This is a genomic window from Pseudomonas sp. SGAir0191 (assembly GCF_002812565.2).
GTDB classification, from domain to species: Bacteria; Pseudomonadota; Gammaproteobacteria; order Pseudomonadales; family Pseudomonadaceae; genus Aquipseudomonas; species Aquipseudomonas parafulva_B.
On record NZ_CP025035.2, the window covers coordinates 2,427,503 to 2,541,015 of the forward strand.

At 61.9% G+C, this 113,513-nt stretch carries 106 protein-coding genes, 4 pseudogenes and 1 riboswitch (2 of these 111 running past the window's edge); of the genes and pseudogenes, 64 read left to right on the forward strand and 46 right to left on the reverse strand.

Features of this window, described 5'->3' with window-relative positions; translation table 11 throughout:
- The 6 genes from CWR53_RS10840 to CWR53_RS10860 all read right to left on the reverse strand — a co-directional run.
- Positions 1-893: the 5' portion of a hypothetical protein gene (locus CWR53_RS10840; protein WP_100851496.1), read on the reverse strand. The gene continues 223 nt to the left of window position 1, outside the view; 893 of the gene's 1,116 nt are visible here — the first part of the coding sequence; it begins with the start codon at positions 891-893; its stop codon lies off the left edge, out of view.
- Positions 894-918: 25 nt separating this feature from the next.
- A complete protein-coding gene (locus CWR53_RS10845) occupies positions 919-1,476 on the reverse strand; it encodes a polysaccharide biosynthesis/export family protein (RefSeq protein WP_058604644.1) in 558 nt (185 codons plus the stop codon).
- A 228-nt stretch (positions 1,477-1,704) separates the two neighbouring features.
- Positions 1,705-1,881 carry an EPS-associated small membrane protein EppA gene (gene eppA, locus CWR53_RS22970; protein ID WP_167339149.1) on the reverse strand — a complete coding sequence of 59 codons (177 nt, stop codon included), beginning with the start codon at positions 1,879-1,881 and terminating at the stop codon, positions 1,705-1,707.
- A 320-nt stretch (positions 1,882-2,201) separates the two neighbouring features.
- The gene (locus CWR53_RS10850) at positions 2,202-3,620 is read right to left on the reverse strand and encodes a short-chain fatty acid transporter (RefSeq protein ID WP_100851497.1); all 1,419 of its coding nucleotides are present in this window, start codon (positions 3,618-3,620) and stop codon (positions 2,202-2,204) included.
- A 152-nt stretch (positions 3,621-3,772) separates the two neighbouring features.
- Positions 3,773-4,429, reverse strand: coding sequence for a CoA transferase subunit B (locus CWR53_RS10855; protein ID WP_058604646.1), 657 nt, complete (start codon positions 4,427-4,429; stop codon positions 3,773-3,775).
- Positions 4,430-4,462: 33 nt separating this feature from the next.
- The gene (locus CWR53_RS10860) at positions 4,463-5,161 is read right to left on the reverse strand and encodes a CoA transferase subunit A (RefSeq protein WP_058604647.1); all 699 of its coding nucleotides are present in this window, start codon (positions 5,159-5,161) and stop codon (positions 4,463-4,465) included.
- Positions 5,162-5,302: 141 nt separating this feature from the next.
- Here CWR53_RS10860 and CWR53_RS10865 point away from each other — a divergent pair, with 141 nt between their 5' ends.
- Positions 5,303-6,208 carry a LysR family transcriptional regulator gene (locus CWR53_RS10865; RefSeq protein ID WP_058604648.1) on the forward strand — a complete coding sequence of 302 codons (906 nt, stop codon included), beginning with the start codon at positions 5,303-5,305 and terminating at the stop codon, positions 6,206-6,208.
- On the forward strand, positions 6,196-7,017 hold the full coding sequence (locus CWR53_RS10870; RefSeq protein ID WP_100851498.1) for an aldo/keto reductase: 822 nt from the start codon (positions 6,196-6,198) through the stop codon (positions 7,015-7,017). Before CWR53_RS10865 ends, CWR53_RS10870 begins: the two co-directional genes overlap by 13 nt.
- A 21-nt stretch (positions 7,018-7,038) precedes the next feature.
- On the opposite strand, the gene CWR53_RS10875 is transcribed toward CWR53_RS10870, so the two are convergent.
- Genes CWR53_RS10875 through lexA form a run of 4 tightly spaced genes read right to left on the reverse strand, consistent with a single transcriptional unit; the run spans position 7,039 to position 12,778 of the window.
- Positions 7,039-10,119 carry an error-prone DNA polymerase gene (locus CWR53_RS10875; RefSeq protein ID WP_100852628.1) on the reverse strand — a complete coding sequence of 1,027 codons (3,081 nt, stop codon included), beginning with the start codon at positions 10,117-10,119 and terminating at the stop codon, positions 7,039-7,041.
- Complete coding sequence (locus CWR53_RS10880) at positions 10,119-11,534, reverse strand: DNA polymerase Y family protein (protein ID WP_078478668.1); 1,416 nt, start codon at positions 11,532-11,534, stop codon at positions 10,119-10,121. Before CWR53_RS10880 ends, CWR53_RS10875 begins: the two co-directional genes overlap by 1 nt.
- Positions 11,535-11,540: 6 nt before the next feature.
- Complete coding sequence (gene imuA, locus CWR53_RS10885) at positions 11,541-12,161, reverse strand: translesion DNA synthesis-associated protein ImuA (protein ID WP_100851499.1); 621 nt, start codon at positions 12,159-12,161, stop codon at positions 11,541-11,543.
- A complete protein-coding gene (lexA, locus tag CWR53_RS10890) occupies positions 12,161-12,778 on the reverse strand; it encodes a transcriptional repressor LexA (RefSeq protein ID WP_181405477.1) in 618 nt (205 codons plus the stop codon). Before lexA ends, imuA begins: the two co-directional genes overlap by 1 nt.
- 93 nt (positions 12,779-12,871) lie before the next feature.
- On the opposite strand from lexA, the gene CWR53_RS10895 reads away from it, so the two are divergent.
- From CWR53_RS10895 to CWR53_RS10955, 12 genes are all read left to right on the forward strand, one after another.
- Positions 12,872-13,558: an HAD family phosphatase gene (locus tag CWR53_RS10895; protein WP_100851500.1), complete on the forward strand. Its 687-nt coding sequence runs from the start codon at positions 12,872-12,874 to the stop codon at positions 13,556-13,558.
- Positions 13,542-14,120 carry a hypothetical protein gene (locus CWR53_RS10900; RefSeq protein ID WP_100851501.1) on the forward strand — a complete coding sequence of 193 codons (579 nt, stop codon included), beginning with the start codon at positions 13,542-13,544 and terminating at the stop codon, positions 14,118-14,120. The genes CWR53_RS10895 and CWR53_RS10900 overlap by 17 nt, the downstream gene beginning before the upstream one ends.
- Before the next feature lie 118 nt (positions 14,121-14,238).
- Entirely contained in the window at positions 14,239-16,752 is a 2,514-nt protein-coding gene (uvrA, locus tag CWR53_RS10905) for an excinuclease ABC subunit UvrA (protein ID WP_100851502.1), read from the forward strand.
- A 75-nt stretch (positions 16,753-16,827) separates the two neighbouring features.
- Positions 16,828-18,477, forward strand: a complete 1,650-nt coding sequence (locus tag CWR53_RS10910; RefSeq protein ID WP_100851503.1) for an MFS transporter — start codon at positions 16,828-16,830, stop codon at positions 18,475-18,477.
- Entirely contained in the window at positions 18,474-19,628 is a 1,155-nt protein-coding gene (locus tag CWR53_RS10915) for an HlyD family secretion protein (RefSeq protein WP_058604657.1), read from the forward strand. The genes CWR53_RS10910 and CWR53_RS10915 overlap by 4 nt, the downstream gene beginning before the upstream one ends.
- A gap of 1,363 nt (positions 19,629-20,991) precedes the next feature.
- Positions 20,992-22,287, forward strand: coding sequence for an MFS transporter (locus tag CWR53_RS10925; protein ID WP_028687876.1), 1,296 nt, complete (start codon positions 20,992-20,994; stop codon positions 22,285-22,287).
- A gap of 98 nt (positions 22,288-22,385) precedes the next feature.
- Positions 22,386-22,694: a hypothetical protein gene (locus CWR53_RS10930; RefSeq protein WP_027916365.1), complete on the forward strand. Its 309-nt coding sequence runs from the start codon at positions 22,386-22,388 to the stop codon at positions 22,692-22,694.
- Positions 22,695-23,265: 571 nt separating this feature from the next.
- Positions 23,266-24,375, forward strand: a complete 1,110-nt coding sequence (locus CWR53_RS10935; RefSeq protein WP_100851504.1) for a 3-deoxy-7-phosphoheptulonate synthase — start codon at positions 23,266-23,268, stop codon at positions 24,373-24,375.
- Between the two features lie 36 nt (positions 24,376-24,411).
- Entirely contained in the window at positions 24,412-24,693 is a 282-nt protein-coding gene (locus CWR53_RS10940; RefSeq protein ID WP_058604152.1) for a peptidylprolyl isomerase, read from the forward strand.
- Between the two features lie 178 nt (positions 24,694-24,871).
- The gene (gene hbdH, locus CWR53_RS10945) at positions 24,872-25,642 is read left to right on the forward strand and encodes a 3-hydroxybutyrate dehydrogenase (RefSeq protein ID WP_100851505.1); all 771 of its coding nucleotides are present in this window, start codon (positions 24,872-24,874) and stop codon (positions 25,640-25,642) included.
- 75 nt (positions 25,643-25,717) lie between these two features.
- Positions 25,718-25,993: a peptidylprolyl isomerase gene (locus CWR53_RS10950; protein WP_058604150.1), complete on the forward strand. Its 276-nt coding sequence runs from the start codon at positions 25,718-25,720 to the stop codon at positions 25,991-25,993.
- A gap of 131 nt (positions 25,994-26,124) precedes the next feature.
- Positions 26,125-28,608, forward strand: a complete 2,484-nt coding sequence (locus CWR53_RS10955) for an autotransporter outer membrane beta-barrel domain-containing protein (protein ID WP_100851506.1) — start codon at positions 26,125-26,127, stop codon at positions 28,606-28,608.
- A gap of 42 nt (positions 28,609-28,650) precedes the next feature.
- Here CWR53_RS10955 and CWR53_RS10960 read toward each other — a convergent pair whose 3' ends face one another.
- On the reverse strand, positions 28,651-29,274 hold the full coding sequence (locus CWR53_RS10960; RefSeq protein ID WP_100851507.1) for a LysE family translocator: 624 nt from the start codon (positions 29,272-29,274) through the stop codon (positions 28,651-28,653).
- Between the two features lie 129 nt (positions 29,275-29,403).
- Between CWR53_RS10960 and CWR53_RS10965 the strand changes: the two genes are divergently transcribed.
- Positions 29,404-30,225, forward strand: a complete 822-nt coding sequence (locus tag CWR53_RS10965; RefSeq protein WP_100851508.1) for an AraC family transcriptional regulator — start codon at positions 29,404-29,406, stop codon at positions 30,223-30,225.
- 97 nt (positions 30,226-30,322) lie between these two features.
- Entirely contained in the window at positions 30,323-30,934 is a 612-nt protein-coding gene (locus tag CWR53_RS10970) for a LysE family translocator (protein WP_100851509.1), read from the forward strand.
- Here CWR53_RS10970 and CWR53_RS10975 read toward each other — a convergent pair.
- Positions 30,915-31,607 (reverse strand): metallophosphoesterase, encoded by a 693-nt coding sequence (locus tag CWR53_RS10975; protein WP_100851510.1) that lies wholly within the window; start codon positions 31,605-31,607, stop codon positions 30,915-30,917. The genes CWR53_RS10970 and CWR53_RS10975 overlap by 20 nt on opposite strands.
- 112 nt (positions 31,608-31,719) lie before the next feature.
- Between CWR53_RS10975 and CWR53_RS10980 the strand changes: the two genes are divergently transcribed.
- Together CWR53_RS10980 and CWR53_RS10985 are read left to right on the forward strand one after the other, a co-directional pair.
- Entirely contained in the window at positions 31,720-32,460 is a 741-nt protein-coding gene (locus tag CWR53_RS10980; protein ID WP_100851511.1) for a carbon-nitrogen hydrolase family protein, read from the forward strand.
- Complete coding sequence (locus CWR53_RS10985) at positions 32,457-32,699, forward strand: hypothetical protein (RefSeq protein ID WP_100851512.1); 243 nt, start codon at positions 32,457-32,459, stop codon at positions 32,697-32,699. Before CWR53_RS10980 ends, CWR53_RS10985 begins: the two co-directional genes overlap by 4 nt.
- On the opposite strand, the gene CWR53_RS10990 is transcribed toward CWR53_RS10985, so the two are convergent.
- Positions 32,684-33,202, reverse strand: coding sequence for a methylated-DNA--[protein]-cysteine S-methyltransferase (locus CWR53_RS10990; RefSeq protein WP_058604142.1), 519 nt, complete (start codon positions 33,200-33,202; stop codon positions 32,684-32,686). The two genes, CWR53_RS10985 and CWR53_RS10990, sit on opposite strands and share 16 nt — an antisense overlap.
- Before the next feature lie 136 nt (positions 33,203-33,338).
- Between CWR53_RS10990 and CWR53_RS22975 the strand changes: the two genes are divergently transcribed.
- Positions 33,339-33,509, forward strand: a complete 171-nt coding sequence (locus tag CWR53_RS22975; protein ID WP_023533860.1) for a hypothetical protein — start codon at positions 33,339-33,341, stop codon at positions 33,507-33,509.
- A 92-nt stretch (positions 33,510-33,601) separates the two neighbouring features.
- Here CWR53_RS22975 and CWR53_RS10995 read toward each other — a convergent pair whose 3' ends face one another.
- Complete coding sequence (locus tag CWR53_RS10995; RefSeq protein WP_058604141.1) at positions 33,602-33,928, reverse strand: hypothetical protein; 327 nt, start codon at positions 33,926-33,928, stop codon at positions 33,602-33,604.
- A 214-nt stretch (positions 33,929-34,142) separates the two neighbouring features.
- Here CWR53_RS10995 and CWR53_RS11000 point away from each other — a divergent pair, with 214 nt between their 5' ends.
- Together CWR53_RS11000 and CWR53_RS11010 are read left to right on the forward strand one after the other, a co-directional pair.
- Complete coding sequence (locus CWR53_RS11000) at positions 34,143-34,451, forward strand: hypothetical protein (RefSeq protein ID WP_100851513.1); 309 nt, start codon at positions 34,143-34,145, stop codon at positions 34,449-34,451.
- Between the two features lie 458 nt (positions 34,452-34,909).
- Positions 34,910-35,140, forward strand: a complete 231-nt coding sequence (locus tag CWR53_RS11010; RefSeq protein ID WP_058604138.1) for a hypothetical protein — start codon at positions 34,910-34,912, stop codon at positions 35,138-35,140.
- 36 nt (positions 35,141-35,176) lie between these two features.
- Here CWR53_RS11010 and CWR53_RS11015 read toward each other — a convergent pair whose 3' ends face one another.
- On the reverse strand, positions 35,177-35,485 hold the full coding sequence (locus CWR53_RS11015) for a hypothetical protein (RefSeq protein ID WP_100851515.1): 309 nt from the start codon (positions 35,483-35,485) through the stop codon (positions 35,177-35,179).
- A gap of 315 nt (positions 35,486-35,800) precedes the next feature.
- Between CWR53_RS11015 and CWR53_RS11020 the strand changes: the two genes are divergently transcribed.
- A complete protein-coding gene (locus CWR53_RS11020; RefSeq protein WP_058604136.1) occupies positions 35,801-36,058 on the forward strand; it encodes a hypothetical protein in 258 nt (85 codons plus the stop codon).
- Positions 36,059-36,520: 462 nt separating this feature from the next.
- Here CWR53_RS11020 and CWR53_RS11025 read toward each other — a convergent pair whose 3' ends face one another.
- On the reverse strand, positions 36,521-36,820 hold the full coding sequence (locus CWR53_RS11025) for a hypothetical protein (protein WP_058604135.1): 300 nt from the start codon (positions 36,818-36,820) through the stop codon (positions 36,521-36,523).
- Between the two features lie 197 nt (positions 36,821-37,017).
- Between CWR53_RS11025 and CWR53_RS11030 the strand changes: the two genes are divergently transcribed.
- Both CWR53_RS11030 and CWR53_RS11035 read left to right on the forward strand, forming a co-directional pair.
- Positions 37,018-37,350 carry a hypothetical protein gene (locus tag CWR53_RS11030; RefSeq protein WP_058604134.1) on the forward strand — a complete coding sequence of 111 codons (333 nt, stop codon included), beginning with the start codon at positions 37,018-37,020 and terminating at the stop codon, positions 37,348-37,350.
- A gap of 99 nt (positions 37,351-37,449) precedes the next feature.
- A complete protein-coding gene (locus CWR53_RS11035) occupies positions 37,450-38,028 on the forward strand; it encodes a GNAT family N-acetyltransferase (RefSeq protein WP_058604133.1) in 579 nt (192 codons plus the stop codon).
- 450 nt (positions 38,029-38,478) lie between these two features.
- Here the strand turns inward: CWR53_RS11035 and CWR53_RS22980 are convergent, their stop codons facing one another.
- Positions 38,479-38,712 (reverse strand): hypothetical protein, encoded by a 234-nt coding sequence (locus CWR53_RS22980; RefSeq protein ID WP_058604132.1) that lies wholly within the window; start codon positions 38,710-38,712, stop codon positions 38,479-38,481.
- A gap of 42 nt (positions 38,713-38,754) precedes the next feature.
- Entirely contained in the window at positions 38,755-39,171 is a 417-nt protein-coding gene (locus tag CWR53_RS11040; protein WP_058604131.1) for a hypothetical protein, read from the reverse strand.
- A 166-nt stretch (positions 39,172-39,337) separates the two neighbouring features.
- Between CWR53_RS11040 and CWR53_RS11045 the strand changes: the two genes are divergently transcribed.
- Together CWR53_RS11045 and CWR53_RS11050 are read left to right on the forward strand one after the other, a co-directional pair.
- A complete protein-coding gene (locus CWR53_RS11045) occupies positions 39,338-39,775 on the forward strand; it encodes an acetyltransferase (protein WP_058604130.1) in 438 nt (145 codons plus the stop codon).
- Positions 39,776-39,863: 88 nt separating this feature from the next.
- A complete protein-coding gene (locus CWR53_RS11050; protein ID WP_058604129.1) occupies positions 39,864-40,241 on the forward strand; it encodes a VOC family protein in 378 nt (125 codons plus the stop codon).
- A gap of 99 nt (positions 40,242-40,340) precedes the next feature.
- Here the strand turns inward: CWR53_RS11050 and CWR53_RS22985 are convergent, their stop codons facing one another.
- Positions 40,341-40,508, reverse strand: a complete 168-nt coding sequence (locus tag CWR53_RS22985) for a hypothetical protein (RefSeq protein WP_165919287.1) — start codon at positions 40,506-40,508, stop codon at positions 40,341-40,343.
- A gap of 120 nt (positions 40,509-40,628) precedes the next feature.
- Positions 40,629-40,817: a hypothetical protein gene (locus tag CWR53_RS11055; RefSeq protein ID WP_100851516.1), complete on the reverse strand. Its 189-nt coding sequence runs from the start codon at positions 40,815-40,817 to the stop codon at positions 40,629-40,631.
- A 176-nt stretch (positions 40,818-40,993) separates the two neighbouring features.
- Here CWR53_RS11055 and CWR53_RS11060 point away from each other — a divergent pair, with 176 nt between their 5' ends.
- Positions 40,994-41,344, forward strand: coding sequence for an integrase (locus CWR53_RS11060; RefSeq protein WP_100851517.1), 351 nt, complete (start codon positions 40,994-40,996; stop codon positions 41,342-41,344).
- Between the two features lie 32 nt (positions 41,345-41,376).
- The gene (locus CWR53_RS11065; RefSeq protein WP_023533837.1) at positions 41,377-42,963 is read left to right on the forward strand and encodes an ABC-F family ATPase; all 1,587 of its coding nucleotides are present in this window, start codon (positions 41,377-41,379) and stop codon (positions 42,961-42,963) included.
- Here CWR53_RS11065 and CWR53_RS11070 read toward each other — a convergent pair.
- Complete coding sequence (locus tag CWR53_RS11070; protein ID WP_100851518.1) at positions 42,945-43,988, reverse strand: dienelactone hydrolase; 1,044 nt, start codon at positions 43,986-43,988, stop codon at positions 42,945-42,947. The genes CWR53_RS11065 and CWR53_RS11070 overlap by 19 nt on opposite strands.
- A 190-nt stretch (positions 43,989-44,178) precedes the next feature.
- On the opposite strand from CWR53_RS11070, the gene yghU reads away from it, so the two are divergent.
- From yghU to CWR53_RS11090, 4 genes are all read left to right on the forward strand, one after another.
- Positions 44,179-45,018, forward strand: a complete 840-nt coding sequence (gene yghU / locus CWR53_RS11075; protein ID WP_058604069.1) for a glutathione-dependent disulfide-bond oxidoreductase — start codon at positions 44,179-44,181, stop codon at positions 45,016-45,018.
- Between the two features lie 350 nt (positions 45,019-45,368).
- Positions 45,369-47,072, forward strand: a complete 1,704-nt coding sequence (locus tag CWR53_RS11080) for an amidase (protein ID WP_058605462.1) — start codon at positions 45,369-45,371, stop codon at positions 47,070-47,072.
- Between the two features lie 81 nt (positions 47,073-47,153).
- Complete coding sequence (locus CWR53_RS11085; RefSeq protein ID WP_058605461.1) at positions 47,154-47,828, forward strand: transcriptional regulator; 675 nt, start codon at positions 47,154-47,156, stop codon at positions 47,826-47,828.
- Positions 47,825-48,745, forward strand: a complete 921-nt coding sequence (locus CWR53_RS11090; protein WP_100851519.1) for a pyridoxal-phosphate dependent enzyme — start codon at positions 47,825-47,827, stop codon at positions 48,743-48,745. The genes CWR53_RS11085 and CWR53_RS11090 overlap by 4 nt, the downstream gene beginning before the upstream one ends.
- Positions 48,746-48,876: 131 nt before the next feature.
- On the opposite strand, the gene CWR53_RS11095 is transcribed toward CWR53_RS11090, so the two are convergent.
- Positions 48,877-49,086, reverse strand: coding sequence for a DUF2945 domain-containing protein (locus CWR53_RS11095; protein WP_058605459.1), 210 nt, complete (start codon positions 49,084-49,086; stop codon positions 48,877-48,879).
- Between the two features lie 192 nt (positions 49,087-49,278).
- Between CWR53_RS11095 and CWR53_RS11100 the strand changes: the two genes are divergently transcribed.
- The 7 genes from CWR53_RS11100 to CWR53_RS11130 all read left to right on the forward strand — a co-directional run bounded on the left by CWR53_RS11100 (position 49,279) and on the right by CWR53_RS11130 (position 57,702).
- Positions 49,279-50,376, forward strand: a complete 1,098-nt coding sequence (locus tag CWR53_RS11100) for a carboxynorspermidine decarboxylase (RefSeq protein WP_100851520.1) — start codon at positions 49,279-49,281, stop codon at positions 50,374-50,376.
- A 33-nt stretch (positions 50,377-50,409) separates the two neighbouring features.
- A complete protein-coding gene (locus CWR53_RS11105) occupies positions 50,410-51,654 on the forward strand; it encodes a saccharopine dehydrogenase family protein (RefSeq protein ID WP_100851521.1) in 1,245 nt (414 codons plus the stop codon).
- Between the two features lie 217 nt (positions 51,655-51,871).
- A complete protein-coding gene (locus CWR53_RS11110) occupies positions 51,872-53,092 on the forward strand; it encodes a putative DNA modification/repair radical SAM protein (RefSeq protein WP_100851522.1) in 1,221 nt (406 codons plus the stop codon).
- Positions 53,083-53,931, forward strand: coding sequence for a TIGR03915 family putative DNA repair protein (locus CWR53_RS11115; RefSeq protein ID WP_100851523.1), 849 nt, complete (start codon positions 53,083-53,085; stop codon positions 53,929-53,931). Before CWR53_RS11110 ends, CWR53_RS11115 begins: the two co-directional genes overlap by 10 nt.
- A gap of 287 nt (positions 53,932-54,218) precedes the next feature.
- A complete protein-coding gene (gene treS, locus CWR53_RS11120; protein WP_100851524.1) occupies positions 54,219-56,285 on the forward strand; it encodes a maltose alpha-D-glucosyltransferase in 2,067 nt (688 codons plus the stop codon).
- 76 nt (positions 56,286-56,361) lie between these two features.
- Positions 56,362-56,985: a riboflavin synthase subunit alpha gene (locus CWR53_RS11125; protein ID WP_100851525.1), complete on the forward strand. Its 624-nt coding sequence runs from the start codon at positions 56,362-56,364 to the stop codon at positions 56,983-56,985.
- A gap of 15 nt (positions 56,986-57,000) precedes the next feature.
- A complete protein-coding gene (locus tag CWR53_RS11130) occupies positions 57,001-57,702 on the forward strand; it encodes a YoaK family protein (protein WP_100851526.1) in 702 nt (233 codons plus the stop codon).
- Here CWR53_RS11130 and proP read toward each other — a convergent pair whose 3' ends face one another.
- The 3 genes from proP to CWR53_RS11145 form a co-directional block, all read right to left on the reverse strand.
- The gene (proP, locus tag CWR53_RS11135; protein WP_058605451.1) at positions 57,703-59,205 is read right to left on the reverse strand and encodes a glycine betaine/L-proline transporter ProP; all 1,503 of its coding nucleotides are present in this window, start codon (positions 59,203-59,205) and stop codon (positions 57,703-57,705) included. It abuts the gene before it with no gap.
- A 160-nt stretch (positions 59,206-59,365) separates the two neighbouring features.
- On the reverse strand, positions 59,366-60,340 hold the full coding sequence (gene hemB, locus CWR53_RS11140; protein WP_027916474.1) for a porphobilinogen synthase: 975 nt from the start codon (positions 60,338-60,340) through the stop codon (positions 59,366-59,368).
- 168 nt (positions 60,341-60,508) lie between these two features.
- Positions 60,509-61,402, reverse strand: a complete 894-nt coding sequence (locus CWR53_RS11145) for a PA4780 family RIO1-like protein kinase (RefSeq protein WP_100851527.1) — start codon at positions 61,400-61,402, stop codon at positions 60,509-60,511.
- Between the two features lie 192 nt (positions 61,403-61,594).
- Between CWR53_RS11145 and CWR53_RS11150 the strand changes: the two genes are divergently transcribed.
- Positions 61,595-62,275, forward strand: coding sequence for a response regulator transcription factor (locus CWR53_RS11150; RefSeq protein WP_058605448.1), 681 nt, complete (start codon positions 61,595-61,597; stop codon positions 62,273-62,275).
- The gene (locus CWR53_RS11155; RefSeq protein ID WP_100851528.1) at positions 62,253-63,644 is read left to right on the forward strand and encodes a HAMP domain-containing sensor histidine kinase; all 1,392 of its coding nucleotides are present in this window, start codon (positions 62,253-62,255) and stop codon (positions 63,642-63,644) included. Before CWR53_RS11150 ends, CWR53_RS11155 begins: the two co-directional genes overlap by 23 nt.
- A gap of 149 nt (positions 63,645-63,793) precedes the next feature.
- Here the strand turns inward: CWR53_RS11155 and CWR53_RS11160 are convergent, their stop codons facing one another.
- Positions 63,794-64,015 (reverse strand): hypothetical protein, encoded by a 222-nt coding sequence (locus tag CWR53_RS11160; protein WP_375335493.1) that lies wholly within the window; start codon positions 64,013-64,015, stop codon positions 63,794-63,796.
- Positions 64,016-64,649: 634 nt separating this feature from the next.
- Here CWR53_RS11160 and CWR53_RS11165 point away from each other — a divergent pair.
- Complete coding sequence (locus CWR53_RS11165; protein WP_100851530.1) at positions 64,650-65,720, forward strand: enoyl-CoA hydratase/isomerase family protein; 1,071 nt, start codon at positions 64,650-64,652, stop codon at positions 65,718-65,720.
- Between the two features lie 15 nt (positions 65,721-65,735).
- Positions 65,736-66,887, forward strand: coding sequence for an acyl-CoA dehydrogenase family protein (locus CWR53_RS11170; protein ID WP_100851531.1), 1,152 nt, complete (start codon positions 65,736-65,738; stop codon positions 66,885-66,887).
- A 56-nt stretch (positions 66,888-66,943) separates the two neighbouring features.
- On the opposite strand, the gene CWR53_RS11175 is transcribed toward CWR53_RS11170, so the two are convergent.
- Together CWR53_RS11175 and CWR53_RS11180 are read right to left on the reverse strand one after the other, a co-directional pair.
- Complete coding sequence (locus tag CWR53_RS11175; protein WP_058605443.1) at positions 66,944-67,876, reverse strand: LysR family transcriptional regulator; 933 nt, start codon at positions 67,874-67,876, stop codon at positions 66,944-66,946.
- Between the two features lie 5 nt (positions 67,877-67,881).
- On the reverse strand, positions 67,882-68,595 hold the full coding sequence (locus tag CWR53_RS11180) for a class I SAM-dependent methyltransferase (RefSeq protein ID WP_100851532.1): 714 nt from the start codon (positions 68,593-68,595) through the stop codon (positions 67,882-67,884).
- A 126-nt stretch (positions 68,596-68,721) separates the two neighbouring features.
- Between CWR53_RS11180 and CWR53_RS11185 the strand changes: the two genes are divergently transcribed.
- Positions 68,722-69,102, forward strand: coding sequence for a RidA family protein (locus CWR53_RS11185; protein WP_058638290.1), 381 nt, complete (start codon positions 68,722-68,724; stop codon positions 69,100-69,102).
- Between the two features lie 223 nt (positions 69,103-69,325).
- Positions 69,326-71,326, forward strand: a complete 2,001-nt coding sequence (locus CWR53_RS11190; RefSeq protein ID WP_100851533.1) for a U32 family peptidase — start codon at positions 69,326-69,328, stop codon at positions 71,324-71,326.
- A 25-nt stretch (positions 71,327-71,351) separates the two neighbouring features.
- Here the strand turns inward: CWR53_RS11190 and CWR53_RS11195 are convergent, their stop codons facing one another.
- Complete coding sequence (locus tag CWR53_RS11195) at positions 71,352-72,674, reverse strand: sigma-54 dependent transcriptional regulator (RefSeq protein ID WP_100851534.1); 1,323 nt, start codon at positions 72,672-72,674, stop codon at positions 71,352-71,354.
- 340 nt (positions 72,675-73,014) lie between these two features.
- On the opposite strand from CWR53_RS11195, the gene CWR53_RS11200 reads away from it, so the two are divergent.
- A complete protein-coding gene (locus CWR53_RS11200) occupies positions 73,015-73,281 on the forward strand; it encodes a hypothetical protein (protein ID WP_058605438.1) in 267 nt (88 codons plus the stop codon).
- 102 nt (positions 73,282-73,383) lie between these two features.
- Here the strand turns inward: CWR53_RS11200 and CWR53_RS11205 are convergent, their stop codons facing one another.
- The 4 genes from CWR53_RS11205 to cobW form a co-directional block, all read right to left on the reverse strand.
- Entirely contained in the window at positions 73,384-73,941 is a 558-nt protein-coding gene (locus CWR53_RS11205) for a VWA domain-containing protein (protein WP_058638294.1), read from the reverse strand.
- 107 nt (positions 73,942-74,048) lie between these two features.
- Positions 74,049-75,059, reverse strand: a complete 1,011-nt coding sequence (locus CWR53_RS11210; protein ID WP_100851535.1) for an ATP-binding protein — start codon at positions 75,057-75,059, stop codon at positions 74,049-74,051.
- Position 75,060: 1 nt separating this feature from the next.
- Entirely contained in the window at positions 75,061-78,822 is a 3,762-nt protein-coding gene (gene cobN / locus CWR53_RS11215; RefSeq protein ID WP_100851536.1) for a cobaltochelatase subunit CobN, read from the reverse strand.
- 3 nt (positions 78,823-78,825) lie between these two features.
- On the reverse strand, positions 78,826-79,893 hold the full coding sequence (gene cobW / locus CWR53_RS11220) for a cobalamin biosynthesis protein CobW (protein ID WP_100851537.1): 1,068 nt from the start codon (positions 79,891-79,893) through the stop codon (positions 78,826-78,828).
- Between the two features lie 99 nt (positions 79,894-79,992).
- Positions 79,993-80,206, reverse strand: a riboswitch (cobalamin riboswitch).
- A 291-nt stretch (positions 80,207-80,497) separates the two neighbouring features.
- Here cobW and CWR53_RS11225 point away from each other — a divergent pair.
- The 3 genes from CWR53_RS11225 (at position 80,498) to CWR53_RS11235 (ending at position 84,095) form a co-directional block, all read left to right on the forward strand.
- The gene (locus CWR53_RS11225; RefSeq protein ID WP_100851538.1) at positions 80,498-82,096 is read left to right on the forward strand and encodes an ATP-binding cassette domain-containing protein; all 1,599 of its coding nucleotides are present in this window, start codon (positions 80,498-80,500) and stop codon (positions 82,094-82,096) included.
- 95 nt (positions 82,097-82,191) lie between these two features.
- Positions 82,192-83,211 carry a branched-chain amino acid aminotransferase gene (locus CWR53_RS11230; protein WP_058605432.1) on the forward strand — a complete coding sequence of 340 codons (1,020 nt, stop codon included), beginning with the start codon at positions 82,192-82,194 and terminating at the stop codon, positions 83,209-83,211.
- 164 nt (positions 83,212-83,375) lie between these two features.
- Positions 83,376-84,095 (forward strand): TorF family putative porin, encoded by a 720-nt coding sequence (locus CWR53_RS11235; protein WP_100851539.1) that lies wholly within the window; start codon positions 83,376-83,378, stop codon positions 84,093-84,095.
- Between the two features lie 41 nt (positions 84,096-84,136).
- Here CWR53_RS11235 and CWR53_RS11240 read toward each other — a convergent pair whose 3' ends face one another.
- The 3 genes from CWR53_RS11240 to CWR53_RS11250 all read right to left on the reverse strand — a co-directional run bounded on the left by CWR53_RS11240 (position 84,137) and on the right by CWR53_RS11250 (position 85,903).
- Complete coding sequence (locus CWR53_RS11240) at positions 84,137-85,030, reverse strand: DMT family transporter (protein WP_100851540.1); 894 nt, start codon at positions 85,028-85,030, stop codon at positions 84,137-84,139.
- Positions 85,031-85,118: 88 nt separating this feature from the next.
- Entirely contained in the window at positions 85,119-85,547 is a 429-nt protein-coding gene (locus CWR53_RS11245; protein ID WP_058605429.1) for a RidA family protein, read from the reverse strand.
- A gap of 143 nt (positions 85,548-85,690) precedes the next feature.
- Positions 85,691-85,903, reverse strand: a complete 213-nt coding sequence (locus CWR53_RS11250; protein ID WP_023535666.1) for a PLDc N-terminal domain-containing protein — start codon at positions 85,901-85,903, stop codon at positions 85,691-85,693.
- Between the two features lie 220 nt (positions 85,904-86,123).
- Here CWR53_RS11250 and CWR53_RS11255 point away from each other — a divergent pair, with 220 nt between their 5' ends.
- Positions 86,124-87,131, forward strand: a complete 1,008-nt coding sequence (locus tag CWR53_RS11255; RefSeq protein ID WP_027914899.1) for a GlxA family transcriptional regulator — start codon at positions 86,124-86,126, stop codon at positions 87,129-87,131.
- 22 nt (positions 87,132-87,153) lie between these two features.
- Here the strand turns inward: CWR53_RS11255 and CWR53_RS11260 are convergent, their stop codons facing one another.
- On the reverse strand, positions 87,154-88,038 hold the full coding sequence (locus tag CWR53_RS11260) for a hypothetical protein (protein WP_100851541.1): 885 nt from the start codon (positions 88,036-88,038) through the stop codon (positions 87,154-87,156).
- A 195-nt stretch (positions 88,039-88,233) separates the two neighbouring features.
- Here CWR53_RS11260 and CWR53_RS11265 point away from each other — a divergent pair, with 195 nt between their 5' ends.
- The 3 genes from CWR53_RS11265 to CWR53_RS11275 all read left to right on the forward strand — a co-directional run bounded on the left by CWR53_RS11265 (position 88,234) and on the right by CWR53_RS11275 (position 91,561).
- Complete coding sequence (locus CWR53_RS11265) at positions 88,234-89,214, forward strand: aliphatic sulfonate ABC transporter substrate-binding protein (protein ID WP_100851542.1); 981 nt, start codon at positions 88,234-88,236, stop codon at positions 89,212-89,214.
- A 12-nt stretch (positions 89,215-89,226) separates the two neighbouring features.
- Positions 89,227-90,618 carry an LLM class flavin-dependent oxidoreductase gene (locus CWR53_RS11270; protein WP_100851543.1) on the forward strand — a complete coding sequence of 464 codons (1,392 nt, stop codon included), beginning with the start codon at positions 89,227-89,229 and terminating at the stop codon, positions 90,616-90,618.
- A gap of 106 nt (positions 90,619-90,724) precedes the next feature.
- On the forward strand, positions 90,725-91,561 hold the full coding sequence (locus CWR53_RS11275; RefSeq protein ID WP_058605425.1) for a bifunctional allantoicase/(S)-ureidoglycine aminohydrolase: 837 nt from the start codon (positions 90,725-90,727) through the stop codon (positions 91,559-91,561).
- A 59-nt stretch (positions 91,562-91,620) separates the two neighbouring features.
- Here the strand turns inward: CWR53_RS11275 and sodC are convergent, their stop codons facing one another.
- The 3 genes from sodC to ggt all read right to left on the reverse strand — a co-directional run bounded on the left by sodC (position 91,621) and on the right by ggt (position 94,977).
- A complete protein-coding gene (sodC, locus tag CWR53_RS11280; RefSeq protein ID WP_100851544.1) occupies positions 91,621-92,136 on the reverse strand; it encodes a superoxide dismutase family protein in 516 nt (171 codons plus the stop codon).
- Between the two features lie 99 nt (positions 92,137-92,235).
- On the reverse strand, positions 92,236-93,117 hold the full coding sequence (locus CWR53_RS11285; protein ID WP_058605424.1) for a LysR substrate-binding domain-containing protein: 882 nt from the start codon (positions 93,115-93,117) through the stop codon (positions 92,236-92,238).
- A 69-nt stretch (positions 93,118-93,186) separates the two neighbouring features.
- The gene (gene ggt / locus CWR53_RS11290) at positions 93,187-94,977 is read right to left on the reverse strand and encodes a gamma-glutamyltransferase (RefSeq protein WP_100851545.1); all 1,791 of its coding nucleotides are present in this window, start codon (positions 94,975-94,977) and stop codon (positions 93,187-93,189) included.
- 225 nt (positions 94,978-95,202) lie between these two features.
- On the opposite strand from ggt, the gene CWR53_RS11295 reads away from it, so the two are divergent.
- Positions 95,203-95,601 (forward strand): MerR family DNA-binding transcriptional regulator, encoded by a 399-nt coding sequence (locus tag CWR53_RS11295; RefSeq protein WP_028687491.1) that lies wholly within the window; start codon positions 95,203-95,205, stop codon positions 95,599-95,601.
- 19 nt (positions 95,602-95,620) lie between these two features.
- The gene (locus tag CWR53_RS11300; RefSeq protein WP_100851546.1) at positions 95,621-96,520 is read left to right on the forward strand and encodes a hydroxymethylglutaryl-CoA lyase; all 900 of its coding nucleotides are present in this window, start codon (positions 95,621-95,623) and stop codon (positions 96,518-96,520) included.
- Positions 96,521-97,054: 534 nt separating this feature from the next.
- Here CWR53_RS11300 and CWR53_RS11305 read toward each other — a convergent pair.
- Positions 97,055-97,561, reverse strand: a complete 507-nt coding sequence (locus tag CWR53_RS11305) for an MgtC/SapB family protein (protein WP_058605421.1) — start codon at positions 97,559-97,561, stop codon at positions 97,055-97,057.
- A 277-nt stretch (positions 97,562-97,838) separates the two neighbouring features.
- On the opposite strand from CWR53_RS11305, the gene CWR53_RS11310 reads away from it, so the two are divergent.
- The 4 genes from CWR53_RS11310 to CWR53_RS11325 all read left to right on the forward strand — a co-directional run bounded on the left by CWR53_RS11310 (position 97,839) and on the right by CWR53_RS11325 (position 103,189).
- Entirely contained in the window at positions 97,839-98,078 is a 240-nt protein-coding gene (locus CWR53_RS11310) for a DUF3203 family protein (RefSeq protein WP_058605420.1), read from the forward strand.
- A gap of 120 nt (positions 98,079-98,198) precedes the next feature.
- Positions 98,199-99,602, forward strand: coding sequence for a cytochrome c oxidase accessory protein CcoG (gene ccoG, locus CWR53_RS11315; RefSeq protein ID WP_100851547.1), 1,404 nt, complete (start codon positions 98,199-98,201; stop codon positions 99,600-99,602).
- Positions 99,603-99,651: 49 nt separating this feature from the next.
- Positions 99,652-101,061 carry a GntR family transcriptional regulator MpaR gene (gene mapR, locus CWR53_RS11320; RefSeq protein WP_100851548.1) on the forward strand — a complete coding sequence of 470 codons (1,410 nt, stop codon included), beginning with the start codon at positions 99,652-99,654 and terminating at the stop codon, positions 101,059-101,061.
- Between the two features lie 484 nt (positions 101,062-101,545).
- Positions 101,546-103,189 (forward strand): ATP-binding protein, encoded by a 1,644-nt coding sequence (locus tag CWR53_RS11325; RefSeq protein WP_375335494.1) that lies wholly within the window; start codon positions 101,546-101,548, stop codon positions 103,187-103,189.
- A gap of 16 nt (positions 103,190-103,205) precedes the next feature.
- Here CWR53_RS11325 and CWR53_RS11330 read toward each other — a convergent pair.
- The 4 genes and pseudogenes from CWR53_RS11330 to CWR53_RS11345 form a co-directional block, all read right to left on the reverse strand.
- Positions 103,206-103,370: pseudogene (locus CWR53_RS11330) on the reverse strand (SDR family oxidoreductase); the annotation flags it as partial.
- A gap of 84 nt (positions 103,371-103,454) precedes the next feature.
- On the reverse strand, positions 103,455-104,987 hold the full coding sequence (locus CWR53_RS11335; RefSeq protein WP_058638313.1) for a DHA2 family efflux MFS transporter permease subunit: 1,533 nt from the start codon (positions 104,985-104,987) through the stop codon (positions 103,455-103,457).
- Positions 104,984-106,177 carry an efflux RND transporter periplasmic adaptor subunit gene (locus CWR53_RS11340; protein WP_078478546.1) on the reverse strand — a complete coding sequence of 398 codons (1,194 nt, stop codon included), beginning with the start codon at positions 106,175-106,177 and terminating at the stop codon, positions 104,984-104,986. Before CWR53_RS11340 ends, CWR53_RS11335 begins: the two co-directional genes overlap by 4 nt.
- Before the next feature lie 30 nt (positions 106,178-106,207).
- On the reverse strand, positions 106,208-106,681 hold the full coding sequence (locus CWR53_RS11345) for a MarR family winged helix-turn-helix transcriptional regulator (RefSeq protein WP_058605415.1): 474 nt from the start codon (positions 106,679-106,681) through the stop codon (positions 106,208-106,210).
- A gap of 238 nt (positions 106,682-106,919) precedes the next feature.
- Between CWR53_RS11345 and CWR53_RS11350 the strand changes: the two genes are divergently transcribed.
- Complete coding sequence (locus tag CWR53_RS11350) at positions 106,920-107,918, forward strand: FecR family protein (RefSeq protein ID WP_100851550.1); 999 nt, start codon at positions 106,920-106,922, stop codon at positions 107,916-107,918.
- Between the two features lie 10 nt (positions 107,919-107,928).
- On the opposite strand, the gene CWR53_RS11355 is transcribed toward CWR53_RS11350, so the two are convergent.
- Entirely contained in the window at positions 107,929-109,248 is a 1,320-nt protein-coding gene (locus CWR53_RS11355; protein ID WP_100851551.1) for a Na+/H+ antiporter family protein, read from the reverse strand.
- A gap of 537 nt (positions 109,249-109,785) precedes the next feature.
- On the opposite strand from CWR53_RS11355, the pseudogene CWR53_RS23490 reads away from it, so the two are divergent.
- From CWR53_RS23490 to CWR53_RS11370, 4 genes and pseudogenes are all read left to right on the forward strand, one after another.
- Positions 109,786-110,703: pseudogene (locus tag CWR53_RS23490) on the forward strand (chemotaxis protein); the annotation flags it as partial.
- A 393-nt stretch (positions 110,704-111,096) separates the two neighbouring features.
- A pseudogene (locus CWR53_RS23495) lies at positions 111,097-111,609 on the forward strand (methyl-accepting chemotaxis protein); the annotation flags it as partial.
- A gap of 69 nt (positions 111,610-111,678) precedes the next feature.
- Positions 111,679-112,694 (forward strand): annotated as a pseudogene (locus CWR53_RS11365) (ABC transporter substrate-binding protein).
- Positions 112,691-113,513: the 5' portion of a proline/glycine betaine ABC transporter permease gene (locus CWR53_RS11370; protein ID WP_100851552.1), read on the forward strand. Its footprint extends 35 nt past the window's final position; 823 of the gene's 858 nt are visible here — the first part of the coding sequence; it begins with the start codon at positions 112,691-112,693; the stop codon falls past the right edge of the window. Before CWR53_RS11365 ends, CWR53_RS11370 begins: the two are co-directional and overlap by 4 nt.

The window sequence follows — 113,513 nt, forward strand, 5'->3', positions numbered from 1 at the left end:
AGGGCATAGCTCCAGACCCCACGCACCTGATCGAGCTGGGCGAAGCCGCCTTGGGCACTGGCCACGGTGCTGCGCTCGACCGTCAGGCTGGCATCGCTGCGTGCCCCGGTGTACAGCAGCGCCACGCCGCCCTCACCGCGCCGGCCCCCTTGGCTGCCCGACACGTTGTTGACGCCCAGGTGCGCATCGGCGCTCAGTGACTCGGAGAACTGGTACTTGATGCCCACCGCCGGGCTGTAGCTGTTGGAGGCCGTGGCGGTCAGGTCGTCATCGGGTTCATAACGCCGAGCACCGAAGCGGGTATAAACGTCGGCGCGCTCGCTCCAGGCATAGGTCCAGGTCAGGGTATTGGCCAGCTCGTCGTAGCCGGTGAGGCTGTTGATATCGTAACGGGCGCGGTTATAGGTCGTTTCGTTGCTCAGGGTACTGCGTTCGGTGATCGCCTGGCGCCAGTTACCCGTCAAGGTGTACAGCTTCTGCGTGCCATCGGTGGTGACTACGCCCGTATCGAGTACGGTCCCCGACAGCGTCGAGGTTTCGTTGTAGCGTGCCAGGAGCCCGAACTGCCCTCGTTCGGTGGTGCGTTGCCAGCCCAGGCTGATGTCCGGGTCTTCGCGGTCGTCGACGACGTTGGTGTCGGAGGAGCGCAGAATGTCCAGGCCCAGACCCAACCGGAGTTCATCGCGGCCGAAACTGCCGATCAGGGTGTAGTCGGGTGCGATCAGGGTGCGTGTCACCCCTTTCTCGCCCGACGACAGCAACAGCGGGTTGCTGTCGTGTTCAACCGAAGTCGGTACCACCACCGTCGACTGCCAGGTAGCGGCCTGGGTTGAGTGCGCAAGTGGCAAGACCACAATTGCCGCGGCAATGCGTGTTGTTCTTGGAAGAGGCATCAAGTCTACTTATTAAAAGGCATGATCAAGGAACGACCAGCGTGTCACCGGCCTGAAGTTGGAAATTTGTAGACATGTCGCGGCCCGTCACCAGGTCCTTGTATCGCACGGGCAAGATTCGTTGGGACGTGCCAGTGCCACGCACGACCATTATTTCGCTTTCATCGGCAAACTTGTCCAGCCCACCCGACATGCTCAACGCCTGCAGCACGGCCGTGGGGCCTGACATTTGCACAGGGCCGGGCTTTATGACCTTGCCTTGGACATACACCAAGTTGCCCGCGTTACTCTTGACCACCACGCTGACGTTCGGGTCGGGCAAGAACTTTTCAAGTTTGCTGGCCACTTGTTTTTCAACCGAGGCCACATCCAGCCCTGCAACATCTATGCGGCCCGCCAGTGGGAACGTGATGCTGCCATCGGGGAGCACGGTTGCCTCCTGCTTGAGGCTGTCCTCCTGCCAGACCGAGACCATCACCACATCGCCGGGATTAAGGCGATAGGCCGATTCCGAGGGCGCGGCAGCGCACTGACCCGACCACATTGCAACCAGGCCAACGACGGCGAACAATGAACGCACCATGAGGGTCCCTCCGGCCAAATGGCCCGACTAGAGCATTGAAGAGAACAACACACCAACTCTCGCTCCACTTCGCAGTCACCACCGCAAGCGCCACGCTCTGCCGGCCGCTAGGCGGCACGTCGAACCCTGTTGACCAGACTTCGAGAGGGTAATGGCAATATAGCAACGCTTGACGAATTCACAAGCCAACTCAAGCGGTCTTACCTGAGTGACTGTAACAGCGGTCTTTCAAATCTTTCTTCGATTGGCCACGGCGACAAAACCCACGACTGCAAATGCGAAGAACCAACCCGCGGTTGCAACAGGAATGATACTGCTCTGGTTGATATACGAATCAGCCGCGCGGGCGGCACCGCTTAGCAGCACCAACAAAAAGATCGATTTCACAATCAGAGTCGTGCGCATACGCCGTCCTTTCAACCAGGATAATCAATGAGTAAGTGGCGCGATGATGCGGGGTGTGTTGCGGTATTGACTTGAGCTTATGGGCACTCTGACATTACGTCAATGAACCGACACCATAATAAATCTCAATGGGCTTAGTCCAAATAAGTCAAAAAAACGTCGCTTGAGTTGTGCAGGTGGTGGGAATGTGGCCTGGTGAATTCAAGGGGTTGGAGCCTGTTGCTATTCGCGGGCCAAGGGTCGGCTGAGAGAAAGCACCTTGACCACAGCCTTGCACCTCACCCTAAAGCGAGACGCAGTGCTGTGGTCATCAGCAGCCGCTACGGCATGACCGGGGGCGTGTATTGCAGCGTGGTGCCCAAGGCCCACAGCAGGAGCAGCACCAGGGGGACGTGCACGAGCAGCTGCACGAAGGAAAACCCGATCAGATCGCGCGCCTTCAGGCCAAGCACACCCAGCAACGGCAACATGTAGAACGGGTTGATCAGGTTGGGCAACGCTTCGGCTGCGTTGTAGATCTGCACGGCCCAGCCGAGGTGATACTGCAGGTCGTTGGCCACCAGCATCACGTAGGGCGCCTCGATGATCCACTTGCCGCCGCCTGACGGGATGAAGAAGCCCAGTACTGCCGAATAAACACCCATCAACAGGGCATAGGTATCGTGGGTGGCAATTTGGGTGAAGAACAGCGAGATGTGATGGGCAAGCGTCTGTTCGTCGACCCCTTTGACCTGGGTGAGGATCGCGGCAATGGAGCCGTACAACGGGAACTGGATTAGCACGCCGGTGGTGGTGGGCACGGCACGGGCCACCGCGTCGAGGAAGCTGCGCGGCCGCCAGTGCAGCAGTGCGCCGAGCATGATGAACAGCAGGTTGTAAGTGTTCAGGCCGGAGATGGCCGTAATGGCGGGTTTACTCGCGAACTCCTGATACAGCCAGCCTGCGGCGAGTGCAACGAGCAACAAAATCAGCACTGGGCTGTGCTCCAGCCACTCGCCGGGGCGTGTACGCGCCGGTGCCGGCGGGGCGCTGAAGCTTGGGTCCACGCCACAGGCCTCGGCGCTGCGCGCGCTGTTGGGACCCGGCGCCGTGGCATAGGCGATGACCAGCGATACCACGACCAATGCCGCCAACATCACGCCTGACTGCCACAGGAAGATGGTTTCGGTAAATGGAATGACGCCGGTGATCGACAGGATCGAGGGCGGAAGGCTGGCCGGATTGGCCTGCAACTGAGCCGCCGAAGAGGACAGCCCCAGCGCCCAAACGGCACCCAATCCCAGGTAGGCCGCCGCACCGGCAGCCCTGTAGTCCATATTGAGGTCGGTACGACGCGCCAGCGCGCGCACCAGCAGACCACCGAAGACCAGGGACAAGCCCCAGTTGAGCAGTGACGCCAGCATCGAGATCAGGGCTACCCACGCAACGGCCGAGCGACCGTTGCGCGGAATGCGGGCCAAACGATCGATCAGCCGCGCGGCAGGCGGCGAACTGGCGACCACATAGCCGCCGATGACCACGAATGCCATTTGCATGGTGAACGGAATCAGGCTCCAGAATCCATCCCCGAAGGCCTTGGCGGTGTCCAGGGGCTTGGCGCCCATGGCCAACGCGCCCAGGCACACCAGCAGCACTGCCAAGGCGGCGAATACCCAGGAGTCAGGGAACCAGCGCTCGGCCCAGTTGGAACAGCGCAGGGCAAAGCGTGCAGAGCGGCTGTCTTGTAGTTCAGCGGCCACGGAAGCGTCCTTTTATTGATTTTATAGGGAGATGAAAGGCCGCGCATAAACGCGCGAACCCTGCGCCAACCAACCCGCCCGCCAGGTACCGTGGTGAAGGCGGCAACCTGGACGAGCGGGTTCGTCGCAGCAGGGCGACATTGCATGTGGGGTTAGAAGGTCATTTCCTTCACATCATCGGCCACGATGAGCTTGCCGGCCGTCTTGGCGACGATTTCTTCGATGCTCACACCGGGCGCGGTTTCGCGCAGGATGAATGCACCGTCCTCAATCTCAAGATAAGCCAGGTCGGTGAGCACCTTGCGGATGCAGCCCGCGCCGGTCAACGGCAGGCTGCACTGGGGCAGCAGCTTGGACTCTCCGTCCTTGGAGGCGTGGGTCATGGTGACGATGATGTTTTCCGCACCGGCCACAAGGTCCATGGCGCCCCCCATGCCCTTGACCAGCTTGCCCGGGATCATCCAGGAAGCGATGTTGCCCTGCACGTCTACTTCGAAGGCACCGAGCACGGTCAGGTCGACGTGACCGCCGCGGATCATGGCGAACGACTGCGCCGAGTCGAAGATCGATGCGCCAATGCGGGCGGTGACAGTCTGTTTGCCCGCGTTGATCATGTCAGCATCAAGGGTCGCTTCGGTGGGGAATTCCCCCATGCCCAACAGGCCGTTTTCCGACTGGAGCATCACGTCCATGTCGGCCGGCACATAATTGGCGACCAAGGTGGGAATACCGATACCCAAGTTGACGTAGTAGCCGTCCTTGAGTTCACGTGCAACGCGTTGGGCCATCTGTTCGCGGGTCAGTGCCATGGTCAGGATCTCTTTGTTGTTCTGTAGGGGCGCTCAGGCCTTGACGGTGCGTTTTTCGATGCGCTTCTCGAAGGTGCCGACGATGACGCGGTCCACGAAGATGCCTGGGGTATGGATTTCACTGGGCAGCAGCACGCCAGGCTCGACGATTTCCTCGACTTCGACCACGGTGATCTTGCCGGCTGTGGCGGCCAGAGGGTTGAAATTCTGGGCAGTGTTGCGATAGATCACGTTGCCGTAATGGTCAGCCTTCCAGCCTTTGACGATGGCAAAGTCCCCGGTGATGGCTTCTTCGAGGATGTACTTGCGACCATTGAATTCCCGCACTTCCTTACCCTCGGCGACCGGGGTGCCATAACCGGTGGCAGTGAAGAATGCAGGAATGCCCGCTCCGCCAGCGCGCATTTTTTCGGCCAGGGTGCCCTGGGGCGTGAGCTCGACCTCAAGCTCCCCGCTAAGCAGCTGGCGCTCGAATTCGGCGTTTTCCCCCACGTAGGAAGCGACCATCTTGCGAATCTGGTGGTCTTCGAGCAGCACGCCAAGACCGAAGCCATCGACGCCGCAGTTGTTGGAGACCACGGTCAGGCCCTTGACGCCGCGACGCTTGATCTCGGCGATCAGGTTTTCAGGTATGCCGCACAGGCCGAACCCCCCGGCCAATACCGTCATGCCGTCGGTCAGCCCTTCCAGGGCTTGTTCGTACGTAGCTACGCGTTTGTCCAATCCGGCCATGCTGGTTCGCCTTTTGTAGTTGTTGAGCCGACGGGGCGTCGGTAAGCGTGTGGGGGTATATTCTCCCCTGTTCACTGATTTGTTAATTTTGTTTTTATGATCGATTGATAAGCACTTCAAATCAAAGCATAGGCGATTCCCATGAATGTGAAGCAACTGCGCGCGTTCGTCGCCGTGGCCAAGTTCCAGAGTTTTGCCCAGGCCGGCGAGCACCTGCACATCTCACAGCCCGCACTGAGTCTGACCATCAAGGCGCTGGAGGAGAACCTGGGCGGTGCCCTGCTCAGCCGCACCACACGTAGCGTCAGCCTGACGGCAGAAGGCGAGGTACTGCTGCCGCTGGCCCGTCGCCTGCTGGCTGACTGGGACGACACCGAGGAAATGCTGCGCCAGCGCTTCACCCTGCAACTGGGCCGGGTGGCCATCGCGGCAATGCCCTCCTTTGCCGGCAACCTGTTACCAGGGGCCCTCAAGCTTTTCCGTCAGTGCTACCCCAAGGTCAACGTGACCGTGCACGACGTGATCAACGAACAGGTGCAGGAACTGGTCAGGCATCGGCGCGTCGAACTGGGCATCGGCTTTGAGCCAGACAATGTCGAGGGCTTGCACTTTCACCCGCTGTACCTCGACCGGTTCGTTGCAGTCGTGCCGGCTGACTCGCCCTTGGCCCGGCTTGCGCAAATCAGTTGGGCGCAGCTTCTTGCCGAGGATTTCGTGGCGCTGCAGCGTCCTTCTGCCGTGCGCCTGTTGCTTGAGCAGAACGTGGCGGTGCAGCACGGCAAACTGGCTGTGGCTTTCGAAAGCCATCAGCTTGCAACCGTTGGCCGCATGGTCGCGAGCGGTCTAGGCGTCAGCGCGGTACCGGCGCTGTGCATTACCCAGATGCAGGAGCTGGGGGCCCGCTGTATCCCCCTGGTCGAGCCTGCCGTCGAACGGCGCATTGGCGTGATAGCCCTGCGCGAGCACACATTGTCCACGGCAGCCCAGGCGCTGCTGGATGTTCTACTGAACAATACCCACCCACCGGAGGTAACATGCGTGACGTGAAATTGGCAGGCGCCAACGTGCCGAGCATCGGCCAGGGTACGTGGTACATGGGCGAAGACCCGAGCCGTCGGGCGGCCGAAGTCGCCGCCTTGCAACAAGGCATCGACCTGGGCATGCGCCTGATCGACACCGCCGAGATGTATGCCGAAGGTGGCGCGGAACAAGTGGTGGGCCAGGCCATCGCCGGGCGTCGGGACGAGGTATTTCTGGTGAGCAAGGTGTACCCGCACAACGCTAGCCAGCACGGCACGCAGGCCGCCTGCGAGCGCAGCCTCAAGCGCCTGGGTACCGACTGCATCGATCTGTACCTGCTGCACTGGCGCGGCCAGTACCCGTTGCACGAAACCGTGGACGCTTTCGAGCGGCTGCGCGAGGCTGGCAAGATCAAGCACTGGGGCGTGTCCAACTTCGACGTGGATGACCTTCGCGAATTGGACAACGCCGATTGTGCCACCAACCAGGTGCTCTACAACCCTGCGCAACGAGGGATCGAATTCGACCTGCTGCCCTGGTCGGTGCAGCATGGATTGCCCATCATGGCCTATTGCCCCCTGGCCCAGGCAGGGCGTTTGCTGCAACACCCCGTGCTCAAGCAAATCGCCAACGACCATGGTGCTACCCCGGCCCAGGTCAGCCTGGCCTGGGTCACGCGCCACAACGGCGTCATCGCCATTCCCAAAGCCGTAACGCCCGAGCATGTCAGGCTCAATGCCGAGGCAACGCGTTTGAACTTGACCGCCGATGACCTGAACGCCATCGACCAGGCATTCGAGGCCCCTACCCGCAAGCTGCGCCTGGCGATGGTGTAAGCGAGGCTGTGCTGCAGGGGGTCAGTGGAAATCCCGGCTGCGTACGTCCAGCCCCTGCAGCAGCACGCTGACATCCTCCAGGCGTCGGGCCACCAGGTGGCGCACGCCATTTTCCTGTTCCAGGCGGCCACTGACCTTCATCAGCCGGGCGCCGACCAGCGCACGCCGCTGCCGTTCGGCCAGGTCCCGCCACACCACCACGTTGACCATGCCGAACTCATCCTCGAGCGTGACGAAGGTCACACCACTGGCGGTCTGTGGCCGCTGCCTGCCTACCACCAGCCCGGCCATGGCGATGGCGTCGCCGTGTTCGACACCTTGCAGCTCGCCGGAACTGCGACACCCCAGTGCCCGCAGACGGGATCGCAGCAAGGCCAATGGATGCGGCCCCAAGGTCGTGCCCATGGCGTGATAGTCGGCTACCAAATCCTCGCCGACGGTAGGCGCCGGCAGCTCGACCGGCTGCTCGGGGGCCGCCTGCACGTCGGCGAACAAAGGCAGCTGCGCCTGTACCGCCGCCACTTCCCAGCGTGCCTGGTGCCGGTGCCTTGCCAGCGCGACCAGGGCGCCTGCATCCGCCAGACGAGCCCGGGCGCGCTCATCCAGGGCCGAGCGCAGGCACAGGTCCTCGACGTCTCGCCAAGGCTGCATGGCCCTTGCCTGTTCGAGCCGGCGCACATCGGCTTCGGCCAGGCCGCGGACCAAGCGCAAGCCCATGCGGATTGCCAGTTCACCCGCAGGCCCTGGCTCGAGCGTGCAGTCCCACTGGCTGTGACACACGTCCACCGGCCTCACCTCAATGCCCTGGCGGCGAGCCTCCTGGAGCAGTTGGTCGGGGCTGTAGAACCCCATCGGCCAGCTGTTGACCAGCGCGCAGGTGAAGATGGCCGGCTCGTGGCACTTCAACCAACTGCTGGCATAACACAGCAGTGCAAAACTGGCGGCGTGGGATTCGGGGAATCCGTAGCTGCCAAAGCCTTTGATCTGTTCGAAGATGCGTTCGGCGAACGCCAGTTCGTAGCCATTGCGCTGCATGCCGTCGAGCAATCGCTCGCGGTGCGGCTCCAGCCCGCCGTGGCGTTTCCACGCGGCCATGCTGCGGCGCAGTTGGTCGGCCTCACCGGGGCTGTAGTCCGCCGCGACCATGGCCAACTCCATCACCTGCTCCTGGAACAGCGGCACGCCAAGGGTGCGCTCGAACACCGCCTTGAGCTTGGGCGATGGGTACGTCACCGGTTCCTGCTTCAGGCGCCTGCGCAAGTAGGGATGGACCATGTCGCCCTGGATGGGACCGGGACGCACGATGGCGACCTCGATGACCAGGTCGTAGAAGGTTCTGGGCTGCAGGCGCGGCAACATGGCCATTTGCGCCCTGGATTCGATCTGGAACACGCCCATGGTCTCGGCGCGGCTGATCATGGCGTACGTGGCCGGGTCTTCGGCAGGGACGGTGGCCAGGGTCAAGTGTCGCCCACGGTGCTGCTGTACCAGCGCAAAGCAGCGACGCAGTGCACTGAGCATGCCCAGTGCCAGCACATCGACCTTGAGCAGGCCGACCATGTCCAGGTCATCCTTGTCCCACTGGATCACGGTACGCTCGGCCATGGCCGCGTTTTCCACGGGCACCAGCTGATCGAGGGGTTGTTGCGAAATAACGAAGCCACCTGGGTGTTGCGACAAGTGCCGGGGAAAACCGATCAGCTCACCGGCCAGCACCAGGATGCGCCGCAGCACCGGGCTGCCTGCATCGAACCCCGCCTCGTTCAGACGCTGCTCATCGGGGATGCGGTCGCTCCAGCGGCCGCAGCACTTGGCCAGGGCGTCCACCTGGTCGGCTGGCAGCCCCAATGCGCGAGCCACATCGCGTACCGCCCCACTGGCGTGGTAGGTGTTGACCACCGCTGTCAACGCCGCGCGGTGTCGACCATAGCGCCTGAATACATACTGGATGACTTCCTCGCGCCGATCGTGCTCGAAGTCCACATCGATATCCGGCGGCTCGTTGCGCTCGCGTGACAAAAAGCGCTCGAACAGCAAGCGATGCTTCATGGGGTCCAGCTCGGTGATCCCCAGCACGAAGCACACCACCGAGTTGGCTGCAGAGCCGCGCCCCTGGCACAGGATGTGCTGCTCACGGGCAAAGGCCACGATGTCGTGGACGGTGAGGAAATAACTCTCGTAGCCCAGCTCGCTGATCAAGGCCAGCTCTCGATCGAGGGCTTGGCGGACTTGGGTGCTCGGGCCCTGGGGCCAGCGCAGCGGCAACCCTTGTTCGCACAGCTGACGCAACCAACTGGCAGGGGTATGCCCGGCGGGCACCAGTTCTTCGGGATAGCGGTAGCGCAGCTCGGCGAGGTCGAAACGGCAATGCTCGGCTATCACCAAGGTCTGGGCCAGCAAGTCGACAGGATACAACTCGGCCAATTGGGCAGGGGTACGCAAATGACGTTCGCCGTTGGCGTACAGAAAGCGCCCTGCCTCAGCCACTTGACACCGTCGGCCAATGGCCGTCATGCAGTCTTGCAGGGCGCGCCGACCGCGCACATGCATGTGAACGTCCCCGCACGCCACCGCCTGCACACCCAAGGCCGTCGCCAATGCGCGCAGACGCGCCAGGCGCTGGTCGTCATCGACACCGCGGTGAAGATGCACGGCCAGCCATAGGCGGTGCTCGAAGACTTCCCTCAACCACTCGCCCACCGCCTGATCGGCAATATCGTCAGGCACCCATAATGCCAACAGGCCCGAGCTGTGCGCAGGCAGGTCCTCGCGAAATAGCTGGTAGTTCCCCTTGGGTGCCCGACGCCGCGCACGGGTGATCAAGGCGCAAAGGTTCTGGTAGCCCTGCAGGTCTTGCACCAGCAGCACCAGCTTAGGCCCGTCCTGCAGTTGCACTTCGCTGCCGACGATCAGCCGTACACCCTGCTCTTTCGCCGCTTGCCATGCGCGCACGATGCCAGCCAACGTGCATTCGTCGGTAATGGCCAGGGCTTGGTAGCCTTGCTCGCGAGCCCGGCGGAACAACTCATCGGCGCTTGAAGCCCCGCGCTGGAAACTGAAGTTGCTCAGGCAATGCAACTCGGCGTAGCCAACGCCGCTCATCAGAACCAGCCCTGCAGCCACAGCGGGCCGCCTTGGCCGAGGTCGCGGTAGGCCCACCCACGCAGGCCCTCACGGGTTTCGATGCGATAGTAATCACGGCGCACGTCCCCGCCGTCCCACCAACCGGACTCGATGCGCTCGGCCTGCCCCTGAACCTGGTACGCCTGCTCTTCGAGCACCGTGGGGGTTGCCAGCAGCCAGCCAGGTCGGCTTCCGGGCGCAACGCACAGGCTGGACCACTGGCCGATTTCATTGGCCTGCCATGCTTGTTCAGGACGATGGTCCGCCAAGGCACTGAGCCCCGTCACGGCCTGGTCACCCAGGCGTGCACGCAAGCGTTCGCGCAGTTGTTCCCACGGTTGGGCCTGCTGGGCACGCGGGTCGAACAACGCCTTGTGTTGAGGTACGAACGGTGGCAAATCCTCGGCCACCAGGCGCAGGTTACGCACCGGCGCCTTCAGGCGCACCGATTCCAGCCTGCCACGGGCCAGTTCCAGCAACATGGCCGGGTCGCGTTCTGCAGCCAACAATCCAACGTCGAGCTGGGTGTCAGAGCCCTGCGCGTGCTCCATGTACACCTTGAAACGCTGGACACCACAGTCGCGCCCCGCCAGGAACGCGGCCAGGTCGGTCAGCAGGCGACGTAATGGGAACAACAGCGCCTGATGCGACTCCACATCGAAGTTCAGCTCCAACCGCGCGTCGAAACGATCGGGCGGTTCGAAGAACGCAAGCCCCAGGTTGCGCATGCCCAGCAACTGATCCAGGTGCAACTGCACCTGGGGAGCAAAGCGCCTGGCCAGTGCGTCACGCGGCAGCGCCAGCACATGATTGAGCTGGCGCAATCCCATGCGGCTGAAGGCCTGGGCATCCTCCGGTCGCAGGCCGATCCGGTCGATGGGCATTTCGGCCAACGCCGCACGGGTCGAAGCGGCATCCTCCAACGCCAACCCGTCGTGAGCATTGGCCAGCATGCGCGCAGCCACCGGGTTGCTGGCCAGGACGATGCGCTGACGCAGGCCCAGCGCAGACAGTTCCTGGCGCAGGCGCGCCTGCAATACTGGCCACGGCCCGAACAACTGCAGGCTGGACCCTACCTCCAGCAACAAGGTTCGCGGGTAGTGCAAGCTGACCTGGGCACTGAAACGGTAGGCCCAGGCGGCCAGCAACTGCTGCAAAGCATCGATGCGCCTGGGGTCGACTTCAAGGCAGGTGAAGCCGTCAGCCAGGGCACGGGCTGCCGTCAGGGTTTGACCGGCGCGAAGCCCCAGGGCGGCGGCCGCTGGGTTGACCGATTGCAGGACCCGGCGCTGACTGGGACCACCCAGCAGCACCAGGGGTGCGTCACGGTCGTCGCGCTCGCGCAGCAGGCTGTCCAGCGCCAGCTGCGGAAATAGAATGCAGGCCCACAACATGATCCATCATCCCTGCCTTGAACACGCGATCGGTTGGGCCGGCGGCATGCCGCCACGGCATTTGAGCACCCGCCACTGGGGTGGGCGTACGTCGATGGCCAGGCGTAATGCCGCAGGCGACGGATTGTGCAGGGCCGCTTGCCCGCGGCAGGCGAACGCCAGGGCCTGCCCGGTTTCCGCCGCGACCTGCAAGCGGCGCAAGGCGCGGTCGTCGGCGCGTTCTGGCCAGCACACCACAGCGGCACAACTGCCCGAACGCAGGCATTGCTCGGCGGCCCACAGGGTGTCGATGGTGCCCGCGTCGACCTGGAACAGCCAGCGCAAGTCGATGCCCGCCGCCTGCCAGGCTGGGGCAAAAGGGATGAAGGGAGGTGATACCAACACCACGCGTCCGCCCTCGCCGCTCAGGCGCGCCAGCGTGGGCCAGAGCAGTTGCAGTTCGCCGCTGCCAGGGCGGGCGAGCAACAATTCGCTGAGGGCCGCTGCCGGCCAGCCGCCTTCGGGCAGGCGTTCGTCCAGGCTGGCATGCCCGGTCGGTTGCAGGCCCAGTGGACGGGCCTGGGCTTGACGGCCGCGCCACACCCGACGCTGGTCGAGCAGCCTGTCCAGATCGACGACCGCGCCCATCAGTCGCGCCGCACCAGGCCACAGAAGATGCCTTCGATGAACAGTTCCTGGCCCGGCCCTACGTCAATCGGCGCGTAAGCCGGGTTGCGCGGCAGCAGCCGATAGCCCTCGCCCAGGCGCTGGAGGCGCTTGATGGTCACCTCGCCGTCCAGCCGAGCGACCACGATCTGCCCGTCCCGCGCATCGCCCTGCTGGCGGATACCGACCAGGTCGCCGTCGAGGATGCCGTCACCTATCATCGAGTCCCCACGCACCTTGAGCAGGTAATCGGGGGTGCGGCGAAACAGGCTGGGGTCGAGCAGCAATTGCTCGTGAATGTCCAGGTCCGGCCCGATCGGCGCACCGGCCGCGACCTGCCCCAGGACCGGCAGTTCCAGCATTTCAGGCCGGCGTAACGGCCTTGCCAGGCGAATACTGCGGGCCTGATTGGGGGTGACGTCGATGTAGCCTGCCTGGCACAGCGCGGTGATGTGCTTGCGGGCCACGCTGCGTGAGGCAAAACCAAAGCGCGTGGCGATATCGGCCAGGCTAGGCGGTTGGCCTTGTTCGGTGATGCGCTCGCGAATGAAATCGAAAATGGCGCGGCGCTTAGGGGTTAGAGTGTCCATGGAGCACATTTGTACTCTTTCCGGAGCACGCTGACCAGCCCCCTTCGTCGTCGTCATTGGTTATCATCGTCTGGCCACCCCGTACCTGACTGGGAAATCCTGATGTTCAATGCTTTGCTGTTCGACCTCGATGGCACCCTCACAGACACCGATACCCTCCATTTACAGGCTTTTCGTCAGCTACTGCATGATTACGATGGCCGCGAATTGAGCCAGGACCAGTTCGATGCCCAAATCAGTGGCCGGGCCAATGGCGAACTGTTCGCCGAGTTGTTCGAAGGCGCCAGTGCCTCGCAGTGCCAGGCACTGGCCGAGCGCAAGGAAGCGCTTTTCCGTGAAATGTCGCCAAAGCTCGAGCCGCTGCCTGGGCTGATTCGTCTGCTCGATCACGCCAGTACCCACGGCGTAGGCATGTGCGTGGTAACCAACGCCCCACGGCTCAATGCCGAACACATGCTCGCAGGCCTGAAGTTGAGCGACAGGTTCGACCACGTGGTGATTGCCGATGAACTGGCCAAGCCCAAACCCGACCCGCTTCCCTACCTGACCGGCCTGCAGCGGCTGCAGGCCCATGCCGACCACGCGTTGGCGTTCGAAGACTCGCTGCCGGGCGTTCGGGCAGCCAGCGCTGCCGGGATCTTCACAGTCGGCCTTGCCACCACCCAGACGCCACAACGTTTGATCGAGGCAGGTGCGCGCCTGGTCATCGATAACTTCGAAGATGCGCGCCTATGGGCGTTATTGGGCACGGACAGGGCGCCGGCGGGAAGCGATGAAACAGCAGGCTGAACTTCACCTGCGCAGCCCGCTTCTGTTTCGCTGCGTAGCGCTGGGGCTGGGACTGGGCATGGTCGCAGTGTGCAGCCTGGCGATGTATGCCATCTGGGTGGATGTGCTGCCGGTCTTTGGCCGCCTGTACCGCAACGCCCCGGTAGTCGAGACTTCGTTCAAGGCGTTCTTCATGATCGGTGTGATTCCGTTGACGCCCATCGTGGTCCTCGCCGCCATGATCGGCGTATGTACCGGCCGTAAGTTCGACCCGCCGCGGGGGTCCAGGCTTGACCGTTTCCAGCTCCGCTCCTTCCAGGTCACGCTCATGGCGATATGCATCGCGGCCCCGGTGATGATTGCAGCGAGCACGGCAACGCTCATGATCAAGGACTATCGGCCGTGCGCCCAATTGCGTCTATCCGGATCGAGCGGCCACATGTTCTGGGTCAACGATGACCGGGTGTGTTTCACCCCGGATGCTTACATCAATGATCATTGGCCCTGCAAAACGGTGGGCGACCGACAGGTGTGCGTCCAGGTCGATGGCCACGCTCCGCTCAGCTCGCAGGCTGCCCGGTAGAACCTCCTGGCCGCTTGAAGCGTCCTACAGCGTGCGATCCCCATTCGACCGCAGGCCACACACGTGATCGATTGCCTGCTATGTCTTCCCGACCCAACTGCCAAGCAAGGACAGCCACATGCCAAGCGACACACCCGCCTTCAGCGGTTTCATTCGTGTACGGGGTGCGCGCGAGCACAACCTGAAGAATGTCGATGTCGATGTACCCCGCGACGCATTGGTTGTGTTTACCGGCGTGTCGGGTTCCGGCAAGTCGTCCTTGGCTTTCTCAACACTGTATGCCGAGGCCCAGCGCCGCTATTTCGAATCGGTGGCGCCTTACGCTCGGCGCCTGATCGATCAAGTGGGTGTGCCCGACGTGGACGCCATCGAAGGCTTGCCGCCAGCGGTGGCACTGCAGCAACAGCGTGGCAGCCCGAGTGCGCGGTCTTCGGTGGGCAGTGTCACCACGCTATCGAGCTCCATCCGCATGCTGTACTCGCGCGCAGGCCAGTACCCTGCCAACCAGCCGATGCTGTATGCCGAGGATTTCTCGGCCAACACGCCTCAAGGCGCCTGCCCCGCGTGCCATGGGCTCGGCCGGGTCTACGAGGTCACCGAGGCGACCATGGTCCCCGACCCCTCGCTGAGCATCCGGGAACGGGCAGTGGCTGCCTGGCCCATGGCCTGGCAAGGGCAGAACCTGCGGGACATTCTGGTCACCCTGGGCTATGACGTGGATGTACCCTGGCGCGATCTGCCCCAGAAGCAGCGTGACTGGATTCTCTACACCGAAGAAACACCCACCGTGCCGGTCTACGCGGGCCTTACGCCTGCCCAGGCACGCGCTGCCCTCAAGCGCAAGGCAGAGCCCAGCTACCAAGGCACGTTCACCGGCGCCCGGCGCTATGTGCTGCATACCTTCATGCACTCGCAAAGCGCGCAGATGCGCAAGCGCGTGTCCCGCTACATGCGCCCAAGTCCTTGCCCCACGTGTCAGGGCAAACGGCTCAAGCCCGAGGCATTGAGTGTCACCTTTGCAGGGTTGGACATCGCAGCGCTGTCGCAACTGCCCCTGCAGGCCCTGGCCGAGGTACTGCGCAAGGTGGCGGCAGCCGAGTACCTGACCCAGGACGATGACCTGACCGTTGAAAAACGCCTGGCCGCGCAACGCATCGCCAGTGAGCTGCTGGTGCGCATCGACACGCTGCTCGAGCTCGGCCTGGGTTACCTGGCGCTCGAGCGCAGTACTCCTACCCTGTCCTCGGGCGAGCTGCAACGCCTGCGCCTGGCCACGCAGCTCAATTCGCAGCTCTTTGGCGTGGTCTATGTGGTTGACGAGCCTTCCGCCGGCCTGCACCCCGCTGACAGTGAAGCCTTGTTCGAAGCCCTGCAGCGCCTCAAGCAGGCAGGCAATTCGGTGTACGTGGTCGAACACGACCTGGACACCATGCGCCGTGCGGACTGGCTGGTGGACGTGGGGCCGGCCGCCGGGGAGCACGGGGGTAAGGTTCTCTACAGCGGCCCGCCGGCTGGCCTGGCCCAGGTCGAGCAATCGTGTACGGCCCGCTATCTGTTCCAGGTACTGGACAAGACACCGCGCCCATTACGCGAGCCCCAGGCCTGGCTACACCTGGAAGGCATAACCCGTAACAACCTCGACAACCTCAGCGCAGCGTTCCCGCTGGGCTGCTTCACGGCGGTGACCGGCATCTCGGGCTCCGGCAAATCGAGCCTAGTCAGCCTGGCCCTGCTGGAATTGGTGGGCGCACATTTGGGCCACGTCGAGGCTTCACAGGATGCCCAGGAGCCTGACCTGGAAGACGCGCCAGAGCAGGTGAGCACGGGCCGCGTCAGCGCAGGCCTTGAGCACATCAAGCGGCTGGTGCAGGTAGACCAGAAACCAATCGGCCGCACGCCTCGCTCCAACTTGGCCACCTACACCGGTCTGTTCGATCATGTGCGCAAATTGTTCGCCAGTACCGAACAGGCCAAGGCCCAGGGTTTCGATGCCGGGCGTTTCTCCTTCAACGTTGCCAAGGGCCGATGCCCTACGTGCGAAGGCGAAGGGTTTGTCAGTGTCGAGTTGCTGTTCATGCCAAGCGTGTTCGCGCCTTGCCCGACCTGCCACGGGGCCCGCTACAATCCAGAGACCCTCGCGGTTGTCTGGCGTGGCATGAATATCGCCGAGGTGCTGCACCTGACCGTGGAACAGGCGCTGGGCGTGTTTGAGGATCAGCCACCGGCGCGGCGTGCGCTTCAGGTGCTGCAAGACATAGGCTTGGGCTATCTGCGCCTGGGCCAGCCGGCAACGGAGTTGTCAGGGGGCGAAGCGCAACGGATCAAGCTGGCCACCGAGCTGCAACGCCAGGCGCGCGGCGCCACCTTGTATGTGCTCGATGAGCCCACCAACGGCCTGCATCCACAAGATGTCGACCGCTTGCTGGTGCAGCTCAACCGCCTGGTGGACAACGGCCATAGCGTGGTGGTGGTCGAACACGACATGCGCGTGGTCGCCCAGTGCGATTGGGTGATCGACATCGGCCCTGGTGCGGGCGATGCCGGCGGCAAGGTGGTCGCCAGCGGCACGCCCGAACAGGTAGCCACGACTGAGCACGGCCGTACAGCACCCTTCCTGGCACGGGCCTTGTAGCGGCGCTGGATGACATCGACGCGAGCGCATGCGGCCAAGCAACGGCCGCTTTCAACACCTTAGATAGGCTGGTTCATGGACAAGTACGCACCCCGCCAGTGGTTACCCCACGAGAAACCGACCCTGCCAGGTTCGCCGTCCACGCCCCTGCACAGCCCAGCCAAGCGCCTGGCCTATGGCCTGGTCGGTTTGCTGGTCGCCATCACCGGCGGGCTGGGCAACGCGCTGGTGACCGCAAACCTTGTGTTTCTGCAAGGTGCACTGGGCGCGACCACGGCGGAAATGGCCTGGCTGCCAGCGGCCTATGTGATGACCAACGTGTCCATGAACCTGTTGCTGGTCAAGTTTCGCCAGCAATTTGGCTTGCGTGCCTTCACCGAAGTGTTCCTGGTGCTCTATGCCCTGGTGACCTTCGCCCACCTGCTGGTCAACGACCTCAACTCGGCCATTGCCGTGCGGGCCGCCCACGGCATGGTGGGCGCCGCGCTGACCTCGCTCGGCCTGTACTACATGATCCAGGCCTTTCCTGCGCAGTGGCGGCTCAAGGCCATGGTCCTGGGCCTTGGTGCTTCCCAGCTGGCCTTGCCGCTGGCACGGATATTTTCAGAAGACCTGCTACTGATCGCCGAATGGCGGGGGCTTTACTTGTTCGAACTCGGGCTGGCGCTGACAGCCCTGGGCTGCGTACTTCTGCTCAAACTGCCACCTGGTGACCGCTTCAAGACCTTCGAGCCCTTGGATTTTCTTACCTTCGCCCTGATGGCCAGCGGCACGGCGCTGCTTTGCGCTGCCTTGTCGCTTGGTCGCATCGACTGGTGGCTGGATGCGCCATGGATCGGCATGGCGCTGGCAGGCTCGATCGTCCTGATCCTCAGTGGACTGGCGATCGAGCACAACCGCGAGAACCCCTTGCTGATGACGCGGTGGCTGGGCAGCGGCGCAATCATCCGCCTGGGGCTGTGCGTGATCCTCATCCGTATGGTCACCTCCGAGCAATCCACCGGCGCAGTCGGCTTTCTGCAGATGCTCAACATGTCCAGCGAACAGATGCGTTCGCTGTACTGGATCATGCTGCTCGGCGCGGTCGCCGGGCTGGCGACCAGCGCCCTGACCATCAACCCCAACCACCTGATCCTACCGTTGCTGATCTCCCTGCTGGCCATGGCGATAGGGGCCTTCATGGACAGCAGGTCGAGCAACCTGACCCGCCCTGCGCAGATGTACTTGAGCCAGTTTCTATTGGCGTTCGGCAGTACGTTCTTCCTGGGCCCCTCCATGGCCCTGGGCATCGGCCATGTGCGGGCCAATCCGCAGAACCTGGTGAGCTTCTCGGTGCTGTTCGGCATCTGCAACAACCTCGGTGGCCTGATCGGCGCAGCGCTGCTGGGCACGTTCCAGATCTGGCGGGAAAAATTTCACTCAAGTCACCTCATGGACCACTTGGGCAGCGTGGAACCGCTGGTCACCGCCCGGGTTCAAAGTGGTGGTGCAAGCGTCGGGCGCCTGATCGCCGACCCTGCCCTGCGTACTGAAGTGGGCATGCGCCAACTGGCCAGCGCGGCCACCCGAGAAGCCAATGTGCTGGCCTACAACGATGTCTTCATGCTCATTGGCGCTATCGCTATTCTCACCATGATCTGGATCTGCATACGCGGCACCTGGCTCTGGTACAGCAAACGTCAGGCCCGCCTGACCGACCCATCCCTTGGCGCACCGACACGATGACCGAAGAATCCCGCACCACCACCACGACCGCCATCGCCGAAGCGCCGGAAGGCACCCCGCCACCCAGCGAGCCGACCTCACCTGGACGCACCCGCAAGGTGCGCATACTGTCTGCCATTACATTCGGTTGTGTCGCTCTGGTCGGCGTGCTGGTGGTGCTTTATGCGTGGCGGCTGCCACCTTTCAGCAGCGCCATCGAAAGTACCGAAAACGCCATGGTGCGCGGGCAGGTCACGATCATCGGTCCGCAATTGAGTGGTTATATCGTCGAGGTGCCCGTGCAGGACTTCCAGCACGTCAAGGCAGGCCAGTTGCTGGTCAAGCTCGATGACCGCATCTACACCCAGCGCCTGGCCCAGGCCATCGCCCAGCAGCAGCAACAAGAGGCGGCACTGGCCAACAATGCCCAGCAGCGCAAGAGCGCCGAAGCGACCATCGCCCAGCGCCAGGCTGCCATCAATGACGCCGCCGCGCAGTTGACCAAAGCCAAGGCCGATCTGTCGCGTAACCAGGCGCTGGTGAGCGATGGGTCAGTATCACGACGCGAACTGGATGTTACCCGCGCCAGCGAAGCGGCAGCGGCGGCGAGCCTTGCGCAGGCCAAGGCCGCGCTTGAGATCGCTCGGCAGGATCGTGAGTCGGTGATCGTCAACCGCGCGGCGCTGCTGGCTGCGGTCGAGAACGCCAAGGCAGCCGTGGCCCTGGCCCGTATCGACTTGGACAACACCCGCGTCACTGCGCCCAGGGACGGGCAGCTGGGGCAGATCGGCACGCGCCTGGGCGCCTATGTCAACTCAGGTGCCCAGCTGATGGCGCTGGTGCCCGATACCTTATGGATCATCGCCAATATGAAAGAAACGCAGATGGCCGACGTGCGCATCGGTCAGCCGGCCAGTTTCACGGTGGATGCCTTGAACCATTTGAAGCTGTACGGGCACATCGAACAGATCTCCCCTGCTACGGGTTCGGAGTTTGCGTTGCTTCAGGCGGACAACGCGACCGGCAACTTCGTCAAGATCGCCCAGCGGATACCGGTGCGCATCACGGTGGATGCGGGGCAGCCAGAAGCTGCGCGGCTGCGGCCGGGTATGTCGGTGGTGGTCAGCATCGATACGGGGGAGCAGCGGTCCTGTGTTGGATCTGGGTGCTAGCGGATTGATCAGTGGTGTGCCCTTTGGGCGGGTCACGTTTTAGCGAGAATGGACTTTGGGTATTACCCTACACTCTATAGATCAGTCTCGTTCATCAGGGTGTGACTGCGTTCTAATACTGAAGCGACCCACTACTTCGTGTAGGAGCGGCCTTGTGCCGCGATGGCCGCGCAGCGGCCCCAGTATTTGAATTGCAAGATATGAACTCGGGCCGCTGCGCGGCCATCGCGGCACAAGGCCGCTCCTACAAGGTATACATATAGCGGCAAGTTTAGACGTTATCATTCCCGCTACAGACGTTGTTGATCTTGATCTTGATCTTGATCTTGATCTTCGCGACTTCAGAAGGCCGAACGCAGGTCTTGCGGAGGGAGGTGACAGGCATGGATGCCTGTCAAGCGCTGGGCCCCAGGATGGGGCCTGCAGCGCGGTCCTCCCGGGAGCAAGCCCGGAGCGAGGGAACCCCGGAGCGTAGCGTAGGGGCCGGATGATAGGAGCAGGCGGTTTTTGCTCACTTTTTGACAAGACAAAAAGTGAGCCGCCGTAAGGGCGGAAAGGTGACTGTGCGCCACCCGCGCCAATGAATACCAACTTGCTGTGCGCGCCCACGCTTTCAAGTTTCAAGTTTCAAGTTTCAAGTTTCAAGTTTGATTGCGTTGGCGTGGGTATTGAAAAAGAGCACATTCCATTTGCGATGGCGACGCTTAGTCACCTTTTCGCCATTACGGCGAGTCACTTTTTGTCAAACGCGACAAAAAGTAACCAAAAAACGCTGCGCTCCATTCATACGGCCCCTACGCTGCGCTTCGGGGTTCCCTCACTCCGGTCTTGCTCCCGGGAGGACCGCGCTGTAGGCCCCATCCTGGGGCCCAGCGCTTGACAGGCATCCATGCCTGTCACCTCCCTCCGCAAGCCCTGCGCTCGGCCTCCTGAAGTCGCGATCTGCGGCGCCTGGACTACCGCGCGCTTAGAAGCAAAAGCCAAAGCAACAGCAAGAGCAAGAGCGGGAGCGGGAGCGGGAGCGGGAGGTTTGCCTGGGAAAGACATTGGCATGTCTTTCCGAGACTGCGGCATCGCGCCGCAGGCAGTCAACCCTTGGCAAAACCCTGCAAGCCCGTAGAATCGCGCTTCCTTTTCGCCCGTCGCCTTGAACGGTGGCAACCGGCAACCAAGACCGAGTCCGCGCCTGACCCCATGAACGCTCATGTGAAATAGGCTCAACCCTCCCCGCCCGGCCGTCTTCTCGCATGGCCAAGCGGTTGAGTCTTGCCCAGGTCGCATCCGTGCAGCCTCTACCCTATCCGGGTCGATCGGCGTGCGCGCTCGAAAAGGCCAACCTTCGCATATCCAACTTGAGGTACCTATGTCTGCGCGTTTGCTGGCCATGGCGCTGGCGCCGCTGCTCGGGCTGTTCATCATTGCCCTGGGCAACGGCTTCATGTCTTCTCTGACCACCCTGCGACTCGGCGAGGCTGGCGAGTCTGCCACCACCATCGGCATCGTCTCGTCCACCTACTTCATCGGCCTGACCCTGGGCGCCATCTTCAATGATCGGCTCATCCTGCGCATCGGCCATATTCGCGCCTACACCAGCTTTGCATCGCTGATCGGCGTCACCATCCTGCTGCAAGGCCTGTTCTATGACGTGACCTGGTGGTCGGTGCTGCGCCTGATCAATGGCTGGGCGGCCGTGGGTGTGTTTCTGGTGATCGAAAGCTGGTTGCTGCTGGCCGGGGACGCCAAGATCCGCGGTCGCCTGCTGGCCTTGTACATGATCGCTTTCTATGGCGCCGGGGTGCTGGCCCAGGCAGGGCTTGGCGAGATTACCCGCCTGGGCGAGACCGCGCCCTTCATGCTGGCGGGTGTGCTCACCGCGCTGTCGGTGTTGCCGATCGTGATCCTGCCACGGGTCTCGCCACTGCTGGACCAGGTCGAGCCGCTCAAGCCGCGGCAGCTGCTGGGCGTGGCACCCTCGGGGCTGGTGGGATGTTTTGGTTCCGGCGTGGCCATAGCCGGGATCTACACGTTGCTGCCGCTGTACCTCCAACGTATCGGGCTGGACGTCGGCGAAGTGGGCAATATGATGGCCTGGGTTATCCTCGGGGCCATGCTGCTGCAATACCCCGTGGGGCGTTGGTCGGACCGCAAGGACCGTCAGGACGTGCTGATTGCCCTGGCTGCGGTGTGCGCTGCGCTGGCGCTGGTCACCGTATTCCTGCCCTCGGATGCGTTCCTGCTACCGGCGATGCTGTTTCTGCTAGGCGGCGGGGTGTTCACCCTGTACCCGGTGGCGGTCAGCCATGCGGCCGACCGTGCCCCATCCGATGCCCTGGTGCCCATGATCCAAGGGCTGCTGCTGATCAACTCGCTGGGCTCGGCGATGGCGCCGATGGCGATTTCGCCCGTCATGACCGAGTTTGGCGAAGCCGGGCTTTTCTGGGCCTTTGCGGTGGTCAACCTGTTGATGGTGGGCTTTTTCCTGTGGCGGCGCGGCAAGCGTCCGGCCGCGGAACACCCTGCCCCGTTCACCGCCTCCACCACCTTCTCGCCTACCGGCGCTGAACTGCGGGTTACCGAGGACCTGATGCATGCTGCGCAGGAGCATCCTCCGATGGAAACGGCCGAACCCAAGCCATCGCATCATGGCGAGGCCTGTTGAGGTAAGCGTACCGTTAACGACCATCCGTCGCCCTCAGGGCACCTCCTGTGCAGGTCTTTGCCAAAGCAATGACAGATTCCATGCACAGGAGCTTCGCCATGATTCGCATCCGTAGCCTTTCGCTGTCCGTTGCTTTCGCCTTGGCCACCCTGGCCGGTACCAGTCAGGCCGCTACTGACACTACCAACACCGATATGCACCCGAAAACCGACCAGATGGGCGGCAAGACTGCAGGTGAAGGCAGCAGCGTGAATACCCCAGGCAGCAGCCGTGACAATGACAGCAGCAACGCCGGCGCAGCAGGTGCCCATGACGGTGCGGCAGGCGGCTCCAACAGCACCGGCGAAGCCACAGGCTCCGGCGCAGGTGCCACCGGTGGACAAGCTGAAGATCAAGACAGTCACTAAGATCACGGTCTCGTGACCCTCTAACGTAATCATCCCATCGATTACGTTCATAGCATTTTTCCATTGAATGGCCCGCGCAATGTGAAGTAAGCTCGGGCTCATTCACTGGAGAGCAACATGCAAGCAACCATCCACACACTCGTCCCTGCCACTGGTCGCGCTTCGCGCCCAGTATCGGCCGTGACCGTGTGCGTAAATGCACCTGCCTCCTATTACTTCGGGTATTGGTTTAGCCACTAGGCGCCGATACCCACACGGCGTCCACCTTCGAGGGGCCGCCGAACATGAGAATACTCAAACCCCCGGTCGGCCTCCCGACCGGGGGTTTTGTTTTTTCAGGCCTACACCCAAACGATTCAGAGGACAAATTCATGAAATACGACACCTATTACGTAGCTGGCACCTTCACCTGGCGATTTAGCCACGTCCGCTCGGGCCAGCCTGCCGCCTCCGATCGGTTCTGCACAGGTGGCACTGCTTCAGCCAATAGCCAATCACCGATCTGTCGAACACCTCGATAGGGCCGACCGCGCAGGCTATAGCGCCTGCCGTCCGCCCAAGGAAAACCCTCATGCAAGCATCCAGCCTCGCCCTGCCTCTAGCCCAACCTCAAGCTGCCAATACCGCTGTCAGCCGCCGTCTTCCCAGTCCGCACCTGCTCAAACAGCAGATGCCGCTCTCTGTCTCGCTCGCTCATCAAGTCCAGGCGCACCGCCAAGCCATTTGCGACATTCTCGAAGGACGCGACCACCGCCTGCTGGTGATCGTAGGGCCGTGCTCGCTGCATGATCCGCGCTCGGCGCTGGAATACGCCGATCGCCTGGCCGCGTTGAGCCGCCAGGTCGATGATCGCCTGCTGCTGGTGATGCGTGCCTACGTGGAAAAGCCGCGCACGACAGTGGGCTGGAAGGGCCTGGCCTACGATCCTCACCTCGATGGCAGCGACGACATGCACGCAGGCCTGGCCCTGTCGCGGGGGCTGATGCTGGGCATGATCGAACGGGGCCTGCCGGTCGCGACTGAATTGCTGCAACCCATGGCTGCTGGCTACTTCGACGATGTGCTGGCCTGGGCTGCCATCGGCGCCCGTACTACCGAATCACAGATTCATCGGGAAATGGTCAGCGGGCTGGCGCTGCCGGTGGGCTTCAAGAACGGCACCGATGGCGGCGTGGCCATCGCGACAGACGCCATGCGCAGCGCTGCCCATGCCCATCGGCATTTCGGCATGGATGCCCAGGGCTACCCTGCGATCGTCGAAACCCTGGGCAATGCGCACACTCACCTGGTGCTGCGCGGTGGCCATCAGGGCCCGAACTACGACGCCCACAGCGTCGCCTTGGCCCGCCAGGGGCTAGCCAAAGCGGGCCTGCCTGCGCGCATCATGGTCGATTGCAGCCATGCCAACAGTGGCAAGGACCCGGCCCGGCAACCGGCTGTGTTCAACGAGGTGTTGCAACAGCGGTTGAATGGCGACGCCTCGATCGTGGGCATGATGATCGAAGGGCACCTGTTCGAGGGTTGTCAGGCGCTCGGCAAAGGGGCGCTGAAATACGGCGTGTCCATCACCGATGGCTGCCTTGGCTGGAGCACCACCGAAACGCTGTTGCACAACGCGGCACGACGTCTGGGTGAGCGGCAGGCCGAACCCTGCGAGACACAACCGGTTGAAGTGCGTTAGGCTTTGCCTCTTTACCCTCCCAAGGAGCAGTACCCCATGGCACGTGCAACCGCCCGTCACATCCTGGTCAACAGCGAAGATAAGTGCAACGAACTCAAGGCCCAGATCGAAGCGGGTGCTGACTTCGGTGAAATCGCCAAGGCCAATTCCACCTGCCCGTCCAGCCGCCAGGGTGGTGACCTGGGCTCGTTCGGTCCAGGCCAGATGGTCAAGGAATTCGATACTGTCGTCTTCAGCGCCCCGGTCAACACCGTACAGGGTCCGGTCAAGACCCAGTTCGGCTACCACCTGCTGGAAGTGACCAGCCGCCAGGACTAAGTCCTGCGAAGCAAGCCCGGTAGGAGGGAGTGGCTCGAAGCCGCTGCATTGGCGCCATGCGAAGGTCCCCACGGAACCTTTGATCAGCCGCTCCGCTCCTACGCTCAGCCCATCCCGGGCGATGCCCATTGGCTTTCTTCGTTCCAGTCAGCGCCGGTGCGCTGCTAGGGAGCTTTGCATGACCCTCAAAGGCAAGACAGCAGTGATCACAGGTTCCACCAGCGGCATTGGCCTGGGCATTGCCCATGTGCTGGCGCGAGCGGGGGCCAGCATCGTGCTCAACGGCTTTGGTGATCCTTCACCGGCCATCGCCAGCCTTGAGCAGTTAGGGGTGCAGGTGCGGCATCACCCCGCTGACCTTGCCGATGCTGCTCAAATCGAGGCCCTGCTGGCCTTTGCCGAACAGGCATTCGGTGCCGTGGACATCCTGGTCAACAATGCGGGAATCCAGCATGTGGCACCCGTCGAGCACTTCCCGGTGGATAGCTGGGACAAGATCATTGCCTTGAACCTGTCTGCGGTCTTCCACGGCACTCGCCTGGTGTTGCCAGGCATGCGCGCCCGCAACTGGGGGCGCATCATCAACATCGCCTCGGTTCATGGGCTAGTCGGCTCCACAGGCAAAGCCGCGTACGTCGCCGCCAAGCATGGGGTGATTGGCCTGACGAAGGTCGTAGGGCTGGAAACGGCCATGAGCGGCGTGACCTGCAATGCCCTGTGCCCAGGCTGGGTATTGACGCCGCTGGTGCAGCAGCAGATCGACGCACGTGCAGCAACCGGCATCGATCCCCAACAGGCACAGCGGGACTTGCTCGCGGAAAAACAGCCTTCGCAGGCGTTCGTAACCCCTGAGCACCTCGGCGAACTCGTGCTGTTTCTGTGCAGCGAGGCTGGCAGCCAGGTACGCGGTGCAGCCTGGAACATGGACGGTGGATGGCTGGCGCAATAAGCCCTGCCGATTCGCGCGGCTAGCGGTGCGTCGGGCATAATGCCTGCTTTCTCTCGCTGCATGCACAGGTAGATCATGAAAGCCCAAGCCCGCCACATCCTGGTCAAGACTGCTGACGAAGCCGAAAAGCTCAAGCAGCGCATCGTCAAGGGTGAGGCGTTCGATGTGCTCGCCAGGAAGTTCTCCCTCTGCCCCTCGGGCAAACGTGGCGGTGACCTCGGGGAGATTCGACCTGGGCAACTGGTCGGTGCGATCGACCAGGTCATCTTCAAGAAGCCCCTGCGCGTGGTGCATGGGCCCGTGAAGAGCAAGTTCGGGTATCACCTGGTGCAGACGTTCTACCGCGACTGAGTCTCTACACAGCCGATTCATGCTCATCACCTAGCAGTTCTGCCAGTTGTCTCCCGCAAGCCTGCCTCTGTAAAAAGTGCCTGAACCCGCGCAATCGACGATGCGCGCTGGCTTCGAATGGAGGCTTTGCTATGCGTGTACGACTGATTGTGGGCTCACTGAGTCTGCTGGGCGCAGCCCTGCCACCGGCTCAGGCAGCTTGCACATTTTCCCCGGGCGCCGGTAACGACACGTATGTCTGCGACAGCGGGTCATCGCCTTCGCTCGTCGATGCCGAGGGCGACAACCGCCTGGTGTTTCCGGCGAATGGCACCGGCGCCATCGAAGGCGATGTCACCTTCGGTCCAGGCCGGGACAGTATCGACATGGCCTCCGGCACGATCGCCGGCAACGTCAATCAGGGCGGCGGCATCGATGACTTCGTCATGAGCGGCGGCGTGATCGAGGGCAACGTCAACCAAGGTGACGGACTGGACACCTTCTACATGTCCGGCGGCTGGATCAAGGGCACCTTCGACAGCGGCGACTACGCCGAAATGGATGGCGGGCGGATCGGAAACGTCAACCTGCGCCTGGACAAGAATACCTTCATCATGCGCGGTGGCAGCGTTGACAGGAACGTCATCGCCGCGTTCGACACCGATTACATCGAAGTCTTCGACGGCACTATTGGCGGCAATATCAGTGTCAGCGGTGGCGACGACAGCGTTTTGATTCATGGCGGCAGTGTCGGGGGGGATGTGTTGCTCAGCACGGGTAACGATCGCTTCGTATGGGATGGCGGGACGATCGGCGGAAAAGTCGATGCCGGGCCGGGCGATGACACTGCGCTGCTATCCGGTCTCAACCCGGAAACGCTGATCATCACGATCGATGGCGGCGAAGGCAACGATGCGCTCACGTTCGATAATAGCCGCGCAGTGGGCGGTGCTAGCTACCTCAATTGGGAGACGGTGGCGTTGACCAATCTCAGCCAGCTGGCGCTCAACGACACCCTGGTGCTTGGAGACGCCGGCACCGGAACCGGCAGGCTCACGCTAGACAACAACAGCGTGCTTGCCTCCAGCGAGGGCGTGATCAGAGCGTTTGGTCCAGGGCAACGGGCATCGGTGAGCAACGCCGGAACGCTCAACCTCACCGAGGGTGGCGATGCCCTGGGCCGTCTTACTCTCCAGGGCGACTATGTCGGCGAAAACGGTCTCATGCGCGTGAACAGCGTACTGGCCGGCGACAATGCGCCCTCCGATCGCCTGGAGGTCAGCGCCGGGTCCATAACGGGGACGACCGGCCTGATCGTCAACAACCTGGGGGGAGCCGGCGCACCGACACTCCAGAACGGTATTCAGGTGGTGGAGGCACGCGACGGTGCCACCAGTACGGCCACCGCCTTCGTGCAAACGCAAACCCTTTCAGCGGGCGCTTACGACTATCGATTGTTCAAAGGCGGCGTCACCGCCGGCAGCGAGAACAACTGGTACCTGCGCTCGACGCTGGTAGCGCCACCGGTGGTAGCCACGCCGGTTGAGCCCGAGGCGCCTGCCGAGCCGGATCCCGAGCAACCGGCTGCTCCGCAGCCAGCGATCACCCCGCCGGTTGCCGCTCCGGCCCCAGGGCAACTGGACTTGCCCGCCCCGATCGTAGGCCACCCGAGCCTGCCGCTGTATCGTCCCGAGGTCGCGGTCTACGCCGCCGCCCCCAGGGGGGCTGCTGTCGTGGTGCGCCAGGCACTGGGCACTTTCCATCAGCGTCAGGGTGATCAGCAGCTGCTGGAGGGTCAGGGCGCATTGCCTGCTGCTTGGGGTCAAGCGTACGGCGGCGCGCTCCGTCAACAGTGGAGCGGTACTGTCAGCCCCAGCCTCGATGGCGACCTGTATGGCTTCAAGGTTGGTCAGGACGTGTACGCTCATGTGAGTGATACCGGCGCCCGTCAACACGCAGGGGTGTACGTGAGCCAGTCTCGCTTGACGGCCGGCGTCAAGGGCTTTGCATTGGCACAGGAGGACCGCCGCGTCGGTGAGCTGCGCCTGGATGGCAAGAGTGCAGGTGCGTACTGGAGCTGGGTAGGTGCAGACGGTGGCTATGTGGATGGCGTTTTGCAATACACCCGTCTGGATGGGCGGGCGCGCTCGGACCGCGGCGACAAGCTGGACCTAGACGGGGACGCCTGGGCCGCTTCGCTGGAAGCCGGCGTGCCCATAGCCTTGTCATCGCACTGGGCAGTCGAGCCCCAGGCCCAGGTCATCGCCCAGAAAACCAGGTTCGATACCGCCAGCGATCGTGTTTCGCGCATCGATCATGACGCGCAGGTCGAGCTCACTGGCCGCGTTGGACTACGCCTCGAGGGGCCATTCAAGCCCAACGGCACCCGGCTGCTGCAGCCCTACGCGCAAGTGAACCTGTGGCATGGAGACGGCGGGCGGGACACGCTGGTGTTCGACAACACGGACAAGGTAAAGACCGATTACCGCTATACCGCCCTGCAAGCCGAGGCAGGTGTTGCAGCGCAACTCAACACATCATTGAGCGTGCACGGCGGGGTTCAGTACACGACGCACCTGGACAGCCGTGAACAGGAGGCTAGCGGCGTCAACCTGGGTGTGCGCTGGCAGTTCTGACACGCAAGAGGGGCGCGCGGATAATACGCGCCCTGGCCTTCTTTAACGCCGGACGACCAACAGCCCTGCTCCAGCGCTTGCCAGCAACGCGGCACTGGTGCGATTGAACAACTTACGCGGCCGCGGCCTTGAGAACCATCGCGACAAATAAGCGCCGACTGCGGCGTAGAGCGCGATAGCTGCCCATTCCAGCAGCAGAAACAGAGCACCCAGTAGCAGGAACTGTTGACCTACAGACACGGGGCTGGCGACCGATACGAACTGAGGCAGAAAAGCCGTGAATATCAAGATGGCTTTCGGATTGCCTGCTGCAACCATGAACTCCTGACGCGCCAGACGCCAACTACTGCATGGCGGGTACCCAGCCTCGACAGCCGCCGCCACTGGCGCACGCCACAGTTGCCACGCCAGGTAGAACAAATACACCGCCCCAACCACCTTTATCGTCAGGAACAGGGTTTCGCTGGTATGCAGGACCACGGCCAGGCCCATGGCCGCAAGGCCTATCATGCCGCTGAAGGCCAGCAGGCGCCCTACCCCTGCAAGGCACGCGGTACGCAAGCCATAGCAACTGGCGTTATGCAGCGACAACAGGTTGTTGGGGCCTGGTGCCATGTTCAGGGCAAAGCAGGCCGGTATGAAAAGCATCAGGCTGGCAATGTCCATCTCTCTCTCCTCTGAATTCACGGGCTGTATCGCAGGTACCGGGCCGCAGCGTCAAGGTACAGCCACGTGCCACAACTGTACGGGCGAGCAGCGTCTGTTTAAGCTGTCGGTCATCACAAGGACCCTTCAATGCCCCATTCCACTACCACCCTGTGGCGAGACCCGCGCTTGCCGCAGGTCGAGAGCCGCCGCGCCTGTAACAGCCGAGCCTGCTACAAGCCCCATAGCCATCCGACATTCTCCATCGGTGCCGTGGACGCAGGTTCCAGCCTGTTCACGGGTGCAGGCTGCAGTACCGAGCGGCTCACCCCCGGTACGCTGGTGGCGGTCCCCGCGCACCGGGTCCATGCCTGCAACCCCGAGGCAGATCAGCCCTGGAGCTACCAGATGGTGCATGTGGATGCGAGCTGGCTGGCCGAGTTGCGCACTGAGTCCGGCCTGCCCTGCGGCGCCCCTGAGCAACCGGCGCGTGTCAGCCGGGATGCCGAGGCGTACCGCCGGTTCTGCCAACTGAATGCCGTGCTGTTTTCCGAGGCGACCCCGGTGCACAAGGAGGCCGAGTTGATCGCTTTTCTGTGCGACATGGATTTCGACACCTTCTCGCCCTTGGCCGCAGCACCCGCCCTTCAAGCCCCGGCGCTGCAGGGCTTGCTGACGGGCCTGCGCGACCAGGACCCGGCTCGCCTGACCGTGGAGTCACTTGCCCGTGAGGCCGGCCTTGGCCGTTATCAACTGATTCGCGCGTTCCGCGCTGCCACAGGTCTGACTCCGCACGCCTACGTGCTCAACGCCAGGATCAACCAGAGTCGTCGACTGCTCCGGCAGGGTCACCGATTGGTGCAAGTCGCCCACGACCTGGGATTCGCTGATCAAAGTCATTTCCAGCGGGTATTCAAGGCGCATGTCGGGATCACACCCGGGCTATACCTCAAGGGCCAGACCACGAAGTGAGGCTGCGCGGTCATCACCTGCAATATTGTTCAATACGCGGGGTGCATGCACCCGCACACTCGGGCAACTGACCTCAAGCGCCGAGTAACCTGCGACCATGCAAGCGTTTATCCTGATTGCCCTCGCCCACTTCCTGGCGCTGTTGTCGCCAGGGCCGGATTTCTTCCTGATTGCCCGAACTGCCATTGCCAGCGGCTGGCGCGTGGCCAGCGGTGCATGCCTGGGCATTGCCCTGGGCAACGGGGCGTTCATCGTGCTGGCCTTCACCGGTGTGTCCATACTGCAAGAAGGAAGCGCGCTGTTCGACCTGTTGCAACTAGGCGGTGCGGTTTACCTGATCTATCTGGGTATTGCCTTTGTGCGTCATGCCGGCAGTTCCAGCATCTCCCCGACTTCGGGCAGCAGCGCACCCACGTGGCGGCGCAACCTGCAGATGGGCCTGCTGTCAGGCCTGCTCAATCCCAAAAATGCCTTGTTTTATGCAAGCCTGGCCAGCCTGGTAGCGGGCAGTTCCACGGTGTGGAAGGTGTCGTACGGAATCTGGATGTTCTGCGCGGTGCTTGCCTGGGACTTGCTGGTCGCCGTCGGCATAGGCCACCCATGGGTGCTGCGGCGATTCAGCAGTGCCCTGCCCTTGCTCGAACGGCTATCGGGCCTCGTGTTGCTGCTGCTCGGCGTGGGTTTGCTGATCACGCTGGCGTGGCGTTGACCAGCGTCAGCGTACGCAGGTCCATCAGACTGAAATGCCCACTGGTCCATCCCCCGGTATCCAGATGCCACACATTGCCCAGCTGCCTGACAGACTGGACGGTGGTATGACCGACCAGCAGGGCACGCAGCCCATTTACGGGCGTGATATCGCCCTGCTTCAAACGCCGCCTAGACCACAGGCAGGTTTCAAGCACGTCTGGGTCATCGTCCAGTTCGAGCCAGGTACGCAGGGTCGACCAGTCATCGAACGGGCAATCGGCATGCAACAGGCCCACCGGGCCGCTTGCCGACTCGACCTGTAAAGCGATCGGCATCTGTTCAAAACGTTCGACAATGCGCAGTTGCTCAGCGGCCGTTGAATCGATGAACCACCCACCCCCAGCCGCACGGTACATGGCCAGGTCCAGCCGGCCGCCCCGTACCAGGTTGATCGCCAGCGACTCGTGGTTGCCCTGGACCGCGTAAAACCATGGCTGCTCCAGCCAGCGCAGGGCCGCCCGGCTCGAGGGGCCGCGATCAACCAGGTCGCCGACGCTGAACAGCCGATCCTTGTCCGTGTTGAAACCCACGGCGTCCAGGCTTTGCTGCAACCGGTCGAAATGGCCATGTATATCTCCCACAGCCAGGTCTCGACCCAGAACATTGGCGCCAACCACCCGGAAACGCTGCATGATCTGATTCCTTTGCAAGTAGGCAAAGACGCTAGGCCCTTGCCTGGACAGCATGGCACAAGCGTCGGGTCGGGAGTATGCTCGGCGATCACGTACCAGGGAAGGAAGTGTCATGAAGCTGTGCGCTGCGCAACTGGGTCCACTCAAGGGCGATGTGGCTGCTAACGTCAGGCGTCATCTGGCCTGCATCGAACAGGCCGCGAACGTGGGCGCTGCCGTGATCGTCTTTCCCGAATTGTCGTTGACCGGTTACGAACCCAGCATTGCCCGTCAGGCTGCGCTGCCCTTGGACTCCCCACATCTGGACCCGCTGCAAGCGGCAAGTGACCGCCTGGGCATCATCGTTGCGGCGGGATTACCATTGCCAACCCCGAACGGCATCCAGATCGGCATGCCGATCTTTACCCCAAGCGCCCCGCGCCAAGCCTATGCGAAACAGCGCCTGCACGAAGATGAGCTGCCCTACTTCAACGCTGGGGCGAGCACTTCGCTGATCCAGGCGGCGCAGCACCGAATCGCGCCGGCCATCTGCTATGAATCCATGTTCATGGCCCACGCTGCATCGGCCAAAGAACGAGGGGCAGACATCTATCTGGTCAGTGTGGCCAAGACGGCAAAAGGCGTAGGGCAAGGACACGCGCATTATCCGCAGGTGGCGCGAGAACTGGGCTTGATCGTGCTGATGGCCAACTGCGTTGGACCTGCTGACCATTTTGTGGCGGCCGGTGGTTCTGCGGCATGGGACAGTGAGGGCCGCCTGCTGGGTTGCCTGGACCCTCACAGCGAAGGCATGCTGCTACTGGACACCGAGGCTGACACTGCCAGCATCATGCCGCTGGTCGCGCCAGCGTGATCTATCTGGTAATGGCCCTGGCGAGCTACGGGCTAAGCTACTACGTGGTCGGATTGCTACTCCATGGCCAGGTGGCTGACATCGCCGAGGGCATGCGCCATCGCACCAATGCCCCGACCCCAGGTCAATACCTGCGCGCCGTTGAGCAACGGTTGCGCCGGGTGCGCTGGGAGTACTCGCTCATGGTAGGTACGGTCCTGACGGCGACGTCGTGCGCTGGCGTCTACTGGCTAGGCTGAAGCTGCAAATCCAATGGCAACGTTTGCCGGCCTTCGAGGGCCAGTAGCAACTGCTTGGCTGCCAGCCCACCGGCAAAGCCGGTAAGCCCGCCGCTAGCCCCTATCACGCGATGACAGGGTGCGATGATCGAAATCGGATTGCGCCCATTGGCAGCCCCCACCGCCCGCACGGCACTGGGGTTGCCGATTTGCTGGGCGATCTGACCGTACGTGCGGGTTTCACCGAAGGGGATGCTCAGCAGCGCGTCCCACACCTGACGCTGGAACGCCGTTCCAGTGAATGCCAAGGCCAGATCGAAACGTTGACGTTTACCGGCAAAGTATTCGCTCAGTTGATGTGCGGTTTCGATCAGAACAGGGCAGCGGTCGTCACGCTGCAGCGGGCCAAGGCGTACCCGGTTCTCTCGTTCCTGCTCCCACAGCACGGCGATCAGCCTTTGATCCTGAGATACGAGGGTCAGCGTGCCCACTGGCGATGGCATGAGGGTGTACAAGCTGGGCATATCGCGACTCGGGATTAAAAGGGCAGCTTGCGACGGGGTGCTTATGACAAAGCGACTAACCGTAATGGAACTGAATTACTGCGAATTAGCACCGGTCAACACTTGTGAACGCTGCAAGAAACTGACGAGGTGAATCATGACTATCGAAGCTGAGACGCTCGCACAACTCGCACAAGCCCTGAAAGCACAAGGGGCCAGGTTGATCGCTGACCTGACGTTCATCCGCGCGCCTTACCGGTGCGGCAAGCGCTGGGTATGCAATGTAGTACGCCGCAAAACCGCACGCAAGCCTGCACTGCTCCAATGAACGGCGAGCGAAACCACCACACTGTTCGATAGGCGAAGGACCGCCCTTTTTCCTGCAATCACCTACATAGGCAAACCCGCCCACCGCAGGTGTCAATCAAGGCATTCGCGTGCCGCCACCCTCAGCTTGTCGCCTGACAGAAAGCTGCCTTTGTAGAACGTTGCACGGCTACCCTCGCCCGATTCGATCACCTCCAACACATCATCGGTAGTCACCGCACTTGGCGCTGTCATGCGTACGCCATGGGGTATGGATTTCTGCGTTGAATTGGGTGCCAGTGCCTGCCACTGCGGCATGACACACGCTGCATATTGCTGGGGCGTTTTGGATGTGAGTTTGCTGGCGGTGGGCTTGCCAGGTGAGGCGCAGCCCACAAGTGCTATGCACAACGCCGCCACGACATAAAGGTAGTTAGGCATTTCTTTGGCCTCGATCAGTCGCGGGCATTTTAGCAAGTGATAGCAGGAACGAGGAATGGACCATCGTCGAATGTTGGAAACATCGCAGTTGCCCGTTTTGAACTACCTGCGGAACGAATGCGGCCTGGGTTGTTTCTGATGATCAATCCTGCACAGCCACGATGATGTGGGCACTGCTTGACTGATCTAATTTGGCTATTCGTTGGAGTCCTACATGGTGTGGTGGCTTGAAGTACTTGCACAGTTTGCAACATCGACTGGTCTGGCCATGGTGTGCATGCTGGTGTTCTGGACCTATGGGCTGGCGTTCGGCAGGCTGTACATGAAGCTGCTCGCTTGTCTGCTGGCCAGCGTGCTACTGATGGTCGCTGCGTTCCCACACGGGGTGAATTTTGCTACAGGGCTAGGCGCAACAGTGGGCAACAGTCACTCATTATCGTTGTTCCTGGCTGATGCCAGCGGGGTTATCGCTGCGGTTCTGATCGCGTCTTTCTTCTTCAATCCGGAACGCCTGATAGAGTAGCCGGCGCCGCACACGCTGTCGCCTGACAGTTCTGCCAGTAGCATGGGCAGGCAGTGGCTGGCAATGTTATCAGGCCAATCCCGGCACATGAACGCCTAACCCAAGGATGCCGCCCCTATGAATGAGCCGTCTAAACAAACGCGGTTGTTTTACCAGAACGATAAGCCGGTGACCCTCGTGAGCCCCGAGCAGCGTCACCAAATCTTTCGCACCCCAGATACAGCGCTTGCAGAAGCCCGTGCTGATGGCAGCCCTGCCTTACTGGGCACGGACGTTCAAGGGTCGGTGCTGATGGTCCAATCCGGAGAACAGGCACCGTCCTGATGGGGGGCTTGGCCAGGTGGAGAAAGAGTGGTTCTAGGCGCTTTATCGTCATGCGCCGTTGCCGCAAGCGTCGCCAGGCGCAGCGGACGCGAACATGCTAACGTTGACGCATCTCTCAGCGAGTCAACGTGTTCATGGAATCACTCGATTGCATCAAATCGGACTTGGTCAAAACCGCAGATCATCTAGAAGCGCTTGGCAAAGCCTTAAATGGCCATGCGCGCTTCATACAGGCGCGGGGTGCCCATCCTGATCAGATCGACGTGGACGCACACATTGAAGCCCTTGCACAGGTAACCGAAGCCCTGCGCGAGGTAGCAACCAAGATGCAGAGCTCGCTTTGCCCTACGGTGCCTAACAAGTAACGCATTGTGTTCGATCTCCACGTACTGAAGATCGCTTCAACGAAACCTGAGCTTGACCACCTTGCTCAAAGCCCACCCGCTGAACACGTAGAACAGGTCCAAGTACAAGCGGCCGGCATAATTGGGCATTGGGTGGTTATCGATGAGCTGCTCAGGGCCGGGGGTGGGCGGCATGAGCGCATAGAATGCATTCGGGATCAGGGCCAAGGCGATCAGCAGCAAGTAGGTTGCCCCTCTGATCCATTGCGCGCGTGGTGAAGGCTTGGCTGACCATTTGACGCCGTAGTACGCGATCAGCCCTGCTACAGGCAATATCCAGAAATGTGTTGGGATACCAATGAACATTTCAGCTACAGCACTTCTTGTTTCCACACACTTTCCTCCGATTGAATAAGCGAAGTATTGCGGTTGGGTTCGTCAAAAGCAAAGCACCCATGACGCCTCTACCCGCCTGGCTGCTATTCGAGCGTTCAGTTGACCTCTTGAGTAAAGGCATCTGTCACTTTCAGAGCGCAGTCACTGCTGCTGGGTTTGCATCCAGCGTGGATGCAAACCCAGTACACGTTCCGTACCGCGCGTAGTAGCGTTCGGCTTTCGACGAACTGCCAGGGTCCGTTGCTATTGCCCACGGACCGGGCCACTCACGAACTGGGAAGTCAAATGGAACACGTTCATTCCGTCAGCCAAGACGTCATCGATTCAGCACTCATCGCGTTTTCACGTTTCAAAATTGGTGAAATCAAGGTATTCGATCTTGAAAGCGCAATGAGTTATGAAGCCGGGCAAGCGCTTGCCCGCAGCGGACTGGTGCGATTCTCGATTCACAAGATGCCTTCGGGGCGGTACCGCATCAGTGACGAAGGCGAAAACGCGATTACCGAAGCAGGCCGAGCACGGCTGGAGGTGATCAGGGGCTGAGTCGGTGATTGGCTGCGAGCAATCACCAAAGATGCAGCGGCACGCGGCACGGGGTGACCCGTGCCGCCTCGCACATCAGGTACCCTGACTCCAATGAGCGGCGATCGCCAATACAACGAAAGCCACCACCGCTTCCACAACAAGGTAGATACCGTAGAAATCCTCTGAAAACATACGCAACTATCCGCTTGAAAGACGCCTGTCCACGGCCGGGCGACCCGGCGCGTAAGTCAGATAAGCGATGGCATTCAGAAGTTCACGCCCAGTGAGCACTATCAGGCAACGCCGGGCGGTATCCCATCTTTGTTCTTGTCCTTGAGGCGCGCTTTTTCCTCCTCGGTGGCGTGAGCCGGTACCTCATCTTTCTTGGGTTCATGCTGCTGATCAGTCATGCTCAAGCTCCTCAACGTGTGATGCGTTAGGCATTGGTCGCGCCCAGCAGTTCAGACGTATCGGCAGCCATCAGGTTCCATGATCACGCTTGGGGACACCCAGGGAATTGCACGAAGCCACTTCACGGGCCTTCATGACGCCCCAGGCCAATGCCCGGGACATGGACTCCTTTGGGCGGTCATCGAACGCCTCCTCATAGACAGGCATGCCGCCTGGGGCATAGACACCGATGAACAATTGAACCCGGCCGTTTCGCGACAAGCGAACCTGAACGTTTATCGACGTTCTGTCGATCAACGTCTCTTCGTGCGCGCGGTGGTGCAACGTAGGGTCAGCCCAGGACCAGAACACACTGCCGCGCATCCGCATCGCGCCTCCTAATACTTTAGTCTAATGGCCACTACGAGGGACATTAGCTGCCCGCCGCTTGGGCTACTAGCAAAATATGGCATCGAGCCTTATCGATCAGACGAGCGGAAAACGTCAGTGCCATAATGCTGGACTTTGCCGACCGGGAGCTATTAGCGATGCCTGGACACACTGCACATCTGCCGCGAGCATAAATCATGAACACGTTAGTTACCTTCTTCGCGGCCGCGGTGATGCCACTGTTGGCGATAAGCCTGACGGTCATGGCGCACCGGCATGTCATGAAGAAATGGCGAGCGAAGATCGATACCGAACTTGCAGATGCCTTGAGCACCTTGGGGGTCACTAGGTACACATTGCTGGTCGACAAATTGACCTCGCCCAGTACGGACAGAACCGCCCAGGTCTATCGCATCCTCCGTGGCGAGCGTGAAGACCATTATCTGTTCATGAAAATTGGAGACCAGCCAGGCCTGCTCAAGCCGCTGAGCAAGGAACGGGCTTTGTTGGCTGTGCGGGTCAATGGTTAATATGCCTTAAAGGACGCATCAGCCTGACTTTGATAAGCACAGAGCGTCAGACTCAGGCCGATAGCCTTACTCGTTAAAGGACCAAAAGGTATCAACTCCATGGATGTTCACCCCACGCTTTTTACTGATCGGCTGGTGCTCACGCGTCTGTGCTTGGAGGACGTTGCCTTCATCCAAGAGCAATTCCCCCAATGGGAGGTAGTGCGCTATCTGGATAGTCGGGTTCCATGGCCTTACCCAGCCGACGGCGCCCTGGCCTATGTTCGCGACATTGCGCTGCCGGGAATGGCGGCAGGTTGTGAATGGCATTGGATGATTCGCATGCGTGATGACCCTGGCTGCAGGCTGGGCAGCATTAGCCTGTTCGAACAGCCCGGAAACAACAGGGGTTTCTGGCTGGCACCGCAGTGGTGGGGTCGCGGTTACATGCGTGAGGCGTGCGCAGTCGTCACCGCCTACTGGTTCGAAACACTGGCGCGGCCGATCATGCAGGTGCCCAAGGCGGTGGCCAATCACGCATCTCGTCGAGTATCAGAATTCGAGGGCATGCGCTTGGTGGGCTTGCAGAAAGGATGGTTTGTAAGCGGCTTGATGGACGTTGAACTCTGGCAGATGACGCGGGTTGACTGGTTGGCAAATACCGCAGCTTACAGGGCTGATGGTCGCGGTATTGGTTGAACTGGAAAGGAGCCATTTGATTCGACTCACCTGAGCCCTGCTTATTGCTAACGCCGTCCTGACCGGGACACTTGGTGGATGAGGTTGCAATGAATAAAGGTCTACTAATCGCCCTGATGGCGACCCTGCTTACAGGATGCAATCACTACTTCAACAGCCCCTATGGAAGTCGCTGGGATCAACGAAACATCCCCTGCGACGCTACACCACCGAATCAACCTGGGTGCTACGACAATGTGCACCAAGAGGGACTTCTCAACAGGCTTTTTGAAAAGGACTAGTCATGGCTACTGTCTTCACCCGCTTGTTCAAGCGCAAAGATAAGTCAGGGCAGGCTGGGCTCAACCGTTCAACCGATTCCAGCCAGATCAGCCATGCCTGCTCCGTTGCGTTCACGAACAACGACGAGCCAGCGCCCATTACCTGTTCGGGACGACACCATGACGGCCATCACGTCAGCAACAGCGACCTATCGAGTGACAGCCATTCTGGCGACAGCGCATCGAGTTCCAGCAGTTGTGACTGACGACCCGTCATCGTCTGGGTAACCAGGTCGCGATCAGCCATATCACACCTGTCGCCAGCACCCAAGGCCACCTGCTTGCGGGGCTCATTGCCATTGCGACCAACGCGATAACGATCAATGCTGCCCCAGCCCATCGCTTGCGTGCTGGTGTAAACCATCTCTGAAAACGCTTCTGCATGCGTGTCCCGTTTATAGGCAGGTCAGGGAACAGCACCGCCCGCCTGCTTCATTTCCTGCAAGGCCATACGCCTGTGCTGCAGCGCTGACTGATCTTCGATCCTACGCACCGCCAGTGTTCTCAATACCTCATAAGCAAGCGCGTTACAGGCAGGCTTCGATACGCCATCCCCATGCTTGATGTCGATAGCCGCTTGCCGGCGCTCAATCTCCATCCTTGCGGGGTCATACTGAAATGCTGCCGCATGCTCTTCAAGCATCACACTATTGGCAGCAGCCAGGTCGACATCCAGCAGTCCGGTGATCGCGCACTGCTCCCCGGTAATGGATGACAGCGCAAAGCCCTTGTACTGAGCCTCCCCCATCACCGGCCTTACAGGTGGCGCAGTACAGCTCGACAGCATGACAGTTGCCATAAGCAGCCATTGTGGGTTTTTCATCAGGTCACGCCAGGTCTAATAAAGTTGATGAGCCATGCATTACAATCGGCCGCGTCAAATCCGCGCTCAAGGCACTGCACGCTCGGCCACGATACTGATGGCGCGTAGGCTTCCTATCACTCCTACCGCGCCCCTTTTACAACCATTACCCGTTAAGGATGATGCCATGATCATTCGCCAGGCTACCAATGCCGATCATCCGCTACTGTTGGACATTTGGCTGCGCGCTGTGCGCGCTACCCACCATTTCCTGCAGGAAACCGATATTGAGGCATTGCTTGTTCAAGTGCGCGATGTCTACCTGCCCGCTGTCGAATTATGGATCGCGGAAGAGCCCAAGGACGGTCCGCTTGGGTTCATCGGGCTTAATGAAAGCCACGTAGAAATGCTGTTTATCGAACCCGATCGGCGAGGTGAAGGCATCGGCCGCGCGCTATTGGATCATGCCCGCAGTTCGCGCGGTCAAATGAGTGTTGATGTGAATGAGCAAAATCCGGAAGCGGTTGGGTTCTATCTGCATTATGGTTTTATCCAAACAGGCCGCTCCCCTCTGGATGGCGAGGGTCGCCCCTTCCCCTTGCTGCACTTGAGCTTGCCTGGCTAGCACTGCTGTCAGGGAGCGCTCTGTTTCGCTCGGTGGTCAGGACGAAAAGCTCATCGGACCCCAACTGCTCACCTAGAGAGGCAGAGAAATGATCGACCATCTTGATCACCTCGTTTTGACAACCATCGATGTCGAGGCATGCAAGGATTTCTACACCCGCATCATGGGCATGAAGCTGGAAAACTTCGGTGCTGGGCGCTTGGCTATGCGCTTCGGTGAGCAAAAGATCAACGTGCACGTGCGCGGCCACGAATTCGAACCCAAAGCTCACTTGCCGGTACCGGGCGCACTGGACCTCTGCTTCATCGCCTCGATCAGCCTTGAGGAAGTCGTGGCCCATTTGAAAGCACAACAGTGGCCAATCATTGAAGGCCCCGTTCAACGTACCGGCGCCACAGGACCTATCCGATCCATTTATGTGCGCGACCCGGACCTCAACTTGATAGAGATATCGGAGCGGCTCTAGTCGGTTTCGCAAAGCAGAACGTGGAAATCCAGGCAGGCCTGGATTGGTCTCAAGAAATTGAGCAGGCTATCGGGGGCTGCCGGTGGCGGCCCCAAATGATCAGGAAAAGAGCTTGAACGCTACCCAGCTCGTCGCCAGGGCAAACACTGCGCCCGCAGCAGCCGACAGAAAGATGCTGCGCGCCTGGTGCTGCGTGCCCTCGCGGACCTCGCTGCCCAGCTGTGCCAGGTTCTCTTTCATCTGCTTGATAACTTGATCATGGCTCATGGTCGTCCTCGCTTGGGATGCCAGGTCACGCCTGTCGCAAGACCCTATGGCGCTAGTGTCGACCGAATCGGCGTAAAGCTCAAGACCGCTCGGCGCAAGCCTGTTTTCTCAGTGGGCAGGCTAGAGCTTTTGAATGAAGGCAGCAGCGGTAACGATGACGGTGACTAGCCCTCCCACCGCGACAAATGGGTAAAACAGCGTCTCGCGCTTCATTTTGTTGGCCTCGGCGATCAATTCTCGCGCCTCGGCAGTGAGCTTGTGAATCTCAGCCTGAAGCTTCTCAAGCTCCAGCTCCTCCTTCTCGGTCATTGGTCGTCCTTCCGTACCTCGAGCCGCACCCCGTCGTGCGTCTTGTGTGCTGCATTATGTGCGCTTAAGTTAGGTGATGCAGCATGCCGCTGTTTTGCAGCTCGGCAGCTTTTCCGATTTCATGAGATTCCACACGGTGCCTGGGGCGGCCGCCGTCAGCGGCGGCACTTCGCTGCATGACATCCAGATTGACGCACCAGCAAGACCCTTTCGTATTCCAGCCGAACAAAGGTGGGCTGTGGATCGACGAGGCAAGTGTTACAATCCGCCACTTCAAATCAGCGCTCAAGGCGCTGAACATCCGTGACCGCCGGCAGTACGACACCCGCCACACCTACGCAACCATGTGCTTGATGCCTGGGATGAACCCTACGTTCATTGCAAACCAGCTCGGCCATAGCGTTGAGATGTTGCTCTCGACCTACGCGAAATGGATCAGCTCCTCCTCGGACTGGAGGGAGCTGGAGAAGCTGCCGCCCCGCGTCAGATTGGCCCATGCGTGGTCCAACCGTGACGCAAGGGGCTAAATACACCTCTGGAACCCCCGCAGGACAAGCACTTGATCTCCACAGCAAACATCACCATGCAATTCGGCTCCAAGCCGCTGTTCGAAAACGTTTCGGTCAAATTCAACAACGGCAACCGCTATGGCCTGATCGGCGCCAATGGCTGCGGCAAGTCGACCTTCATGAAGATCCTGGGCGGCGACCTGGAGCCTTCTGGCGGTCAGGTGATGCTCGAGCCGAACACGCGCCTGGGCAAGCTGCGCCAGGACCAGTTCGCCTACGAAGAATTCACCGTGATCGATACCGTGATCATGGGCCACGGGCATCTCTGGAAGGTCAAGGCCGAGCGTGACCGTATCTATTCGCTGCCTGAAATGTCCGAAGAAGACGGCATGGCTGTCGCCGAGCTGGAAACCGAGTTCGCCGAAATGGATGGCTATACCGCCGAGTCGCGCGCAGGCGAATTGCTGCTGGGCCTGGGTATTCCCCTGGAGCAGCATTTCGGCCCCATGAGCGAAGTGGCGCCAGGCTGGAAACTGCGCGTGCTGCTGGCCCAGGCGTTGTTCTCCGACCCGGACGTACTGCTGCTCGACGAGCCGACCAACCACCTGGACATCAACACCATTCGCTGGCTGGAAACGGTGCTCACCGCGCGTAACAGCACCATGGTGATCATTTCCCACGACCGCCACTTCCTCAACAGCGTGTGCACCCACATGGCTGACCTGGACTACGGTGAGCTGCGCCTGTTCCCCGGCAACTACGACGAGTACATGACCGCCGCCACCCAGGCCCGCGAGCAGTTGCTGTCAGACAACGCCAAGAAGAAAGCCCAGATCGCCGAACTGCAAACCTTCGTCAGCCGCTTCTCGGCCAACGCCTCCAAGGCCAAGCAAGCCACCTCGCGGGCCAAGCAGATCGACAAGATCCAGCTGGCCGAGGTCAAGCCGTCGAGCCGGGTCAGCCCGTTCATCCGCTTCGAGCAGACCAAGAAACTGCACCGCCAGGCTGTGACGGTCGAAAAAATGGCCAAGGCCTTCGACGACAAGGTGCTGTTCAAGGACCTCGGCTTCACCGTCGAAGCCGGAGAGCGCGTCGCGATCATCGGGCCCAACGGCATCGGCAAGACCACCTTGCTGCGTACGCTCGTGGGCGAGATGACCCCGGACAAGGGCGAAGTCAAATGGACCGACAGCGCGGAAGTGGGCTACTACGCCCAGGACCACGCCCATGATTTCGAAGACGACATGACCCTGTTCGACTGGATGGGCCAGTGGACATCGGGTGAGCAGGTGATCCGCGGCACGCTGGGGCGCATGCTGTTCTCCAACGATGAAATCCTCAAGTCGGTCAAGGTCATCTCCGGTGGTGAACAGGGCCGCATGCTGTTCGGCAAGCTGATTCTGCAAAAGCCCAACGTGTTGGTCATGGACGAACCGACCAACCATCTGGACATGGAATCGATCGAAGCGTTGAACCTGGCACTGGAAAACTATCCAGGCACCCTGCTCTTCGTCAGCCACGACCGTGAATTCGTCTCCTCGCTTGCGACCCGCATCATCGAGCTGTCAGCCGATGGCGTGGTGGACTTCAGCGGCACCTACGACGAATACCTGCGCAGTCAGGGCGTGGTGGCTTGATTCAGCGTAATCGCTGAACGCCTCTGAGGCTGCGGGGCATCGAGCGTCTGCTCGAAGAACGCAGCCGTCTCGCGTTGCAGCGAACGATGGATGTGCCGGCGGTCCACACCCTCGGCATCCTTGCACAGCGCCGGCATGCGCAGGGCCTGCTCGGCGTCGCAATGCGCCATGAACACGAAATGACCGGCGCCTGCCAGCAGGCGGTAGTCAGGTGTGAGGGGTAACTTGCGAGCCAGGGCCTGGGCGTTGCGATCCACCGCCACGAGCTGGTCCTTGTCGCCGCTGTAGATGAGCGCCGGCAGGTGCACATCGACCAGGGCGTGGCGTCCGAACAGCAGGCTCAGTGGCGCCATCAGCATCACTGCGCCGACGCGTGAGTCTGCCTGTGGCGACAGTTCGCTGCGGTCGGCAATCAATACACCGTGGGTTTTGCAGGCATCGTGATCATCCGGTCGCTCGAGACAATACGCACGCAGGCGATCAAGGTCGGGGCGCGCGCCGGCCAGGATCAAGGCAGTTTCGCCGCCAGCCGAATAGCCAATCAATCCGACTTTCCCGCCATTGAGCCGAGGCCCAAGCAGTGCATCGCTGCGCGCTGCGGTGATAGCGGCGCTGACTTGCAGCGGCCGACCGTACAGATTGCTCAGGGTGCCCAGCCGGCTGGGGTCGCGGGCATTGTCGCCTGGGTGGACCACGGCCACCACTACATACCCTTGCTTGGCCAGTGAGGTTGCCAAATAGTGCAAGGCCAGTGGGCTACCGGTGTTGCCATGCGAGAGCACGAGCAACGGAAAACGCCCTTGGGCCACAGGCGCCTCTTCAGCCACCTCCAGCGCGTAACCGTCGATGTGGCTGGCGCGGGCATGCCCCTTGGCGGGATAGAACGCCAAGGCTTGCATCGGGCGGTTGTCTACCGGGTCGGTCAGGGTCATGTGATGCAGCCCTGCCACCCAGGGCGCAGCATCAGCGGCGCCCATCGGGCCAACGACCATGGCCAGTGCCAGCAAGCAACGAGAAAGGATCATGGGGGCTCTGCGCATCTGCCACTGGATAGCTTGAGCTTAATCGCTGCCCTCCCGTCAAAAATGAAAAACCGATGAAACATCGGCTGCGCCATGGCAGATCCGTTTTGTGTTTGTGCGCGTCATCGAACCCGTGGCATATAGGCAGGTCAATCAGACGTCGTCGATCATTCGCAATCGTGGAGAGCCGAGCATGAGCACACCCGCTTACCAACCCCCGAAGGTATGGCGCAACGAAGCGGCCTCGGGGGGCCACTTCGCCAGTATCAACCGGCCGGTCGCCGGGCCTACCCATGACAAGGATCTGCCAGTGGGCGAGCAACCGCTGCAGCTTTATTCGCTGGCGACACCCAATGGCGTCAAGGTCACCATCGCCCTGGAAGAGCTGCTGGAACTTGGCCATGCCGGCGCTGAATACGATGCCTGGCTGATCAGGATTGGCGAGGGTGACCAGTTCTCCAGCGGATTCGTACAGGTCAACCCCAACTCGAAGATCCCCGCATTGCTTGACCGCAGCGTCGAGCCGCCGGTGCGGGTATTCGAATCAGGCTCCATCCTGCTGTACCTGGCCGAGAAGTTCGATGCCCTGCTCCCGCAAACGGCCGCCGAGCGCACCGAAGCCCTGAACTGGCTGTTCTGGCAAATGGGCGCGGCGCCGTACTTGGGTGGTGGGTTCGGGCACTTCTACGTCTATGCGCCTGAAAAGATCGAGTACGCGATCAATCGCTTCACCATGGAAGCCAAGCGCCAGCTGGACGTGCTCGACCGCCGTTTGAGCGAGACCACCTACCTTGCCGGCGGCCATTACAGCATCGCCGACATAGCCGTGTGGTCATGGTACGGCCAGCTGGTGCTGGGCAACCTCTACAACGCTGCTGAGTTTCTCGCGGTTCACGAATACCCCAACGTTCAGCGCTGGGCCCAGGCGATCGCTGCACGGCCCGCCGTGCAGCGGGGCACGCGGGTCAACCGGACCTGGGGAGATGAATCCAGCCAGGTACCGGAGCGGCATTCGGCAGCGGACCTGGACTGAATGGCCCGTTGATGTCGGGCGGCCCTGATTGCAGGGCCGCCCAGGCGTCAACGAAGCGTCCTCGCTCAATGCCCCCATGCATGCACCCATTTGCCCGTGCGCACACCTGCGCACGCTTTAACCTTCTTGTACACTCCCCGCATTAGCCTAATGCCGTTCACCTCTAGGGCCGCTGCGCGGCCCATCGCCGCACAAGGCCGCTCCTACAATGCTCTGTGAGCCTATGAACTCAGGTGTCACGCGGTCAGTGTAGGAGCGGCCTTGTGCCGCGATGGGCCGCGCAGCGGCCCCAACGATCCTGGATGAACAGCATTACCGCATTACCCCAACCTGCATTTTCTGGTGAACGCATGATCGAGGTAACCGAGGTTTCCATCGCCGAGCTGCGCAGCGCGCTCGAGTCGGGCCGCACGACGGCGGTCGAACTGGTCAAGGCCTACCTGGCCCGCATAGACGCCTATGATGGCGCCGACACCGACACCGCCCTCAATGCCGTGGTAGTCCGCAATCCTGATGCACTGGCCGAGGCCGAGGCCTCCGACGCCCGCCGGGCCCGTGGAGAGGTGCTCGGGCCATTGGACGGCATACCCTACACCGCCAAGGACAGCTACCTGGTAAAAGGCCTGACCGCAGCGTCCGGCAGCCCGGCCTTTAAGCATCTGGTAGCCCAACGCGACGCCTTCACCATCGAACGGCTGCGCGGGGCCGGCGCCATCTGCCTGGGCAAGACCAACATGCCGCCCATGGCCAACGGTGGCATGCAGCGCGGCGTCTATGGCCGCGCCGAGAGCCCCTACAATGCGGCATACCTGACCGCGCCCTTCGCTTCAGGCTCTTCCAACGGTGCCGGTACCGCGACAGCTGCGAGCTTCAGCGCTTTTGGTCTGGCCGAGGAAACCTGGTCCAGCGGCCGCGGCCCTGCGTCGAACAATGGCCTGTGCGCCTACACACCCTCACGCGGGGTCATTTCGGTAAGGGGTAACTGGCCCCTCACGCCGACGATGGATGTGGTCGTGCCATTCGCCCGCACCATGCATGACCTGCTGGAAATTCTCGACGTGGTCGTGGCCGATGACCCTGATACCCGGGGTGACCTGTGGCGGCTGCAGCCTTGGTTGTCGATCCCGAAGCCCTCGCAGGTACGCCCAGCCAGCTACCTCGACCTGGCAGCGGGCACCGCCGCCTTGCAAGGCAAAAAGTTTGGCGTACCGCGCATGTACATCAACGCCGATGAGCACGCGGGCACGTCGGAAAAGCCGGGTATCGGCGGCCCCACTGGCCAGCGTATCCATACGCGGGCAAGTGTCATGACGCTCTGGCAGCACGCTCGCCAAGCCCTGGAAAACGCCGGTGCGCAGGTTGTGGAAGTCGACTTCCCGCTGGTCACCAACTGCGAAGGCGACCGGCCGGGCGCCCCCACCGTCTACAACCGTGGCATCGTCAGCAAGGCTTTCCTGCACGATGAGCTGTGGGAACTCTCCGGCTGGGCGTTCGACGATTTCCTGCGTGCCAACGACGATCCGAATCTCAATCGGCTGGCGGATGTGGACGGCCCGCAAATCTTCCCACACGACCCCGGCACTTTGCCCAACCGTGAGGATGATCTGGCCGCTGGCATGGACGAGTACGTCACCATGGCCAAGCGCGGCCTGAAGACGTGGGATCAGATCGAGACCCTGCCTGACGGCCTGCGTGGCCTTGAACAGACTCGCAAGATCGACCTGGAAGACTGGATGCAAACCCTTGGGCTGGATGCCGTGCTGTTCCCTACCGTGGCCGATGTAGGGCCTGCCGATGCTGATGTGAACCCGGTGTCGGCCGACATCGCCTGGAGCAATGGCGTGTGGGTGGCCAACGGCAACCTGGCCATACGCCACCTGGGCGTGCCCACAGTCACCGTACCCATGGGCGTGATGAGCGACATTGGTATGCCGGTAGGCCTGACCTTCGCGGGGCGGGCCTACAGTGACAATGCGCTGTTGAGCTATGCCGCAGCGTTCGAAGCCACGGGTTCACGACGGATCATTCCGCCACGCACCCCAGCCTTGGGCTGAAAGCACAGGTGAGCGCCAGGCAACTCGCATAAATCAACATTATGTGTAAATATGCACAAAATGTTGATTTGAAGAGTTCGTATGGCCCTGTTGCCCGAAGATGAACGCCGCTTGACCTTGAGCGTGCTCAAAGCCTCTATCGAGGCCTTGGGCAGTGTCGTCACCCACAACACCGAAATTCTGCTTCACGACCTGGACCAGCCCGAGCGGTCCGTCGTGGCCATCGTCAATGGGCACCTTTCTGGCCGGCAGGTGGGCAGTCCTATCCTGGCTGTGCCGGAGCAGGATCAGGGCCTGCAAGCCTTGATGAAGGCCGCGGCCGATCAGCAAGGCTGTGGGCCCGTTGTGCTGCCCGACTATCCGACCGCCATCAAGGGCCGCACGCTGCGCAGCGCTACCGCGATATTTCGCGACAGCGCTGGCCACCCCTTCGCCAGCCTTTGCGTCAACACCGATGTCACTGGCCTGGACGCTGCCATGGGCTTTCTACAAAGCTTCGCGCCCATGGGCAGCTCGCCCGCAGCGGCAGAGCCCGCCGACATGGAAGCGCTAATGAGCGAGATCATCCAGGCGGCGCTGCATGACACCGGCCAAGGCCGCATGACCCGGCAAGCCAAGATCGAAGCGGTCCGCGTGATGCAGGAACGCGGGCTGTTCATCGTCAAGGGCGGCGTCGAGAAAGCGGCCAACGCCCTCGGCGTGACCCGCTATACCGTCTACAACTACCTCGAACATTTGCGCGGAGCCTCCCAGTGACCTTGCACATCCGTACCCCCCTTATCGAATCGCGCCCACTGTCGCTGGCTGCCGATTGCACTGTCTGGCTCAAGCTCGAGGCATTGCAGCCCTGCGGCTCCTTCAAGCTGCGCGGCGTCGCCCACGCCTGTGAGTTCCACCATGCCCGCGGCGCGAAACGGTTCGTGTCTTCGTCAGGCGGCAATGCCGGGCTTGCCGTCGCCTATGTCGGGCGCAAGCTCGGCGTTCCCGTGACCGTGGTCGTGCCCGAGACCACCACCGTGCGTGCCCAGGAATTGCTGCGTCTTGAGCACGCTGAGGTCATCGTCCACGGGCAGTCCTGGCAGGAGGCCAATGCGTTGGCGCTGAGCCTGATGGGTGACGATGCCGCGTTCATTCACCCGTTCGACGACCCTTTGCTGTGGGAAGGCCATGCCAGCCTGGTCGATGAGGTGGCCGAAGCCGGCATCAAGCCCGATGCGGTTGTGCTTTCGGTGGGCGGCGGGGGTTTGCTGAGCGGCGTCGTGCAGGGGCTACAACGTAATGGCTGGGCCGATGTGCCGATCCTGGCCGTGGAAACCCATGGCGCAGCCTCCCTGCATGCCGCCATCGAAGCCGGCGAATTGGTGACCTTGGAGCGGTTGGATACGATTGCCACCACCCTGGGCGCGAAACAGGTAGCCGAGCACGCGTTTCGCTGTACCCAGCAACACCCCGTGCAAAGCCTGCTGGTCAGTGACCGACAGGCCCTGGAGGCGTGCGAGCGCTTTTTGCTGGATCACCGCCTGCTGGTCGAGCCCGCCTGCGGCGCCGCCTTGGCGGTAGGGTATGAGGCCAGCGCGCAGGCAAGCTACCGCAATGTACTGGTGGTCGTGTGCGGGGGCGCCACGGCTACCTTGGCGCAGATCCAGGCATGGCGTGCAGCGCTCGAGGCATGAACCAGCCTGCCGGGAGCGGTCATGAACCGCTCCTTGCATAACCCCGCTGCACTCTGCACGTATAGACACGGCTCATAAAAAAGCCCGTGATACACACGGGCAACTGAGCACCAACGCAATAACCTGTGTTCTCAGCCCTTCTTCAATGCCTGCTCCTTGTGCATGGCCATGTGCCCGGTCTTGTCGCTCTTGACCTCGTACTGTGGCTCCTCTTTTGAGCAATGGCGCTGACGCCCCATGAACTCGACGTCCTGGGTATGCACTTTTTCTACGGTGCCGTGTATGACCCCGGCCTCGGAATTCCAGTGCACCTTGTCACCTTTCTTGAATGTATTGCTCATCGATTTCTCCTTGAACCTGCGCGGGAGGATTGAGAGTGTCATCTGTCGTTGTTCTACTGAGCACGCCGAACACAAAAAGATTCAGTCACGGCAACGATGCCCGGACGAAATGCAATTGCACCCTTTCGATCTGCGGCGAGTGAAGGCACAATGCGTGTCCTTTTTTTGGCCGGCCTTGCCGAGGGCCTCTAAATGATCAATACGCCGTACTACCTCATCGACAAGACCAAGCTGCTGAGCAACATGCAGAAGATCGCCTATGTGCGCGAACACTCGAGTGCCAAAGCGCTGCTGGCGCTCAAGTGCTTCGCCACCTGGTCGGTATTCGACCTGATGCAGCAGTACATGGACGGCACCACGTCGTCTTCGCTGTACGAGCTCAAGCTCGGCCGCCAGAAGTTCGCCGGTGAAACCCACGCCTACAGCGTGGCGTGGGCCGACGACGAGGTCCAGGAGATGCTCGAGAACTGCGACAAGATCATCTTCAACTCCATCGGCCAGCTGCAACGTTTCGCCGAGCAGTCCGAAGGCAAGGTCCGGGGTCTGCGCGTCAACCCCCAAGTCAGCAGCTCGGACTATCAGCTGGCCGACCCGGCACGCCCGTTCAGCCGCCTAGGGGAATGGGACCCTACCAAGATCGAAACCGTGATCGACCAGGTATCGGGGTTCATGTTCCACAACAACTGCGAGAACGGCGACTTCGCCTTGTTCGACCAGATGCTGACCCGCATCGAGGAACGTTTCGGCCACCTGCTGCACAAAGTGAAATGGGTAAGCCTGGGCGGCGGCATCCATTTCACCGGCGAAGGCTATGCGCTGGACGATTTCTGCGCGCGTCTGAAGGCCTTCTCGCAAACCTATGGCGTACAGGTTTACCTGGAGCCAGGTGAAGCCGCGATCACCCAGAGCGCTTCGCTGGAAGTGACTGTGCTGGACACGCTGTACAACGGTAAGCACCTGGCCGTGGTCGACAGCTCGATCGAAGCGCACATGCTCGACCTGCTGATCTACCGCCTCAATGCCAAGATGGCGCCCAACGACGGTGAGCACACCTACATGGTATGCGGCAAATCGTGCCTGGCTGGCGATATTTTCGGTGAATACCAGTTCGAACGCCCACTGGCGATCGGCGACCGCCTGTCCTTCGTGGATGCTGCGGGTTACACCATGGTCAAGAAAAACTGGTTCAACGGTTTGAAGATGCCATCCATCGTGGTCAAGCAACTCGACGGCAGCGTCGAGGTGGTGCGCGAGTTCGGTTTCGAAGACTACGTTTCCAGCCTGTCGTAAGACAGGCCTCGTCTGTAAGGAGCAACAGGTAAATTGAAGAAGAACGTTCTTATCATTGGTGCAGGAGGTGTCGCCAAGGTGGTGGCCCACAAGTGCGCGCAGCATAACGACGAACTGGGTCGTATTGCCATCGCGTCACGGAACATCTCCAAATGCCAGGCCATCATCGACAGCGTCAAGGCCAAGGGTAGCCTCAAGGTACCCGCCGACATCCAGGCCTTTTCGCTCAATGCCCTCGACGTCGAGGCGACCAAGGCATTGATCCGCGAAACCGAATCGCAAATCGTGATCAATGTCGGCTCTGCATTCCTGAACATGTCCGTGCTGCGTGCATGCATCGATACCGGCGCTGCCTACCTGGATACTGCCATCCACGAAGAGCCGGGCAAGATCTGTGAAACCCCGCCATGGTACGGAAACTACGAGTGGAAACACCTCGAAGAGTGCCAGGCCAAGAACATCACGGCCATTCTCGGTGTCGGTTTCGACCCGGGTGTGGTCAACAGCTACGCAAAGCTTGCGCAGCAGCAGTATTTCGACCGCATTGATTCGATCGACATCCTCGACGTCAATGCGGGCTCGCATGGCAAGTACTTTGCCACCAACTTCGACCCGGAAATCAATTTCCGCGAGTTCACCGGGCAGGTGTGGAGCTGGCAGAACAGCCAGTGGACCAGCAACACCATGTTCGAAGTCAAGCGTACCGATGACCTGCCCGTGGTGGGTTCGCAAAACCTGTACCTCACCGGGCACGATGAAGTGCACTCCATCTCCAAGAACCTGGACGTACCCAACGTCCGGTTCTGGATGAGTTTCGGCGAGCACTACATCAATGTGTTCACGGTCCTGAAAAACCTGGGCCTGCTCAGCGAGCAGCCGGTCAAGACCGCAGAAGGCCTGGAAGTGGTACCGCTGAAAGTGGTCAAGGCCGTGCTGCCTGATCCAGCGTCCCTGGCGCCTGGCTACACCGGCAAGACCTGCATCGGTGACCTGGTCAAGGGCACCAAGGACGGGCAACCGCGTGAAGTGTTCATCTACAACGTGGCCGATCACGAAGAGGCGTACGCCGAAACGGACAGCCAGGGCATTTCCTACACCGCTGGCGTACCACCGGTAGCCGCTGCCTTACTGGTGGCTCGCGGCGAGTGGGATGCCAAGCGCATGGTCAACGTCGAGGAACTGCCTGCCGAGCCGTTCCTCAAGGCGCTGGACGTGATGGGCCTGCCAACCCGTGTGAAGGACGAAAAAGGCGACCGTCCGTGGGACGCTGAAGCCTGATTCACCCAAGAGGGCGCCTTCGAGGCGCCCTCTTCTTTTATCGACCAACCCCACCATGTCTTTCACAATCGCTGAAACCCAGTAGTTGCCCGCGCCATCAACCACTCATCGGATAACCTAGGAATCTGCTCGGATATCTCGCCAGGCGGCGTTCAGCACTTGCAATTGACCTTAGCCCTCAATACTGTATGAATATTCAGTACGACAGGTAAGAGTCATGCAACTGATCGCCAAACTGGGCATTCTTGCCGATGCCGCCAAGTACGATGCATCTTGCGCCAGCAGTGGTGCGCCAAAGCGCAGCTCGCGTGGCGGCAACGGTTTGGGCGCTACCAACGGCATGGGCATTTGCCACAGCTACACCCCAGATGGTCGCTGCGTGTCTCTGCTGAAGATTCTGCTTACCAACTTTTGCCTGTACGACTGCCAGTACTGCGTCAACCGACGCTCGAGCAATGTGCCCCGCGCACGGTTCAGCCCTGAAGAAGTGGTGCGTCTGACGCTGGACTTCTACCGGCGCAACTGCATCAGTGGCCTGTTTTTGAGCTCGGGCATCATCCGCTCGGCTGACTACACCATGGAGCAGCTGATCAGGGTCGCGCGGTTGCTGCGCGAAGAACATAACTTCCGTGGCTATATCCATCTCAAGACCATTCCGGACGCCGATCCGCTGTTGATCGAAGAAGCAGGCCGTCTGGCCGATCGCTTGAGCGTCAACATCGAACTGCCTACCGACGACAGCCTCAAGCGCCTGGCACCGGAAAAGCAAGCATCGACCATCCGTCAAGCCATGGGCGTGATTCATCAAGGGCAGCAAGCGGTAGCCAACGAGCCTCGCGCCCCGCGCTTCACCCCTGCCGGTCAAAGTACCCAGGTCATCGTCGGGGCTGACAGTACTGACGACAGCACACTGCTGCGCAATGCCGAATCGCTGTACCAAGGGTTCGGCCTCAAACGTGTCTACTACTCAGCCTTCAGCCCCATCCCCGACAGCCCTGGCAGCGTGCCACTGGCTGCCCCGCCTCTGCTGCGTGAACACCGCCTGTACCAAGCCGATTTTCTCTTGCGCGGGTACGGATACAAGGCCGGCGAGCTTCTGGGACAAACCGGCAACCTGGCGCTGGATATCGACCCTAAGCTGGCATGGGCGCTGGCCAATCGCGAAGTGTTCCCGCTGGATGTGAACCGCGCAGAGCCCGCGCTGCTCGCTCGTATTCCAGGCATAGGCCTGCGCAGCGTGCAGCGCCTGGTCGCCTTGCGCCGTGAGCGGCGTATCCGCTATGACGACCTGATCCAGCTGCGTTGCGTGCTCGACAAGGCCCGGCCCTTTATCGTCACCAGTGATTATCGCCCTGCCCAGGCCGACCTTCGCAGCAGCCTGCTGCGTGCCCGCCTGCGTGAACCACAGGCACCGGTCCAAATGGGGCTTTGGGGGTGATAGCGCTCGATTGCGACGACCTGTTCGGCGTCTGGCGGGATCAGGCCAGAGCCTTGCTGAGCCATGGCGTCGATCCGTCACAAGTCACCTGGTCCCAAGGGCCCATGACCGACATGCTGGCCGACACCACCACGCTGCCGGCCGGTACGGGCCCGTTTCGGGCGAAGGTGCCGGCGGCCTTGCTCGGTCAACTGGAGGAAGCGGCACGCTATCACGGCGAGCAGCGGTGGAATCTGTTGTACGAAGTGCTGTGGCGGGTTGCTCACGGCGACCGCACGGCGATGCTGGCCGGTGATCGGCTGGGCAGCGAGCTGCATCGACGCATCAAGCAAGTCAGCCGCGAAGCCCATCACCTGCATGCGTTTTTGCGGTTCGTGCCGCTGCCTGAAGCGTTGGTCGAGCACTTGCAATTGGACCTGGTCGCTTTTCACGAGCCTGCTCATGACATTCTGCAAAGCGCCAGCCCGCATTTTGCCGACAGGCTGGGGCGGCTGCGGTGGCTGATCGCAACGCCACGCGATGGCATCCGCTATGACGGCCGCCGCTTCAACTATCAACGGCAATGCCCGGAGCTCTGGCGGCAATGGGCGCAGCACGCAGAAGACCCTGGCGCCGAATTGTGGCGAACCTACTACCGCCACACCTTCAACCCCGCCCGCCTGAACCCCAATGCCCTGCGCCTGCACATGCCTGGCCGCTTCTGGCGCCACTTGCCAGAAGGGATGCTTATCCCTCAACTCGAGGGCCTGGCACGCCAAGGCAAGCAGCGGGACGGCCAGGCCGTGGAAGTAGCAGCCCAGGCTGGCAAGCAGATCAACAAGGCCTCGCGGAACAGTTGACTGCCGGAGCCTGAAAAGCGCGCCTGCCACAAACCCCGTGTTGAGCCCTAATGCTGTTCACTTAGGGCCGCTGCGCGGCCCATCGCGGCACAAGGCCGCTCCCACACTGTCCTGTGAGCCCTCTAACTCAAGCGTCACGCAGTCAGGGTGGGAGCGGCCTTGTGCCGCGATGGGCCGTGAAACGGCCCCAACGATCTTAAGTGAACAGCACTACGTGTTGAGCCGAACGTTCAGCGTGCCCTGCCGTCATAACCTGAGCCGGTGCCGACACGCAAAGAGGACGCGAGATGACCCAACCCGACCCGTCATACGTCAAGTGGCTTGAAGAACGCTCCATGCTAAAGGCATCCCAGGAGCGGGCCAGCCTGTACTCCGGGCAAGCGCGACTGTGGCAACAGCCCTACGCCCTGGCCCAGCCGCGCCGTGCTACAGAAATCGCTTCGGTCTGGCTGACGGTCTACCCCGATGCGATCATCGCGCCCGACGGTTGCTCGGTGCTGGGCGCTTTGGCCCATGAAGCGCTATGGAAGCGCCTGTCAGAAATTGGTATTCAAGGTGTCCACACCGGGCCAATCAAGCGTTCCGGCGGTATCAGCGGGCGCGAGCTTACGCCGAGCGTGGACGGCAACTTCGACCGGATCAGCTTCGACATCGACCCGCTCTACGGTACCGAGCAGGAATTGGTGCAGATGAGCCGCATGGCCGCCGCCCATAATGCCGTCACCATCGATGACCTGATCCCGTCGCACACCGGCAAAGGCGCCGATTTCCGCCTGGCCGAGCTGGGGCTGGCGCCCTACCCAGGCCTCTACCACATGGTCGAGATCCGTGAAGAGGATTGGGGGCTGCTTCCTGACGTGCCCGAGGGCCGCGATTCGGTCAACCTGCTCCCCGCTCAGTGCGACGAGCTCAAGGCACGCCACTACATCGTCGGTCAGTTGCAACGGGTGATCTTCTTCGAGCCGGGCGTCAAGGAGACCGACTGGAGTGCCACGGCGCCAATCACGGGCGTGGATGGCAAGACCCGCCGGTGGGTTTACTTGCATTATTTCAAGGACGGCCAACCCTCCCTGAACTGGCTCGACCCGACCTTCACGGCGCAGCAGATGATCATAGGCGATGCCCTGCATGCCCTGGACTGCCTGGGCGCACGTGGTTTGCGCCTGGATGCCAATGGTTTCCTGGGTGTCGAAACCCGCGCCAGCGGCACCGCCTGGTCGGAAAGCCACCCCTTGTCGCTGGTCGGTAACCAGTTGATCGGTGGCATGATCCGCAAGGCAGGAGGGTTCAGCTTCCAGGAGCTGAACCTCACCCTCGATGACATCGCCCAGATGTCCAGCGGCGGGGCCGACCTGTCCTACGACTTCATTACCCGACCGGCCTATCAGCACGCGCTGCTGACCGGCGATACCGAATTCCTGCGCTTGATGTTCAAGGAAATGCACGCCTTCGGCATCGACCCAGCCTCGCTGATTCATGCGTTGCAAAACCATGATGAGTTGACGGTCGAGCTGGTGCATTTCTGGACACTGCATGCGCATGACATGTACCTGTACAAGGGCCAGACCTTGCCAGGCAGCATTTTGCGCGAGCATATCCGGGAGGAGATCTACGAGCGCCTGTCCGGTGAGCATGCACCTTACAACCTGCGGTTCGTCACCAATGGCATCTCTTGCACCACGGCCAGCTTGATCACCGCTGCCTTGGGAATCCGGGAGCTTGATGACATCACCCCCGAGCAAGTCGAATCGATTCAGAAGCTGCATCTGCTGCTGGTGATGTACAACGCCATGCAGCCTGGTGTGGTGGCCATCTCCGGTTGGGACCTGGTGGGTGCCCTGCCCTTGCCTGCCGAAGCGGTGGCGGAGCGGATGACCGACGGCGACACACGTTGGATCCACCGCGGCGGTTATGATCTGGCAGGTCTGGACCCAGAGGCCCAGGCCTCAGTGCGCGGTATGCCGCGTGCCCGTGCCTTGTACGGCAGCCTTGATCAACAACTCGAGCGCAGTGACTCGTTCGCCAGCAAGGTCAAAAAGCTGCTCGCGGTTCGCCAGGCATATGGCATCGCCACTAGCCGACAACTGCTGGTGCCCGACGTGACCTCGCCTGGCCTGCTGGTGATGGTGCATGAACTGCCTGCAGGGCGCGGTATCCAGATAACCGCCCTGAACTTCAGCCAGGACGAAATCAGTGAGGAGCTGCAACTGACCGGTTTCACGCCAGGCCCTGTGGTGGACATGATCAACGAAACGGTCGAGGGCGATTTGACCGAGGACGGACGCTTGATGGTTAATCTGGACCCCTATGAGGCGTTGTGCCTGCGCATCGTCAACAGCAGTGGTCACGTCTGAGGTGCGGTGACTTGCATTTGCGGGCGCCTGGGCATAGTTTGCGCAAGTCAACTTACCCGTGCCCAGGAGCAACGCAATGTACACCGGCATCGTCCAGGCCGTCCGCCCTCTGCTTGATGTAGCCCGTCACCCTGGCCACAACCAGTTCACCATCGACCTCACCCCGGCACTGCTCGACGATCTGAAGATCGGTGCCAGTGTCAGCGTTGAAGGGACCTGCCTGTCGGTCACCGATATCGAAGGCACACGCGTTCGCTTCGACGCCATGACGGCAACGCTGGAGCGCACTAACCTGCGTTGCTTGCAGGCCGGCCAAGGAGTGAACATCGAGCGTTCGGCGAAAATGAACGCAGAGGTGGGCGGCCACCTCATGGCTGGCCACATCGCCACCACTGCAGACATCGTAGACATCTCCATCGCTGCCACCGGTGCATACATCAAGTTCCGCATGCCGCCTGAATGGGCCAAGTACGTCTTTGCCCGCGGCTTCATTGGCGTCAATGGCTGCAGCCTCACCGTCGCCGACATCGAGGACAACGTGGTCACTGTCAACCTCATTCCAGAAACCCTGCGCCAGACCACGTTTACCCGTTATCAGGAAGGCGACTTGCTCAATATCGAAGTCGACCACCACACCATGGTGCTGGTCGATGTCGTGGAGCGCACCATTCGCAATACCCTGGCCCGCGAGCAACGGTAGACCCGAGGACTGCACATGCTACCTGCCGCCGCAGCCACACCTACTTCCAGGCGCCATCGTGTGCACCGGTTACGAGGCCGCGTAGGGCTGGGTCTGGTGGCCGGCCTGTCGGTACTGGCAGGGATGACCGATGCCATCGGTTTGTTGGCCTTGGGCGATTTCGTCTCGTTCATGAGCGGCAACACCACGCGCCTTGCCGTCGCCATCAACGAAGTCGATGGCCCGATGATCCTGCGCCTGGCAGGCGCGCTGCTGGGCTTCGTGGCTGGCAATACCTTGGGTGTGGTGCTGGCGCACAAGTGCCGGCGCCGTGCCTGGCCCGTACTGCTGGTGGTAGCGGTGCTGCTTGGGTTTGCGGGGATGGTGCCAGCGCCGGACACCTCAATACCCTTGTTGGCCGCCACACTGGCGATGGGGATGATCAATGCCGTGGTTGAGCAGGTCAACGGTCTGCCGATTGGCCTGACCTATGTTACCGGTGCCCTTTCGCGATTTGGCCGTGGCCTGGGCCACTGGATGCTGGGCGCTCGCCGCCCTGGCTGGCGGGTGCAACTGGTGCCTTGGCTGGGCATGCTGCTGGGAGCAGCATGTGGCGCTTGGTTGCAGAAACACCTAGGGCTGCAGGCTATGGTCGGCAGTTGCGTGCTGACCTGCCTGCTGACCCTGGTGTCGCTGTTCATCCCTCGTGCCTGGCAGCGAGGCTACATGCCCCGCTGATCAATCGATACGTGGATGCTGCTGTACCAGCAGCTTGCGCTTGGCTTCCAGTTCAGCGATCTGGGTATCGATGTCTTCGATCTTCTGCTCGATATTGTCGTGGTGCTCCTGAAGCAGCTCGCGAGCCTCGTCGATGTCAGACGCTGCTGGCGCCGCGCCACGCAACGGCTTGTTGGCCGTTTCTTTCATGGTCACCCCAGTGATGAAACCAATCACGGCAATCACCATCAGGTAGTAGGCGGGCATGTACAGGTTGCCGGAGCTTTCCACCAGCCAGGCGGCCAGAGTCGGGGTAAGGCCTGCAATCAGCACCGAAATGTTGAAGGCACTGGCCAAGGCGCTGTAGCGGATATGCGTTGGGAACATCGCTGGCAGGGTCGATGCCATCACGCCAATGAAGAAGTTCAGCAGCACGGCCATCAGCAGCAAGCCGGCGAAGATGAAGCCCAGCACACCGCTGTTGATCAGCATGAAGGCAGGAATTGCCGCCGCAAAAAGGCCGACGCTGCCCAGGATGATGAAGGGTCGACGGCCGAACTTGTCGCTCAGAAGACCGATTATCGGCTGCACGAACAGCATGCCCACCATGATCGCGATGATGATCAGTACACCATGATCTTCGCTGTAATGCAGGTTGTGGGACAGGTAGCTGGGCATGTAGGTGAGCAGCATGTAGTACGTGACGTTGGTCGCGATCACCACGCCGATGCAGGTGATCAGGCTACGCCAGTGCTTGGTCGCCACTTCCTTGAACGACACCTTCGGCCCGGAAGCCAGGCCTTCACGGTCGCCTTGCTCCAGTTTGTCGACATGCTGCTGGAAGGCTGGGGTCTCCTCCAGCGCGTGACGCAAGTACAGGCCAATCATACCCAGCGGCAAAGCCAGGAAGAACGGCAGGCGCCAGCCCCATTCAAGGAATTTCTCTTCACCCATCACGGTGGAGATCATCACCACCACGCCGGCGCCCAGGACGAAGCCGGCGATCGAGCCAAAGTCCAACCAGCTGCCCAGGAAACCACGCTTGCGATCAGGTGCATACTCGGCCACGAAGATCGACGCGCCGGTGTACTCACCGCCTACCGAGAAGCCCTGGGCCATCTTGGCCAGCAACAGCAGGATCGGTGCCCATATGCCGATACTGTCATAGGACGGTATCAGGCCAATGGCGAATGTGCTCAAGGACATGATGACGATGGTGGCGGCGAGAATCTTCTGTCGCCCGAAGCGGTCGCCGAGCGCGCCGAAGAACAACCCACCCAGTGGTCGGATCAGGAACGGCACGGAGAAGGTGGCCAGCGCGGCAATCATTTGAACGCTGGGGTCGGCATTGGGGAAGAACACTTTGCCCAGGGCATAGGCGACGAAGCCATAGACGCCGAAGTCGAACCACTCCATCGCGTTGCCCAGCGCAGCGGCGGTAATGGCCTTGCGCATCTTGGCGTCGTCGACGATGGTGATGTCCTTCAGGCCAATCGGCTGAACCCTTTTCTTGCGAGATTTCATTTATTTATCCCTGACGGTGACTGCTCTAAGGGATCAGATACAAAGGGACACTAAATAATTCAGCGCTTAGCGTTTTTTTGTGAAAGCAGGCACAAGGTGGGATGCGAGCCTTGAGGCGCTGGGTTGCTGGGGCGGCTGCGCAGCCCCAGCGACCGCGTTTTCAAATACCTTCCAGCGCCAGGTCCATGGCGAAGTAGGTCAGGATCAAGTCGGCGCCCGCACGCTTGATCGCCCCGATGCTCTCGCGCATGACGCGGCCCTCATCGATGGCGCCAGCCAGTCCACCGAACTTGATCATGGCGTACTCGCCGCTGACCTGGTAGGCCGCCAATGGCAGGCGAGAGGCGTTACGAATGTCGGCAATCACGTCCAGATAGGCACCGGCCGGCTTGACCATGAGCACGTCGGCGCCTTCCTGCTCATCGAGCAGTGATTCGCGCACCGCCTCGCGGCGGTTCATGGGGTTCATCTGGTAGCTCTTGCGGTCGCCCTTGAGCGCCGTACCGCCCGCTTCGCGGAAAGGCCCATACAACGAAGAGGCGAACTTGGTGGAATAGGCCATGATCGCCGTGTCATGGAAGCCCGCGCCGTCCAACGCGCTGCGTATCGCCTGAACCTGCCCGTCCATGGCCGCCGAAGGCGCGATGAAATCCGCACCTGCCGCTGCGGCGATCACGGCCTGCTTGCCGAGGTTGGCCAAGGTGGCGTCGTTGTCCACGCCGTGGTCATGCAGCACGCCGCAGTGGCCGTGGCTGGTGTATTCGCAGAAGCAGGTGTCGGACATCACGACCATTTCCGGCACTGCATCCTTGCAGATCCGCGACATGCGCGCGACCAGGCCGTTTTCATTCCAGGTGTCGCTGCCCACGGCGTCCAGGTGGTGGGAGACCCCAAAAGTCATCACCGAACGGATGCCGGCACGGGCGTACCGCTCGATTTCCTGCGCCAACAGCTTCTCGGGAATGCGATTGACGCCAGGCATGCTCTTGATCGGCACGAAGTCATCGATACCCTCCTCCACGAAGATCGGCAGGATCAGATCATCGAGGCGGAACTCGGTCTCCTGAAAGACGCTGCGCAGCGCTTGGCTCTTGCGCAGACGGCGGGGACGGACGGACGGAAAAAGAGTGGACATGACAGCTCCAGAAAGATGAACGGCGTATACCTTAAGCCCGAGCCGCGACACTGGAAAGGCCAAATGACGAGATATTGTCTTGCGTCAAAGGCAATGACCGTCGCGCAGGCCGAAACCTGGCCGGCGCGGCCTGATGTATGGGGTGGGCGCACCGGTAGGTTGGCTGTGTCAGCGCAGCCAGGGCGGGGTCGGCTCTTCAGCCTGCGGTTGCCCTTGCTCGGCCTCGGCTCGCGCTTCGCGGCGGCGGGCATCGTCCAGCCGGGCGGCGTCGATCTCGCGCATGACGCCGGCCACGTCCGCTGCCTGCTCATCTTCAGCGAACAACCCTGTGAGTGGGCTGTCGGGGCGCAATTCGCCGGCTTCGTAGAGGGCCCACATTTCCTGCGCGTAACGGGTGGCTTTCAGCTCAGGGGCAAAGCGTCCAAAATAATGCGCCATGTTCGACACATCGCGCTGCAGCATGCTGAACGCATGGTTGTTGGCCGCAGCGTCCACTGCCTGGGGCAAGTCGATGATCACCGGCCCGTCCGGACCCAGGAGTACGTTGAACTCCGAGAGGTCGCCATGGACGAGCCCTGAGCAGAGCATCAGTACGATCTGGCTGATCACGAACCCGTGATAATCCCGCGCCTGGTCCGCCTCGAGGTGAACATCGTTCAGCCGGGGCGCAGCATTGCCATCGGCATCGGTTACCAGCTCCATGAGCAGCACGCCATCCTGGAAGTCGTAGGGCTTGGGTACCCTGACGCCTGCCCCAGCCAGCCGGAACAACGCGGCCACCTCGGCGTTCTGCCAGGCATCCTCGGCTTCCTTGCGCCCGTACTTGCTGCCCTTGGCCATGGCCCGGGCCTGACGGCTGTTACGCACCTTGCGCCCTTCCTGATACTCGGCCGCCTGACGGAAACTGCGCTTGTTGGCTTCCTTGTACACTTTGGCGCAGCGCACCTGGTTGCCACAGCGCACCACGTACACGGCGGCCTCCTTGCCACTCATCAACGGCCTCAGTACCTCGTCGACCAGGCCATCTTCGATCAGGGGTTCGATTCTCTTGGGTGTCTTCATCAGGCTGTGTTCGGGTCCTGGCTGTGATGCGGCCTATCCTCTCACAGCCGAGTCGCACTTGCTTGCCCATGTGCTGCGCAAGCCGATAAACAAGCAAGGCCATGCAACAGGCGCCAGATGAATTATTCTTAAATCGCTTGCTGGTCGTTCTTTGGCACAATCAGGCTTTCATCTGGATGTTCGGGATCCCGCATGCCTCGCGTACTCACCATCGAAGACGACGCCGTCACCGGTCAGGAAATCGTCGCTGAACTCAACAGCCATGGCTTGGACGTTGACTGGGCCGACAATGGTCGCGAGGGCCTGGCCAAGGCTATCGCCGGCGGCTATGACCTGATTACCCTTGATCGCATGCTGCCGGAGGTGGACGGGCTGACCATTGTTACTACTTTACGCAATCTCAAGATCGCCACGCCGATCCTGATGATCAGTGCGCTGTCAGACGTGGATGAACGGGTCCGAGGCCTGCGTGCAGGCGGCGACGACTACCTGACCAAACCCTTCGCCTCGGACGAGATGGCAGCGCGCGTCGAAGTCTTGCTACGCCGTAACAGTGTGCCCATGACGCAGACTCGCCTGCAGGTGGCCGACCTGGAGCTGGACCTCATCACCCATGAAGCCCGACGCGGCGAGCACACGCTCAATTTGCTCCCCACCGAGTACAAACTGCTGGAATACCTGATGCGGCACAGCGGTCAAGTGATTACCCGGATGATGATCTTCGAGGAGGTCTGGGGGTATCACTTCGATCCAGGCACCAACCTCATTGACGTGCACATCGGCCGCCTGCGCAAGAAGATCGACCTGCCTGGCCAGTCGCCGCTGATCCGTACCGTACGGGGCTCCGGTTATGCCATTGCTGAACCCGTCTAAGGGCTGGAGTTCTTCCACGAGCCGGCTGCTGGCGCTCTACAGCTTCCTGTTCGTGGCCTGGAGCAGCATCCTCATGGGGGTGCTGTACTTCGAGGTTTCCAGCTACCTGAACAAACTCACCCGTCATTCGATGCTGCAGCGCCAACACCTGTTCGCGCACATGAGCGGCAAGCAACTGGACGACGCCCTGATCGCGAGCCAAGCCTTCGAAGAACGCAGCTTCGATGCCTATGGCCTGTTCGACGCGCAACTCAACCCGCTGGGCGGCAGCGTACGTGCCCTTCCCCCTGGGCTGGCGCTGGACGGCAAGATCCACGAGCTCAAGCGCTGCCTGAATGCAGACGACCCGAACATGCCGCGCCATAGCTGCGATGCGGTGGCGATCAAGGTGCAGGATGGCCGTTGGTTGGTGTTGTTCCGGGACAACGGCTCGTTGTTCGTTGTCACGCGTATCATCCTCGACGCCTTGCTATGGGGCATTTCGTTGACGCTGATCCCGGGGTTTGCAGGTTGGTACCTGCTCAGGCGCCGGCCACTCAAGCGCATCCGCGCGGTACAGGCTCAGGCCGAGCTGATCGTGGCGGGCGACCTTACCCATCGCTTGCCGCTGTCGGCACGGCGCGATGAGTTGGACATGCTGGCAGACATCGTAAACGCCATGCTCGACCGCATCGAGCGCCTGATGCATGAGGTAAAAGGTGTGTGCGACAACATCGCCCACGACCTGCGCACGCCGCTCACGCGGCTGCGCGCGCAGCTGTACCGCATACGCCAGCAAAGTAATGCCGATACCGCCCAGGCCGAGGCGCTGGATCAAGCCATTGGTGAAACCGATACGCTGATGGCACGCTTTCGCGGGCTGTTGCGGATCAGCGAGCTGGAAGATCGCCAGCGCCGCGCAGGGTTCACGCAGCTGGACCCACATGACCTGTTGGTGGAACTGCACGATTTCTACCTGCCACTGGCGGAGGATGGTGGCATCCAGTTGACCTTGCACCAACCAGGGCAACTGGCGCCGCTGCATGGCGACCGCGAATTGTTGTTCGAGGCACTGGCCAACCTGGTGGGCAACGCCATCAAGTTTACGCCCGAAGGTGGGCAGGTGCAGATCACAGCTTCCCAAGATGACACTGGCGTGCACCTGGCTGTGGAGGACACAGGACCTGGCATTGCGGAACAGGAGCGTACGGCGGTGCTCAAGCGGTTCTATCGCAGTGACGAGGGGCATCGGCATGCGGGTTTCGGCCTGGGTTTGTCCATCGTGGCGGCGATCGTGGACTTGCATGGGTTTGGGTTGGAGATTGGTGAAAGTCGGTTAGGCGGGGCGAAGTTGGTGTTGCATTGTCCTCTTGCGGGTTTGGTCAAGTAAGCCCATGCAAGGCTGGCAACCTCTGCGGTGGCGCCAGGCTGCTCCTTATATCGACCATGACCGCTTTCACCCTGGGAGTTCGCTAACTACCAAGGGCGGAGCGAGGCAATTGACTCCGCCACTCGCTAGAGGCACCCCGCCGTCGTCAACTAGCGGTCAGGTATCCGCCGCTGAGCCTCCAACCCATTCAACAAAGCCTCTACCACCGCGGTGGCCGACTCCAGCCCATGGTCATTACCCAGCAACAGGTCGAAGCAGGTCCCCCTGGCCAACTCCATGGCCTTCAGATTGGCGGCATAGGCGCCACGCAACAGCGTGGACAGGTGCACGAGCGCATCTTCAAGATCGACGCCCGGACGTACCGAAAACAAAGGCGGATGGCTACTTTCACAGGTAGAGAATGAGGTGGGCGCGGTTGTGAGACTGGCAGGAGGATCAGGTAACCCTTTTGTCATTGTGTTCTCCTTGATTCATCAGGAGCCGCCACGCAACGTGACCAAACGAATGGGTGGCGACTGTACGCGGGTTGGTCAACCGGGAATCAAGGAAACCGGCGCGCACGGAGGCGCCCCACGCACAGCCGCCATGACACGAGACAGCCGGGCACAAAAAAACGCCGACTGAATCGCTGAGCGGCGCTGATGCGCCTTGATGATTGCGGGTGACCAAACCCGGCTGCTGGATTGACAGCAGCCCGCGAAGACTAACCCTCTCCCACGGTGCTTTCAAGCCAAAAGCCCCGCTTGTAACACTTGTAATAGCCATAGCGTGGCGCCGATAACTCACCCTTGGCGCCTGATTCGCAGCTACAGTGAACGGCTATGAACCCTCAAGGCTGGTTCCAACCGACGCTGACTCACAGCACTACGGGCACCGGCGCAAAAATGCACGATGCCCCTGCACAATTGTCGATTGTACGAGGCAAATTCGCATGCCAGGATCCAGCGATCCTCCAGCGAACTCCAGATTTCACATGGAAAATCAATAACAAGCAGGGAGACCGCAATGACAGCGCTTATTCAGACGCCGGTTACCGAACACATCCTGAGCGAGGTTCGCAACCAGATTGGCCACCTGCGCCTCAACCGCCCCGCCGGGTTGAACGCCCTGACCCTGAACATGGTGCGCAGCTTGCGCAAGCACCTGGACGCCTGGGCCAACGATCCGAACGTACGCGCCATCGTGCTGCGCGGCGAAGGCCCGAAGGGCTTCTGCGCCGGTGGCGACATCCGCTCGCTGCATGACAGCTACAAGGCCGGCGACAACCTGCACGAGGCTTTCTTCGCCGAAGAATATGCCCTGGACTTGCTGATACACCGCTACCGCAAGCCTATTCTGGTGCTCATGGACGGCTTCACCCTCGGCGGTGGCATGGGCCTGGCCCAGGGCTGTGACCTGCGCGTGGTCACCGAGCGCAGCCGCCTGGGCATGCCAGAGGTAGGCATCGGCTATTTCCCCGATGTAGGGGGCAGCTACTTCCTGTCACGCCTGCCGGGCGAGCTGGGGACCTACCTCGGCGTAACCGGTACACAAGTCCAGGCGGCCGATGCCCTGTATTGCGGCCTGGCCAACTGGTATGTGACGAGCGACAAGATCGAGGCCCTTGATCGGGAGCTGGACCAGTTATCCCGGAGTGACAATCCGCTCAAGGACTTGCAGAACCTGTTGGCGCGCCTGGGCACCCAGGCGCTGGAAGGCCCGCCACTGGCCACGCTCCGTCCAGCGATCGATCATTTCTTCGCCTTGCCCGATATCTCAGCCATTGTCGAGCAGTTGCGCGCCGTCAGCATCGGCGATAGCCATGCCTGGGCCGTGGCCACTGCTGATCTGTTGGAAACCCGATCCCCCCTGGCCATGGCCGTGACCTTACAGATGTTGCGCCGCGGTCGACAGTTAAGCCTGGAAGACTGCTTCGCGATGGAGTTGCACCTGGATCGCCAGTGGTTCCAGCACGGCGACATCATCGAGGGCGTACGCGCCTTGATCATCGACAAGGACAAGCAACCGCGGTGGAATCCCCCTACCTTGCAGGGCCTGGAGCGCCAGCGGATCGACCAATTCTTCGAAGGCCTTTGAGCCTGGGAGCAGCAGATGCAAGACGTGGAACTGAGCGAAGAGCAGATCATGATCCGCGACATGGCCCGCGACTTCGCCCGCGGCGAGATCGCGCCCCACGCCCAGGCGTGGGAAAAGGCTGGCTGGATCGATGACGCCGTCGTGCGCAGCATGGGTGAACTTGGCTTGCTGGGCATGGTAGTCCCCGAGGACTTCGGCGGCAGCTATACCGACTACGTGACCTATGCGCTGGCGGTCGAAGAGATTTCAGTCGGGTGTGGCTCCACCGGGGCCTTGATGAGCATCCACAACTCGGTAGGGTGCGGCCCGTTGCTGGCCTACGGTACCCCTGAACAGCAGCAGCACTGGTTGCCGCGGCTGGCCAGTGGCGAGGTGATTGGCTGCTTCTGCCTGACCGAGCCCCAGGCGGGATCCGAAGCCCATAACCTGCGCACGCGCGCCGAACTGGTCGACGGGCAATGGGTGATCAACGGCAGCAAGCAGTTCGTCAGCAATGCCCGTCGCGCCGGGCTGGCCGTCGTGTTCGCCGTGACCGATCCGGAGCTTGGCAAGAAAGGGCTGTCGGCGTTTCTCGTACCTACCGACAACCCCGGCTTCAAGGTCGATCGCACCGAACACAAAATGGGTATTCGCGCCTCCGATACCTGCGCGGTGACGCTCGAGCAATGCCGCATTCCGGCTGCCAACCTGCTGGGCGAGCGCGGCAAAGGCCTGGCGATCGCCTTGTCCAATCTCGAAGGCGGGCGAATCGGCATTGCGGCCCAGGCACTGGGCATCGCCAGGGCTGCCTTCGAAGCAGCGCTGGGCTACGCCCGGGAACGTATTCAGTTCGGCAAGCCAATCCACGAACATCAAAGCATCGCCAACCTGCTGGCCGACATGCAGGTGCAGATCAATGCGGCGCGCTTGCTCATCCTGCACGCCGCGCGCCTGCGCAGCGCCGGCAGGCCTTGCCTGTCCGAAGCGTCACAGGCCAAGCTGTTTGCCTCGGAAATGGCCGAGCGGGTGTGCTCGATGGCCATACAGGTCCATGGGGGCTACGGCTACCTTGAGGATTATCCGGTCGAGCGGCATTACCGCGATGCGCGCATCACCCAGATCTATGAAGGGTCGAGCGAAATCCAGCGGATGTTGATCGCACGTGAGCTTAAACACTACGCGCTGTAAGGCCCGGCCTTCCTGGCCAGGCTTGGACGGGCGGCGGGGCTTGTGCCCCGCTGCCGTCAGCGGCAATAACGGGGGTCTTCGACCACCCTGGCGTGGGCGGCGAAAATCGGCGGCAGCCGCTCCTTGAGGTAGTCGATCCAGGTTCGGACCTTGGCGTCCAGGTAATGCCGTGAGGGGTAAATCGCATACAAGGCATTTTCCCGCAGCCGGTAGTCCGCCAGCACCCGGCACAGGCGCCCTTGCTCCATGGCCAGGCTGGCGGTGTAGAACGGCAACAGGCCGATACCCATGCCCAACTCGCTGGCGACCAGCATGGCGTCCGCCACGTTGGTCATGAAGCTGTCCTGGGGTGCGATGACGCAATCGCCACCTGCCTGCGGGAACACCCAGTCACCCTCGTACAGCGGGTAGGCCATGCGCAGGCAGCGATGCTGGTGCAGGTCGTCGGGCCGTGCAGGTACGCCTTTTTCATGCAGATAACCGGGCGCGGCACAGGCAATGCTGAAAATCGCGCCCAAGGGGACGGCAATCAGCTGTGAGTCCGGCAATGCCTGGTCGACGGTGATGACCACATCATGCCCTTCAGCAAGCGGGTCGGGGTTGCGCTGGGAAAGCGTGAGCTCGATGACCACTTCGGGACAAAGCGCGTTGTAGCCTGCCACCAATGGCATCAACAACAACCCAAGCCCATGGGGACAATGCACACGCAGCCGGCCACGGGGCGTGAGGTGAGCACCACGTGCCTCCCCCACTGCCTCGTCGGTCAATAGCAGTATCTGCCGTGCGCGCTCGAGAAAACGCTCCCCCGCCTCGCTCATGCGCAAGCGTCGGGTGGTGCGGTGCAGCAATCGGGTTTGCAGCTGATTCTCCAGCTCCGCCACGATGCGCGAGACCTGCGCGGCGGAGATGTCCAGCGCGTTGGCCGCCGCGGCGAAGCTGCCGCACTCCACCACCCGGACGAAGGTACGCATGGCCTGCAACATGTCCATGAAAGCTAGTCCTCGAGGTGGGGGCGTTCGGCCAGCAGGCGGGTGATCCAGTCCACCTGTTGTTCGAAGTCGGCGACCTTGGCAGGTGGCACTGCGACGCGGGCCTGGGCGAAATTGGCAAGGGTCTGCTTTTTTTGCCCGAGCATGCGCTGCCACTTCACGTGAAATGCCTGGCCATGGTCCCGCATCAACAAGGGGCCGAAATACAACTGCTGAGGACTGTAGGCCGCATGACCGGGTTCTGCCACGATGATTTCGTAGTCGAAGCGGTGCTCGCGCAGCACCTCTTCAGCGACGATACGGTAGCCGTTGCTCATCAGCCACTGTCGCACCTGCGGTTCGGCGCCATTGGGTTGCAGTACCAGGCGCTCGACACCCGCCAAACGAGCTCTGCCCGCTTCGAGAATCTCGCACAGGGTCTCGCCGCCCATGCCGCACAGGCTCACGGCCGTGATGCGGTCCTCAGGGACGATGGCCGCCAAACCATCGGCCAGGCGCACGGCAATGCGCGACTCGAGCCCCTGCTTGCGCACGTTACGCTGAGCGGCCGCATAAGGGGGGCTGGCCACCTCCCCGGCCACTGCGTACTCGATGCGCTCGCGAAGCATCAACGCTACGGGCAAGTAGCCATGATCAGAACCGATATCAGCCAGACGCGCGCCCTGGGGCACATGGGTGGCCACACGCTCCAGGCGCATGGACAAGGTGTGTTCGTTCACGGTAAGCCTCTCTGCAATGGCGGCGATTCTGACCGTGAATGCCGCGCTTTGCAAAAAACCGGCCTCTCGACCGGCGCAGGCCGCTCGCGTAGGCTTGGGGCTTTTCTAACGCGCAAGGCAGACCTCATGGCACATGCTGATATCGTCTACACCCCAGACAGCGACCCAGAATCCATTTCCTCCGATGTCGCCGAATACAACGGGATGCTGGTAACCACTCAGGTCCCGGTGCACCCTGACGGTAGCCTGGCGTTGGGCGATATCGTCGAGCAAAGCGAATGCACGCTGCAGGCCTTGAAGGATGCTCTGGAGAAAGCCGGCAGCGGTATGGACCGGGTGCTGCACCTGACCATCTACCTGACCGACATGGCCGACCGCGCCGCCTTCAACCAGGTGTACCAGCGTTTCTTCGCCAAACCCTGGCCAGTGCGCGCCGCCGTAGGCGTGGCGGCGCTCGCGTTCGAGGGCATGCGCGTGGAAGTGACGGCAATGGCGGCCAAAGGCTGACTGAACAGGACCGCAGGCCGTTGTGGGCCCTGACTGGCATGATCCAGACCTGCGCCCGCTGTTTTCAAGGCCAGAACCTTGGGCGTGCGGCCTGGGCGTGGGACCGGCTGCGATAGGCTGCGCAGCCACCCCGGCCATCCGGCCAGCGCAGCCTGAGGGTGTCGCCCAGCACAATCGTCGGTACAATGCCCGGCTATACCGTGACAGCCGAAACCATAACGACATGTCCCTTCCCAAGCATCACCTGGAACTGCTCAGCCCTGCCCGCGACGTGGCCATTGCCCGCGAGGCTATCCTGCATGGCGCCGATGCCATCTATATCGGCGGCCCTAGCTTTGGCGCACGCCACAATGCCTGCAACGAGGTGGGCGATATCGCCGCGCTGGTCGAGTTCGCCCATCGCTACCATGCGCGCGTATTCACCACCATCAATACCATCTTGCACGACAACGAGCTGGAGCCGGCGCGCGCGCTGATTCACCAGCTGTACGACGCTGGCGTCGATGCGCTGATCGTGCAGGACCTGGGGGTCATGGAGCTCGACATTCCGCCCATCGAGCTGCATGCCAGTACCCAGACCGACATTCGTACCCTGGAGCGGGCCAAGTTTCTCGACCAGGCTGGCTTTTCTCAGCTGGTACTTGCACGCGAGCTGAACCTGCAGCAAATCCGGGCCATCGCAGCCGAAACCGACGCCGCCATCGAGTTCTTCATCCATGGCGCGTTGTGCGTGGCGTTCTCCGGGCAATGCAACATCTCCCACGCCCAGACCGGTCGCAGCGCCAACCGGGGCGACTGCTCCCAGGCGTGTCGTCTGCCCTACACGCTCAAGGACGACCAAGGCCGGGTGGTGGCGTTCGAAAAGCACCTGCTGTCGATGAAGGACAACAACCAGACCGCCAATCTGCGCGACCTGGTCGATGCCGGTGTGCGCTCGTTCAAGATCGAGGGGCGCTACAAGGACATGGGCTACGTGAAGAACATCACGGCCCATTACCGCAAGGAGCTCGACGCCATCCTGGAAGACCGTCCTGCCTTGGCCCGCGCCTCCAGCGGTCGTACCGCACACTTCTTCGTACCGGACCCGGACAAGACGTTCCACCGCGGCAGCACCGATTACTTCGTGACTGACCGCAAGGTCGATATCGGTGCTTTCGACTCCCCTACCTTCACCGGCCTGCCAGTGGGTGTGGTGGAGAAAGTGGGCAAGCGCGACCTGCATGTCGTCACCGACGTGCCGTTGACCAACGGGGATGGCCTCAATGTGCTGGTCAAGCGCGAAGTGGTGGGTTTCAGGGCCAACATTGCCGAGGCACGCGGCGAATTCGAAGAAGACGGCCAAAAGCGCTTCCGCTACCGGGTGGAACCGAACGAGATGCCTGCCGGGCTGCACAAGCTAAGGCCAAACCATCCGCTTTCGCGCAACCTGGACCACAATTGGCAGCAGGCCCTGCAGCGTACGTCGGCCGAACGCCGCATCGGTGTACGCTGGCAGGCGGTGCTGCGCCAGGAGCGCTTGACCCTGAACGTGACCAGCGAGGAAGGCGTGCAGGTGCAGGTCGCCCTGGATGGCCCATTCGGCCCGGCGAACAAGCCCGAGCAGGCGCTGGACCAACTGCACGACCTGCTTGGCCAGCTCGGCACCACGCTCTACCACGCCGACAGCATCGAACTGGATGCCCCGCAGGCGTTCTTCATTCCCAATTCGCAGCTCAAGGCCCTGCGCCGGCAGGCCATCGAGACGCTGACCGAGCAACGCATACAGGCGCACCCCCATGGCCGGCGCAAGCCGGAAACCTCGCCACCGCCGGTGTATCCCGAGTCGCACCTGTCGTTCCTGGCCAACGTCTACAATCAGAAAGCCCGGGATTTCTACCACCGTCATGGTGTGCAGTTGATCGACGCGGCCTATGAAGCCCACGAGGAACACGGTGAAGTGCCGGTGATGATCACCAAGCACTGCCTGCGCTTCTCCTTCAACCTGTGCCCCAAGCAGGCCAAAGGGGTGACCGGGGTGCGTACCAAGGTGGCGCCGATGCAGCTGGTCCAAGGGGATGAAGTACTGACCCTGAAGTTCGACTGCAAACCCTGCGAGATGCACGTGATCGGCAAGATGAAGAACCACATCATCGACCTGCCCACCCCTGGCAGCGCCGTGGCCCAGGTCGTAGGCCACATCAGCCCGGAAGACCTGCTCAAGACCATCGTCCGCGCGCCTCACTGAGGCGCGTCGCGCGACACCTGCGGTTTCAGCGTATCTGGTGCTTGTGCAACAAACGGTAGAAAGTCGGCCGCGAGATGCCCAGCACCTTGGCTGCAACGCTGAGGTTGTCGCTGTGACGGTCCAGCACATCGCACAGCGCCTGGCGCTCGGCCTTGTGCTTGTACTCTTCCAGTGTGCCCAGCGGCGGCTGTTGCGCAAACGGCTGCAAACCCAGGTCCTTGGCCTCGATCTGGCGCCCTTCGGCAAGCACCAGCCCACGCCGCACCCGGTTGGCCAGTTCACGCACGTTACCTGGCCAATCGTGCTGGCCCATGGCCGTCAGCGCATGCTCACTGAAAGAACGTGGCCGCCTGCCGGTTTCCAGGCTGTAGAAATGGGCAAAGTGATTGGCCAGCATCGACAGATCGCCATGGCGGTCGCGTAACGGGGCGGTTACCACCTGCAGGACGTTCAGGCGGTAGTATAAGTCTTCCCGGAAGCGGCCCTGCTCAATGGCCTTTTCCAAATCGACGTGGGTGGCGGCCAACACCCGTACATCCACCGGTACTGGCTGGCTGCCTCCCACTCGCTCGATATGCTTTTCCTGAAGAAAGCGCAGCAGATTGGCCTGCAGTTCCAGTGGCAGGTCGCCGATTTCATCGAGAAACAGCGTGCCGCCGTTAGCGGCTTCGATCCGACCGATCTTGCGTTGGTGGGCGCCTGTGAACGCGCCCTTTTCGTGCCCGAACAGTTCGGACTGAATCAGGTGCTCGGGAATGGCCCCGCAGTTGATCGCCACGAAAGGCTGCCCGCTGCGCTGGGACTGACGGTGCAGCGTACGCGCCACCAGTTCCTTCCCCGTGCCGCTTTCACCGCGTATCAGCACAGGCGACTCGGTCGGTGCCAGCTTACCCAGTAACTTGCGTAATTCTCGAATGGGCCGGCTCTCACCCAGCAGTTCGTCCTGGGTGTCGAATGCCTTGACCGTGCCCTTGCCACGCAGCCGCGCCATGCCAAAGGCCCGGCCCAGTGTGACCTGCACCCGCGATTCGTCGAAGGGTAACGTATGGAAATCAAAGAACCATTCACAGACGAAATCGCCGAAGGCCGGGGAGCGCAGTTGCTCAGCACTCAGCACCGCGATCCACTCGGTGTTGCTGCGCTTGATCATGTCCTTGACCACGTCCGGGTGCTTGAGGTGCGCTTCATCCAGGCGCAGTACCCCTACATCGCAACGATGCTCAAGCGCCTGCGCCAAGGCGCAGCTGTCGACATCCCACCCGGCCTGAACCAAGCCTGGCGTCAGGCGGTGGCAATCGTCACAAGGATCGACGATGAGCAGGCGGCGTTGCACTGCGGTTTGTTGCATGACCGATCCTTGGCGCCAGGTATTGGTTTCTTGAGATAAAACAGTAAGTTGTGGCGCCCGAATAACAGTAGCAATTAAGTTGACGGTGCCTATGACCGTCTGTCTGCCAAAACTGCTTTTCCTAATTTCGCCGGGGAATTTTCGATGATTAACGTCCTCACATGGGGCGCGTTGAAACAAAAATGAATAATCGTTGATTATTTTGCTGCCCCCATGTGACTCAATGCCGACTGTCGAGCATCAGTACACATAACCCCGCGCTGCATTTCGCGATACATGAGGCGACCTTGAAGCAACGCGGACATCACTTGAATGTTTGGGACCACAGAGAGACCGAACCATGAATGCCCCGCTCCGTGTCAACGAAGCACTGCTGATCGCCGACCACGCCTTCGAACCCTTCCACTGCGTGGCCTGGGACGCCCCTAATGGCACTGGCGACCTGAGCCTGGCGGTCATCGACCGTACCAGCGCCCGCATCGGCAGCAAACAGGTAAACTCGCAAACTTATTCCGACAAAGCTCAGTGGCTTAACCTGATCGAGGAAGTACGCGCAGAACTTTGTGAAAAAGGCTACCACCTTCAGCCTTGGTCGATGCCCAAGTAAATGAACAGCGTTGACATGTGCGTGCTCTGCCACGCACATGTACTTGCGGCCCTGCGTATTTCATTCTGCTAACGTGCGACTTGTTGCCGCACCCCGCCGTTATTACTTCATCGCTTCGAAACTAAGCAGGTGTTGATAGTCTGCTGCCAGTTGCTGCGCCAGCCGGCGAGCACGGCCCAGCCGGACGGGGGCCAGCTCCATGTCCACCAGCAAGGTGGGGCACGGCAAGGGCTCGACAGGGTCCCATTGCTGCAGACGACCGTCAGTGAACACCAGGCAGCGTACTTCCTCGTTCGGATAGGCCTTGCGCCGATTGCCCAGCCACTGCCTGGCTTGCTCCAGCGCCGGCAGCAACGGCGTGCCCCCTCCCGCCCCCAGCGCCTGCAACCAAGGTTGCAGCGCGGCCGAAGCCTTGAGCCCATGGCGCTGCCATTGCGGTGCACTGCCACTTGCCGTCAACAAAGCCAGCCGTGCGCGCTGGCGGTAGGCATGGTCGAATAATGTCGCCAACAGCCCTTTGGTGTGCGCGAGCGCCTGATGGCGACGCGTCGAAGCGGAGGCGTCGACGATGATTAGCCATAACTGAGCCGGTGCACCTCTGCGGGTGTGCCAGCACAAGTCGTCGCGGTGCCGGGGCCGGCCCTTCAACAGGCTCGGCAGCCAGGCGACCTGGCCAGCACTGGCAGCCTGGGCCCGACCGCGGCTTGCACCTGCGCGCGCACCCTTGCCTGCTTGCGCACCCGTCGTCTTGGCCGGCTGACGGATGCTCAGGGCTTTTTTGCCCAGCTTGGCACCTCACGCCTTGGCCCGCTTGCCACAGGCTGTGGGGCCAAAGCCCCCCAGTCCCCCTGCCCGCCTTTCTCGGCCGAGCTGCTGCCGGTCTGTGCCTGGGGCTGTTCGGGGGCTGCGGGCGGTGTAGCCTGGGCAGGCGACTGCCTGCGATGGCGCAAGGCGAAATCTTCCACCGCGTCGATGTCAGACGCCTCGATGGCCGCCGCCCCGCGCCATGCGCAGTGAGCGCGGGCGGCGCGCAACCACACCAGGTCTGCCCGCAGCCCATCCACTCCGGCGGCGTAACAGCGCTCGGTGATACTGGCCAAGGCCCGGTCATCCAGCGCGATGTCGTCCAGCGCCTGGCGCGCTGCATGACAGCGCTTGCGCAAGCCCTCCTGGGCCGATGCCCACTCGGCGCGGAACGCCAGGGGGTCATGGTCGAAGGCCAGCCGACGCCGGATGATCTGTTGCCGTGCATCAGGCGCGGGTAGACCGTCGAGCGCCACATTCAGACCGAAGCGGTCGAGCAGTTGGGGACGCAACTCGCCCTCTTCGGGGTTCATGGTGCCGATCAAGACGAAGCGGGCATCGTGACGATGGGAGATGCCGTCGCGTTCGATACGGTTGGTGCCACTGGCGGCGACATCGAGCAGCAAGTCAACCAAGGTGTCCGGCAGCAGGTTGACTTCATCCACATAAAGCACGCCACCATCGGCCTGGGCCAGCACACCGGGGGAGAACTGCGCCTTGCCTTGCCCGAGCGCCGCATCCAGGTCGAGTGTGCCCACCAGGCGCTCTTCACTGGCGCCCAGCGGCAAGGTCACGAAAGGCCCATCGCCCAGCAGGTCAGCCAAGCCGCGGGCCAGGGTGCTCTTGGCCATGCCACGCGGGCCTTCGATGAGCACCCCGCCGATCCTGGGGTCGATGGCCGTCAGGCACAGCGCTAACTTCAAGTCGTCGGCCCCCACCACGGCTGCCAGGGGAAATTGTGCAGCGTCGTTCATTTCAAGCCTGTTCCTCGCCATCGAGCAGCTGTTCCTCCAGGGCATCGCGGTACTCGCCGGGGGACTGCCAGAGGCCGCGTTGCTGCGCCTCGATCAGCCGTTCGGTGAGGTCGCGCAGCGCCTGCGGGTTGTGCTCGCGCATGAAGTCTCGAGTCGCCGGGTCCAGCACATAGGCATCGGCCAGCGACTGGTAATGATGATCGTCGATCAGGTGCGTCGTGGCGTCGAAGGCGAACAGGTTGTCGACCGTCGCCGCCATCTCGAACGCCCCTTTGTAGCCGTGGCGTTTGACGCCGTCGATCCACTTGGGGTTCAGCGCACGCGCGCGGATCACGCGGTTGAGTTCTTCCTTTAACGTGCGGATGCGCGGTCGGTCCACCTGGCTGTGGTCGCCGTGGTAACTGGCCACGGACGACCCGGCCAGCGTTTCGGTGGCTGCCAGCATGCCGCCCTGGAACTGGTAGTAGTCGTTGGAGTCGAGCACGTCATGTTCGTGATTGTCCTGATTTTGCAGCACCGCCTGCACCTTGCTCAGGCGCTCGACGAATTGTGCCCTGGCCGGCGTGCCCTCGTCCTGCCCGCCATAGGCATAGCTGCCATGGTTCAGGTAGACCTCGGCCAGGTCTTCACGGGTTTGCCACAGGCGCCCATCGATCGCATTCTGAACGCCAGCCCCGTAGGCACCTGGCTTGGCGCCAAAGACACGCCAACCGGCCTGGCGAGCCGCCTGCTCAGCGTCCACACCCTGCTGCTGCAAGGTCGTACGCTCGCTGCGCACGCGCGCAGCCAACGGGTTCAGATCATCGGGTTCATCAAGACCGGCCACGGCCTGAACGGCAGCATCGAACAGGCGGATAAGGCTGCCAAAGGCGTCCCGGAAGAAACCCGACACCCGCAGCGTGACGTCCACCCGCGGGCGGTCCAGCAGGCTCAAGGGCAGTATCTCGAAATCGTCGACCCGCTGACTGCCGGTGGCCCACACCGGGCGCACGCCCATCAGCGCCATGGCCTGGGCAATGTCGTCACCACCGGTGCGCATGGTCGCGGTCCCCCACACCGACAGCCCGAGCTGGCGCAAGTGGTCGCCATGGTCTTGCAAATGACGCTCGAGTATCAGGTTGGCCGACGCGAAGCCTAGCCGCCACGCTGTGGTGGTCGGCAAGTTGCGCACGTCGACGGTGTAGAAATTGCGGCCTGTGGGCAGTACGTCAAGCCGACCACGGCTGGGCGCACCACTAGGCCCGGCAGGCACGAAGCGCCCAGCGAGCGCTGCAAGCAGCCCGTTCATCTCGGCGGCGCCACAGGCGTCCAGGCTCGGCGCCACGGTATCACGCAGGTGATCGGCAACGGCCTGGACGGGTTGACCAAGTTCCGCCTCCAGCGCTGGCAGCGTGCCGTCGAGCGCACCCTCGATAACCTGCAACGCCAGCAGTTCGAGGCGCTCGCGGGTATCGCCAGCCGTACGCCAGGCCTGTTCGCTGATGTTCAGCAGTAGCGTGGGCCGTGGGCCTTGCCAGGGTTGCCCCAGGTCACAGTCCAGCGGATCGAAGCCAGGGACCAGTGCCTTGGCCAGCGCTCGCAACACACTTGCATTGCCGCCACGCCCATCGCCACGCTCCACCCGCAGCAGTGCCAGCAGCGTGTCCAGGCGCAACCGACCCTCGGGCGACTGGCCGAATACATGCAGGCCATCGCGGATCTGCGATTCCTTGAGGTCGCACAGGTAGGTGTCAAGGCGTGGCAACCAGACGGTTGCATCGTCAAGCTGCCCTTCGAGTTGCAATTCCCGGTCGATGTGGTGGGTCCTGACCAGTTCGAGGATGTCGCGTTGCAACTCACGGGCGCGGCGCGGGTCGAGCAGTTGTGCTTCGTAGAATTCGTCGGCCAATTGCTCCAGGTGGCGCAGCGGGCCATAGGTCTCGGCGCGGGTCAGCGGCGGCATCAGGTGATCGATGATCACGGCTTGCGTGCGTCGCTTGGCCTGCGCGCCCTCACCTGGGTCGTTGACGATGAACGGATAGATGTTGGGCAGCGGCCCGAGCAGCGCATCCGGCCAGCACGTATCGGACAGCCCTACACCCTTGCCTGGCAGCCATTCCAGGTTGCCGTGCTTGCCGACATGAATGACAGCGTCGGCCGCATACACATGCCTTAGCCAGAAATAGAACGCCAGGTAGCCGTGAGGTGGCACCAGGTCCGGATCGTGATAAACGGCGCTGGGGTCTACCTGATAGCCGCGAGCAGGCTGGATGCCGACGAAGGTCATCCCCATGCGCACCCCTGCCACCATCAAACGGCCCTGGCGGAACATCGGGTCCTGCTCCGGTGGCCCCCAGCGCTCCAGTACCGCCTGGCGGTTGGCGTCCGGCAGGCGGTCGAATGCCGCCTGGTACTCGACCAGGCTCATGCTCTGGGCACAGGGCCGCTGGTCGATCTGGTCGAGGTCGTTGGTCACACCGCCCAGCAATTGATGGATCAGCTGGGTACCGCTTTCGGGCAGCTCGCTGACCGGGTAGCCTTCAGTGCGCAGCGCACGCAAGATATTGAGCGCCGCAGCCGGCGTGTCCAGGCCCACGCCATTGCCGATGCGCCCATCGCGCGTGGGGTAGTTGGCCAGGATCAACGCCACGCGCTTGTGCGCATTGGGCTGGCGCGCCAGGGTCACCCAGCGCCGTGCCAGCTCGGCCACAAAATCCATGCGCTCGGGGTGGGCGCGGTAGCACACCACATCCGATTGGCTGCGTTCGCTGTGCCAGGCCATGTCCTTGAAGCTGACCGGCCGGGTGATGATGCGGCCGTCCAGTTCGGGTAGCACGATGTGCATGGCCAGGTCACGTGCGTCGAGGCCCTGCTCGCTGGCCTCCCAACCCGGTTGGTTGTCCTGCGCGCAAATGGCCTGCAACACGGGTATGTCTCGTCTTAGCGGGCGCAGGTTAGGACGCTCCGGGCTGGACAGGGCGAAACCCGTGGTGTTGAGCACAACCTCGGCGCCGACCATGTCGAGCCATGCTTCGACCTGTTCCAGGCAGGCGCTTTCCTTCAGGCTGGCCACCGCAATCGGCAACGGGTTCAAACCTGCTGCCTGCAGGCGCTGGCAGAACACATCGATGAAAGCCGTGTTCGCTGCTTGCAGGTGCGAGCGATAGAACAGTATCGGCGCCACCGGATGATCGGCATGCCAGTGCGGGTACCAGCCCTCCAGCGTCCCACTGCCCACCTGAGGGTGGTAAACCGTCGTGCGAGGCAACGCCCGCGGCTCGGCCCAGGGATAGTCACGGTCCAGCCACTGACTGGCAAGGTAGTAGAACAGGTTGAGTGCGTTGGCCTTGCCACCCTGGCGCAGGTAGCGCCACAACTGCTCGGCTTGCGCGCCCTGCACGGACCCAAGCCCGGTCAGTTCCGGGTCGGGACGGTCGTCGCCGGGCACCAGGATCACGTGCACGCCGCGCTCGGCGAGCGTAACCAACTGTTCCACACCGTAGCGCCAGTACCCCACGCCGCCGTGCAGCGACACCAGGATGACCTTGGCGTGCTGCAAGACCTGATCGACATAAAGGTCGACCGAAGCGTGGTTCTGCACCTGCATGGGGTTGGCCAGGCGCAGGCTGGGATAGTCGCCGGGCAACTGCTCGACGCTGTCGGCGAGCAAGGCCAGGTGCGAATCCCCGCTGCAGAGGATGACCAGTTCGGCAGGCGTCTGACCGAGGTCGGCAATGCTGTCGTCCGGCACGAAGCCGCCGGGCTGGGTCCGCAGCAGGTGCATGGGTCAGGCGCCCAGAGCGTGGCGCAGACGCGCTTCGAGGTGGGCGGGGTCAAGGTCCTGACCGATCAGCACCAGGCGCGTGACGCGCGGCTCTTCGGCGCGCCAGGCGCGGTCGAAGTGCTTGTCAAAGCGCGTACCTACCCCCTGGATGAGCAAGCGCATCGGCTTGCCGGCGATGGCGGCGAAGCCTTTGACGCGCAGGATGCCGTACTCGACCACCAGTTGGTTGAGCGCCTCGATCAGCACCCGCTCATCGGATTCGGGGAGGTCGATGGAGATGGAATCGAAGGCATCATGGTCATGGTCGTCATGGTCATCGCCGTCGTGATGGGCATCGTGGTGGGTCGGGCGGGCGTCGATGTGCTGCTCGGACTCGGCGCCCAGGCCCAGCAACACCTCCAGCGGCAACTTGCCACTGCTGGCTTCGATGACTTTGACAGCCGCTGGCAGCTCTTCGGCGACCTCGGCACGCACCTTGGCCAGGCCATCGGCATCAATCAGGTCGGCTTTGTTCAACACGACCAGGTCGGCGCTGGCCAGTTGGTCAGCGAACAGCTCGTGCAGGGGGGACTCGTGGTCCAGGTTCGGGTCCAGCTTGCGCTGGGCGTCGACCTGGTCCGGATAGGCGGCGAAAGTGCCTGCGGCAACGGCGGGGCTGTCGACCACGGTGATCACCGCATCGACCGTGCAGGCGGTACGGATCTCAGGCCATTGGAAGGCTTGTACCAGCGGCTTGGGCAACGCCAGGCCGCTGGTTTCGATCAGGATATGGTCCAGGTCGCCGCGGCGCGCCACCAGTTCGCGCATCACCGGGAAGAACTCTTCCTGGACGGTGCAGCACAGGCAACCGTTGGCCAGTTCGTACACACGGCCATTGGCCTCTTCCTCGGTGCAGCCGATGCTGCACTGCTTGAGGATGTCGCCATCAATGCCCAGCTCGCCGAATTCGTTGACGATCACGGCGATGCGCCGACCCTGTGCGTTGTCGAGCATGTGGCGCAACAGGGTAGTCTTGCCCGAGCCCAGGAAGCCGGTGACGATGGTAACGGGGAGCTTGGCCAGTGTTTTCATGTTGCAGTGCCCTTGGCAGAATGGCGCGGGCATGCAGGACGAGCGCCGCCGACCAGACAGGCCAGGCATGTTCGCCACCGGATCACCCCGCCCGGTTTAAAGTCGAAAACGTTGCGAGGCAGGTCTCCTGGCTTGCACCTGCGCCAGGCACGGTCATCAGGACCGGGCTTGGAGGAAGACGCCTTCCCGCGCTTGGCGCAGTGGCAGTGTCGACCCATCGATGGTGCCTACAGTTGCGGGGGCAGCCGCGGCTTGAACCGCGTTCCCGTCTTAGCTCCGGCCTGGCCGGAGAACCTCGAACGACCAAGGCTACGCAGTGGCTGTCGGGTGGTCAACCGTTGTCGAGGCTGTGGGGAGCCGCACTGCTGCCAGACGGCGACCTTCGTCCCGCCCTCGCCCTCGCCACCCACGAATAAGGTGCAAGGCAGTTACCCTTTCTCTTCATCGCCTGCCCGCTTTACGCGCTGACCATCCTCCTCTACCCTTCCCACTTCCCCTTCATGAGGTATTCGTCCAATGCGCCATTGATGCCGCCGTCTGCTAGACGGCCAGTCTTCACTTTCCGGTCGCCACCGGGAATGTCGCGGCATTTGTGGAGTTGCACATGACGACTACGTCTATCCTGACGCTGGACAGCGTCACCCTGGTCTTGCCAGATGGCAGGCCACTGTTCACTGATCTCACCCAGACCTTCGACACTACCCGGACCGGCCTGGTAGGTCGCAACGGCGTGGGCAAGAGCTTGCTTGGCCAACTGCTTGCTGGCCGGCGTTCACCCAGCAGCGGCACGTGCCAGCGCTTGGGCCGTGTCCATCTTGTCGATCAACAGGTGATCGACACCAGCAAGACCGTGGCCGATCTGGCCCAGATGGGGCCCTTGATCGCAGCGCTCGAACGGATCGCACTCGGCAGCGTGGAGGCGGCTGACTTCGACACCGTCGGCGAGCGCTGGGATGCGCCCGAGCGCCTGCGCGCCCACCTGCATCGCCATGGCCTGGGCCACCTGGACCTGCAACGCCCTGTCCATACCCTGAGCGGCGGGCAGGCCATGGGCGTGGCGCTGATTGGCGCCTGGTTGAGCGAGGCCGACTTTCTCATACTCGATGAACCTACCAACCATCTGGACGACCACGGCCGCACGCAGTGGCTGGCGATGATGCAAACCTGGAACCGCGGCTTGCTCGTGATAAGCCATGACCGTTCTCTACTCGAGCACATGGACTGTATCCTCGAACTGTCAAGCCTGGGCCTGAAAGCCTATGGCGGCAACTTCAGCCACTATCAGGCACGAAAGCGCTGCGAGACCACGCAAGCTGTGCAGCAGTTGGCGCACCTCAAGCGCTCCCAGCGGCAGCAAGCCAGAGCCCAGCTACAGCAACGCCAGGCACTGGACAAAGCCCAGGCCCGGGCGGGGCGCAAGGCCAAGGGCGTGAACCAAGCCAAGATCCTGGTCGATCACCAGCAGCAAGGCGGCCAGGCGACGCTTGGCAAGCAGCGCCGACGGCATCGGGCGGCCGGGCAACAGCTGATCGACAGGGTGCGGGACGCTGCGCAAGCGGTCGAAAGAGCCTGCGAAATTACCGTGCACACGCCAACGCTTGAGCCCAATGTCCAGCGGCAGGTGGTACTGCTGCAAGCCTTGCGCCTGGCGCATGGCACACAAGTACCCATCGACCTCAGCCTGCGCCAGGGCCAACGTTGTGCCCTGACGGGCGTCAATGGCAGCGGCAAGAGCACACTGCTGAAAATGATCGCCGGCCAGTTGCCAGCGCCTGCAGGCCACCTCAAGGTCACAGACGAAACGGCGTTGCTCGACCAGCACTGCAGCGTGTTGTCGCCCGACATGAGCGCGCTGGAACACGTACAACAGGCCAACCTGGCACTGGATCAGAGTCATGTACGCATGCTGCTGGCTCAGCTGGGGCTGGACGCTGCACGTGTCGCGCTGCCCAGCAGCCTACTCAGTGGAGGCGAGCGCATGAAGGCGGCCCTGGCGGCGATCCTGTACCGCAGGCGCCCGGTGGAGCTGCTGCTACTGGACGAACCTGGCAACCACCTCGACCTGCCATCGCTCAAGGCCCTGCAAAAGATGCTGGAGCAGTTCACCGGTGCGCTGATGATTGCTTCCCATGACCAGATGCTGCTCGATGCGCTGAGGCTCGACTGCGCCTTACGCCTTGAAGGGCCGAGCATCAAGTGGTGATAGGACATTTCCGATCCGGCGAAGATGTATTAAGGTGGCGTGTGCGCATATAACAGCAGCCCGAACGTGGGCACTTGCAAGACAACGAGGGTGTCATGAGCAACGAAAGCATTAACTGGGACAAGCTCGGCTTCGACTACATCAAGACCGATAAACGCTATCTGTCTGTCTGGCGCGATGGCGCGTGGGATGAAGGCACCCTGACCGAAGACAACGTGCTGCATATCAGCGAAGGCTCCACGGCCCTGCATTACGGCCAGCAGTGCTTCGAAGGCCTGAAGGCCTACCGTTGCAAGGATGGCTCGATCAACCTGTTCCGCCCTGACCAGAATGCCGCCCGCATGCAACGCAGCTGTGCGCGCCTGCTCATGCCCCACGTGCCCACCGACGTGTTCATCGAAGCCTGCAAGCAGGTCGTCAAGGCCAACGAGCGCTTCGTGCCGCCACACGGCAAAGGCGCCCTGTACCTGCGCCCATTCGTCATCGGCACGGGTGACAACATTGGCGTTCGCACCGCGCCGGAGTTCATCTTTTCCGTCTTCGCCATCCCGGTAGGCTCGTACTTCAAAGGCGGCATGAAGCCTCACAACTTCCAGATCTCCAGCTTCGACCGCGCGGCTCCGCAAGGTACCGGCGCTGCCAAGGTGGGTGGTAACTATGCCGCCAGCCTGCAACCAGGCTATGAGGCGAAAAAGGCCAACTTCGCCGATGCCATCTATCTGGACCCGTTGACCCATTCCAAGATCGAGGAAGTAGGTTCGGCCAACTTCTTCGGCATCACGGCCAATAACGAGTTCGTAACGCCCAAGTCGGCTTCGGTGCTGCCGGGTATTACCCGCCTGTCCCTGATGGAGCTGGCGCAGTCTCGCCTGGGCCTGACCGTTATCGAAGGGGATGTGGAAATCAGCCAGCTGGATCGCTTCGTCGAGGCAGGTGCCTGCGGCACTGCGGCGGTGATCACTCCCATCGGCGGCATCGAGTACAACGGCAAGCTGCATGTTTTCCATGACCTGGAGAAGGTCGGCCCCGTTACCCAGAAGCTCTACAACGAATTGACCGGCATTCAGAGCGGCGACATCGAGGCTCCGGCAGGCTGGATCGTCAAAGTGGCCTGATCACTGAAACTGCATGATCTCGAAGGCGCGCTCCTCAGGGGGCGCGCCTTTTTTTTGCACGTCGAAACAAGCCATTGCGTGCCCGAGCAGGCAACAAGGTTTCCTCCGCGCGCCAGGCCCGGTATCCTTCAAAGCTCTACTGCAAGCCCTTCAGGAAGCCGACCATGACCAGGCCCCTTCTAGTGCTGAGCGCGGCCCTGCTGTTGAGCCCCACACTCCTGGCCCAGCAGATCAAACGTGAAGTGGGCGACTTTGACTTCACCCTCAGTACGACGCCTACTCGCAGCATGGCCCAGGGGCTTATTTCCCCAGCCGCTACCGGCGCCTTTCACGGCGGCCTGGATTTCAGTCACACCAGTGGTTGGTACGTGGGGCAATACACGCCCAGCATGGGCGTAGCGCCAGGGTCCACCCTGCGGGTCGACAACTACGTCGGCTACAAGCATCACTTCGACAGTACTTTGGGTTACGAGATCGGCGTGATCCACTACAGCCAACCCAACATCGCAGGTGCAGAGAGCCATGCGCTGTATGGGGGTATTTCCATAATGGGCAGCCGATTCGGCGGGGCCTTGCGAGACAACCCAAGCAACCGGATCGGCACCCTGTATGCCGATTTCGGGCAGGTCCCCCTGCTCAACGCCGACCTGACGGTCAAGCTGGCCCATCATCGGCTCGGCACCCCATTCACGATCGGCGACGGTAGCCAGGTCAACGGTTTCTCCGACTGGTCCATGCAGCTGTCGCGCCCCTGGTTGGGCCTGGACCTGAACCTGATCTACAGCGACTCGAACCTGACCGGTGGCGGCTGCGATGCTTATTCGGGGATCAACACCTATTGCGAGAGCGTGGTGACCCTCAAGGCCCAGCGCAGTTTCTTCTAGGCAAGCCTGCTCACGCTCAGGCTTTGCCGGCCACTGCTACCTCAAGCCTGTGTCGGCGCCTGTGGACGGGGGGCAGTGACAGCGATGGCCACCCCGCCCAGGACAATCGCGCAGGCAGCCATGGCACGTAGCGACAGTGTTTCACCGATCACGAGCATTCCACCCAACGCGGCGATCACCGGCACGCTCAGTTGCAACGTGGCGGCTTGTTGCGCGCTGATGCGCCGCACCACGCTGTACCAGACGGCGTAACCTGCCGCCGATGCCAAAATCCCAGAGCACACTGCAAAGAACACGCCGGCCATCGAGAACCGCAGCTCGGCACCGAGAACGATCAGCGGCGCACACACTGCGAGCAAGGGCACGCTGCGAATGAAGTTGCCCGCCGTGTCGGCCAGCGGCCGAGGTGATCCCTGCCCCAGCAAGGTGTAGATCCCCCACGCTATACCCGCGACCACCATCAGCAAGGCGCTCGTCAGTGTGGGTGCGTGGCTGCCAGGCAGCAGCAACACGATCAGACCTGAGAAAGCCATCAGCATGCCTGACAACGTGCGCAGGCTGATCCGTTCCCCACGCAGCAACGCCATGCCGAAGATGGTCAGCTGCACAGCGCCAAACAAGAGCAATGCCCCTACCCCTGCATTCAAATCAAGGTAGGCGACGGAGAACAGAAAGGCGTAGCAAAATAACGCCAAGCCACCTCGCCAACTGCCGGCAGCGCCTGAGCAGGGACTGCGCAGCCGTACCAGCCACCACAGGAACAAGGCGCCGCTGCCCAGGCGCAGCGCGGTGAAGCTGATAGCGTCGACGGCGCCATCCTTGAGTGCCAGCCGGCAAAAAACCGAGTTGGCAGCGAAGGCCATCAAGCTGAACATGGCCGGCCAGAACCAGGCGCTCAGCAACGGCCGTTCGATCGGGGATGAGGTCGTGCTCATGGTGTGGTCACCTCTGAGAACCGCTGTGCTTATCGCGCAGGAAGGCGCAAACCTGAGCAGAGATTTACTACACAGCCAGTCGATGGCGCTACCTACCTTGGGAGGAGACAGGCAGCGCCGCCACGGCATCCACCTCGATCAGCATTCCGTCCAGGGCCAGGCGTGGAACCGGTATGAGCGTACAGGTAGGCTTGAGGGCCTGGCCCCACGCGTGGTCCAGGGCTTCCACCCATTGCTGGAGCCGCGCCTGGCTATGGTCGACGATCAGTAGGGTGAGCTTGCAGACATGCTCAAGGCCCGCCCCTTTGCTGGACAAGGCCAGCTCCAGGTTGGCAAGGGCCTGGCGCGCCTGATCGGCGAAAACAGGGGATAGAGCCCCACTGGCCTGCTCCCCACCCTGACCCGCGATGAAAAGCAGCCTGCTCCCTGAGAGCACGTCGGCCACATGGGAGTATCCGTTGCCACTGGGGTCATACAGAGATTGAGGGTTGCTCAGTTCAAAAGCGGTGGTGTGCATGGTTTGGGCGCTCGGTTCAGGGAATGAGCGCCGAGTATCCAACCTCAAGCAAACCTGAGGTCAAGGGCCGGAAGCGGCCCTTGGACATGATTTATGCGGCTACACCCGCGAGACTGCCAGACGCCCCCGCGCCTGGCGCGCAATCACTTCTCTTCCAGTACTGCCTTGCCCTTGACTGCGCGGGGCCCGCGCCAGGCCCAGATCGGCAGGCCAGGGAACGGTGCCCACACGACGAACACAATCCACAGCATCTTGCGCTCGGCGCGCCGATCGCTGCCCATGATGTGCCAGATCGCCCAGATCTCCAGCAAAATCAAGATGATTGCCACCACGAACCAAATCGTTCCGATTTCCATGAGCTTCCTCCCATTGGCACTTACCCTATTGATTCACCGAAGACGCCCCGGGTTCCGTTCGATTTGAACGGCGCCAGCGTGTATCCAACCCGCCTGCCCCAGGCCGACGCCCAGCGCATGCCTGAACACGACCTGCACGTTGGCGCCAGCCACCCTGCCGATTGTCTTTCGTAGGGGCACCGGCCACACTTTGGTGCGAAGCCAGGAAGCGGAGTCCAGCGTGTCCACACCCCGTCAGTTCAGCAAAAAGAGCAGCACCAGCAACATGCTGCGGTTAAAGACCAGCAGTGCCAGCGTTGAGGCGCCCTATCGGGTCGACTTCGTTTTGCTCGAACACTTCTCCATGGCCAGCTTCACCGTGGCCATGGACGTGCTGGTCACGGCTAACCTTTTGCGCGCGGACAGCTTCCAATTCACGCCCTTGTCGCTTGCCGGTGACCGTGTGCTCAGTGACCTGGGGCTAGAGTTGATCACGACCGAGCTTTCGGCAACCGCCCTCAAGCACTTGGACTTGCTCGTGGTCTGCGGCGGTTTACGTACGCCGCTCAAATACCCTGAGCTCGACCGTTTGCTCCAGGACTGCGCATCTCACGGCATGGCCTTGGGCGGCCTATGGAATGGCGCATGGTTTCTTGGCCGCGCCGGAGCGCTGGATGACTACGGCTGCAGCGTTCACCCCGAACAACGTGCCAGCCTCGCCGAACGCAGCCCGCAGACGCGTATCACGCCCGCAAGCTTCACCCTCGACCGGGACCGACTGAGCGCCGCCAGCCCGAACGGGGCGATGGAATTGATGCTGGGGCTGGTACGACGGCTGTACGGTGACGGTCTGGCAGAGGGTGTCGAGGAGATACTGTCCTTCTCGGGCGCCCGCTATCGCCAAGTGGGCCCCGGTGCCAAGAAGTCGATGAGTCTGCACCTGCGCACCATCGTCGAGCTGATGGAAAACAACCTTGAGGAAACCCTCAGCCTGGACCAGTTGGCGGCTTACAGCGGCCGCTCTCGCCGCCAGATAGACCGCCTGTTCCAGGCGCAGCTCGGCACCTCTCCACGGCGCTACTACATGGAACTTCGCATCACCAAAAGTCGCCGCCTGCTGCAGTACTCCGATCTCTCGGTGATGGAGGTGGCGGTGGCGTGCGGCTTCGTCTCGGTGTCGCACTTCAGCAAATGCTACGCCGCCTATTTCGGTTATCCCCCATCGCGCGAGCAGCGCCTGGGGGACTGAACCTGCTCGCGCTTTTGTGGCGTCAGTCTGACGCAGCAGCGGGCTGCTTCGGTGGAGGGGTCAGGTGCAGCACGCGATCCCGCCCGCCTTCTGCAAGCCAGTAACCGCCGCTGCCATCGGCCACGATGGACTGCGGTGCCTTGAGAAACGACAGCACGGTCTGGCGAGTCCCATCGGGCTTTATGCGCAGCAGCCGTGCCCGGTGAGTGTTGTCTTCACTGATCCAAAGACCACGCTGGTCGCAGAACAGGAATGTGGGGTTCTTGAGGCCATCGAACACCACAGGGTCCTTGCCATCCTTGGACAACGCCCGTATCTGCCCGTCGGCTTTCTCGGTGTACAGCAGCCGGCCATCCCCGCATCGTGTCAAACCTTCCGCTTCGGTCAGGCCCGAACGCAGCACGTCCACCTGGCCGCTGCGCCAGTCATAGCGCAGCAAGCGGCCATCACCCTTGCGGTCTTCGATGGCATAAAGGTGGTTGCCCTCGTTCCAAAGGCCCTGCACCGCAATACCGTCGAAAAGCGGTGTGACGTGGCCATCGACAGCCAGACTTACAGGCGCCAGGCCACCTTCCTGGCTGAAGACCCAGCCACCTCTGGCCGCCACCATGCCGTCGGGCTTGGACAGCTGGTCCACGAGCACTTCGCGCTCACCGTCGGGCGCAATCTTGAGAATACTGCCCCGACCATCGTCCAGCTCCTGGCTTACCAGCAGACTGCCGTCGGCCTGGGGAAGCAGCGACGCAGCCTTGTCCACGTTGCGGTGCGCGACCTCCACCTGCCAACCCGAAGCGGCCTGCACGGGGTAGAAGCTTTGCCAGGCGAAAAATCCGAGCGTTGCCACTACAAGGCCGGTGGTAGCGGTGAGCACGATGCGGGTGAGGGGTTTGCGCAGAAAGGTGGGCATGGAGAACTCCTTGATTCTGCAAGGAATGCTAGCAAGGGGATGTGAAAAAAATGTCGGAAGCAGACACCTGATTACAAAACAAAAGGATATAAAAATAACTAAAAAGTCTAATAATTAGTAATAAAGAAATTGAAGCAGCGCGGTCAGGTGCTTATGTTCTGGTGCTCCCACTTATCGCACATCAAGGATCGCGCCATGCCCCACCCTCTCTTTTCATCACTACGCCGGCGAGCACTGGGAGCACTACTGGCCTCGCTTGCCGGCGCCCTGCTGATAGCCGCACCGGCCCAGGCGCAAGAAAACAGCACCCTGCGCATCGGATACCAGAAATTCAACAGCCTCAACATCCTCAAAGGCAGCGGCGCACTGGAAAAAGCCCTTGCCCCGCAAGGGGTGAGCGTCAGCTGGCATGAGTTTGCCGCCGGTCCACAGTTGCTCGAGGCGCTGAGTACCGGTGCCATCGACGTGGGACACGCGGCCGATGCGCCTTCGGTGTTCGCCCAGGCGGCCGGCAAACCCGTGGTCTACCTGGCCGCTGAACAGCCTTATCCGCGTGGGATCGGCCTGGTGGTGCGCCAGCAGGACCCTCTGAACGATGTGCACGATCTGAAGGGCAAGCGCGTGGCCACTGGCCGGGGATGGAATGCCCAGTACTTGCTGGCCGTCGCCTTGCAACAGGCAGGCCTGAGTTACCAGGACATCACCCCGGCCTACGTCAATAACGCAGCCGACGCGATAGCCGCGCTGCAGTCAGGCAGCGTTCAGGCCGCCACACTGTGGGACCCATTCCTGGCTGCAGCCGAGCGGCAGCCAGGGCTGAAAAACCTGCGTGACGGGACCGGCTTGACCAACAACCGCACCTTCTACCTGTCCACCGCCCGCTTCGCGGACAGCCACAAGGCGTTGCTCAGAATATTCTTCAGCGAACTGGCCAAAGCCAGCCAGTGGGCCAATGACAAACCCGGCGACGTCGCCGCCTTGCTGGCGCCGCAGCTTGGCATCAACGCCGATGTTCTGGAAGTAGCAAGTCAACGACGCAACTACAACGCTGTGCCAGTGACCCCAGAGATCGTTGCCGAACAACAGAAGCTGGCCGACACCTTCCAAGGGCTTGGCCTGATCCCCCGCAAACTGAACGTAGCCGAAGCGGTTTACCCTGCTTCCGTGCTGCCTTGAGGCCAGCTCAACATGCCCCGCCCTATACGCTTCAACGCCTTCAGCATGAACGCTGCCAGCCACCAATCGCCTGGCTTGTGGCGCCACCCGCGCAACACCAGCACCGATTTCAACCGCCTGGCTTACTGGACCGAGCTGGCCAGGCTACTCGAACGCGGTCTGTTCGACGCACTGTTCATTGCCGATGTCATGGGCATCTATGACGTCTATCAAGGCAGCCCGCACCCGGCCTTGCGCGGCGGCGTCCAGGTGCCGGTGAACGATCCGATGCTGTTGATCCCGGCCATGGCCGCTGTGACCGAGCACCTGGGCTTCGGGGTCACCTTCTCGCTGACCTACGAGCACCCCTATCCCTTTGCACGGCGCATGTCCACACTCGACCACCTCAGTGACGGGCGCGTGGGCTGGAATATCGTCACCGGCTACCTGGACAGTGCCGCGCGTAACCTTGGGCTCGACCGACAACTGGGGCATGACCTGCGCTATGACTTGGCCGAGGAGTATCTGCAGGTGCTCTACAAGCTCTGGGAAAAGAGCTGGGACGACGATGCCCTGGTGCTGGACCGTGAAACGGGCCGCTACGTCGAGCCAACCCGTGTGCACCCCATCGGCCACGCCGGCGCGCATTTCCAGGTACCCGGCATGCACCTCTGCCAGCCATCGCCGCAACGCACCCCCGTGCTGTTTCAGGCAGGCGCGTCGGCGCGCGGTCAGCAGTTTGCCGCCAAGCATGCCGAATGCGTGTTCATCAGCGGGCCGACACCCACCGTTCTGCGGCGCTACGCCGATGGCGTGCGTCAGGCCAGCGAAGCGGCGGGACGTGCCCGTGATGAGGTGCTGATCTATGCCCAGGCGTTGCTGATCGTCGCGCCCACTCACGAGCAGGCTCAGGCACGCTTTGACCAATACCGCAGTTACGTCGACATCGAAGCAGCCCTGACACTGCTGTCAGGTTGGACCGGAATCGACCTGGATGGCCTGGACCCTGACGCGCCAATCCAGTACGTGGAAAACGATGCGGGCCGTGCGGCCTTGGCAGCCTTCACGGCGGCGGATCCTAGCCGCCAATGGACCGTGCGCGAGGCGGCGCAATTCATCGGGCTAGGAGGACGCGGCCCCGTCCTGATCGGTACGCCAAGTGAAGTCGCCGACCAGTTGGAGGCGTGGGTCGATCAAACCGGTATCGATGGGTTCAACCTCACGTATGCCGTCCAACCTGACGACCTGACCCATGTCGTGGAGTTGCTGGTTCCTGAACTGCAGCGCCGTGGCCGCTATCCCCACAGGTACGTCGATGGCACCTTGCGCCACAAGTTGTTCGGCAAAGGAAACCGGCTGACGGCGCACCATGTCGGCAGCCGCGTGAGCATTCAGCAACCAAATACCGGGTATTCCAACATTTAATTTGTAGATGCTCGGCGCACCACCCTATCCTGTGCCCACGTCCCCTGCACCGCACCGGCCGGTGCGGTCCACGGCATGGGGATAGAACAACAAGTCGAGAGCATTCATGTCGAACCACGCCTATTTCGCGCCCCACGGCGGCCACCCGGCTCAAACCGAGCTGCTGACCGACCGTGCCATGTTCACCGAAGCCTACGCGGTCATTCCCAAGGGCGTGATGCGTGACATCGTCACCAGTCACTTGCCCTTCTGGGACAAGATGCGCATGTGGGTCATTGCCCGGCCGCTGACAGGGTTCGCCGAAACGTTCTCCCAGTACATCGTCGAGGTGGCGCCCGAAGGCGGGAGCGAACGGCCTGAACTGGACCCCAACGCCGAAGCCGTGCTGTTTATCGTCGAAGGCGAGCTGGACATTACCGTCGAGGGCCAGCACCACACACTGGTGCCAGGGGGTTATGCGTTTCTGGCGCCTGGCGCCGAATGGAGCCTGCGCAACAACAGCCAGGCCAATGTCACCTTCCACTGGCTGCGCAAGCACTACCAGAAGGTCGAAGGGCTGGACGTACCGTCTTCGTTCGTGACCCACCGCGACAACGCCACCGTGATCGAAATGCCAGGCACCGAAGGCCGCTGGAAAACCACCCGCTTCGTCGACATGGCTGACATGCGCCATGACATGCACGTCAATATCGTCACGTTCCAGCCAGGTGGGGTCATACCGTTTGCTGAAACCCATGTCATGGAGCACGGGCTCTACGTGCTGGAAGGCAAGGCGGTCTACCGCCTGAATCAGGACTGGGTCGAGGTCGAGGCCGGTGATTTCATGTGGCTGCGGGCCTTCTGCCCACAAGCCTGCTATGCCGGCGGCCCTGGCAACTTCAGCTACCTGCTGTACAAGGACGTGAACCGTCACGTGCACTTGACGCTCAACCCCAAGCGCTGAGCACAGAAGACTGCTCGTCGGTCTCCAAGGCGCACCCGCCAGGGTGCGCCAAATCGCTGTTACTCAACCACCCCACACGCCATGCGCGCGCCACCGCCACCCAACTTCTCGGGGTGATCGCTGTGGTTATCGCCGCCTGCGTGCACCATCAATGCGTGGCCTTTGAAGTCCTCAGCCTTCAGGCGCGGTGCCAGTACCGGATACGTCGCCTTGCCATCGGCACCTACATACAGCGCCGGCAAGTCGCCGCGGTGGCCGCTGTCATCGTAAGGGCCTTTATGCGCGTTGGTCGATTGCGGGTCCCAGTGCCCCCCCGCCCCGCCTGCTGGCACGGTTTTACCCGCATCCTGCGCAGGAGCGCAGGACGGGTTCTGGTGCAGGTGGAAGCCGTGCACACCGGGCGGCAGGTCCTTGAGGTCCGGGGTAAGCAGCGTTCCGTACTTGTTCTGCTCGATGCTGATGGTGCCGATCGACTTGCCTGGGCCATCGGGGCCTGCCAGCTTGAGCTCGAGGGTCTGGGCGGCCTGGGCCAGGCCGGTGGTGGCCAGCAGGGCAGCGATTACAACTGCTTTCATAGTGTTCTCCATGGCGTGGTGAAGGCGGACGTCATACCCGCATTGTGTATGGGACTGCATCATCGCGCAGTCATTCCCTTGTGCCACAGCCTGAAACACTTAAAGACTGCCACCGGCCAACAGCTGCTTGAGCACTTCAGCCAGGGCCTTGACCGTCGGATCGGCGGTTGGACGGTGCACGATGACGATCTCATAACTGTCGACTTCGCCAAGCCCCTGTTCGACGCCCAGCACGCGATGCTCCGCGGTGGCCGCGCGCGGCGGTAGCAGGCTGATGCCCATGCCATCGGCGACCGCGGCCTGGATGCCGCTCAAGCTCGAACTGGTGAAACTGATGCGCCAGCGCCTGCCACTGCGCTCGATGGCGGTGATCATGTCCTCGCGATACAAGCCCCGTGGTGGAAATGTCACCAACGGCACCGGGTCCAGTTCAAAGGCAGGCAGGCGCGCGCTGTCGATCCATTGCAGACGCTCGGGCCAACAGGCGACCCCTTCGCGACTGTTTCGCCGTTGTTTGAGCAACACCAGATCCAGCTCGCCATTGTCGTAGGCCTGGCTCAGGTCCCGGCACAGCCCGCTGGTGACCTCCAGCTTTACCTGCGGATTGAGCCGACTGAAGGCCGACAGGGCATGGGTGGTCGATCCACCCACAAAGTCCTCGGGTACACCCAGACGCACCGTGAAGCCGACCATGGCACCGGCCAAGGCTTCGAGCATCTGGTCATTCAGGGCCAGCATATGCCGGGCGTACCCGAGCAGCGTCTGCCCGGCGTCGGTCGGGAGCACGTCGCGGTTGCCACGTACCAGTAGACGGTGCCCTACCATGTCTTCCAGGCGCCGGACTTTCTGGCTGATGGTGGACTGGGTCGAATGCAAGCGCGCGGCAGCCGTGGTGAAACTGCCGCAGTCGGCCACCACGACGATCGCACGCAGAAGGTCCAGGTCGAACAAGGCCCTATTCGATTTCACGTTATGAGACATGCAAGTATTCGACAAATGAATGGGAGGACCGTTTTCTAGCACGCACCTGGGCAGCTCGCAACGCTGGCTTCAATCTCCCAGTGCTACACCTTCACGGCGTGGGTCCGCCCCGCCCAACCAGCCTGTCCCGTCCCGCTGAATGACTTGCAGGCCGCTGGTCATATCCATCGGCGTCACGGTGTGGCCCCACGCCTGGAGCTTGCGAATCAGTGCAGCGCTGGTCAGCCCTGATTCCACCTCGGTTGCACCGTTGCGGCTGCCAAAATTGGGCAGCCCGGCGGCTTGCTGGGGGTCCAGCCGCCAGTCCAGCAATGCGATGAGCGCCTTGTTGACGTAACCGATGATCTGCGAACCGCCGGGTGAGCCAAGGCTGGCTACCAATTCCCCATCGTCCCGGGAGAACACCAGCGTAGGCGCCATGGCTGACAGGGGCCGCTTGCCCGGTTGAACGCGATTGGCCACTGGCCTGCCCTGCTCCTGGGGCACGAACGAAAAATCGGTCAGCTGGTTATTGAGCAAGAAGCCCTTGACCATCAGGTGCGAGCCGAATGCGCCCTCCACCGAGGTGGTCATGGCCACGGCATTGCCGCGACCATCAATGGCGCTTAGGTGGGAGGTGGCTATCCGCGGTGGCGATCGGTCAGGCGCAAGGGTCAACAGCGCACCGTTCGGATGGCCAGGGCTGGCCTTGTTCATGCTGCGCTCACCCACCTGACTGGCACGCTGTGCCAGGTAGCCCGGGTCGAGCAGGCCCTTGAGCGGAACGGGTACATAGTCACTGTCGGCCAGGTACTGGGCGCGATCGGCATAAGCCAGTCGCTCGGCCTCGGCGACCAGGTGCACGGCGCGTGCTGGCGCCTCCAGGGTGGCAGCAGTGGCCGAAGGGACGGGTGCCAGGTGCGCCAGATCGTCCCTGGCCGACCTGCGTTGCAATGCCTCCAGTATTCCCAAGGTCTGCAGTACCGCCACGCCCCCGGATGAAGGGGGCGGCATGCCACAAACCTGCCAAGCTTTGTAGGGTCCGCAGACAGGTTCACGCTCGCTGGCCCGGTACTGCTTCAGGTCATCGGCGGACAGATAACCTGGGTTGGTGTGGTTTTGGACGGCTGCCACCATGGCCTGCGCAACCTCGCCGTTGTAAAACGCCTGCGCGCCGTGTTGCGCGATCTGCTCAAGCGTGTCGGCAAGTTCGGGATTACGCAGCCGTGTGCCTACTGCAAGCGGGCGCCCCGTCGTGTCCAGGAAATAGCCAGCCATACTGGGCGAGCGAGCCACGAAGGGGTCGGCTTCCAGCAACGCATGCAGCCTTGCAGAGACTGGGAACCCGGTGCGGGCCAGTTCGATGGCGGGTTGAAACAACGTTTGCCAGGGCAGCACGCCGTGCTGCTTGTGCGCCAATTCCAGGGCCCGCAATACACCCGGCACCCCCACGGCCCGTCCGCCAATCTGGGCTGACCTGAATGGCATGGGTGCCCCCTTGTCGTCGAGGAACAGGCGTTCGGTCACCTGCGACGGCGCCGTTTCCCGGCCATCAAATGCCTGGGTCCTTTTCCCGTCCCAGTGGAGGATGAATGCGCCGCCGCCGATTCCACTCGACTGAGGCTCGACGAGTGTCAGCACCAGTTGCATCGCAATTGCCGCATCCAGCGCACTGCCCCCGGCGCGCAGGATGCGTTGTCCAGCCTGACTGGCCAGCGGATTGGCGGCAGCGGCCATGTGATGCTTGGCTGCCACCGGCTGCAAGCCTGCGCGATAACCGGAGCCAAGTTCGGGTGCTATGGGCAGTGCTTGCCTGGCCTGGGCCAGGTTACAGGACAGGCTCAGGCACAGCGCGCTGACGGATAGAAAGAGAGGGTTCATGCAGCCGCTTCCTGCGTTGGGCCTGGCACAGATGCGAGGCTGTCGAATCGAAAAGTGCACTGACGCTTTTGTTGAGCGTCCAGGCTGGGCGAGGATAACGCGACTGCGACGCACGGGACCACCAACGGTCACGCGGTTGTGGCGCGGTTCGATTCCAGTCGCCCACCTTGACGTATACGTAAAGCACGCTTCAGGATGGTGGCATATCCTGCCCAGAGCCCTGGTATGAGTACCCAGACCTACAGTATTTCCGACCTGTCCCGTGAACTGGACATCACCACGCGCGCCATTCGTTTTTACGAAGAGCAAGGGCTGCTGCGCCCCGAGCGACGCGGCCTTGAGCGCATCTATTCGGCGCGGGACAAGGTCAGCCTCAAACTTATCCTGCGTGGCAAGCGCATCGGCTTCTCGCTGGCAGAGTGCCGTGAGTTGATCGAGCTGTACGACCCTTCGGGCGGCAACCTCAAGCAGCTGAACAGCATGCTGGCCAAGATCGCCGAGCGGCGCGCCCAACTGGAACAGCAAATGCTCGACATCCACCAGATGCAGCTTGAGCTGGACACTGCCCAGGAGCGCTGTGAACAGGCCCTGGCGTGCACGCTTGCCAATAAAGACCACGGTTGACCGTTACAGGAACCTCATCATGTCCTTGCCTGAAAAAGTTCGTCTGGTAGAAGTTGGCCCTCGCGACGGGCTGCAGAACGAAGCCCAGCCCATCAGTGTCGCCGACAAGGTGCGGCTGGTGGACGACCTCACAGCGGCTGGCCTCGCCTACATCGAAGTGGGCAGTTTCGTTTCACCCAAGTGGGTGCCGCAAATGGCCGGCTCGGCCGAGGTGTTCGCCAGTATCGACCAGCGCCCAGGCGTCACCTACGCAGCGCTGGCGCCCAATCTGCGCGGCTTCGAAGATGCCGCGGCGGCGGGCGTCAAGGAGGTGGCGGTATTCGCCGCCGCGTCCGAGGCATTCTCGCAGCGCAATATCAACTGTTCCATCTCGCAAAGCCTGGAACGGTTCGAACCCATCATCGAGGCCGCGCGAGCCCAGGATGTGCGGGTGCGTGGATACGTATCCTGCGTGCTCGGCTGCCCGTACGAGGGCCCGATCCGTGCAGAGCAGGTGCTGCCGGTGGCGCGTGCCCTGCACCAGATGGGCTGCTACGAAGTGTCGCTGGGCGATACCATCGGCACCGGTACTGCTGGTGACGTCCGACGCTTGTTCGAGGTGATAGCAGCCGATGTTCCGCGCGCGCAATTGGCGGGGCATTTTCACGATACTTATGGCCAAGCCCTGGCCAACGTATATGCGAGCCTTCTTGAAGGCATCACCACCTTCGACAGCTCGGTAGCGGGTTTGGGTGGCTGCCCCTATGCCAAGGGCGCGACCGGTAACGTCGCGACCGAAGATGTCGTCTACCTGCTTGATGGGTTGGGCATCGAGACCGGTATCGACCTGGAGCGCTTGATCGAGGCTGGGCAGCGCATCAGCACGGTGCTGGGAAGGGCCAATGGATCGCGCGTTGCACGTGCGCGACAGGCGCGCTAGGTCATCAAGGTGTCACAACAATGTGGGTGAAGTGTTACCGCTCGCCTGGCGACGAAGCCAGATACGGGTATCCCGGAAACATCCAGTGAGGTTTTCCCGACGTCCTGCTTTCATGAATTTCTTCATGCCATTGATTTACAAGGGTTTTTCAAAACTGGCACGGGACCTGCTATATCTCTTGCATAACAAGAACAACAAAGCATCACTCAATAAAAATAATAGAGAACGGCTCTGACAGAACAAGAACAACACGGCAGAGGCGTAGCAAGCAGATTTTTTTGGAGTCGACCCGCATTCCTGGGGCAAGCCCCGCGAATTGGCACAGAACAATAAAACTACCTCAAGGTAGCAGCAGCCAACTCGGATCATGCGTGATGAAGGTCGGTCAGCGCTCAAAAAAATACGTTTGCTCTTGGCCCCGCATGGGGGCCTTGCACCACCAGGGCAGGCTGACAAAAACAACAACAGGCCAGCCCCAATAATAAAAAGAGCAAGCAGCAACGCTTTGGGGGGAGCTTCGGCTCCCCTTAGTGCTTACCCCTCCTCCTTCTGTTTTTCCTCGTGCTTGCCCTCGGCCTTCTCGACCAGCAGCGGCATCGTGCCCAATACCAGCAGCGCGAGTACCGTACTTATCAATGCAGTGGCTTCCCGGCCCATCCCAGCGGCAGTGCCTATGGCAGCGGTCATCCAAAGGCCAGCGGCGGTGGTCAACCCTTTCACGTGGCTGGTGTCCCGTCCGTTGCCTTTCAAGATGGTGCCTGCTCCGAGAAAACCGATGCCGGCGACGATGCCCTGGATCACGCGGCTAAGGGCCTGTTCGTCGGCGCCTGCCATGCTGGGCGCCAGCACGAACAGGGCAGCACCGAGCGACACCAGCATGTGCGTGCGCACCCCGGCGGATTTGCCCCGGTGTTCGCGTTCGAACCCCAAAACCGCGCCGAGCAGCGCTGCCATCAACAAGCGAATTAGAATGCGTGTGACCTCGTGCGCATCGGTCACATCTGCGAATTCGATCTGGATGGCGTGCCAGATAGTTTCCATCCTGTACGTTCTCTCCAAAGGCTGAGTGCTTTGCAAACGTCAGGTGCCTAGGTCGTGGGGCCATGCTTGCCCCAAATGCCAGCACAGCAACCACGGCCCTTGTGCGATCCTGGTTGCCGGCGATGGGCTGCACAGCTGCCCACACCACCGGGCCCTGCATTCCCTGTTCACCTTCATGGACCCCAAGAGCCTCTGCAAAGTGCCGTTGAGCCAAGGGGGTGCAACGATGCTCAATACCCTGCGGTCAACCGTTCGAACTCACATCAGGAGACGTGTCATGCCAGTCGAAATCGATGCTCAAACCCAACGCTGCACGCTCATCAACGATCAGCAGCGTCTCGAAGGCGCCGCTTGTGACGTCGAAATCGTCACCGACGAGCGACTGCGCATGTCAGTGGCGGTACTGGGTGCAATGCACACGCCGATCACCGAAATCGAGGCCGATGCGCTCACGGTGGCCGGTGCGGTCGATAGCCGCAGGCATCTGAAGAACACCGCGCCAGGCTCGATCATATAAGGGGCTGCACGGCCTGCACCTCAACTGATATGGTTTTTATCGCCAAGGCTGAGCCTGTGCTGATAGCAGACTGACGGCCATAGTGCACATGCCTGATCCAGGCTAGATGAGCACGGAGCCATGACCGATAGAACGCCTTATTCAGTGATCGCCGCTGTCCCTGCCAACCCTTCCCGCCGTGTCGGCGACGCCGCCATCCACACGCGCAGTTTCAGCGGGGTGTACCGCACGCTGCGCATCGGTTTCGCCGGGGCCCTGTTTGCCCTGTTCTTCGGCACTGCCTGGCTGAACTGGAACGGTCGTCAGGCGGTACTGTGGGACCTGGGCAACAGCAAGTTCCACATCTTTGGCGCGACCTTCTGGCCACAGGACTTCATTCTGCTCTCGGCGCTGCTGATCATCTGTGCGTTCGGCTTGTTCGCCATCACTGTCTACGCCGGGCGGGTCTGGTGCGGTTACAGCTGCCCGCAAAGCACCTGGACCTGGTTGTTCATGTGGTGCGAAAAAATCACCGAAGGCGACCGCAACCAACGCATCAAGCTGGCCGCAGCGCCCTGGAGCCTCGACAAGGCCGCCCGACGCCTCACCAAGCATTCGCTGTGGCTGGCCATAGGCCTGGTCACCGGCGTGACCTTCGTTGGTTACTTCACACCCATTCGTCCGCTGGCAGCCGAACTGCTCACACTTCAACTAGGCGGCGTTGCGCTGTTCTGGGTGTTGTTCTTCACAGCCGCCACCTACTTCAATGCCGGCTTGCTGCGCGAAGCGGTCTGCCTGCACATGTGCCCCTATGCCCGGTTCCAGAGCGTGATGTTCGACAAGGACACCCTGGCCGTGGCTTACGATCCGCGCCGTGGCGAGGCACGTGGCGCGCGCAAGAAAGGCAGCGACGCCCGCGCCCAGGGCCTGGGTGACTGTATCGACTGCACTTTGTGCGTTCAGGTATGCCCTACCGGCATCGACATTCGCGACGGTTTGCAAATGGCCTGCATCGGCTGCGCCGCCTGTATCGATGCCTGCGACGGTGTGATGGACAAGATGGGCTACAGACGTGGGCTGATCGGGTACAAGTCAGAACACAGCCTGCAAGGGGGTACTACGCATTGGCTACGACCACGCCTGCTCGGTTACGCCGCAGCACTGCTGGTGATGATCGGTGCATTGTGCGTGGCGTTGTACCTGCGGCCGATGGTATCGCTGGATGTGATCAAGGACCGTGGTCTGTTCCGCGAAAATGCGCTGGGTCAGATCGAGAACATCTACCTGCTCAAGGTGATCAACAAGACCGAGCACACTCAACACTACGCGCTGCGGTTGCTCGATGCCGAGGGCTTTACCCTTCAGGGGCAGACGGCGCTTACCGTATCGGCCGGCGAAATGAGCGAAATTCCGGTGTCGGTGGCGATGCTGGCCGACCGACCCGAAAGCAGCTCGGTGCCGCTTGCATTCGAAATCAGCGAACGCGACGACGCGTCGGTGCGCAGCGTGGCGCACAGCCGCTTCGTGGCACCCATGAACCGATGACGCCTACACTCCTCTTCCCTTGCCTGCCAGGCTTCGACAGAAGGCCACAATGAAACGTTACGAACGCTTCGCCGACGACATCGCCGAACTCATCCGCTCCGGCGTACTGGGCCCTGGTGAACGCGTGCCCTCCGTGCGGTACGCCAGCCAGACCCATGGGGTCAGCCCCTCCACGGTTTTCCAGGCGTATTACCTGCTGGAGCGACGTGGCCTGATTCGCGCCCGGCCGCGCTCGGGCTACTTCGTCAATGCCCACGCCACTCGCCAATTCAGCGAGCCCCAAGCGCTGCACCCGATCAGCGAGTCCACTGATGTGGACGTCAGTGCCCTGGTTTTTTCCATCCTTGATTCGATCAAGGACCCCAACACGGTACCCTTCGGTTCGGCCTTCCCCAGTCCCTCGCTATTCCCTCTGCAGCGCCTGTCCCGGTCACTGGCCAGCGCCAGCCGTGCCATGGACCCTCGTGTGGCGGTCACCGACCTGTCGCCCGGCAACCCGCAACTGCGTCGGCAGATTGCCCTGCGCTACATGGTCGGCGGGCTGATGCTGCCGATGGAAGAGCTGCTGATCACCAACGGTGCACTTGAGGCCCTGAACCTTTGTCTTCAGGCTGTCACCCAGCCAGGTGACCTGGTCGCAATCGAAGCGCCCGCGTTCTATGCCTGCCTGCAGATACTGGAGCGGCTCAAACTCAAAGCCGTGGAAATTCCCGTGCATCCCCGCGAGGGCATGGACCTGGAAGTACTGGCCCAAACGCTGCAAAAGCACCCGGTCAAGGCGGTGTGGTGCATGACCACGTTCCAGAACCCGGTCGGCGCCAGCATGCCGGAGGCCAAGAAGCAGGCGTTGGTCGAGCTGGTGACACGCCACCAAGTGCCTCTTATTGAAGACGATGTCTACGCCGAGCTCTACTACGCCCAGCAGGCCCCCAAGCCTGCGAAAGCATTCGATACCCAGGGCCTGGTCATGCATTGCGGCTCCTTCGCCAAGAGCCTCGCCCCGGGCTACCGCATCGGCTGGGTCGCCGCTGGGCGGTTTGCGCAGAGGGTCGAGCGGTTGAAGCTCATGACCTCGCTCTGCGCCTCGATGCCCGCCCAGGCCGCTATCGCCGACTACCTCCAGCACGGTGGCTACGATCGGCACCTGCGCAAGTTGCGTTATGCACTCGAAGGCCAGCAAGCCAATATGCTGGCGGCGATCGGGCGTCACTTCCCGGCACAGACACGGGTCAGTCAACCGTCAGGAGGGTATTTCCTCTGGCTGGAGCTACCGCAACAGATGGATGCGCTGAAGCTGTTCCACATGGCCCTGGCGCAAGGCATCAGCATTGCCCCGGGGCCGATCTTCTCGCCCACCCGGCGCTTCGGCAACTGCATCCGGCTCAACTATGGCAGCCCTTGGAACGAAGCTGCCGAGCAGGCAATGGCCACCCTGGGGCGGATAATTCGTTCTTTCTGAGGTCTGCGTTCAACCCTTCATGCACACACGGCTATAGTTGTCGAAATTTCCAAGCCGAATCGCCCGCATGACATCACCAACGCCCCTGGATGACCGCGCAGCGCTGCAGGCCAGGCTGCTTGAGCTCGAGGCCGAGCACGAGCAGCTGCGCCTGAAAGCTGCTGCCTATGACGCCGTCGTCGAGCAAATCGATGAAGGCCTGTGCATCCTGCAAGTGCTCGAGGATGAGCACGGCCAACTCAATGACTATCGCTACCTGATGTACAACGAGGCCTGCGCCCGCCACACCCTCCATGTCAAAGAGGTAGGTTTGACCGCAAGGCAGACCATCCCCGACGAAGTGGACCAATGGCTCCCACATTTCGCCGAGGTGGCGCGTACGGGTGTGCCCCTGCACTTCGAGCAGCGGCTGGCAGTCTCGAACCGGTGGCTGACCTTGAAAGTCAGCCGCCTCGAGCCCGCCTGCGAGCGGATATTGCTGGTTCTGTTCACCGGCAGGCCCGACGAAAACGCTGACATCCATCAGTTGCAGGCGCTCAACCAGGAACTGGCGCAGCAAGTGGACAGGGAGCTTGCCAGTCGAAAGCTGCTGGGCAAGCTGGTCGATCACAGCGTTGCCAACGTATTCGCGGCCGATTGCAACTTCAGGCTGCTGGCGATCAACCGCACCGCGCAGGAAACCTTCAAGCGCTGGCGCGGCCTGGTGCCCATGGTCGGTGAGTACATCCCCGACTTCATCGCCGACCAGCCGGATATCGTCAAGCAACTGAGCGGGCTGTGGCCAAGAATCATGACGGGTGAGTCTTTCGTGGACACCGTTGCCGTTGGCCTGGAAGGGAATGTCCGTCACTACGAGGTACGCTATAACCCGCTGCTCGATGCCGACCAGGTCGTGCAGGGTGGTTTCATGTTCGCCTACGACATCACTGAGCGCGTCGCTGAACAGCAGCGCCTTGAGCAAGTGGAAGAAACCCTACGCCAGTCCCAGAAAATGGAGGCTATCGGACAGCTGACCGGCGGTATCTCCCATGACTTCAACAATTTGCTCGGCAGCATAATGGGGGCGCTGGAGGTTGCCGCTCAGCGACAAACCGAAGGTCGCTATCCGGATGCTGCCAGGCTCATGGGGTTGGCCAGACAGGATACGAAGCGAGCGGCCACGCTGGTGCAACGACTGCTGACGTTCGCTCGGCAACAGAAACTGAGCCCGCAGACCGTCGACGTCCATGAGTTGGTGACCAGCATGCACGATCTCATCAAGAGCTCGTTGCACGCTAGCATCGAGTTCCAGGACCTCACCAAGCCTGGACAGTGGCTTGTCCAGATTGACCCTTCCCAGCTGGAAAACGCATTGCTCAACCTGTGCATCAATGCACGCGACGCCATGCCGTTGGGCGGCGCGCTAGTCATTCGCAACAGTGACGTGCGGGTATCCCCTTCACTGGCCGAACGACTTCAGTTGCCTGTCGGCGATTACGTCAGGATTTCTGTCAGTGACAACGGCGTGGGAATGAGCAGCAATGTGGCAGAACGTGCGATGGAACCGTTTTTCACCACCAAGCCACTTGGCCAGGGATCGGGACTAGGGCTCCCCATGGTCTATGGCTTCATTCGTCAATCCGAGGGGCAGGTGAAGATCACCAGTACGCCGGGGCAAGGAACCTGCGTAGACCTCTATCTACCCAAGGACACAGGCCAGGTCGCTGCGAGCATTGACAAGGTATCAACGCCCTTCTGCCCTCCCCAGCAGGACAAGCATCTGGTCATGCTGGTGGAGGACGAAGACACATTGCGGCTGGTGATAGAGGAACTGCTCATTGATCAGGGGATGGAGGTGCGCGCCTTCACCGAGGGGTCGCAGGCCTTGGAAGCGTTAAGGGCAGGCCTGCAGCCATCGCTGTTGATCACCGACATCGGCTTGCCTGGGAGAGTCAGTGGCAAGCAGCTGGAAACCGCCCTGCCCGACTCGGCAGCCCTGCTCTACATCACTGGCTACGCTGATCAAGAGGGCATCGCCATGTCGCACAGGGGTGCGGTGATGTGCAAGCCCTTCGCATTGGCCGCACTGGTCGAACAGGTGGGCCTGCTGCTGGCGAGCGCCGCCGCCGACTCGAACAGGCGCAGTTGACGATGCGGACAGCCGGTCATCTTCCGCCACTCAGGTCGATGAATGTACCTGTCGAATAGGAAGCTTTGTCAGACAGCAGCCAGAGGATCGCCTCGGCCACCTCTTCAGGCCGCCCGCCCCGGCCCATGGGCAACCCAGGCTCAAGCTTGCTGACGCGATCCGGGTCTCCCGACAGGGCATGCGCGGTCGGTCCGGCGCCCCGGCAAGACCGCTACACAAGCCCCAGTACTTAGCAAAGGCACCGGTCGCGTACCCCAAATCAAACTCAATGCCCGCCCCCTGGCCCCGCCTTGGCCGTAAACGGCGGCTTCGCGAACCAGACCAACAAAATCAACCCTGCGAACACCCACGTCATCAACATGAAGTAGTCCACTGTCGACATCATGTAAGCCTGCCCGTTGAGCACCTGCTCCAACTGCGCATAGTTGTGCAGGTTCGCCCCCCCCATCTGCTCAAGCGTATGCCGCGTTGCCGGCTCGTACTGACTGATGTGCTCACTCAAGTAGGCATGGTGCTGGTCAGCCCGTCGAATCCAGATCCACGTCGTCAGCGAAGCCGCAAAGCTACCACCCAATGTGCGCAGAAACGTTGCCAAGCCCGATCCGTCGGCTATCTGCTGGGGCGGCAGGTCCGACAACAGGATGCTCAGTGTGGGCATGAAGAACAGCGCAACCCCAATCCCCATGAACAACTGCACCAATGCCACATGCTGGAAATCCACCTGGCTGGTGAACCCCGCCCGCATGTAGCAGCTGCTGCCGATGGCCAGGAACGCAAGCCCTGCCAGAATCCGCAAATCGAAGCGATGCGCGTACTTGCCCACGAATGGCGACATGATTACCGGCAATATCCCGATAGGCGCCACCGCCAGGCCCGCCCAGGTGGCGGTGTAGCCCATCTGTGTCTGCAGCCACTGCGGCAGGATCAGGTTGATGCCGAAGAACCCTGCATAGCCACCCACCAGGACGATGGTCCCCACGCGGAAATTGCGGTGGGCGAACAACCGCAGGTTTACCACCGGGTGCCGGTCGGTGAGTTCCCAGATGACGAACACGGCCAAAAACACGACGGAGATCAGCGTGCCGATGATGATGAACGAGGACTCGAACCAGTCAAGGTCATTGCCTTTGTCCAGCACCACCTGCAGCGCCCCTACCCCAACGATCAAGGTCAGCAGCCCTATGTAGTCCATCGGCTGCCGGCTGGTGACCACCGGACGATCGCGCATCTGCTGGCGCACCACCGCAGCGGCGAACAGGCCGATAGGCACGTTGATGAAGAAGATCCATGGCCAGCTGTAACTGTCCGTGATCCACCCCCCAAGGATGGGCCCGGCAATAGGCGCCACAACCGTCACCATGGCCAGTAGCGCGAGCGCCATACCCCGCTTGGCAGGGGGGTAGACCGCAATCAGCAAGGTCTGGGTCATGGGATACAAGGGACCGGCTACCACCCCTTGCAACACCCGAAAGCCTACAAGCTCCGGCATCGACTGGGCGATCCCACACAAGAACGATGCCAGCACGAACAACAAGGTCGCCCACAGGAACAACTTCACTTCGCCAAAGCGCCGGCTCAACCAGCCCGTCAGCGGCAAGGCGATGGCATTGCTCACGGCGAACGAGGTGATGACCCATGTCCCTTGCTCGTAACTGACCCCCAGGTTGCCCGAGATGGTCGGCAAGGCCACGTTGGCAATGGTGGTGTCCAGCACCTGCATGAACGTGGCAAGCGACAAGCCGATGGTGGTCAGCAGCAGGCTTGGCGGGGTGAACTGGGCAGTGGCGTTATTGCTCATCGCTGAGCCGTCTTGCCAGACGCGCTGTTGTCACGGATCAGTTGCTCGATCAGCTTGTCCGCCTCGACCAACTGGCGATCGTAGACATCGGTGGTGTAGCTCGCCTGTTGCGGCGGTTGCTGGGCCAGGGCCGGGCCACTCTGGTCGTGCAGGTCCACATCCACAACCGTGGACAGGCCGATTCGCAAAGGATGGTCCTTCAACTGGTCGGGGTTCAGGTGAATCCGCACCGGCACCCGCTGCACGATCTTGATCCAGTTGCCGGTCGCGTTCTGCGCAGGCAGCAAGGCGAAGGCGCTACCGGTGCCGGCACCCAGGCTGTCCACCGTGCCGCTGTAGGTGACGTCGCTGCCATACAGGTCGGCAGTGATCTCCACCGGTTGGCCGATGCGCATCTGGCGCAACTGCGTTTCCTTGAAGTTGGCGTCGATCCATACCTGGTCGAGCGGGATCACTGCCATGGTGGCAGTACCGGGTTGCAGGCGCTGCCCGAGCTGCACGCTGCGCTTGGCAACGTAGCCGGTCACCGGCGCGACCAGCGTGGTGCGCGCATGGGCCAGGTAGGCCTGCCGCAGGTCGGCCGCCGCGGCCATGACTTCCGGGTGTGAAGCCACCACGGTATCGTCGACCAAAGCAGCACTGGTACTCAGTTGCTGGCGGGCACTGTTGACAGCCGCCTGGGCAACACTCAGGTCATCGCGCGCATGGGAAAGCTCTTCGCCGGCAATGGCGCCGCTTTCGGCCAGCACCTTGCGCCGGTTGAAGTCCTGCTGAGCCTTGCGCAGTTCGGCCTGGCGCGTCTGCAACTGTGCTTTGAGCGAATCGACGTTGCTGTACAGACCACGCACCTGCCTTACGGTACGCGCAAGGTTGGCTTGAGCCGATTGCAGGGCCACCTGGCTATCGGCTGGGTCGAACTGCAGCAAGACCTGGCCGGCATGTACCAGGTCGCCATCGTCGGCGCCAATGCTGGTGACCGTCCCGGTCACCAATGGCGTGATTTCGACCACGTTGCCGTTGACGTAGGCGTCATCGGTGCTCTCGTACCAACGCCCAACCAGGCTGTACCAGGCCCAGGTGCCCAACCCGCCGAGGATCAGCAGCACCAGCAGGCCAATCAGCCAGAGCTTGCGCTTGCGCGAGGAGGTAGGTGCCTCGGTAGGTGCAGGGGTGTCTGAGGAAGTGTCCATGACAATACCTTGGAATAAAGGAAACGGGGTTCAACGATCACCGAAACGACGGATCGTCAGCGGATCGCCAGCGCCAAGCAGTACTTTGGCCAGCAGACGCTCCAGGTCTTTGAGCTCATCGGCTGCCAGTGCGCCACACAGCTCGTTCATGGCGGCAGCGCCGATCTCGGGCAAACGGTCGGCCAGCCGCTGGCCATCGGCGGTCAACGCCAGGCGCACCACACGGCGGTCCGTGGGGCATCGGGTGCGTACAAGTAGATCCTTGTGCTCCAGGCGATCGAGCATGCGCGTCATAGATCCGCTGTCCAGACCCAGGTAGCGGCAGACCTCAGCAGGTGTATCGACCTGGTACTGCGTCACGATGATCAACACCTTGAACTGCGCAGCCGTGACGCCCTCCGACTCCAGGTGCCAGTCGAGGATCCGATCCTTCAGAAGCGCCGCACGGCCCAGCAACATGCCGATGGCGCACGTCTCGAAATTGTCAGGCGAGAAATGGGGCATGAATGATTGCTCGAACAAGTGTGTGCAAATATTACTGCCTAGGCAGTGAATGTCAAAGACTTAATTAGCTTGCTATGTACGCGTCACGAGGGCCTTTAGTCATGGCGCGAAGCGTTCTCAAAAGCGAAAAATCTGAAGGTTTTCGCTGGAAAAGACCGGGAAATGAAAGGGATTAGCGGCTTGGCGTGTTCCTCGACGCATCGGTGGAACGTTAGAATGCGCAAAACCCGGAGCCGCGATGAATCAAGACCGCCCTACTACCCACATCGATGACAGCATGGCCGATGCCGCTGCGCACTGGTGCATGCGCCTGCATGAAGGCGATTGCACGACTGCAGAGCGTGAGGCGTTTGGCCGGTGGCTGGCAGCCGATCCGCGTCATGCCGAGGAATACCAGGCCATGCTGGCTATCTGGCACACGGCTGACCTGCTGCCGCGGCCCGCTCAAGCGATCGGGCACGCTGGCCCGGTCAGGCGCAGCGGTCGCAGATGGCGCGCCCAGGCTTTCGCTGCCGTCATCGCATTGGCGGCACTGCCGTTGGTGGGGTGGATTGGCTGGGAGCAAGGCTGGGTTCCCAACCGCTACCAGCACTTCGAGACCACGGACCACATGCAGACCGTGCAGTTGAGCGACGGCAGCACGGTGCAGCTCAACCTGAACACCGACCTGACCTACCTCAACTTCAAACACCAGCGCCGTGTCACGCTAAAGCATGGCGAGGCATTCTTCACGGTGCACCACGACAGCACCCACCCCTTCGTGGTCCGTGCCGGCAATGGCCAGACCCGCGTGACAGGTACCCGCTTCAATGTCTGGAAATACCAGGACACGGTTAAAGTGACCCTGGTCGAGGGATCGGTGCTGGTCTCCAGCGAGGGCAAGACGGGCTATCGGCTTGGCCCTGGCATGCAGGCCATCTACCGCAAGGGCGATTTCGAGCCTCAACTGCTGGAAAACAGCAACTTTGCCGACGCGCTGGCCTGGCGCAGCGGCAAACTGGTGCTCGACAACTTGACCCTTGAACAAGCACTGCCGGCCATCAACCGCTACCTCGACAAGCCGCTCAGGCTTGCCGATTCTGGTACCGGTCAGATTCGTATCAGCGGCATCTACAACACCCGGGAGGTAGGCCAGCTGGTCAACAACCTGCCCAAGGTGCTGCCGATCTACCTGACCCGCAGCAACGACGGCAGCACGGTGCTCAACCGTATCTCGCCGCCGCCCGCCAAGCGCTGAGCGCCTGCTGCTAGAGCGTCATCGCGGCCAGCCACCCGAAGGCCAGCAGCGGCAGGTTGTAGTGAATGAATGTCGGCACCACCGTGTCCCAAATGTGATGGTGCTGCCCGTCCACATTGAGCCCGGAAGTTGGGCCCAGGGTGGAATCCGAGGCTGGCGAGCCTGCGTCACCCAACGCGCCTGCCGTACCCACGATACACACGGTCGCCAAAGGGTCGAAGCCGAGCTGGACGCACAGCGGTACGAAAATCGCAGCCAGAATCGGTACGGTGGAAAACGACGAGCCGATACCCATGGTGACCAGCAGGCCCACCAACAGCATCAGCAAAGCCCCTACCCCTTTGCTGTGGTTGATCCAATGCGCCGACGTTTCGACCAGGCTTTGCACATCACCAGTGGCTTTCATGACGTCTGCAAAGCCAGAGGCGGTGATCATGATGAAACCAATCATGGCCATCATCTTCATGCCTTCGGTGAACAGATCATCGGTGTCGCGCCACTTAACGATGCCCGACAGCGAGAAGATCAGAAAGCCGACCATTGCGCCGATGATCATCGAGTCCACCAGCAGCTGGACGACGAACGCGGCAACGATCGCAATGCCGGCCACCAACAGTGTCATCGGGTTGTAGCGCACGCTCACCTGTTCGACCTGCTCGATGCGCGCTAGATCGTAGTCGCGTTTTTTCCGGTAGCTGACAAACACGGCCAACAGCAGGCCTACCAACATGCCAGCGGCGGGAATGGCCATGGCGTGGGTGACGTTGACCCCAGTGATATCGACCCCTGCACGCGCTACGTTGGCCAGCAGAATCTGATTGAGGAAGATATTGCCGAAACCCACTGGTAGGAAAATGTAGGGCGTGATCAAGCCGAATGTAATGACGCAAGCGATCAGGCGCCGGTCGATGCGCAGGCGGGTCAGCACATAGAGCAGCGGCGGCACCAACAATGGAATGAAGGCGATGTGAATGGGCAGAATATTCTGAGACGAGACGGCCACCACCAGCATCAAGCCGATCATCAACCATTTCACCCTGCCACCTTGGTCGTGGCCTTGCCGGTCGATCATGGCCAAAGCCCGGTCCGCCAAGGCATGCGCCAGGCCGGATTTGGCGATGGCCACGGCAAAGGCACCTAGCAGCGCGTAGGACAGCGCCACGGTAGCCCCCCCGCCGAGCCCGCCATTGAAGGCCTCAAGCGTGCCTTGCACGCCCAGACCACCTACCAGCCCACCTGCCAGGGCACCGACGATCAGGGCGATGACCACATGTACGCGGGACAGGCTCAGTATCAGCATGATGCCAACCGCGGCAATCACTGCATTCATGGGGGGCTTACCTCACTGGGAACAAAAAAGCGCGCACTCTGACGCAGTGCACGGCAGATGTCAAAACTGCCACGCAGCGGCGGTTTGCCCGCAACCGGGCGGATTAAATTGAATGTTTGAATAAAGAAAAGTCTGTAGGCGCCGATACCCACCTGGGGCTGGAAATCGCCTCGCCTGTGCCCTAACCCTTACTTGTCAAAAAAAGGGATCTGCCCCATGCCTCTGCGACAACTTTCCATCCAATGGAAAATCACATTGCTGGCCGGCCTGTGCCTGGCCGGCATCGTCACCCTGCTCATCGGGTTGTCCCTGTACCGGATGGACCACAGCTCGGACCTGGTCAAGGCCAGCAGCATGCAGATGCTGACCGAATCGGCCCAGTCGCGCATCGAATCCCAGGGCGAGGTGCAGGCCCTGAACATCCGCCGCCAGTTCATGGATGCCTACCAGTACGGCGCGGGCTTTGCCAGGCAGGTACTGTTCCTGCGCGAACAGGCCGAAAAGCGCTTTCTCGATGCGTTCGACCTGCGCGAGGACATGACCCGGCAGGTGCGTGCCGCGCTTCAGGCCAACCCCGATCTGCTGGGCCTGTCCCTGGTGTTCGAGCCCAATGCGCTGGACAGCAAGGACAGCCTGTTCGCCGGCCAGGCACAGCTTGGCAGCAACGAAACCGGCCGCTTCGCCCTGTACTGGTCGCAACCGCACGTGGGCCAGCTGACCTCGATGGCTCTGCCCGAGCGCGACATGGCCGACACTTCCATCGGGCCTAGCGGCCAACCTGCCAATACCTGGTGGGTATGCCCGCGCACGTCGGGCAAGGTCTGCGTGGTCGAACCCTACTTCTATGCCATTGATGGCCAGCAGGTGCTGATGACCAGCATCGTCTTCCCGCTGGTGGTGGACGGCAAGGCGATCGCCACGCTGTCGGTGGACATCAACCTCAACAGCTTGCAGGCACTGAGCGAACAGGCCAGCCGCAGCCTCTATGAAGGCCGCACCACCGTGGGCATTCTGAGCCCAGTGGGCTTGCTGGCAGGTTACAGTGCCGATGCCAGCAAGCTCTCCCAGCGCTTCGACCAGATCGACACGACCAAGGGCGCAGAGCTGGTGGCCAAGATGGCCGACGGCAAAATGACCATCATCAATGATCGCCAGCGCCTGAAAGTGCTCGCGGCCTTCCGTCCGATTCCGGACGCCAAGCCATGGGGCGTGTTGCTGGACGTCCCTGAAAACGCCCTGACCGGGCCTGCCGAGGCACTGAAGCAGGAACTGGACGCCCTCAACACCAGCGGTACCCTCCTCGAACTGGGCCTTGGCCTGGCAGCAGCCATCTTCGGCCTGCTGATGGTGTGGCTGATGGCCCGTGGCGTTACCCGCCCGATCCTGGGCGTGGCGGCCATGCTCAAGGACATCGCCAGTGGCGAAGGTGACCTGACCCGCCGTTTGACCTACGACAAGCAGGATGAACTGGGCGAACTGGCGGGCTGGTTCAACCGTTTCCTGGACAAACTGCAGCCCACCATCGCCGAGGTAAAACAGTCGGTACAGGCCGCCCGCTCAACGGCCGATCAGTCATCGGCCATCGCTACCCAGACCAGCGCCGGCATGGAACAGCAATACCGCCAGGTGGACCAGGTAGCCACCGCCTCCCATGAGATGAGCGCGACCGCCCAGGACGTCGCCCGAAGCGCTGCGCAAGCCGCGCAGGCGGCCCGCGACGCCGACCAGGCCACCCGCGAAGGGTTGGCGGTGATCGATCGCACCACCCACAGCATCGACTCACTGGCCGCTGACATGAGCACGGCCATGGCCGAGGTCCAGGGCCTCTCGCAGAACAGCGAGAAAATTGGCTCCGTACTGGAAGTCATCCGCTCGATTGCCGAGCAGACCAACTTGCTGGCGCTCAACGCCGCCATCGAAGCAGCCCGAGCCGGTGAGGCCGGGCGCGGCTTTGCGGTGGTTGCCGACGAAGTCCGCAACCTGGCCCAGCGCACCCAGGAGTCGGTCGAAGAAACCCGCCAGGTCATCGAAGCCTTGCAGGACGGTACCCGCGAAGTGGTGGGCGCAATGGACAACAGCCATCGTCAGGCCCAAAGCGGCGTGCAGCAGGTGGGCCAGGCCGTGACCGCCTTGCAGCGCATTGGCCAGGCGGTGACGGTCATCACCGACATGAACCTGCAGATCGCCTCGGCAGCCGAGGAACAAAGCGCGGTGGCCGAGGAAATCAACAGCAACGTGGCGACCATTCGCGATGTCACCGAGTCGCTGTCCGGCCAGGCCAACGAATCGGCGAGGGTCAGTCAGTCGCTCAATGCCTTGGCCAACCAGCAGCAGGCATTGATGGACCAGTTCCGCGTCTGAGTCTGCCGCCTGCGCCGCGTCGTCTACACTTGCCCCATCCCCGAAGGGCTGTAGACGACGAGGTTAGACATGAAACGAGGTTCATCGCTGCTGTTCGGGGTGCTGTTCGCCCTGGGTATGGCCACTGCCGACAGCGCTGGCGCTGCCGATCAGAAATCGCCCATTCGCTTTGGCGCCCTTACCTGGGAAAGCGGTGCCTTCACCACCGAACTCCTGCGCGTGATCGTCGAGCGTGGCTACGGCTACGCCACCGAAACATTGCCTGGGAGCACGGTCAGCCTGGAAGTCGCCCTGGCCCGTAACGACCTGCAGGTAATCGCCGAAGAGTGGGCGGGCCGCAGCCCTGCCTGGGTCAAGGCCGAGCAGGCAGGCCAGGTGTTTGCACTGGGCGACACGGTCAAGCATGCCGAAGAAGGCTGGTGGGTACCGGCGTATGTCATCGAAGGCGACGCGTCGCGTAACCTCAAGCCCTTGGCACCTGAGTTGCGCAGCGTCGAGGACCTAAAGCGCTACGCCCCGGTGTTCCGCGACCCCGAATCACCCGACAAAGGCCGTTTCCTGAACAGCCCCAGTGGCTGGACGTCCGAAACAGTGAACAGCCAGAAGCTCAGGGCCTATGGCCTCGACGAACTGTACACGAACTTCCGCACAGGGTCGGGGGCCGCGATGGATGCCGAGATCGGGTCGTCCATTCGCCGGGGCCAACCCGTGCTTTTCTACTACTGGAACCCTACGCCGCTCATGGGCCGCTACAAGCTCGTGCGGCTACAGGAACCTGCATTCGATGCCCAGGCCTGGGCGACGTTGACCGACCCTCCAACCCAGCTCCAACAGGCAGCAGTTCGCTGCCAGCCAAACTTTCGGTTGGCGTGTCCAAAGCCTTTCGTGAGCAATACCCGGACTTGGTCCAGGTGTTCGAGCGGGTGGACCTGCCTATCGACCCGCTCAACCAGGCACTGGCGCAAATGAGCGAAAAACGGACCCCTCCCCGTGACGCCGCCTTGGCGTTCATGCGCCAGCACCCGCAAGTGTGGAAGGCTTGGCTTCCCGAGCACGTGGCCACCAAGGTCGAGGGCGGTCTGTGAGCAATGGTTTTCCCCAGGCTTTGCAGTTTTCCTTCGCCGACCAGGTCAACCGCATGGTCGACTGGTTGGTACTCCACTACGGGGATCACTTGCGCAGCGTCTCCGACCAGTTGCTGCACGTGCTCGTTGGCCTGGAAAACCTATTGAGGCTTATGCCCTGGTGGCTACTGCTGGCGGTGGTCGGTGCGCTGGCCTGGCATGCTTGCCGAAGCCTGCTGCGAAGTTGTGTTCTGGTAGGGCTGCTGGCACTCATCGGCATGCTGGGGTTGTGGGACAAACTGCTGCAAACCCTGGCGCTGGTGCTGGTCAGTACCGGGCTGTGCGTGCTGGTGGGCATACCGTTGGGCGTCGTGCTGGCAGCTCGCCCGTTGGCAAGACACCTGATAATGCCGGTGCTCGACGTGATGCAGACCCTACCCGCCTTCGTCTACCTGATCCCCGTGTTGATGCTCTTTGGCCTGGGCAAGGTGCCTGCGGTTTTCGCCACCTTGATCTATGCCCTGCCACCTTTGGTGCGGCTCACTGAGCTTGGGTTAAGCCAGATAGACCCATCGTTGCTCAAGGCAGCCCAAGGCCTTGGCGCGACCCGGGCTCAGCGACTCAGGCGCATCGCTCTGCCCCTGGCGCTGCCCAGTATCATGGCCGGGCTCAACCAGTCGGTGATGATGGCCCTGTCGATGGTCGTGGTCGCGTCGATGATTGGGGCGCGAGGGCTGGGTGAAGATGTACTGGCAGGCATCCAGACGCTGAACGTCGGCCAGGGCGTCGAGGCAGGGCTGGCCATCGTGGCACTGGCCATGGTCATCGACCGGATCAGCC

Excerpts from the sequence above, each read along its gene's own strand:
- CWR53_RS22975 (WP_023533860.1), top strand. The coding sequence starts at position 33,339 with ATGACTATCGAAGCTGAGACGCTCGCACAACTCGCACAAGCCCTGAAA.
- CWR53_RS11130 (WP_100851526.1), top strand. The coding sequence starts at position 57,001 with ATGCTACCTGCCGCCGCAGCCACACCTACTTCCAGGCGCCATCGTGTG.
- CWR53_RS11170 (WP_100851531.1), top strand. The coding sequence starts at position 65,736 with ATGCAAGACGTGGAACTGAGCGAAGAGCAGATCATGATCCGCGACATG.
- CWR53_RS11125 (WP_100851525.1), top strand. The coding sequence starts at position 56,362 with ATGTACACCGGCATCGTCCAGGCCGTCCGCCCTCTGCTTGATGTAGCC.
- CWR53_RS11035 (WP_058604133.1), top strand. The coding sequence starts at position 37,450 with ATGGATGTTCACCCCACGCTTTTTACTGATCGGCTGGTGCTCACGCGT.
- CWR53_RS10875 (WP_100852628.1), bottom strand. The coding sequence starts at position 10,119 with ATGAGCGGCGTTGGCTACGCCGAGTTGCATTGCCTGAGCAACTTCAGT.
- CWR53_RS11175 (WP_058605443.1), bottom strand. The coding sequence starts at position 67,876 with ATGGACATGTTGCAGGCCATGCGTACCTTCGTCCGGGTGGTGGAGTGC.
- mapR (WP_100851548.1), top strand. The coding sequence starts at position 99,652 with ATGAAACGTTACGAACGCTTCGCCGACGACATCGCCGAACTCATCCGC.
- cobN (WP_100851536.1), bottom strand. The coding sequence starts at position 78,822 with ATGCACCTGCTGCGGACCCAGCCCGGCGGCTTCGTGCCGGACGACAGC.
- CWR53_RS11040 (WP_058604131.1), bottom strand. The coding sequence starts at position 39,171 with ATGAAAAACCCACAATGGCTGCTTATGGCAACTGTCATGCTGTCGAGC.
- CWR53_RS11265 (WP_100851542.1), top strand. The coding sequence starts at position 88,234 with ATGCCCCACCCTCTCTTTTCATCACTACGCCGGCGAGCACTGGGAGCA.
- CWR53_RS11355 (WP_100851551.1), bottom strand. The coding sequence starts at position 109,248 with ATGAATGCAGTGATTGCCGCGGTTGGCATCATGCTGATACTGAGCCTG.
- imuA (WP_100851499.1), bottom strand. The coding sequence starts at position 12,161 with ATGGGCGCGGTCGTCGATCTGGACAGGCTGCTCGACCAGCGTCGGGTG.
- CWR53_RS10855 (WP_058604646.1), bottom strand. The coding sequence starts at position 4,429 with ATGGCACTGACCCGCGAACAGATGGCCCAACGCGTTGCACGTGAACTC.
- hemB (WP_027916474.1), bottom strand. The coding sequence starts at position 60,340 with ATGTCCACTCTTTTTCCGTCCGTCCGTCCCCGCCGTCTGCGCAAGAGC.
- CWR53_RS11150 (WP_058605448.1), top strand. The coding sequence starts at position 61,595 with ATGCCTCGCGTACTCACCATCGAAGACGACGCCGTCACCGGTCAGGAA.
- CWR53_RS11250 (WP_023535666.1), bottom strand. The coding sequence starts at position 85,903 with ATGGAAATCGGAACGATTTGGTTCGTGGTGGCAATCATCTTGATTTTG.
- ccoG (WP_100851547.1), top strand. The coding sequence starts at position 98,199 with ATGACCGATAGAACGCCTTATTCAGTGATCGCCGCTGTCCCTGCCAAC.
- CWR53_RS11235 (WP_100851539.1), top strand. The coding sequence starts at position 83,376 with ATGACCAGGCCCCTTCTAGTGCTGAGCGCGGCCCTGCTGTTGAGCCCC.
- CWR53_RS10930 (WP_027916365.1), top strand. The coding sequence starts at position 22,386 with ATGATTCGCATCCGTAGCCTTTCGCTGTCCGTTGCTTTCGCCTTGGCC.
- CWR53_RS11000 (WP_100851513.1), top strand. The coding sequence starts at position 34,143 with ATGGTGTGGTGGCTTGAAGTACTTGCACAGTTTGCAACATCGACTGGT.
- CWR53_RS22985 (WP_165919287.1), bottom strand. The coding sequence starts at position 40,508 with ATGAGCCATGATCAAGTTATCAAGCAGATGAAAGAGAACCTGGCACAG.
- CWR53_RS11195 (WP_100851534.1), bottom strand. The coding sequence starts at position 72,674 with ATGCAACAAACCGCAGTGCAACGCCGCCTGCTCATCGTCGATCCTTGT.
- CWR53_RS11100 (WP_100851520.1), top strand. The coding sequence starts at position 49,279 with ATGATCAATACGCCGTACTACCTCATCGACAAGACCAAGCTGCTGAGC.
- CWR53_RS10950 (WP_058604150.1), top strand. The coding sequence starts at position 25,718 with ATGAAAGCCCAAGCCCGCCACATCCTGGTCAAGACTGCTGACGAAGCC.
- CWR53_RS10860 (WP_058604647.1), bottom strand. The coding sequence starts at position 5,161 with ATGGCCGGATTGGACAAACGCGTAGCTACGTACGAACAAGCCCTGGAA.
- CWR53_RS10940 (WP_058604152.1), top strand. The coding sequence starts at position 24,412 with ATGGCACGTGCAACCGCCCGTCACATCCTGGTCAACAGCGAAGATAAG.
- CWR53_RS11345 (WP_058605415.1), bottom strand. The coding sequence starts at position 106,681 with ATGCCCCATTTCTCGCCTGACAATTTCGAGACGTGCGCCATCGGCATG.
- CWR53_RS11305 (WP_058605421.1), bottom strand. The coding sequence starts at position 97,561 with ATGGAAACTATCTGGCACGCCATCCAGATCGAATTCGCAGATGTGACC.
- CWR53_RS11025 (WP_058604135.1), bottom strand. The coding sequence starts at position 36,820 with ATGCGGATGCGCGGCAGTGTGTTCTGGTCCTGGGCTGACCCTACGTTG.
- CWR53_RS10965 (WP_100851508.1), top strand. The coding sequence starts at position 29,404 with ATGCCCCATTCCACTACCACCCTGTGGCGAGACCCGCGCTTGCCGCAG.
- yghU (WP_058604069.1), top strand. The coding sequence starts at position 44,179 with ATGAGCACACCCGCTTACCAACCCCCGAAGGTATGGCGCAACGAAGCG.
- ggt (WP_100851545.1), bottom strand. The coding sequence starts at position 94,977 with ATGAACCCTCTCTTTCTATCCGTCAGCGCGCTGTGCCTGAGCCTGTCC.
- CWR53_RS10990 (WP_058604142.1), bottom strand. The coding sequence starts at position 33,202 with ATGCCCAGCTTGTACACCCTCATGCCATCGCCAGTGGGCACGCTGACC.
- hbdH (WP_100851505.1), top strand. The coding sequence starts at position 24,872 with ATGACCCTCAAAGGCAAGACAGCAGTGATCACAGGTTCCACCAGCGGC.
- proP (WP_058605451.1), bottom strand. The coding sequence starts at position 59,205 with ATGAAATCTCGCAAGAAAAGGGTTCAGCCGATTGGCCTGAAGGACATC.
- lexA (WP_181405477.1), bottom strand. The coding sequence starts at position 12,778 with ATGTGCTCCATGGACACTCTAACCCCTAAGCGCCGCGCCATTTTCGAT.
- CWR53_RS10980 (WP_100851511.1), top strand. The coding sequence starts at position 31,720 with ATGAAGCTGTGCGCTGCGCAACTGGGTCCACTCAAGGGCGATGTGGCT.
- CWR53_RS11230 (WP_058605432.1), top strand. The coding sequence starts at position 82,192 with ATGAGCAACGAAAGCATTAACTGGGACAAGCTCGGCTTCGACTACATC.
- CWR53_RS11045 (WP_058604130.1), top strand. The coding sequence starts at position 39,338 with ATGATCATTCGCCAGGCTACCAATGCCGATCATCCGCTACTGTTGGAC.
- CWR53_RS10925 (WP_028687876.1), top strand. The coding sequence starts at position 20,992 with ATGTCTGCGCGTTTGCTGGCCATGGCGCTGGCGCCGCTGCTCGGGCTG.
- CWR53_RS10975 (WP_100851510.1), bottom strand. The coding sequence starts at position 31,607 with ATGCAGCGTTTCCGGGTGGTTGGCGCCAATGTTCTGGGTCGAGACCTG.
- CWR53_RS11080 (WP_058605462.1), top strand. The coding sequence starts at position 45,369 with ATGATCGAGGTAACCGAGGTTTCCATCGCCGAGCTGCGCAGCGCGCTC.
- uvrA (WP_100851502.1), top strand. The coding sequence starts at position 14,239 with ATGCCAAGCGACACACCCGCCTTCAGCGGTTTCATTCGTGTACGGGGT.
- CWR53_RS11185 (WP_058638290.1), top strand. The coding sequence starts at position 68,722 with ATGGCACATGCTGATATCGTCTACACCCCAGACAGCGACCCAGAATCC.
- CWR53_RS11225 (WP_100851538.1), top strand. The coding sequence starts at position 80,498 with ATGACGACTACGTCTATCCTGACGCTGGACAGCGTCACCCTGGTCTTG.
- CWR53_RS11245 (WP_058605429.1), bottom strand. The coding sequence starts at position 85,547 with ATGCACACCACCGCTTTTGAACTGAGCAACCCTCAATCTCTGTATGAC.
- CWR53_RS22980 (WP_058604132.1), bottom strand. The coding sequence starts at position 38,712 with ATGGTTTACACCAGCACGCAAGCGATGGGCTGGGGCAGCATTGATCGT.
- CWR53_RS11295 (WP_028687491.1), top strand. The coding sequence starts at position 95,203 with ATGAGTACCCAGACCTACAGTATTTCCGACCTGTCCCGTGAACTGGAC.
- CWR53_RS11110 (WP_100851522.1), top strand. The coding sequence starts at position 51,872 with ATGCAACTGATCGCCAAACTGGGCATTCTTGCCGATGCCGCCAAGTAC.
- CWR53_RS10960 (WP_100851507.1), bottom strand. The coding sequence starts at position 29,274 with ATGGACATTGCCAGCCTGATGCTTTTCATACCGGCCTGCTTTGCCCTG.
- CWR53_RS10880 (WP_078478668.1), bottom strand. The coding sequence starts at position 11,534 with ATGTTGTGGGCCTGCATTCTATTTCCGCAGCTGGCGCTGGACAGCCTG.
- treS (WP_100851524.1), top strand. The coding sequence starts at position 54,219 with ATGACCCAACCCGACCCGTCATACGTCAAGTGGCTTGAAGAACGCTCC.
- CWR53_RS11240 (WP_100851540.1), bottom strand. The coding sequence starts at position 85,030 with ATGAGCACGACCTCATCCCCGATCGAACGGCCGTTGCTGAGCGCCTGG.
- CWR53_RS11095 (WP_058605459.1), bottom strand. The coding sequence starts at position 49,086 with ATGAGCAATACATTCAAGAAAGGTGACAAGGTGCACTGGAATTCCGAG.
- CWR53_RS11300 (WP_100851546.1), top strand. The coding sequence starts at position 95,621 with ATGTCCTTGCCTGAAAAAGTTCGTCTGGTAGAAGTTGGCCCTCGCGAC.
- CWR53_RS11350 (WP_100851550.1), top strand. The coding sequence starts at position 106,920 with ATGAATCAAGACCGCCCTACTACCCACATCGATGACAGCATGGCCGAT.
- eppA (WP_167339149.1), bottom strand. The coding sequence starts at position 1,881 with ATGCGCACGACTCTGATTGTGAAATCGATCTTTTTGTTGGTGCTGCTA.
- CWR53_RS11210 (WP_100851535.1), bottom strand. The coding sequence starts at position 75,059 with ATGAACGACGCTGCACAATTTCCCCTGGCAGCCGTGGTGGGGGCCGAC.
- cobW (WP_100851537.1), bottom strand. The coding sequence starts at position 79,893 with ATGAAAACACTGGCCAAGCTCCCCGTTACCATCGTCACCGGCTTCCTG.
- CWR53_RS11070 (WP_100851518.1), bottom strand. The coding sequence starts at position 43,988 with ATGATCCTTTCTCGTTGCTTGCTGGCACTGGCCATGGTCGTTGGCCCG.
- CWR53_RS11020 (WP_058604136.1), top strand. The coding sequence starts at position 35,801 with ATGGAACACGTTCATTCCGTCAGCCAAGACGTCATCGATTCAGCACTC.
- CWR53_RS11275 (WP_058605425.1), top strand. The coding sequence starts at position 90,725 with ATGTCGAACCACGCCTATTTCGCGCCCCACGGCGGCCACCCGGCTCAA.
- CWR53_RS10970 (WP_100851509.1), top strand. The coding sequence starts at position 30,323 with ATGCAAGCGTTTATCCTGATTGCCCTCGCCCACTTCCTGGCGCTGTTG.
- CWR53_RS11285 (WP_058605424.1), bottom strand. The coding sequence starts at position 93,117 with ATGTCTCATAACGTGAAATCGAATAGGGCCTTGTTCGACCTGGACCTT.
- CWR53_RS11155 (WP_100851528.1), top strand. The coding sequence starts at position 62,253 with ATGCCATTGCTGAACCCGTCTAAGGGCTGGAGTTCTTCCACGAGCCGG.
- CWR53_RS10935 (WP_100851504.1), top strand. The coding sequence starts at position 23,266 with ATGCAAGCATCCAGCCTCGCCCTGCCTCTAGCCCAACCTCAAGCTGCC.
- CWR53_RS10870 (WP_100851498.1), top strand. The coding sequence starts at position 6,196 with ATGCGTGACGTGAAATTGGCAGGCGCCAACGTGCCGAGCATCGGCCAG.
- CWR53_RS10955 (WP_100851506.1), top strand. The coding sequence starts at position 26,125 with ATGCGTGTACGACTGATTGTGGGCTCACTGAGTCTGCTGGGCGCAGCC.
- CWR53_RS10845 (WP_058604644.1), bottom strand. The coding sequence starts at position 1,476 with ATGGTGCGTTCATTGTTCGCCGTCGTTGGCCTGGTTGCAATGTGGTCG.
- CWR53_RS11030 (WP_058604134.1), top strand. The coding sequence starts at position 37,018 with ATGAACACGTTAGTTACCTTCTTCGCGGCCGCGGTGATGCCACTGTTG.
- CWR53_RS10900 (WP_100851501.1), top strand. The coding sequence starts at position 13,542 with ATGAAACAGCAGGCTGAACTTCACCTGCGCAGCCCGCTTCTGTTTCGC.
- CWR53_RS11060 (WP_100851517.1), top strand. The coding sequence starts at position 40,994 with ATGACATCCAGATTGACGCACCAGCAAGACCCTTTCGTATTCCAGCCG.
- CWR53_RS11310 (WP_058605420.1), top strand. The coding sequence starts at position 97,839 with ATGCCAGTCGAAATCGATGCTCAAACCCAACGCTGCACGCTCATCAAC.
- CWR53_RS11010 (WP_058604138.1), top strand. The coding sequence starts at position 34,910 with ATGGAATCACTCGATTGCATCAAATCGGACTTGGTCAAAACCGCAGAT.
- CWR53_RS11270 (WP_100851543.1), top strand. The coding sequence starts at position 89,227 with ATGCCCCGCCCTATACGCTTCAACGCCTTCAGCATGAACGCTGCCAGC.
- CWR53_RS11335 (WP_058638313.1), bottom strand. The coding sequence starts at position 104,987 with ATGAGCAATAACGCCACTGCCCAGTTCACCCCGCCAAGCCTGCTGCTG.
- CWR53_RS11085 (WP_058605461.1), top strand. The coding sequence starts at position 47,154 with ATGGCCCTGTTGCCCGAAGATGAACGCCGCTTGACCTTGAGCGTGCTC.
- CWR53_RS10895 (WP_100851500.1), top strand. The coding sequence starts at position 12,872 with ATGTTCAATGCTTTGCTGTTCGACCTCGATGGCACCCTCACAGACACC.
- CWR53_RS11055 (WP_100851516.1), bottom strand. The coding sequence starts at position 40,817 with ATGACCGAGAAGGAGGAGCTGGAGCTTGAGAAGCTTCAGGCTGAGATT.
- CWR53_RS10995 (WP_058604141.1), bottom strand. The coding sequence starts at position 33,928 with ATGCCTAACTACCTTTATGTCGTGGCGGCGTTGTGCATAGCACTTGTG.
- CWR53_RS11200 (WP_058605438.1), top strand. The coding sequence starts at position 73,015 with ATGAATGCCCCGCTCCGTGTCAACGAAGCACTGCTGATCGCCGACCAC.
- CWR53_RS11050 (WP_058604129.1), top strand. The coding sequence starts at position 39,864 with ATGATCGACCATCTTGATCACCTCGTTTTGACAACCATCGATGTCGAG.
- CWR53_RS10910 (WP_100851503.1), top strand. The coding sequence starts at position 16,828 with ATGGACAAGTACGCACCCCGCCAGTGGTTACCCCACGAGAAACCGACC.
- CWR53_RS11165 (WP_100851530.1), top strand. The coding sequence starts at position 64,650 with ATGACAGCGCTTATTCAGACGCCGGTTACCGAACACATCCTGAGCGAG.
- CWR53_RS11260 (WP_100851541.1), bottom strand. The coding sequence starts at position 88,038 with ATGCCCACCTTTCTGCGCAAACCCCTCACCCGCATCGTGCTCACCGCT.
- CWR53_RS11145 (WP_100851527.1), bottom strand. The coding sequence starts at position 61,402 with ATGAAGACACCCAAGAGAATCGAACCCCTGATCGAAGATGGCCTGGTC.
- CWR53_RS11015 (WP_100851515.1), bottom strand. The coding sequence starts at position 35,485 with ATGTTCATTGGTATCCCAACACATTTCTGGATATTGCCTGTAGCAGGG.
- sodC (WP_100851544.1), bottom strand. The coding sequence starts at position 92,136 with ATGAAAGCAGTTGTAATCGCTGCCCTGCTGGCCACCACCGGCCTGGCC.
- CWR53_RS11340 (WP_078478546.1), bottom strand. The coding sequence starts at position 106,177 with ATGGACACTTCCTCAGACACCCCTGCACCTACCGAGGCACCTACCTCC.
- CWR53_RS10915 (WP_058604657.1), top strand. The coding sequence starts at position 18,474 with ATGACCGAAGAATCCCGCACCACCACCACGACCGCCATCGCCGAAGCG.
- CWR53_RS10865 (WP_058604648.1), top strand. The coding sequence starts at position 5,303 with ATGAATGTGAAGCAACTGCGCGCGTTCGTCGCCGTGGCCAAGTTCCAG.
- CWR53_RS11190 (WP_100851533.1), top strand. The coding sequence starts at position 69,326 with ATGTCCCTTCCCAAGCATCACCTGGAACTGCTCAGCCCTGCCCGCGAC.